The 115343-nt window shown below is 62.4% G+C and carries 108 protein-coding genes (1 of these 108 only partly in view); 42 read left to right on the forward strand and 66 right to left on the reverse strand.

Features of this window, described 5'->3' with window-relative positions; genetic code table 11:
* Positions 1-566 carry the 5' portion of a crotonase/enoyl-CoA hydratase family protein gene (locus tag ACR0IR_RS09760; protein ID WP_170362976.1) on the reverse strand. It extends 217 nt beyond the left edge of the window, so only the first 566 of its 783 coding nucleotides appear in the window; its start codon is at positions 564-566; its stop codon lies beyond the left edge, outside the window.
* A gap of 144 nt (positions 567-710) precedes the next feature.
* Here ACR0IR_RS09760 and ACR0IR_RS09765 point away from each other — a divergent pair, with 144 nt between their 5' ends.
* The gene (locus ACR0IR_RS09765; RefSeq protein ID WP_170362975.1) at positions 711-1820 is read left to right on the forward strand and encodes a pyridoxal phosphate-dependent aminotransferase; all 1110 of its coding nucleotides are present in this window, start codon (positions 711-713) and stop codon (positions 1818-1820) included.
* On the opposite strand, the gene ACR0IR_RS09770 is transcribed toward ACR0IR_RS09765, so the two are convergent.
* The 6 genes from ACR0IR_RS09770 to ACR0IR_RS09795 all read right to left on the reverse strand — a co-directional run bounded on the left by ACR0IR_RS09770 (position 1817) and on the right by ACR0IR_RS09795 (position 10627).
* Positions 1817-3007 carry a pyridoxal-phosphate-dependent aminotransferase family protein gene (locus tag ACR0IR_RS09770; protein ID WP_170362974.1) on the reverse strand — a complete coding sequence of 397 codons (1191 nt, stop codon included), beginning with the start codon at positions 3005-3007 and terminating at the stop codon, positions 1817-1819. The genes ACR0IR_RS09765 and ACR0IR_RS09770 overlap by 4 nt on opposite strands.
* A 52-nt stretch (positions 3008-3059) precedes the next feature.
* Entirely contained in the window at positions 3060-3695 is a 636-nt protein-coding gene (eda, locus tag ACR0IR_RS09775; RefSeq protein ID WP_170362973.1) for a bifunctional 4-hydroxy-2-oxoglutarate aldolase/2-dehydro-3-deoxy-phosphogluconate aldolase, read from the reverse strand.
* A gap of 4 nt (positions 3696-3699) precedes the next feature.
* Complete coding sequence (gene edd / locus ACR0IR_RS09780; RefSeq protein WP_480779065.1) at positions 3700-5505, reverse strand: phosphogluconate dehydratase; 1806 nt, start codon at positions 5503-5505, stop codon at positions 3700-3702.
* Position 5506: 1 nt separating this feature from the next.
* Positions 5507-6952: a glucose-6-phosphate dehydrogenase gene (gene zwf, locus ACR0IR_RS09785; RefSeq protein ID WP_170366642.1), complete on the reverse strand. Its 1446-nt coding sequence runs from the start codon at positions 6950-6952 to the stop codon at positions 5507-5509.
* 146 nt (positions 6953-7098) lie between these two features.
* On the reverse strand, positions 7099-9342 hold the full coding sequence (gene ptsP, locus ACR0IR_RS09790) for a phosphoenolpyruvate--protein phosphotransferase (RefSeq protein WP_093962727.1): 2244 nt from the start codon (positions 9340-9342) through the stop codon (positions 7099-7101).
* Between the two features lie 46 nt (positions 9343-9388).
* Entirely contained in the window at positions 9389-10627 is a 1239-nt protein-coding gene (locus tag ACR0IR_RS09795; protein WP_170337962.1) for an aspartate kinase, read from the reverse strand.
* A 166-nt stretch (positions 10628-10793) separates the two neighbouring features.
* Here ACR0IR_RS09795 and ACR0IR_RS09800 point away from each other — a divergent pair, with 166 nt between their 5' ends.
* Positions 10794-11150 carry a hypothetical protein gene (locus tag ACR0IR_RS09800; protein WP_170362968.1) on the forward strand — a complete coding sequence of 119 codons (357 nt, stop codon included), beginning with the start codon at positions 10794-10796 and terminating at the stop codon, positions 11148-11150.
* Here the strand turns inward: ACR0IR_RS09800 and ACR0IR_RS09805 are convergent.
* The 5 genes from ACR0IR_RS09805 to ACR0IR_RS09825 all read right to left on the reverse strand — a co-directional run bounded on the left by ACR0IR_RS09805 (position 11144) and on the right by ACR0IR_RS09825 (position 14190).
* The gene (locus tag ACR0IR_RS09805) at positions 11144-11782 is read right to left on the reverse strand and encodes an SDR family oxidoreductase (RefSeq protein ID WP_170362967.1); all 639 of its coding nucleotides are present in this window, start codon (positions 11780-11782) and stop codon (positions 11144-11146) included. The genes ACR0IR_RS09800 and ACR0IR_RS09805 overlap by 7 nt on opposite strands.
* Positions 11783-11785: 3 nt before the next feature.
* Entirely contained in the window at positions 11786-12241 is a 456-nt protein-coding gene (locus ACR0IR_RS09810) for a DUF1178 family protein (protein WP_170362966.1), read from the reverse strand.
* A 72-nt stretch (positions 12242-12313) separates the two neighbouring features.
* Positions 12314-12823, reverse strand: a complete 510-nt coding sequence (locus ACR0IR_RS09815) for an NUDIX hydrolase (RefSeq protein ID WP_367646597.1) — start codon at positions 12821-12823, stop codon at positions 12314-12316.
* Between the two features lie 68 nt (positions 12824-12891).
* A complete protein-coding gene (locus ACR0IR_RS09820) occupies positions 12892-13641 on the reverse strand; it encodes an EcsC family protein (protein ID WP_170362964.1) in 750 nt (249 codons plus the stop codon).
* Between the two features lie 54 nt (positions 13642-13695).
* Positions 13696-14190: a GNAT family N-acetyltransferase gene (locus ACR0IR_RS09825; RefSeq protein ID WP_170358220.1), complete on the reverse strand. Its 495-nt coding sequence runs from the start codon at positions 14188-14190 to the stop codon at positions 13696-13698.
* 72 nt (positions 14191-14262) lie between these two features.
* On the opposite strand from ACR0IR_RS09825, the gene ACR0IR_RS09830 reads away from it, so the two are divergent.
* Positions 14263-14868: a flavin reductase family protein gene (locus ACR0IR_RS09830; protein ID WP_170362963.1), complete on the forward strand. Its 606-nt coding sequence runs from the start codon at positions 14263-14265 to the stop codon at positions 14866-14868.
* Between the two features lie 134 nt (positions 14869-15002).
* Here ACR0IR_RS09830 and ACR0IR_RS09835 read toward each other — a convergent pair whose 3' ends face one another.
* Complete coding sequence (locus ACR0IR_RS09835) at positions 15003-16637, reverse strand: SulP family inorganic anion transporter (protein ID WP_170337945.1); 1635 nt, start codon at positions 16635-16637, stop codon at positions 15003-15005.
* Positions 16638-16853: 216 nt separating this feature from the next.
* On the opposite strand from ACR0IR_RS09835, the gene ACR0IR_RS09840 reads away from it, so the two are divergent.
* Positions 16854-17726 (forward strand): S-methyl-5'-thioadenosine phosphorylase, encoded by an 873-nt coding sequence (locus tag ACR0IR_RS09840; protein WP_170362962.1) that lies wholly within the window; start codon positions 16854-16856, stop codon positions 17724-17726.
* A 61-nt stretch (positions 17727-17787) separates the two neighbouring features.
* A complete protein-coding gene (locus tag ACR0IR_RS09845; RefSeq protein WP_480753764.1) occupies positions 17788-18417 on the forward strand; it encodes a LysE family translocator in 630 nt (209 codons plus the stop codon).
* 6 nt (positions 18418-18423) lie between these two features.
* On the opposite strand, the gene ACR0IR_RS09850 is transcribed toward ACR0IR_RS09845, so the two are convergent.
* Positions 18424-18597: a hypothetical protein gene (locus tag ACR0IR_RS09850; protein ID WP_222457049.1), complete on the reverse strand. Its 174-nt coding sequence runs from the start codon at positions 18595-18597 to the stop codon at positions 18424-18426.
* Between the two features lie 208 nt (positions 18598-18805).
* Here ACR0IR_RS09850 and ACR0IR_RS09855 point away from each other — a divergent pair, with 208 nt between their 5' ends.
* Positions 18806-19345: an adenine phosphoribosyltransferase gene (locus ACR0IR_RS09855; RefSeq protein ID WP_170337941.1), complete on the forward strand. Its 540-nt coding sequence runs from the start codon at positions 18806-18808 to the stop codon at positions 19343-19345.
* Between the two features lie 169 nt (positions 19346-19514).
* Entirely contained in the window at positions 19515-19997 is a 483-nt protein-coding gene (locus ACR0IR_RS09860) for a fasciclin domain-containing protein (RefSeq protein WP_170337939.1), read from the forward strand.
* Positions 19998-20035: 38 nt separating this feature from the next.
* Here ACR0IR_RS09860 and ACR0IR_RS09865 read toward each other — a convergent pair whose 3' ends face one another.
* The 11 genes from ACR0IR_RS09865 to coxB all read right to left on the reverse strand — a co-directional run bounded on the left by ACR0IR_RS09865 (position 20036) and on the right by coxB (position 30004).
* On the reverse strand, positions 20036-21454 hold the full coding sequence (locus ACR0IR_RS09865; RefSeq protein WP_170366649.1) for an FAD-binding oxidoreductase: 1419 nt from the start codon (positions 21452-21454) through the stop codon (positions 20036-20038).
* Positions 21455-21492: 38 nt separating this feature from the next.
* Complete coding sequence (locus ACR0IR_RS09870; protein WP_170366650.1) at positions 21493-22311, reverse strand: MBL fold metallo-hydrolase; 819 nt, start codon at positions 22309-22311, stop codon at positions 21493-21495.
* A 92-nt stretch (positions 22312-22403) separates the two neighbouring features.
* Entirely contained in the window at positions 22404-22988 is a 585-nt protein-coding gene (locus ACR0IR_RS09875) for a GNAT family N-acetyltransferase (RefSeq protein WP_093962743.1), read from the reverse strand.
* Positions 22988-24250, reverse strand: coding sequence for a M16 family metallopeptidase (locus ACR0IR_RS09880; RefSeq protein WP_093962744.1), 1263 nt, complete (start codon positions 24248-24250; stop codon positions 22988-22990). Before ACR0IR_RS09880 ends, ACR0IR_RS09875 begins: the two co-directional genes overlap by 1 nt.
* Positions 24247-25635, reverse strand: coding sequence for a threonine synthase (gene thrC / locus ACR0IR_RS09885; protein WP_170362953.1), 1389 nt, complete (start codon positions 25633-25635; stop codon positions 24247-24249). Before thrC ends, ACR0IR_RS09880 begins: the two co-directional genes overlap by 4 nt.
* Complete coding sequence (locus ACR0IR_RS09890; protein ID WP_170358202.1) at positions 25632-26309, reverse strand: SURF1 family protein; 678 nt, start codon at positions 26307-26309, stop codon at positions 25632-25634. Before ACR0IR_RS09890 ends, thrC begins: the two co-directional genes overlap by 4 nt.
* 173 nt (positions 26310-26482) lie before the next feature.
* Positions 26483-27298, reverse strand: a complete 816-nt coding sequence (locus ACR0IR_RS09895; RefSeq protein WP_093962747.1) for a cytochrome c oxidase subunit 3 — start codon at positions 27296-27298, stop codon at positions 26483-26485.
* A gap of 22 nt (positions 27299-27320) precedes the next feature.
* Positions 27321-27896: a cytochrome c oxidase assembly protein gene (locus tag ACR0IR_RS09900; RefSeq protein WP_170362951.1), complete on the reverse strand. Its 576-nt coding sequence runs from the start codon at positions 27894-27896 to the stop codon at positions 27321-27323.
* Positions 27896-28057 (reverse strand): hypothetical protein, encoded by a 162-nt coding sequence (locus ACR0IR_RS09905; protein ID WP_170337538.1) that lies wholly within the window; start codon positions 28055-28057, stop codon positions 27896-27898. The genes ACR0IR_RS09900 and ACR0IR_RS09905 overlap by 1 nt, the downstream gene beginning before the upstream one ends.
* Positions 28054-29010, reverse strand: coding sequence for a heme o synthase (cyoE, locus tag ACR0IR_RS09910; protein WP_170337537.1), 957 nt, complete (start codon positions 29008-29010; stop codon positions 28054-28056). The genes ACR0IR_RS09905 and cyoE overlap by 4 nt, the downstream gene beginning before the upstream one ends.
* A gap of 82 nt (positions 29011-29092) precedes the next feature.
* Positions 29093-30004 carry a cytochrome c oxidase subunit II gene (gene coxB, locus ACR0IR_RS09915; RefSeq protein ID WP_170337536.1) on the reverse strand — a complete coding sequence of 304 codons (912 nt, stop codon included), beginning with the start codon at positions 30002-30004 and terminating at the stop codon, positions 29093-29095.
* A 176-nt stretch (positions 30005-30180) separates the two neighbouring features.
* On the opposite strand from coxB, the gene tldD reads away from it, so the two are divergent.
* The 5 genes from tldD (at position 30181) to ACR0IR_RS09940 (ending at position 37171) form a co-directional block, all read left to right on the forward strand.
* Positions 30181-31602, forward strand: coding sequence for a metalloprotease TldD (tldD, locus tag ACR0IR_RS09920; protein ID WP_170362949.1), 1422 nt, complete (start codon positions 30181-30183; stop codon positions 31600-31602).
* A 228-nt stretch (positions 31603-31830) separates the two neighbouring features.
* Complete coding sequence (dprA, locus tag ACR0IR_RS09925; protein ID WP_170362947.1) at positions 31831-32961, forward strand: DNA-processing protein DprA; 1131 nt, start codon at positions 31831-31833, stop codon at positions 32959-32961.
* 149 nt (positions 32962-33110) lie between these two features.
* Positions 33111-35726: a type I DNA topoisomerase gene (gene topA, locus ACR0IR_RS09930; RefSeq protein WP_170362945.1), complete on the forward strand. Its 2616-nt coding sequence runs from the start codon at positions 33111-33113 to the stop codon at positions 35724-35726.
* Between the two features lie 114 nt (positions 35727-35840).
* A complete protein-coding gene (locus ACR0IR_RS09935) occupies positions 35841-36545 on the forward strand; it encodes a CoA transferase subunit A (RefSeq protein ID WP_040634234.1) in 705 nt (234 codons plus the stop codon).
* The gene (locus ACR0IR_RS09940) at positions 36545-37171 is read left to right on the forward strand and encodes a CoA transferase subunit B (RefSeq protein WP_170337532.1); all 627 of its coding nucleotides are present in this window, start codon (positions 36545-36547) and stop codon (positions 37169-37171) included. The genes ACR0IR_RS09935 and ACR0IR_RS09940 overlap by 1 nt, the downstream gene beginning before the upstream one ends.
* A 50-nt stretch (positions 37172-37221) precedes the next feature.
* Here ACR0IR_RS09940 and ACR0IR_RS09945 read toward each other — a convergent pair whose 3' ends face one another.
* Positions 37222-38103 carry a lytic transglycosylase domain-containing protein gene (locus ACR0IR_RS09945; RefSeq protein WP_254441511.1) on the reverse strand — a complete coding sequence of 294 codons (882 nt, stop codon included), beginning with the start codon at positions 38101-38103 and terminating at the stop codon, positions 37222-37224.
* A 338-nt stretch (positions 38104-38441) separates the two neighbouring features.
* Here ACR0IR_RS09945 and ACR0IR_RS09950 point away from each other — a divergent pair, with 338 nt between their 5' ends.
* The 15 genes from ACR0IR_RS09950 (at position 38442) to pdeM (ending at position 54077) form a co-directional block, all read left to right on the forward strand.
* Positions 38442-38672, forward strand: a complete 231-nt coding sequence (locus tag ACR0IR_RS09950; RefSeq protein ID WP_170362941.1) for a Flp family type IVb pilin — start codon at positions 38442-38444, stop codon at positions 38670-38672.
* A 256-nt stretch (positions 38673-38928) separates the two neighbouring features.
* Positions 38929-39174 carry a hypothetical protein gene (locus ACR0IR_RS09955; RefSeq protein ID WP_254440832.1) on the forward strand — a complete coding sequence of 82 codons (246 nt, stop codon included), beginning with the start codon at positions 38929-38931 and terminating at the stop codon, positions 39172-39174.
* 277 nt (positions 39175-39451) lie between these two features.
* Positions 39452-40333, forward strand: coding sequence for a Flp pilus assembly protein CpaB (gene cpaB / locus ACR0IR_RS09960; protein ID WP_170337530.1), 882 nt, complete (start codon positions 39452-39454; stop codon positions 40331-40333).
* A 196-nt stretch (positions 40334-40529) separates the two neighbouring features.
* Positions 40530-41936, forward strand: coding sequence for a type II and III secretion system protein family protein (locus ACR0IR_RS09965; protein WP_170362937.1), 1407 nt, complete (start codon positions 40530-40532; stop codon positions 41934-41936).
* Positions 41937-41952: 16 nt separating this feature from the next.
* Positions 41953-42582 carry an OmpA family protein gene (locus ACR0IR_RS09970; protein WP_170362935.1) on the forward strand — a complete coding sequence of 210 codons (630 nt, stop codon included), beginning with the start codon at positions 41953-41955 and terminating at the stop codon, positions 42580-42582.
* A gap of 197 nt (positions 42583-42779) precedes the next feature.
* Positions 42780-44015 carry a CpaE/TadZ family protein gene (locus ACR0IR_RS09975; protein ID WP_093962757.1) on the forward strand — a complete coding sequence of 412 codons (1236 nt, stop codon included), beginning with the start codon at positions 42780-42782 and terminating at the stop codon, positions 44013-44015.
* 27 nt (positions 44016-44042) lie between these two features.
* Entirely contained in the window at positions 44043-45494 is a 1452-nt protein-coding gene (locus ACR0IR_RS09980) for a TadA family conjugal transfer-associated ATPase (protein ID WP_170362933.1), read from the forward strand.
* Positions 45495-45505: 11 nt separating this feature from the next.
* Positions 45506-46474, forward strand: a complete 969-nt coding sequence (locus tag ACR0IR_RS09985; protein ID WP_170362931.1) for a type II secretion system F family protein — start codon at positions 45506-45508, stop codon at positions 46472-46474.
* Between the two features lie 10 nt (positions 46475-46484).
* Positions 46485-47468, forward strand: a complete 984-nt coding sequence (locus ACR0IR_RS09990; protein ID WP_170362929.1) for a type II secretion system F family protein — start codon at positions 46485-46487, stop codon at positions 47466-47468.
* Positions 47469-47517: 49 nt separating this feature from the next.
* A complete protein-coding gene (locus ACR0IR_RS09995) occupies positions 47518-48054 on the forward strand; it encodes a tetratricopeptide repeat protein (RefSeq protein ID WP_254441510.1) in 537 nt (178 codons plus the stop codon).
* A 29-nt stretch (positions 48055-48083) separates the two neighbouring features.
* Complete coding sequence (locus tag ACR0IR_RS10000) at positions 48084-48935, forward strand: tetratricopeptide repeat protein (RefSeq protein WP_170337527.1); 852 nt, start codon at positions 48084-48086, stop codon at positions 48933-48935.
* Positions 48936-48938: 3 nt separating this feature from the next.
* The gene (locus ACR0IR_RS10005) at positions 48939-49484 is read left to right on the forward strand and encodes a prepilin peptidase (RefSeq protein ID WP_170362926.1); all 546 of its coding nucleotides are present in this window, start codon (positions 48939-48941) and stop codon (positions 49482-49484) included.
* A 117-nt stretch (positions 49485-49601) separates the two neighbouring features.
* Positions 49602-50909, forward strand: a complete 1308-nt coding sequence (locus ACR0IR_RS10010; protein ID WP_093962764.1) for a P-loop NTPase family protein — start codon at positions 49602-49604, stop codon at positions 50907-50909.
* 52 nt (positions 50910-50961) lie between these two features.
* Positions 50962-53370, forward strand: a complete 2409-nt coding sequence (locus ACR0IR_RS10015; RefSeq protein WP_170362924.1) for a ligase-associated DNA damage response DEXH box helicase — start codon at positions 50962-50964, stop codon at positions 53368-53370.
* A 44-nt stretch (positions 53371-53414) separates the two neighbouring features.
* Positions 53415-54077 (forward strand): ligase-associated DNA damage response endonuclease PdeM, encoded by a 663-nt coding sequence (gene pdeM, locus ACR0IR_RS10020; protein ID WP_170362922.1) that lies wholly within the window; start codon positions 53415-53417, stop codon positions 54075-54077.
* Between the two features lie 12 nt (positions 54078-54089).
* On the opposite strand, the gene ACR0IR_RS10025 is transcribed toward pdeM, so the two are convergent.
* The 15 genes from ACR0IR_RS10025 to ACR0IR_RS10095 all read right to left on the reverse strand — a co-directional run bounded on the left by ACR0IR_RS10025 (position 54090) and on the right by ACR0IR_RS10095 (position 68236).
* On the reverse strand, positions 54090-54953 hold the full coding sequence (locus tag ACR0IR_RS10025; protein ID WP_342355366.1) for a LytTR family DNA-binding domain-containing protein: 864 nt from the start codon (positions 54951-54953) through the stop codon (positions 54090-54092).
* A gap of 79 nt (positions 54954-55032) precedes the next feature.
* Complete coding sequence (gene folD / locus ACR0IR_RS10030) at positions 55033-55923, reverse strand: bifunctional methylenetetrahydrofolate dehydrogenase/methenyltetrahydrofolate cyclohydrolase FolD (protein WP_170362920.1); 891 nt, start codon at positions 55921-55923, stop codon at positions 55033-55035.
* Positions 55924-55976: 53 nt separating this feature from the next.
* Positions 55977-56282, reverse strand: coding sequence for a chorismate mutase (locus ACR0IR_RS10035; protein WP_170337522.1), 306 nt, complete (start codon positions 56280-56282; stop codon positions 55977-55979).
* Positions 56283-56339: 57 nt separating this feature from the next.
* Entirely contained in the window at positions 56340-58016 is a 1677-nt protein-coding gene (locus tag ACR0IR_RS10040) for a formate--tetrahydrofolate ligase (RefSeq protein ID WP_170337521.1), read from the reverse strand.
* A 144-nt stretch (positions 58017-58160) separates the two neighbouring features.
* Positions 58161-58757, reverse strand: coding sequence for an MOSC domain-containing protein (locus ACR0IR_RS10045; protein ID WP_170362918.1), 597 nt, complete (start codon positions 58755-58757; stop codon positions 58161-58163).
* Positions 58758-58864: 107 nt separating this feature from the next.
* The gene (gene ftsH, locus ACR0IR_RS10050) at positions 58865-60781 is read right to left on the reverse strand and encodes an ATP-dependent zinc metalloprotease FtsH (protein ID WP_093962771.1); all 1917 of its coding nucleotides are present in this window, start codon (positions 60779-60781) and stop codon (positions 58865-58867) included.
* Between the two features lie 76 nt (positions 60782-60857).
* The gene (gene tilS / locus ACR0IR_RS10055) at positions 60858-62111 is read right to left on the reverse strand and encodes a tRNA lysidine(34) synthetase TilS (RefSeq protein ID WP_170362916.1); all 1254 of its coding nucleotides are present in this window, start codon (positions 62109-62111) and stop codon (positions 60858-60860) included.
* The gene (gene ybgF / locus ACR0IR_RS10060; RefSeq protein WP_170362914.1) at positions 62108-62938 is read right to left on the reverse strand and encodes a tol-pal system protein YbgF; all 831 of its coding nucleotides are present in this window, start codon (positions 62936-62938) and stop codon (positions 62108-62110) included. Before ybgF ends, tilS begins: the two co-directional genes overlap by 4 nt.
* Positions 62939-62942: 4 nt before the next feature.
* Complete coding sequence (pal, locus tag ACR0IR_RS10065) at positions 62943-63446, reverse strand: peptidoglycan-associated lipoprotein Pal (protein WP_093962774.1); 504 nt, start codon at positions 63444-63446, stop codon at positions 62943-62945.
* 87 nt (positions 63447-63533) lie between these two features.
* Positions 63534-64853 carry a Tol-Pal system beta propeller repeat protein TolB gene (gene tolB, locus ACR0IR_RS10070; protein ID WP_093962775.1) on the reverse strand — a complete coding sequence of 440 codons (1320 nt, stop codon included), beginning with the start codon at positions 64851-64853 and terminating at the stop codon, positions 63534-63536.
* Entirely contained in the window at positions 64850-65941 is a 1092-nt protein-coding gene (locus ACR0IR_RS10075) for an energy transducer TonB (RefSeq protein ID WP_170362912.1), read from the reverse strand. Before ACR0IR_RS10075 ends, tolB begins: the two co-directional genes overlap by 4 nt.
* A 9-nt stretch (positions 65942-65950) precedes the next feature.
* On the reverse strand, positions 65951-66427 hold the full coding sequence (gene tolR, locus ACR0IR_RS10080; protein ID WP_170362911.1) for a protein TolR: 477 nt from the start codon (positions 66425-66427) through the stop codon (positions 65951-65953).
* A gap of 1 nt (position 66428) precedes the next feature.
* A complete protein-coding gene (tolQ, locus tag ACR0IR_RS10085) occupies positions 66429-67124 on the reverse strand; it encodes a protein TolQ (RefSeq protein WP_093962778.1) in 696 nt (231 codons plus the stop codon).
* A gap of 108 nt (positions 67125-67232) precedes the next feature.
* Positions 67233-67616 (reverse strand): tol-pal system-associated acyl-CoA thioesterase, encoded by a 384-nt coding sequence (ybgC, locus tag ACR0IR_RS10090; RefSeq protein WP_093962779.1) that lies wholly within the window; start codon positions 67614-67616, stop codon positions 67233-67235.
* Entirely contained in the window at positions 67613-68236 is a 624-nt protein-coding gene (locus ACR0IR_RS10095; RefSeq protein ID WP_170362909.1) for a hypothetical protein, read from the reverse strand. Before ACR0IR_RS10095 ends, ybgC begins: the two co-directional genes overlap by 4 nt.
* Before the next feature lie 150 nt (positions 68237-68386).
* On the opposite strand from ACR0IR_RS10095, the gene ACR0IR_RS10100 reads away from it, so the two are divergent.
* Positions 68387-69121, forward strand: coding sequence for a hypothetical protein (locus ACR0IR_RS10100; RefSeq protein WP_170362907.1), 735 nt, complete (start codon positions 68387-68389; stop codon positions 69119-69121).
* Between the two features lie 10 nt (positions 69122-69131).
* On the opposite strand, the gene ruvB is transcribed toward ACR0IR_RS10100, so the two are convergent.
* The 3 genes from ruvB to ruvC are packed head-to-tail and all read right to left on the reverse strand — an operon-like array spanning position 69132 to position 71315.
* The gene (ruvB, locus tag ACR0IR_RS10105) at positions 69132-70151 is read right to left on the reverse strand and encodes a Holliday junction branch migration DNA helicase RuvB (RefSeq protein ID WP_170337873.1); all 1020 of its coding nucleotides are present in this window, start codon (positions 70149-70151) and stop codon (positions 69132-69134) included.
* 4 nt (positions 70152-70155) lie between these two features.
* A complete protein-coding gene (gene ruvA / locus ACR0IR_RS10110; RefSeq protein ID WP_170362906.1) occupies positions 70156-70821 on the reverse strand; it encodes a Holliday junction branch migration protein RuvA in 666 nt (221 codons plus the stop codon).
* Positions 70818-71315 (reverse strand): crossover junction endodeoxyribonuclease RuvC, encoded by a 498-nt coding sequence (gene ruvC / locus ACR0IR_RS10115; protein ID WP_149775764.1) that lies wholly within the window; start codon positions 71313-71315, stop codon positions 70818-70820. The genes ruvA and ruvC overlap by 4 nt, the downstream gene beginning before the upstream one ends.
* A gap of 333 nt (positions 71316-71648) precedes the next feature.
* Between ruvC and ACR0IR_RS10120 the strand changes: the two genes are divergently transcribed.
* Positions 71649-71870, forward strand: a complete 222-nt coding sequence (locus tag ACR0IR_RS10120; RefSeq protein ID WP_093962786.1) for a DUF1127 domain-containing protein — start codon at positions 71649-71651, stop codon at positions 71868-71870.
* A gap of 106 nt (positions 71871-71976) precedes the next feature.
* Here the strand turns inward: ACR0IR_RS10120 and ACR0IR_RS10125 are convergent, their stop codons facing one another.
* The 4 genes from ACR0IR_RS10125 to ACR0IR_RS10140 all read right to left on the reverse strand — a co-directional run bounded on the left by ACR0IR_RS10125 (position 71977) and on the right by ACR0IR_RS10140 (position 76872).
* Complete coding sequence (locus tag ACR0IR_RS10125; protein ID WP_093962787.1) at positions 71977-72321, reverse strand: hypothetical protein; 345 nt, start codon at positions 72319-72321, stop codon at positions 71977-71979.
* A 98-nt stretch (positions 72322-72419) separates the two neighbouring features.
* Positions 72420-73298 (reverse strand): 50S ribosomal protein L11 methyltransferase, encoded by an 879-nt coding sequence (locus tag ACR0IR_RS10130; RefSeq protein WP_170362904.1) that lies wholly within the window; start codon positions 73296-73298, stop codon positions 72420-72422.
* Between the two features lie 68 nt (positions 73299-73366).
* Positions 73367-74599 (reverse strand): MFS transporter, encoded by a 1233-nt coding sequence (locus tag ACR0IR_RS10135; protein ID WP_170362902.1) that lies wholly within the window; start codon positions 74597-74599, stop codon positions 73367-73369.
* Positions 74600-74676: 77 nt separating this feature from the next.
* Positions 74677-76872, reverse strand: coding sequence for a primosomal protein N' (locus ACR0IR_RS10140; protein WP_170362900.1), 2196 nt, complete (start codon positions 76870-76872; stop codon positions 74677-74679).
* A 91-nt stretch (positions 76873-76963) separates the two neighbouring features.
* Between ACR0IR_RS10140 and fsa the strand changes: the two genes are divergently transcribed.
* The 4 genes from fsa to ACR0IR_RS10160 all read left to right on the forward strand — a co-directional run bounded on the left by fsa (position 76964) and on the right by ACR0IR_RS10160 (position 80235).
* Complete coding sequence (gene fsa / locus ACR0IR_RS10145) at positions 76964-77617, forward strand: fructose-6-phosphate aldolase (RefSeq protein ID WP_170337507.1); 654 nt, start codon at positions 76964-76966, stop codon at positions 77615-77617.
* A gap of 205 nt (positions 77618-77822) precedes the next feature.
* Complete coding sequence (locus tag ACR0IR_RS10150) at positions 77823-78530, forward strand: DUF484 family protein (RefSeq protein ID WP_170362898.1); 708 nt, start codon at positions 77823-77825, stop codon at positions 78528-78530.
* Positions 78527-79447, forward strand: a complete 921-nt coding sequence (locus tag ACR0IR_RS10155) for a tyrosine recombinase XerC (protein WP_170362896.1) — start codon at positions 78527-78529, stop codon at positions 79445-79447. The genes ACR0IR_RS10150 and ACR0IR_RS10155 overlap by 4 nt, the downstream gene beginning before the upstream one ends.
* Before the next feature lie 92 nt (positions 79448-79539).
* Complete coding sequence (locus ACR0IR_RS10160) at positions 79540-80235, forward strand: CDP-alcohol phosphatidyltransferase family protein (RefSeq protein WP_170362894.1); 696 nt, start codon at positions 79540-79542, stop codon at positions 80233-80235.
* A gap of 30 nt (positions 80236-80265) precedes the next feature.
* On the opposite strand, the gene ACR0IR_RS10165 is transcribed toward ACR0IR_RS10160, so the two are convergent.
* The 8 genes from ACR0IR_RS10165 to ACR0IR_RS10200 all read right to left on the reverse strand — a co-directional run bounded on the left by ACR0IR_RS10165 (position 80266) and on the right by ACR0IR_RS10200 (position 90884).
* Positions 80266-80733, reverse strand: coding sequence for a hypothetical protein (locus ACR0IR_RS10165; RefSeq protein WP_170337856.1), 468 nt, complete (start codon positions 80731-80733; stop codon positions 80266-80268).
* Positions 80734-80809: 76 nt separating this feature from the next.
* Positions 80810-81265, reverse strand: coding sequence for a methylated-DNA--[protein]-cysteine S-methyltransferase (locus ACR0IR_RS10170; RefSeq protein WP_170362892.1), 456 nt, complete (start codon positions 81263-81265; stop codon positions 80810-80812).
* An 83-nt stretch (positions 81266-81348) separates the two neighbouring features.
* Positions 81349-84267, reverse strand: a complete 2919-nt coding sequence (gene ileS / locus ACR0IR_RS10175; RefSeq protein ID WP_170362890.1) for an isoleucine--tRNA ligase — start codon at positions 84265-84267, stop codon at positions 81349-81351.
* 166 nt (positions 84268-84433) lie between these two features.
* Complete coding sequence (locus ACR0IR_RS10180) at positions 84434-87160, reverse strand: DUF2339 domain-containing protein (protein ID WP_170362888.1); 2727 nt, start codon at positions 87158-87160, stop codon at positions 84434-84436.
* A 107-nt stretch (positions 87161-87267) separates the two neighbouring features.
* Complete coding sequence (locus ACR0IR_RS10185; protein WP_170362886.1) at positions 87268-87978, reverse strand: VIT1/CCC1 transporter family protein; 711 nt, start codon at positions 87976-87978, stop codon at positions 87268-87270.
* A 60-nt stretch (positions 87979-88038) separates the two neighbouring features.
* Positions 88039-89028 (reverse strand): YcjF family protein, encoded by a 990-nt coding sequence (locus ACR0IR_RS10190; protein ID WP_170362884.1) that lies wholly within the window; start codon positions 89026-89028, stop codon positions 88039-88041.
* Between the two features lie 3 nt (positions 89029-89031).
* The gene (locus ACR0IR_RS10195) at positions 89032-89475 is read right to left on the reverse strand and encodes a GNAT family N-acetyltransferase (RefSeq protein ID WP_170358134.1); all 444 of its coding nucleotides are present in this window, start codon (positions 89473-89475) and stop codon (positions 89032-89034) included.
* Positions 89472-90884 (reverse strand): YcjX family GTP-binding protein, encoded by a 1413-nt coding sequence (locus ACR0IR_RS10200; RefSeq protein WP_480779066.1) that lies wholly within the window; start codon positions 90882-90884, stop codon positions 89472-89474. The genes ACR0IR_RS10195 and ACR0IR_RS10200 overlap by 4 nt, the downstream gene beginning before the upstream one ends.
* Before the next feature lie 112 nt (positions 90885-90996).
* On the opposite strand from ACR0IR_RS10200, the gene truA reads away from it, so the two are divergent.
* On the forward strand, positions 90997-91764 hold the full coding sequence (gene truA, locus ACR0IR_RS10205; RefSeq protein WP_170362880.1) for a tRNA pseudouridine(38-40) synthase TruA: 768 nt from the start codon (positions 90997-90999) through the stop codon (positions 91762-91764).
* A gap of 2 nt (positions 91765-91766) precedes the next feature.
* On the opposite strand, the gene ACR0IR_RS10210 is transcribed toward truA, so the two are convergent.
* From ACR0IR_RS10210 to ACR0IR_RS10225, 4 genes are all read right to left on the reverse strand, one after another.
* Entirely contained in the window at positions 91767-92699 is a 933-nt protein-coding gene (locus tag ACR0IR_RS10210) for a nickel/cobalt transporter (RefSeq protein WP_170362878.1), read from the reverse strand.
* Positions 92684-93313 (reverse strand): DUF1007 family protein, encoded by a 630-nt coding sequence (locus ACR0IR_RS10215; RefSeq protein ID WP_367647637.1) that lies wholly within the window; start codon positions 93311-93313, stop codon positions 92684-92686. The genes ACR0IR_RS10210 and ACR0IR_RS10215 overlap by 16 nt, the downstream gene beginning before the upstream one ends.
* An 86-nt stretch (positions 93314-93399) precedes the next feature.
* On the reverse strand, positions 93400-94215 hold the full coding sequence (locus ACR0IR_RS10220) for a thioesterase family protein (protein ID WP_254429346.1): 816 nt from the start codon (positions 94213-94215) through the stop codon (positions 93400-93402).
* 1 nt (position 94216) lies between these two features.
* The gene (locus ACR0IR_RS10225) at positions 94217-95452 is read right to left on the reverse strand and encodes an acyl-CoA dehydrogenase family protein (RefSeq protein WP_170362874.1); all 1236 of its coding nucleotides are present in this window, start codon (positions 95450-95452) and stop codon (positions 94217-94219) included.
* 129 nt (positions 95453-95581) lie between these two features.
* Here ACR0IR_RS10225 and ACR0IR_RS10230 point away from each other — a divergent pair, with 129 nt between their 5' ends.
* Entirely contained in the window at positions 95582-96517 is a 936-nt protein-coding gene (locus ACR0IR_RS10230; RefSeq protein WP_170362872.1) for a 2-hydroxyacid dehydrogenase, read from the forward strand.
* Between the two features lie 7 nt (positions 96518-96524).
* On the opposite strand, the gene ACR0IR_RS10235 is transcribed toward ACR0IR_RS10230, so the two are convergent.
* Positions 96525-96917 carry a hypothetical protein gene (locus tag ACR0IR_RS10235; protein ID WP_170362870.1) on the reverse strand — a complete coding sequence of 131 codons (393 nt, stop codon included), beginning with the start codon at positions 96915-96917 and terminating at the stop codon, positions 96525-96527.
* A gap of 141 nt (positions 96918-97058) precedes the next feature.
* Here ACR0IR_RS10235 and ACR0IR_RS10240 point away from each other — a divergent pair, with 141 nt between their 5' ends.
* From ACR0IR_RS10240 to ACR0IR_RS10250, 3 genes are all read left to right on the forward strand, one after another.
* Positions 97059-97892 carry a bifunctional allantoicase/(S)-ureidoglycine aminohydrolase gene (locus ACR0IR_RS10240; RefSeq protein ID WP_170362868.1) on the forward strand — a complete coding sequence of 278 codons (834 nt, stop codon included), beginning with the start codon at positions 97059-97061 and terminating at the stop codon, positions 97890-97892.
* A 111-nt stretch (positions 97893-98003) separates the two neighbouring features.
* Positions 98004-98327, forward strand: a complete 324-nt coding sequence (locus tag ACR0IR_RS10245) for a hypothetical protein (protein WP_170337821.1) — start codon at positions 98004-98006, stop codon at positions 98325-98327.
* Positions 98328-98381: 54 nt separating this feature from the next.
* On the forward strand, positions 98382-99371 hold the full coding sequence (locus ACR0IR_RS10250; protein WP_170362866.1) for a type I glyceraldehyde-3-phosphate dehydrogenase: 990 nt from the start codon (positions 98382-98384) through the stop codon (positions 99369-99371).
* A gap of 40 nt (positions 99372-99411) precedes the next feature.
* On the opposite strand, the gene ACR0IR_RS10255 is transcribed toward ACR0IR_RS10250, so the two are convergent.
* From ACR0IR_RS10255 to puuE, 3 genes are all read right to left on the reverse strand, one after another.
* Positions 99412-100839 (reverse strand): uracil-xanthine permease family protein, encoded by a 1428-nt coding sequence (locus tag ACR0IR_RS10255; RefSeq protein ID WP_093962810.1) that lies wholly within the window; start codon positions 100837-100839, stop codon positions 99412-99414.
* 66 nt (positions 100840-100905) lie between these two features.
* Positions 100906-101394 (reverse strand): ureidoglycolate lyase, encoded by a 489-nt coding sequence (locus ACR0IR_RS10260; protein ID WP_170337816.1) that lies wholly within the window; start codon positions 101392-101394, stop codon positions 100906-100908.
* Positions 101391-102809, reverse strand: coding sequence for an allantoinase PuuE (gene puuE, locus ACR0IR_RS10265; protein ID WP_170362864.1), 1419 nt, complete (start codon positions 102807-102809; stop codon positions 101391-101393). The genes ACR0IR_RS10260 and puuE overlap by 4 nt, the downstream gene beginning before the upstream one ends.
* A 202-nt stretch (positions 102810-103011) precedes the next feature.
* On the opposite strand from puuE, the gene uraH reads away from it, so the two are divergent.
* Positions 103012-103368 carry a hydroxyisourate hydrolase gene (gene uraH, locus ACR0IR_RS10270; RefSeq protein ID WP_170363844.1) on the forward strand — a complete coding sequence of 119 codons (357 nt, stop codon included), beginning with the start codon at positions 103012-103014 and terminating at the stop codon, positions 103366-103368.
* A gap of 4 nt (positions 103369-103372) precedes the next feature.
* Here uraH and ACR0IR_RS10275 read toward each other — a convergent pair whose 3' ends face one another.
* Positions 103373-104287, reverse strand: a complete 915-nt coding sequence (locus tag ACR0IR_RS10275; protein ID WP_170337484.1) for a LysR family transcriptional regulator — start codon at positions 104285-104287, stop codon at positions 103373-103375.
* Positions 104288-104382: 95 nt separating this feature from the next.
* On the opposite strand from ACR0IR_RS10275, the gene ACR0IR_RS10280 reads away from it, so the two are divergent.
* The 3 genes from ACR0IR_RS10280 to ACR0IR_RS10290 all read left to right on the forward strand — a co-directional run bounded on the left by ACR0IR_RS10280 (position 104383) and on the right by ACR0IR_RS10290 (position 111653).
* Positions 104383-105606 carry a urate hydroxylase PuuD gene (locus tag ACR0IR_RS10280; protein WP_170362862.1) on the forward strand — a complete coding sequence of 408 codons (1224 nt, stop codon included), beginning with the start codon at positions 104383-104385 and terminating at the stop codon, positions 105604-105606.
* Between the two features lie 231 nt (positions 105607-105837).
* The gene (locus tag ACR0IR_RS10285; RefSeq protein ID WP_254441509.1) at positions 105838-107565 is read left to right on the forward strand and encodes an autotransporter assembly complex protein TamA; all 1728 of its coding nucleotides are present in this window, start codon (positions 105838-105840) and stop codon (positions 107563-107565) included.
* The gene (locus ACR0IR_RS10290; RefSeq protein WP_170362858.1) at positions 107562-111653 is read left to right on the forward strand and encodes a translocation/assembly module TamB domain-containing protein; all 4092 of its coding nucleotides are present in this window, start codon (positions 107562-107564) and stop codon (positions 111651-111653) included. Before ACR0IR_RS10285 ends, ACR0IR_RS10290 begins: the two co-directional genes overlap by 4 nt.
* Before the next feature lie 20 nt (positions 111654-111673).
* On the opposite strand, the gene dnaE is transcribed toward ACR0IR_RS10290, so the two are convergent.
* The gene (dnaE, locus tag ACR0IR_RS10295; protein WP_170362856.1) at positions 111674-115174 is read right to left on the reverse strand and encodes a DNA polymerase III subunit alpha; all 3501 of its coding nucleotides are present in this window, start codon (positions 115172-115174) and stop codon (positions 111674-111676) included.
* Between the last annotated feature and the right edge of the window lie 169 nt (positions 115175-115343).

Consider the following 115343-nt stretch of genomic DNA (forward strand, 5'->3'; position numbering starts at 1 on the left):
TCATCCGACAGGCTGGTGACCAACCCCCAATCGGCAGCCTGGGCGGCACCGATGGGCCGCGCGGTGTAGGTCAGCAGGCGCAGCACGTCGGACCGTACCAGTTTCGGCAACAGGACCATGCCGCCCATGTCGGGGATGATGCCCCATTTCATCTCCATCACGGCCAGCTTGGCATCGGGGTGAGCGATGCGGATATCGGCGCCCAGCGCAATCTGCAGACCACCGCCATAGGCCACGCCCTGAATGGCGCAGATCACCGGCACCTGCACGCGGCGCCAGATCAGCGCCAGTTCCTGCATCTCATTCGCGTCGTCATGGCTGCGGGTCATCAGCCACTCGGTCGGGTCCTTGTGCGCCATGGCCGCGAAACTGGCCATGTCGAGCCCCGCGCAGAAGCTTTTGCCCTCGCCCGACAGCACCACGGCACGGGCGTCCGAGGCGGCGACCTCTTGCCCCGCTGCCAGGATCGCCTTGACCATCGCATCATCCAGCGCGTTCATCTTGTCGCCGCGGGTCAAGGTGACATGGGCGATATTGTTCCTGTATTCGACTGATACGCGCGCCATCTGGGTCTCCGGGTTTGATGTTCCGGGCAAACCATGCCCCGAAACCCGCAGCCGACGCCAGCCCGACGTGAGGGCAGATCGGCGCGGACGTCCCGGCCTCATGCAAGGCTTGCCCCGGCCATGCCCTTGGGATTATCTGCGCCCATGACCGGACCCAGATACACCCCGCTTGCCCAATCCCTGCCCGCAACCGTACCATTCGTCGGCCCCGAGACGCAGGAGCGTCAGCGCGGTGCGCCCTTCGTGGCCCGGCTGGGCGCAAACGAGAGCGTGTTCGGTCCCTCGCCCCGCGCGATCGAGTCGATGCGGCAGGCCGCTGACGGCATCTGGATGTATGGCGACCCCGAGAACCACGATCTGCGCCATGCGCTGGCCGATCATCACGGGATCAGCCCCGACGACATCGTGGTCGGCGAAGGCATCGACGGGCTGCTGGGCTATCTGGTTCGCCTGATGGTCGGTCCGGGCGATGCGGTCGTGACCTCGGACGGGGCCTATCCCACCTTCAACTACCACGTCGCGGGCTATGGCGGGGCGATCCACAAGGTGCCTTATGCCAAAGATCACGAAGACCCGGCCGCCCTGTTCGCCAAGGCGGCCGAGGTCGGGGCCAAGCTGGTCTATCTGGCCAATCCGGACAACCCGATGGGCAGTTGGCATCGCGGCGCGGATATCGTCACGGCGCTGGACGCCCTGCCGGACGGCTGTCTGCTGGTTTTGGACGAGGCTTACGTGGAATGCGCGCCTGACGGCACCGCCGCGCCGGTCGCGGCGGATGATCCGCGCGTGATTCGGATGCGCACCTTTTCCAAGGTCTACGGCATGGCCGGCGCGCGGGTCGGCTATGCGATCGGAGCACCCGGGTTGATCTCGGCCTTCAACAAGGTGCGCAACCATTTCGGCATGAACCGCATGGCGCAGGCCGGCGCGCTGGCCGCCCTGCACGATCAGGACTGGCTGGCGCAGGTTCAGACACAAATCGCCTCGGCCCGCGACCGGATCGGTGCGATTGCGCGTGACAACGGGTTGACCCCGCTGCCCTCGGCCACCAATTTCGTGGCAATCGACTGTGGGCGCGACGGAGCATTTGCCAAGGCGGTGCTGGATGCGCTGGTGGCGCAGGGGATCTTCGTGCGGATGCCATTTGCAGCCCCGCAGAACCGCTGCATCCGCGTTAGTTGCGGCACCGAAGCCGATCTGGACGCCTTTGCCGCAGCCCTGCCGCAGGCGCTGGCGGCGGCGCGCAACGCCTAACCCGCCAGAACCGCCGCCGCAGCTTCGAGCGCGCCGGACCCGCGCGGGATCTCCAACGCGGCCATGGCGGTTTCGATGCCGCCCAGCAAGCCCATGACCATATGCCCGTTCAGATGGCCCATGTGGCCAAGCCGGAAACACGAGTCCTCGTCCGCCATGCCCAGCCCGATGCCAAGGGTAAGGCCCAGATGCCGCTCGGTATAGCTGCGCAGGGGTGTCCCGCGACCCTCGGTCAGGCGCAGGGCGGTGACGGCATGGCTGCGATGCGCGCGGTCGCCGACGTTCAGGTGCAGCGCCCCGCCCTCGGCCCAGACCTCGCAGGCGGCCCAGACGGCCTGGGCCAGCCGCGCATGGCGGGCCCAGACCTGCTCAATCCCCTCGGCATGGATCAGGTCCAGGGCGGCGCGCATACCATACAGTTGATGCGTCGGCGCGGTGCCGCCGAAATACTGATAGAACCAGTCAGGCTCTGATCGCGGCTGCCAGTCCCAATAAGCCGAAACCCGCGGCATCGCGGCCCGTTTGGCCTTGGCCCGGTCGTTGAAGAACACGAAGGACATGCCCGCAGGGGTCATCAGCCCCTTCTGGCAGGCGGTGACCATGACATCGACGCCCCAGTCATCCATCTCGAACCGATCGCAGCCCAGCGAGGCGATGCAATCCGCCATCAGCAATGCCGGATGGTTCAGGTCGTCCAGCAGCGCCCGCAGCGCCGGAATGTCGTTGCGGATCGAGCTGGACGTGTCCACATGCACCGCCAGAACCGCCTTGATCCGGTGGTCGGCATCAGCCCGCAGGGCCTGCGCGATCCGGTCCATGTCCCACGGGTCGGACGGGCCGAAATCGATCAGGTCGACCTTGACGCCCAGACGCTCGGCCATTTCCGCCCAGCCATGGGTGAACCGCCCCGAAGCCGGAGCCAGCACGGTTTCCCCTGGCGCCAGAACGTTGGACAGCGCCGCCTCCCACGCGCCGTGGCCGTTGGCGATGTAGATCGCCACCTCGTGCCGGGTACGGGCCACGCGGCGCAAGTCGGCCGTCAGGTCGGGCATCATCTCGACCAGTTCACCGGCATAGATATTGGGCGACGGGCGGTGCATCGCCTGCAGCACCGCGTCCGGAATCACGGAAGGGCCCGGAATGGCCAGATAATTTCGCCCTTGGGAGAAGGAAACTTTGTCTGTCATGTGGATCAACCTGCCTGTAATGGCGCCCACCCTAGCGCCCGGCCCGGCAAGGTCAATCCATCAGGGCGGCCGCCTCACGCGCAAGGGCTTCGATCCCCGCCCAGTCGCCCTGCGCCACCATCTGTTTCGGCGCGACCCAACTGCCGCCCGCGCAGATCACGTTGGGCAGGGACAGGTAGTCGCGCGCGTTGGCGGGCGACACGCCGCCCGTCGGGCAGAAGGTGATCTGCGGCAGCGGCGCACCGATCGCCTTGAGCGCAGGCGCCCCGCCCGAGGCTTCGGCCGGGAAGAATTTCAGCATGTCATAGCCCTGCTCGAGCAGACGCATCGCCTCGGTCGCGGTGGCCGCGCCGGGCAGCAGCGGCAGGCCCTCGGCCTCGCAGGCGGCGACCAGGGCATCAGTGGCCCCGGGGGACACGCCGAACTGCGCGCCCGCTTCTTTCGCGGCGCGGACATCGTCGGGCGTGACCAGCGTGCCGGCCCCCACGACCCCGCCGGGCACCTGCGCCATGGCGCGGATCGCGTCCAGCGCCGCGGGCGTGCGCAAGGTTACTTCGAGCGCGGGCAGGCAACCGGCCACCAGTGCCTCGGCCAGCGGGCGGGCATGGGCGGCATCATCGACGACCAGAACCGGAACGATGGGCGCCAATGCGCAGATCTCGCGGGTGCGTTGGGTTTTTGCGGACATAGATTCAGGCTCCGAAAATGCTGGCACCGGCATCGGCCGAGCCGACGGCGTTGCGGAACGTGGTGAACAGGTCGCGGCCGACCCCGTATTGATGCGCCGTCAGATCGGCGGTGGCGACGGGGCGGTCCAGCACGCCGAGGGTCAGGATTTCAAGCTGACCCCGCACCGCATCGACGCGCAGCAGGTCGCCATCGCGCAGCTTGGCGATCGGGCCACCATCCAGCGCCTCGGGGCAGACATGGATCGCTGCGGGCACTTTGCCCGAGGCCCCCGACATGCGGCCATCGGTTACCAGCGCCACCTTCTGCCCGCGCCCCTGCAGGATCGACAGGATCGGGGTCAGCGAGTGCAATTCGGGCATACCGTTGGCCTTGGGCCCCTGAAAACGGACCACGACGATGACATCATCGGTGAACTCGCCCGCCTTGAACGCGGCCTTGACCTCGTCCTGGTCGTGGAAGACGCGAACCGGGGCCTCGACCACCTGGTGTTCGGGGGCCACGGCCGAGACCTTCATCACGCCGGTACCCAGATTTCCGCTCAGCCGCGACAGGCCGCCGGTGGGCTGGAACGGGTCATTGGCCGGGCGGAGGATCTTTTCGTTCAGGCTGTGGCCTGCGCCATCCTCCCAGACCAGCGCGCCATCGATCAGCTTGGGTTCTTGCGTGTAATGATGCAGCCCCTGCCCCGCCACGGTCAGCGTGTCGGGATGTAGCAGGCCTTCATCCAGCAACGTGCCGATGGTGTAGCCCAGTCCTCCCGCCGCATGGAAATGGTTCACGTCGGCCAAACCGTTGGGATAGACCCGCGCGACCAGAGGCACGACGCCCGAGATGTCCGAGAAATCCTGCCAGTCGAGCACGATGCCCCCAGCGCGGGCCATGGCGATCAGGTGGATCAGCAGGTTGGTCGACCCGCCCGTGGCCATCAGCCCCACGATACCGTTCACGAAGGCCCGTTCGTCGAGTATCTGGCACACCGGCGTGTAATTGTTGCCCAGCGCGCTGAGCGACAGGGCACGGCGGGCGCCTTCCTCGGTCAACGCATCGCGCAGCGGCGTGTTGGGGTTGACGAAGCTGGAGCCCGGCAGGTGCAGGCCCATGAACTCCATCAACATCTGGTTGGTGTTGGCGGTGCCGTAGAAGGTGCAGGTGCCCGGCCCGTGATAGGCGGCCATCTCGGCGGCCATAAGTTCTTCGCGCGTGGCTTCGCCAGCGGCGAATTTCTGGCGTACCTTGGCCTTTTCGTCGTTGGGCAGGCCGCTGGTCATCGGCCCGGCGGGCAGAAACACCGCCGGCAGGTGGCCAAAGCTCTGTGCCGCGATCACCAGCCCCGGCACGATCTTGTCGCAGACCCCCAGGAACACCGCCGCGTCAAAGGTATTGTGGCTGAGCGCCACCGCCGCCGCCAGCGCGATCACGTCGCGCGAGAACAGCGACAGCTCCATCCCGGCCTCGCCTTGCGTGACCCCGTCGCACATGGCCGGAACCCCGCCCGCGACCTGCGCGGTGCCGCCTGCGGCACGGGCCGCGCGGCGGATCAGTTCGGGATAGCGCTCGAACGGCTGATGCGCCGACAGCATGTCGTTATAGGCGGTGACGATGCCGAGATTGCCCACACTGGTCGTGGCCATCGTCTGCTGATCGGCCCCTGCCCCGGCATAGGCATGGGCCTGTCCGCTGCACGACAGATGCGCGCGCGCCGGCCCTTCGGACCGGGCCTGCTCCATCCGCTGCAGATAGGTGCGGCGGGGATCGGCGCTGCGCTCGATTATTCTTTGGGTGACGTCGGTGATGACGTTGTGAACCATCTCAACCTCCGATCTGGCGCCAGCGGCGCCCGTCGCGATGCATCAGCATCAATGCGTCTTCCGGGCCGGAACTGCCCTGATCATAGCGCGAGGGGCGGTCGCCGCGCTCTTCCCAGCCCTTGATGATGGGATCGACCCAGGCCCAGGCGGCCTCGACCTCGTCGCCGCGCATGAACAGGGTCTGGTCGCCGCGGATCACGTCCATCACCAGCCGTTCATAGGCGTCCTGTGCACGCACATCGGCACCCAGCGCCTCGGCAAAGCTCATGTCCAGCGCCACGTCCGTCAGGCGGAAGCCGCCCGGGCCAGGATCCTTGATCGTGGTGCGCAGGGTGATGCCCTCGTCGGGCTGCAGGCGGATCACCAGAACGTTGCCGTGCAGCGGGCCGACATTGGGAAAGATCGTGTGCGGCGGGTCGCGGAAAAACACCGCGATTTCGGATTCGCGGGCGCGCAGACGCTTGCCCGTACGCAGATAGAACGGAACCCCCGACCAGCGCCAGTTGCCCACGCGCACCTTCAGCGCGATGTAGCTTTCGGTCAGGCTGTCGGGGTTGCCCACATGATCAACATAGCCGTCGCCGCCCTTGTCCGCCCGGTACTGGCCGCGGGCGATGTCGGTCGGGGCGACAGGTTCCAGTGCCTCGATCACCTTGACCTTTTCACTGCGCACCGCGTTGGGCGAGAAGGTCGAGGGCGGCTCCATCGCAGTCAGGCACAAAAGTTGCACCAGGTGGTTCTGCACCATGTCCCGCATCGCGCCGGACTGGTCGTAATAGGCACCACGTCCTTCGACCCCGACGGTTTCGGCCACGGTGATCTGGACATGATCCACATGGGTCGCGTTCCACAGCGGTTCGAAAAGCGAGTTGGCAAAGCGCAGCGCCATCAGGTTCTGCACCGTTTCCTTGCCCAGGTAATGGTCGATCCGATAGATCTGATGTTCTTCGAAACAGGCGCCGAGACCTTCGTTCAGCGCCTTGGCCGAGGCCAGATCATGGCCGAAAGGTTTCTCGACCACGATGCGGCTGTCGGGCGTGGCCAGCCCGTGATCATGCAGGCGCTGCGCGATGCCGGGAAACAGTTTCGGACCGACCGACAGGTAATAGGCGCGCACCACGTCAGGGCGCAGCGACTTGGCCAGCTTGTCCCAGCCGTTTTCGCCAAGCGCATCGACCGGCACGTATTCGACCCGGGCCAGAAACCGATCCAGCACGTCCTTTTTGAACGACGGCGCGAATTCCTTCATCGACTTTCGCACCTGCGCGCGGAACCCGTCATTGTCCATATCCGACCGCGCGGTCCCGATGATGCGCGCATCTTCGGGCATCTGCCCCACTTCGAACCGATGGTAGAGGCCCGGCAGGATCTTGCGCTGGGCCAGATCTCCGGTCGCGCCGAACAGGACCAGATCGAACGGATCTACCGGGATTACGCGTGAAACCATGGCTGGCTCCCTTCTTCGGACAATCCGGCGCGGTCTGCAGCCAGACACCCTGTTACCGCTAACATTCGTGGCTTGGATAGAAAGACCAAGCCCAAAAAGCAAGCCCGGATTTCGGAATCGGGCCTTTTTTCGCGGTCATCATGGCCTCAGCCGTTGTCGCGCAGATACTCCATGATCGCCGGGCGCACCGATTGTTCGCCGCGATGGCGGGCGTCGGCGATGATCTTGCGGACATCCTGCAGGTTGGACCGCAACAACAGGCTTTTGACCGGGCCGATCGAGGCCGGGCGCATCGACAGGGTGCGGATACCCATCGCCGCCAGGCACAGTGCCTCGATCGGGCGGCCGGCATCCTCGCCGCAGAAACTCAGCGGCGTGTCGGAAATTCCGCACCGTTCGACGATGCGCTCGATCAGGCTGAGGAAGCTGACATTCAGCGTGTCATAGCGGCGGCGCACCAGCTCGTTTTCACGGTCGGCGGCGAAGAAGAACTGTTTCAGGTCGTTGCCGCCGATCGAGATGAAATCGACCTCGTCAAAGAACTTCTGGGGGGCGAAGGCCAATGATGGTGTTTCCAGCATCGCCCCAACTTCCAGCGTTTCCGGCAGGACATGACCCAAGCGCTTTTCGCGCTCCAGTGTCTTGTTCACTTCCCAACGGGCCTCGCGGTATTCGTCGGCCTGGGCGACAAACGGGAACATGACCGTCAGAGGACGGCCATCCGCCGCGCGCAACAGGGCCTGAAGCTGCATCCGCATCACGCCGCGCTTGTCCAGGCCCACACGAATGGCGCGCCAACCCAGCGCCGGGTTGGGCTCGGCGACATGCTTCATGTAGGGCAGCACCTTGTCCGACCCGATATCCAGCGTACGGAAAACCACGCGCTTGCCATCGGCCGAATCCAGAACGCGCTTGTACTGCGCCACCAGTTCCGACCGTTTGGGCATCTGGTTGCGGATCAGAAACTGCAATTCGGTGCGGAACAGGCCTACGCCCTCGGCCCCGGACGTCTTGAGCGACGGCAAGTCGGCCATCAGGCCGGCATTCATCACCAGATTGATCCGCTCGCCATCCTTGGTCACGGTCGGGGTTTCGCGGATCGAGGCATAGCGTTTCTGCGCCTCGGCCTGCATGGCCATCTTGTCGCGGAAGGCGCTGACGACGGTATCCTCGGGGCGCAGATGCACGACGCCCTCATCCCCGTCGACCAGAATATGGTCGCCGTTCAGCGCCTCGGTCGTAATCCGTCCGACATGCACCACCAGCGGGATGGCCAGAGCGCGGGCGACGATGGTGGCATGACTGCCGACCGAGCCCTCCTCGAGCACGACACCTTTCAGCGAACGGCCGTATTCCAACAGATCGCCCGGTCCGATATTGCGCGCCACCAGGATCGGATCGGGCGGCAGCTCTTTACCGTTCGACCCGCCCTGCCCGGTCAGGATGCGCAGCAGACGGTTGGACAAATCGTCCAGATCCGCCAGACGCTCGCGCAGATAAGGGTCGGTGACCTGGCTCATCCGGGCGCGGGCCTGCGACTGCTCCTTTTCCACCGCCGCCTCGGCGCTGAGACCACGGGCGATGTCCTCTTCCATCCGGCGCATCCAGCCCTTGGAATTGGCGAACATCCGGTAGGCTTCCAGAACCTGCAGCTGTTCCGTGTCGCCGCCCCGCGAGATTTCAAGCATCTTGTCGACGCCCACGCGCAGCTCTTCGACTGCTTCGTTCAGCCGCTCCAGCTCGCGATGTGGATCGTCGGCGATCGGGTTGGTGACGACGACACGCGGCTCATGCAGCCAGACATGCCCCTCGGCCGAGCCCTCCTGTGCCGGGCCACCGCGCAGCAATATGGATTGCTGATGCAGTGGTGAAAGGGCGGCACCTTCGCCCACAAACGCACCCAATTCGGCCATTTCCGCAAGGACCATTGCCACGACTTCAAGCGCATAGACCTCATCCGCGGAAAACTCGCGTTGAGCGCGGGACTGGACCACAAGAACCCCAAGCTTCTGCCCCAGCCGCTGAATGGGCACGCCCAGGAACGACGAAAAACGCTCCTCGCCTGTTTCCGGCATGTACCGGAAACCTTTCTCGGAGGGCGCATCGGCGGCGTTGACGACCTTGCCGAACTTGGCCACCCGGCCAACGAGACCTTCCCCCAGACGCATGCGGGTCTGGTGTACGGCCTCGGGGGCAAGACCTTCGGTGGCACACAGCTCCAGGGTTTCGTCGTCGCGGAACAGATAGATCGAGCACACCTCGCACCGCATGCTGTCGGCGATCAGGTGAGTGATCCGGTCAAGACGCTCCTGACCGGCAGCCTCGCTTGCCATCTCCTCGCGCAGCCGCCCCAGCAGCTTGCGGGATTCTGTTTCCATTCCGTCTGCCATCGCCCGATCTACTCTGCGGTGTCAGGCGGGACCTTGGCCGAGATGCTCAGGCCGCCTTTTCCAGTTCAAAGGCATCATGCAGCGCCTGAACGGCAAGTTCCATGTATTTCCGGTCGACGAGGACGGAAATTTTGATCTCGGAGGTTGTAATGACCTTGATGTTGATCCCCTCATCCGAGAGTACCTTGAACATCTTGGCCGCCACGCCCGACTGCGAGCGCATGCCGATGCCCACCACCGAAACCTTGGCCACATCGGTGTCGGCGACCAGCTCGGCATAGTTCAACTCGCCACGCTCCTTGACTGCCAACAGCGCCTTTTCGGCGCGCGCCACCTGGTTGGTGGGGCAGGAAAAGGTCATGTCCGTGCGCCCCTCGTCCGAGATGTTCTGCACGATCATGTCGACGTTGATCCCCTCATCGCTGAGCGCGTTGAAGATGATCGCGGCGATGCCGGGGCGGTCGGCGACCGACACGACGGTCATCTTGGCCTCGTCCCGCGAATAGGCCACACCCGAGACTACATTGGATTCCATGATTTCCTCCTCGTCGACGACCAGGGTTCCGGCCTCGTCGGACTGTTCCTCGAAGCTTGAGAGAACACGCAGTTTCACCTTGTACCGCATCGCCAGCTCGACCGAGCGGGTCTGCAGCACCTTGGCCCCCAACGAGGCCAGTTCGAGCATTTCCTCGAACGAGATCTTGTCCAGCTTGCGCGCCTTCTCGCAGATGCGCGGATCGGTGGTATAGACGCCGTCCACATCCGTGTAGATGTCGCAGCGTTCGGCGTCGAAGGCGGCGGCAAAAGCCACGGCAGTGGTGTCCGAACCGCCCCGGCCCAACGTGGTGATCCGCCCCTCGGGGCTGAGACCCTGAAAGCCTGCCACCACCGCGACCTTCATGCCCTCGCCGAACTTCTGGTTGATGTTGTCGGTCGGAATATCAAGGATCCGCGCCGCCGAATGGGCGCCATCGGTCAGCAGCGGCACCTGCCAGCCCTGCCAGCTGCGGGCGGGGATCTCCATTTCCTGCAGCGTCAGCGCCATCAGACCGGCGGTGACATTCTCGCCCGAGGATACCACGGCATCATATTCGCGCGCGTCATACAGCGGCGAGATCTCGTCGACCCAGCCCACCAATTCGTTGGTCTTGCCCGACATGGCCGACACGATGACGATGACGTCATAGCCCTTGGCCACTTCGACGCCGATGCGCTTGGCAGCGCGGCGGATGCGGTCGAGGTTGGCGACGGATGTGCCGCCGAATTTCATCACGAGTACGGGCATGGGGGCAAATGTCTCCGCGCCTTGGATTTTCGGTCCCGAGCGTCTTATGCGAGGCAACACACAAGAGCAAGGGCACATAGAACGGCAGGACACTGCAGCGCAACGCTTTACAAGGACCGGCAGCAATGTCAGCGTATCGTCAAGGATTTAAACCGTGAGGAATACCATGCTGCGTTTTGTTTTCGCCTGTGCTCTGATGTCCAGCCCGGCTCTGGCCCAGGTGGCTTCACTGTCCGGAACGGACGGCCAGAACGCGTTGGGAACGGTCCCCTGCGCCGCGTTGGCGGGTCAGCCATTGAAAAATTGCCCTGCCGAGTTGCGGCGCAAGGACGATAGCACTGCAACCCTGGCGGTTCAGTTGGATACTGGGGAAGTACGCCGCATCTATTTCACCGATGGAAAGCCGGATTCCAGCAGCTCGACGTCGAAGATCACTTCGGAAACGCGGGGCGAAATTCTGGTGATCTTCATTGATCCCGGTGAAGTCTACGAGATCCCCAAGGCAGCGCTGGCTGCTCAGTAAGGGTGTGCCTGCCCGTCCCAGGTTTCAAAGCAGCCGGTGGAGTCCAAACTCAGCGCATCGAAACGCTCGGTCAACCCGGCAACGGCCTGTGACACGGTGATGTCGGCGGCCTGACCGCCCATGTCCGTCTGCACCCATCCCGGGTGATAGATGCCGACGGCGATGCCATCGTCCTTGAGATCCACCGCCAGGTTGCGCCCAAGGTTCAGCACAGCCGCCTTGGAGGCCCGATAGATATAGCTGCCCCCGGGCGCCCGCGTGTGCGAGGCCATCTGCGACGAGATGATTGCGATCTTGCCGCGCGCCGCACGCAAATTGGGCAACAAGGCCTGAATGGTCAGAAACACCCCGGTGACGTTGGCCGCGAAGGTCTGGTCCCACATCTCGGCCGGGTAGCCGTCGATTGTCTGGCCTTTGTCCAAGTAGACACCAGCGTTACAGATCAACAGATCTACGGGCCGGCCATCCAACTTGCGCGCCATCTGGGCCTGTTGCGCCGGGTCGGTAACGTCCAGACGAATATCGGCGGAATCGTCCCGTGCGGTGCCGGTGACAGTATCGCCTCGGCCACGATAGCATTCAGCAAGAGCACGCCCAATGCCGCGATTGGCGCCGGTGATAACAAGATGCACGGTTCAGTTCGTCTTTCGGCTTGGAATGAACGGTAGAGGGGCCACCGGAACCCCATCTTCGATCAGGGCCTTGGCCTCTTCCGGCTTGGCCTCGCCATAGATGGCGCGCTCCGGGGCCTCGCCCAGATGTATCTTGCGGGCCTCGCGCGCAAATTCGCGGCCGACATAATCGGAATTCGCCTCGACCTTGGCGCGCAGGGCGTTGAGAACACGCTCTATCTCGGCCTTGGTCGGTTGGCGCTGGGCTTCGGGTCGATCAATGTTCTCCGCACGCGGCATTGCAGCGGACGAGCGCGCAGACTGGACCCGCGGCGTCATGATCGCCTTTTCGACCTGGGTGCTGCCGCAAGTCGCGCAAGAGACCATTCCAGCCTTGGACAGCTTGTCGTAAGCGTCCGCAGACTGGAACCAACTGTCAAACGCATGACCATTGCAGCATTTCAGTGAATATTGAATCATCTGTCGCCCAAAGTGTCGGTGGGCCAATAGATACTGACAGACATGGCAATATCAAGTCTTTACAGAGGCGGTTCAATGAGGATTGAGCGCATTTGACCGCAACAGCCCGGAAAGCCCGCCGATCGAAACCGCTTGTGCTGCTTTTTCCGGCAGCATCCATCTACGCCGCCGCTCTGCGACTTCGGGGAACCGATCCGCCGTCTTGGTAACAAGCAACGGGTAGACATCAACGACGCATGTGACCCGCCCCAAATCCCGGTGATGTTTGTCGAAAGAGAACTGCCCGATACTGCGCGTCTCACAACGGCCTGTCACACCGGCTTCTTCCCAAGCTTCCTGCGCTGCGGTCTCAGCCCCGCTAAGACCGTCGATCATGCGGCCTTTGGGGATGATCCACCGCCCCGACCCCCGGGTCGTGATCAACAATATCTCAGGCACCCCGCGCCGAAGCCGGTAGCATAAAGCCGCAGACTGCGGCAGAACCGGAAATGCCCCGGTTTCGGACAGAATGTCTGGTGACAGCCCTGCGCTTTTCACGCTGCCCCGCCTCTTGTTTCGTTCTTCTTGCCTGTTTTCGGCCACTTATCTTGCGGGCCGATTAGGTGCAGGATACCACATCCTGCGGTTCTGTCCAATTTTGAAACTGTGGGTCAGGCCAACGTGCGACGTTGCAAACGCTGCACAAGCTCGTCATGCGGAATATCGGCATCGATCGCCAAACGCCGCAGGCCGAAATGCACACGGGCAATCTGCTGATAGTACCGGGCGTAGAGGTAGTTCGCGCCGCCTCCGGCCAAGGCCCCCAATACCGGAACGGTCTGTGCCGCCAGTTTCTGCCCCAAAACGACCGACAACCTCGGAGCGACGGCAGCAATGACCTTTTGCAGAGCGGGGCCCGTCACGGTCAGTCGGACCGAAAAGAACCCCATGTCTGCGCCGTCGTCATGCGCCAAGGGACCTGCCGCCGACAAAACGCGGATGCAATCGAACTGCACGTTCCTTGCCGAGGGGTCAAAACCTTCACGCGATGCGGCACCCTGTATTGAGCGCAACAACATGGCCGTGGTCGCCGGAAGCTCGATCAACGCCGTCGTCAGGCCGCCAGCCCCACCTGCGGCGCCCATCGTGGTCGATATGGCGGTGTTGACCCACGGCTTCTGGTCGGGAACCGCGCGGCGCGATCCGTCAGCGGCACGAACTGCAACCCACAAGGCCTGCTCGGTTGCACCGGTCAGCCCATCGCGCACCGAACTGGGCAGCTGTTCCAGCAGCGACTCGGCTGATCCACCCAGACGATTGAGCAACCGGATGCCGCTGCCGCCCGCGCTGCGGTAGTGGCTTGCCAGCCGGTCCAACTCAGCGTCGGGGTCGATTTCTCCGACGAGAATGACGTCATTCATTCGGTGTCCTCCTGACCCTGAAACATTGGCATTTAACAACGCCGTTTCAATAGATCAGCGCGTCCAGCGGGTCACCGAACCACTCACTCCGTGCCAGGCGCCGGGTGCCAAATCCAGCCCGAGGACCCGATCCGGGTTGGTTGGCGGTGGCATCTCTACCCCCTCGAGCCGGGCAAACCCAAAGCGTGAATAATAGGGCGCGTCACCGACCAGCATGACCCGGTCCCACCCTTTGGCCCGCCCGGCTTCGATACCTTCGTGGATCAGAAAACCACCCAAACCTTCCCCCTGGTGGGTCGGGTGGACGGCAACGGGCCCCAGCAAAAGCGCGTCGTGTGCGCCAACATGAACCGGCCAGAATCGGATGGCCCCAGCCAAGATGCCCTGCCCGTCACGGGCAATCATCGACAGGCCCGGCACTGGCGGAACATCGTCGCGCAAGCGGTAAGACGACAGCGCCTCGCGCCCCGGCGCAAAACACAGGTCGTAGAGGGCTTCGACTTCCCACCAATCCTCCGGCTCTTCCGGCCTGATCCCGAACTGCTGCACCGCGGCCCTCTTTTCGACTCTGGCAATCGCCCTAGCACTTCGCTAGGCCTTGAGCAAACGCTTGGAGATCAGATGTTCTATCGCCCCGAAGACGGTCACGGTTTGCCGCACAACCCGTTCAACGCCATCATCACGCCGCGCCCGATCGGATGGATCTCGACCCGCAGCGCCGATGGGATCAACAATCTGGCGCCCTATTCATTCTTCAACGGGGTCGCCTATACGCCGCCGCAGGTGATGTTTGCCTCCACCGGCACGAAACACGACCAGGACCGCGGAAAGGACAGCATCGCCAATATCGAGGCGACCGGCGTCTTTTGCGTCAACGTGGTGGCCCACGCCCATCGGGATGCGATGAACGCAAGCTCAGCCAGCCTTCCGAAAGAGGTAGACGAGTTCGCCCACGCCGGCCTGACTCCGGTGGAATGCGAAACCATCCCATGCGCCCGCATCGAAGGCGCCCCTGCCGCGCTGGAATGCAAACTGACCCAGATCGTCACGCTGCCCGGCGAAGCCAACCGCGTGGTGTTCGGAGAGGTCGTCGGCGTGCACCTGCGCGATGACTGCCTGAAGGACGGCAAGTTAGACGTCACCACCTTTCAACCATTGTCGCGGCTTGGGTATCGCGACTACTCGGTGGTGACGGAGTTGTTTTCCCTCAATCGTCCAGACGATTGAGCCGGGTTTGGGGGCTCTGCCCCCGCCGCGCTATGCGCGACTCCCCCGGGGTATTTTTGGGCCAGATGAAGGGCTCGCGCGGTCTTCATCTGGTTTAAAGTATCCCGGAGCGCGAGGCAGAGCCTCGCATTACCTCAGTGGCCGCCCAGAATGCCGGTTCGAACGGAATAGTCGACCGCAAGGCCGTAATCCGGGTCATCGTCGCTGTCGACCATCAAGTGACCCGCTTTCTTGAGCAGCTTGTGGCAATCCCGGCTGAGATGGCGCAGCATGACGCGCTTGCCTGCCGCCTCGTATTTTGCAGCGATGTTTTCGATGGCCTGCAGGGCCGATTGGTCGACCACACGGCTGTCGGCGAAGTCCACGATCACCGTTTCCGGGTCGTTCTGGACATCGAACAGTTCGACAAATCCCTCGGACGAGCCGAAGAACAACGGCCCCTTGATCTCGTAGACCTTGGCGCCTTTCTCGGTTTCCGAGTCGCGGGTAACCGCGTGGATGCGCTTGGCGTTGTTCCAGGCATAGGCCAGCGCCGAAACGATGACGCCGACCACGACGGCCACGGCGAGGTCTTCCATCACGGTGACGACGGTGACCAGAACTATGACGAAGGCGTCGGTCAGCGGCACCTTGCGCAGGATGTTGAACGAGTTCCAGGCAAAGGTGCCGATCACCACCATGAACATCACGCCAACCAGCGCGGCCAGCGGGATCTGTTCGATCAGAGGCGAGCCGACAAGGATGAACACCAGCAGGAACAGCGCGGCAGCGATCCCCGCGATGCGGGTGCGGCCGCCGGACTTCACGTTGATCATCGACTGACCGATCATCGCACAGCCGCCCATGCCGCCAAAGAACCCGGTCACGACGTTGGCGGTGCCCTGCGCGATGCATTCCTGCGACGCACCACCGCGCTTGCCGGTGATCTCGCCCACCAGGTTCAGCGTAAGCAGAGATTCGATCAGGCCGATGGCGGCCAGGATGACGGCGTAGGGCAGAATGATCTCAAACGTCTCCCAGGTCAGCGGAACCATGGGGATGTGGAATTTCGGCAGGCCGCCCTCGATCGAGGCCAGGTCTCCGACGCGCGGGACATCCAGCCCCATGCCGATCACCAGCGCAGCCACCACGACGATGCCCGCCAGCGGCGCTGGCACAATGCGCGTGATGCGCGGCATCACCCAGATCACCGCCATGGTCAGCGCGACCAGCCCCAGCATCGTATAGAGTTGCATCCCGGACAGCCATTCACCACCGCTCATGCCGTGGCCGGTGTTTTCCATGGTGCCCGGCACCTTGAACTGGCCCAGTTGCGCCAGAAAGATCACGATCGCCAGGCCGTTGACAAAGCCCAGCATCACCGGATGCGGCACCAGGCGGATGAACCGGCCCCAATGCATGGCCCCCGCGATAATCTGCAGGATGCCCATCAAAACCACTGTGGCGAACAGGTATTCGACCCCGTGCTGCGCCACCAGCGCCACCATGACGACCGCCAGCGCACCGGTTGCGCCCGAGATCATACCCGGACGACCCCCGATCAGCGCGGTGATCAGCCCCACGAGGAACGCCGCATACAGGCCTACCAGCGGGTGAACCCCGGCGACGAAAGCAAAGGCCACCGCTTCGGGCACCAGGGCCAGGGCGACGGTCAGGCCCGACAAAAGCTCGATCCGCAGGCGGGCGGGGGTCAGCTTTTCGTCCGGCATCCAGCTCAGATCGGGAATGGCGAGGCGATTGGCAAAGCTTGCCAGCAAGGCTCGGGGCATGAATTGGTCCTGTGGGTCAGAATGTTCGCGCGAAGGCGGTCGTATACCCGCCTTCGGCGCTGTCTGCTAGCCCATCGATGGCAGGCTGTCATGCAAAAACTGCAAGGCGACGCCCCTTGTGGCGCCTGTGCGGCGCAATAACACCGGCAAGCCTTGCCAAATGCCCGACAAGCCCGCAGATATTCCCTCAGGCAGGTATCGCAGCGGAGAACGAACGTGGCCCAGACAAAAATTGCCGTCATCGGCGGATCGGGAATTTATGACATCGACGGGCTGGAAACGCCGCAATGGGTTACCGTGGAAACGCCTTGGGGCGCGCCGTCCGACCAGATCCTGACCGGGACACTGGACGGCATCGAGATGGCCTTTCTGCCCCGCCACGGGCGCGGGCATGTGCATTCGCCGACCGAGGTGCCCTATCGTGCCAATATCGACGCGCTGAAACGGCTGGGGGTGACCGATGTGATCTCGGTTTCGGCCTGCGGCTCCTTCCGCGAACACATGGCGCCGGGCGATTTCGTGGTCGTCGATCAGTTCATCGACCGCACCTTCGCCCGCGAGAAAAGCTTTTTCGGCACCGGCTGCGTCGCCCATGTCAGCGTGGCCCATCCGACCTGCCCGCGCCTGGGCGATGCCTGTGAATTCGCCGCCCGGGCGGCCGGCATCACAGTGCATCGCGGCGGCACCTATCTGGCGATGGAAGGGCCGCAATTCTCGACGCTGGCGGAATCGAAGATGTACCGCGAGCAGTGGGGCTGCGACGTGATCGGCATGACCAACATGCCCGAGGCCAAACTGGCCCGCGAGGCCGAGCTTTGCTATGCCTCGGTGGCGATGGTCACCGACTATGACAGCTGGCACCCCGATCACGGCGAAGTGGACGTGACCGCTATCATCGCGACGCTGACCGGCAACGCCGAGAAGGCGCGCGCCTTGGTCAAAGGCCTGCCCGCCATGCTGGGAGCGGACCGCGCGCCCTGCCCGCATGGCTGCGATCTTGCGCTGGACCACGCGATTTTGACGGCCCCGGAAAAGCGCGACCCGCAAGTGCTGGCCAAGCTGGATGCGGTGGCGGGCCGGGTATTGTAGGCGTCCTTGACGGCCTCGTGTTTTCTTAGGCTAGCTGCTGCGGATTTGACGGAGTTGGATGATGGATTTTGAACTTTGGCTGGCCTTTGTCGCAGCCTCGACCGCCCTTCTGCTGATCCCGGGACCGACGGTTCTGCTGGTGCTCAGCTATGCGCTGTCCAAAGGGCGCAGCGTGGCCGTGGCCTCGGCCACGGGGGTTGCGCTGGGGGACCTGATCGCTATGACCGCCTCGTTGCTAGGGCTTGGGGCGCTGGTGCTGGCGTCGGCCACGTTGTTTTCGGTGCTGAAATGGGTGGGCGCCGCCTATCTGGTCTGGCTGGGCATCAAGCTGCTGCGCAGTGCGCCGTCCGGCGGGATGCAGGCAGTTGCCACCGGGCGCGACGTCACCGCGCGCGGCGTGTTCGGCCATGCGGCCGCTGTTACTGCGCTGAACCCGAAATCCATCGCCTTCTTCATCGCCTTCGTGCCGCAATTTCTGCGCCCGGCCGAGCCGCTGGGCCCGCAGTTCGCGATCCTGATTGCGACTTTCGTGGGATTGGCCGGGCTGAACGCGCTGGCCTATGCGCTGCTGGCCGACCGGCTGCGCCGCGTAATCGGCCGCCCCAGCATCATCACCGGCATGACCCGTTTCGGAGGGTTGACCCTGATCGGAATGGGCGTGGCCACGGCGGTACTGCGTCGCCCGGCCTGAAGGCAGTCAGGTCCCGGCGTTCTCAGCCATGAATGCGCGAATGAACTTGCGGATCTCGCGCGCGGCCGAGGTGTCGAGATCGCGGCACAGCGCAACGAACGCGTCGCGTTCGTCCTTGTCCAGGCGCAGAACCAGCTGGCTGTTCTTTTTGGTAGATCCCTTGAGGTCGGCCTTGGCCACGGCTGTCATCCTTGTTCTGGGCCTGCATCAGCGCGTGGCACCTTGTATAGACAAAGCGCATCGCTTGTCGATACCCGCAGCCCCCAAGGGCGGGTGGTCCGGGCGCATCTGTTCCGCAGCAAATACGCGCAGGAAGGCAGCCGTGGCTTGCATGACTGGCCGTGATACGCCAAACACCGCCGTGTTTTGACGCAAGAAGGGTTGCCCCATGTCCAGAAGCAAAACGGTCAAGGATTACATTCGGACCATCGTCGATTTTCCCCACGAAGGGATCATGTTCCGCGACGTGACGACCCTGTTTGCGGATCCCCGCGGGTTTCGCATGGCCATCGACCAGATGCTGCACCCCTATGCCGGCGAGCGCATCGACAAGGTCGTTGGGCTCGAGGCGCGCGGGTTCATCCTAGGCGGCGCGATCGCTCACCAGCTGAGCGTGGGCTTCGTTCCGATCCGCAAGAAGGGCAAGCTGCCGGGCACCACGATCAGCGAGGAGTACAAGCTGGAATACGGCGAGGCCATCGTCGAGATCCACGATGACGCGATCCAGCCCGGTGAAAAGGTTCTGGTCGTCGATGACCTGCTGGCCACCGGCGGCACTGCCGCGGCAGGCATCAAGCTGATCGAACGGCTGGGCGGCGAGATTGTCAGCTGCGCCTTCATCATCGACCTGCCCGAGCTGGGTGGCCGGAAGGTGCTGGAGGAGATGGGCATGGACGTCCATGTCTTGTGCGAATTCGAAGGGCTGTGAACAGACAGCGGTCACGATTTCGTGACTTGCCGCTGGAAACGCCGCGCGCTTAGCGCGGCGTCGTTCGTTTTCCAGTCGGTTTTTTGCCCCTGACGCCTGATCTCCTTTCGGCATGTCGCCGTATAGACCGTGATGTCGCCGATGACATCCTCAACAAGGGAAGTAGATCATGTTTCGCAAATTCGCTGTTGCCGGTGTCGCCAGTATCCTGTTTTCGACCGCTGCCATGGCCGACGGCCACGGCAAGGACATTGTGGACACCGCTGTCGGGGCTGGCAGCTTCAACACTCTGGTCGCAGCCGTGCAGGCCGCCGAGTTGGTTGACACGCTGAAGGGCGAAGGCCCATTCACCGTGTTCGCGCCTACCGATGAAGCCTTTGCCGCGTTGCCCGAAGGCACCGTGGAGACGCTGCTGAAGCCCGAGAACAAGGATCAGCTTGTGGCGATCCTCACCTATCACGTGGTTCCGGGCAAAGTGATGTCGGGTGATCTGTCCGACGACATGACTGCCGCCACCGTTCAGGGTGGAGAGATCACGATCGATCTCGACAACGGTGTCATGGTCAATGACGCAAACGTCGTTCAGGCAGATATCGAAACCAGCAATGGCGTGATCCACGTCATCGACAAGGTTATCCTGCCTGCGTCGTAAACGACGCGTAGCTGCGGCCCGGAGCGTCCGGGCCGCACTCAAACATGTGACAGGACAGCGCCCGGGTTCATGATCCCGAGCGGGTCTAAGGCGCCTTTGATGGCGCTCATGGCCGAAAGTTTCGCTGGATCACCATAGCGCTCCAGATCACCGGTCTTCAGGCGACCCACCCCGTGCTCGGCACTGACCGATCCTTCGAATTCATGCACCAAGTCATGAACCGCGCGCTTGATCGCGGTGCGCCGGTCGTCGAACTCGCCCCGGTCGTGGCCTTTGGGCGGAAATACGTTGTAGTGCAGGTTGCCATCCCCCAGATGACCAAAGCAGTTCACCCGAAACGGTCCGAAGGCCGCAATCGCCTCGCCGCCTTGGCGAATGAAGTCGGGGATCCGCGAAATCGGAACTGAGATATCGTGGCTGGACACCGAACCGATCAACCGGTTTGCCTCGGGGATGCGTTCGCGCACTGACCACAGCGCGTCGCGTTGCGCGGCGCTTTGGGCGATGACACCGTCCGACACCAGACCACGGGCCTCGGCAGCGACGAACAAGGACTCCAGCGCCGCCTCGGGCTCGTGCCCGGCCGGCAATCCCAGTTCGATCAGAACCGACCATTCCGGCGGTGTGTCAAAGGGTTGCCGCACGTCCGGCAAGACCTCGGCCAGAAAATCCAGCCCCTGCTTGTGGATCAGTTCGAACGCGCTGACGGTTTCGCCCAAATGGTCGCGGGCCAGGGCCAGCAGGTCGATCGCCGCTTCGGGGCTGGTGACCTGAAAGATCGCCGTGCCCAGCCCGGCAGGACGGGGGAACAGCTTGAGCGAGGCGGCGGTGATGACCCCCAGCGTGCCCTCGGACCCGATCAGCAGGTTGCGCAGATCATAGCCGGTATTGTCCTTGCGCAACCGCCCCAGCCCGTGCCAGATCTCCCCGTTGGGCAGAACCGCCTCAAGCCCCAGGCACAGATCCCGTGCATTGCCATAACGCAGGACGTTCACGCCCCCGGCATTGGTAGCGAGGTTCCCCCCGATCCGGCAGGACCCCTGCGCCGCGAGCGACAGCGGAAACAGCCGGTTGGCCGTCTCGGCCGAGGCCTGAATGTCGGCCAGCACAGCACCGGCCTCGGCGATCAGGATGTTTTCGGTCGGGTAGACGGCCCGGATCGCGCGCATCCGCTCGAGCGACAGGATCAGGGGCGCGGGGCCATTGGCCATGACCTGTCCGCCCACAAGACCGGTGCCGCCGCCGTATGGCACCACCGGCACACGGGCCTCGGACGCCAAACGCACCAAGGCTGCGACCTCCTCAACCGTGCGGGGCAAGGCCAGCAGACCCGCCTGACCGGCGAAGCGGCGGCGCGGCTCTTCCAGATAGCGCGGCTCGACCGGGCGCAGAACATCGTCACCCAGGCGGGCGCGGATGGTTTCGGCAAAGGTTTCGTCGGCAGCGTTCAAATGCATGCCCTCTGCATGCCCAAGCCCGCGGCGCACGGCAAGGCTTATTCCAATTCCATCAGGTATCGCGGCTCGAGCACTACCACCGTCGGGCGGTCCGGGAGGGTCCGCAGGGACACTTCGATCTCCGAAACCCCATCCCGGCGCACCGGGAAATCGGATCGGATATCGGCCAGGAACCGGTCCAGCGAATATCCCGAGAACCAATGCATCGGAATGATGACCGAACTTTTCAGCCGCTGCAGCACCGAGATCATCTCGGGCAAGGGCATGGTCGTGCCACCGTCCACCGCCGCCATGACCACGTCCAGCCGCCCAAGGGCCGCGAACTGCTCGTCGCTGGGGATGTGGTGCAGATGCCCCAGATGGCCGATGCAAAGACCTTCGACCTCGAACACGAAGATCGAGTTTCCGCGCTCTTCCACCCCGCCATAAGCGGACCGGATGTCGGTCGATACGTTGCGCACCAGCAATTCGCCCAGGTCGAGGTGGTGTTCGATGCCCTGCCCGAACTCGCCCCAACCCGGCAGCACATGCGGGATGGCCGGGTCGGGATAGGCGGTCCAATGGGTGTCATGGGCGTGGTTCATCGTCACGATGTCGGGAATCAGATCCGCGCCGCCGATGAAGCCGGTATAGTCGGTCACGGCATTCAGCCCGCCGGATGTCTGGATCAGAAAGGACGCATGCGCGACATAGCTGATCCGGACCGAGAATTCGGGCACCGGATCCTGCCACGCCGCCTTGTGCAGATACTGGATTCCAGGGGTGTTCTGGGCGATGGCGATGCAATGGCTCGGCCGACGCTCCTGCGCCGCCGCCGTCCCTGCCAGCAAGATCAGACCCGCCAAAACACTCCGCATGATCGGAAGTCTAGCGCATCGGCGCCTCGAGTCACGTCACTGGGCCCAAATTTCGGAAACAGTCCCGCCCACATCAGGTCCGAACGGGCCGTCTAGCCCGCGTCCGTCCGCCCGCGCCGGTCCGAGCGCAGCGACGCATAGAGCACATGCGTCCGCCACCGCCCGTTGATCTGCAGATAGGATTGCGCCACGCCCTCGTATTTGAACCCCGAGCTTTCCAACAGCCCGCGAGAGGCGGCGTTTTCCGGCAGGCAGGCGGCCTCGATCCGGCTCAGGTCCAGTCGGGTAAAGGCGTAATGCACCACGGCGCCGATGGCCTCGCGCATGTAACCCTGCCGGGCAAAGGCCTGCCCGGTCCAATAGCCCAGCGTTCCGGCCTGCGCCGGCCCCCGGCGGATGTTGTCCAGCGTAATGGCGCCCACCAGCATGTCATCCGTTCTGCGGAAGAGGAACAGCGGAACCGCCGTGCCATTGGCCACCGAGCGTTGCGCCCAGTAGACACGGTTGGTGAACGATTTGCGGGTCAGATGATCCTTGGCCCAGATCGGCTCCCACGGGGTCAGATACTCGCGCGAGGCCAGCCGCAGCGCGGCCCAGTCGTTGAAGTCGGAATGCACGGGCGGGCGCAAGCTCAACCGCTCGGTCTCGAGTTTCAGCCTGCGTCTGCCCAACAGCATCACGCCGCGCGCCTCTCCTGCAGCCTCTCCAGTGTCGGCGCACCCCCCACAGGCCCGTAAAGCGCCAGCGCCGCCGGGGCCTGAACCGCCATCTTTTCGGCAAAGGCGCGGACGTCGGCGGTGCTGACCGCGTCGATCTTGGCCACTGTTTCCTCGAGCGGCGGAACACGGCCCCAGATCTGCACCAGCCGGGCCAGACGCTCGGCCCGGTTCGAGGGGCTTTCCAGCCCCATCAGCATCCCAGCCTTCATCTGCGCCCGGGCCCGGGCAACCTCCTCGGGGCTCATGTCCTCGGCGGCACGCTTCATCTCGTCGATGGTGATGGTGGCCAGTTCGCCCACCTGATCGGCCGAGGTGCCGGCATAGATCGTGGTCGTTCCCGTGTCGGCATAGGCGCCGGTCTGGGCAAAGATCGTATAGCACAGCCCGCGGGTCTCGCGCACTTCCTGGAACAGGCGCGAGGACATGCCGCCACCCAGCGCAGTCGAATAGATCTGCGCGGTATAGATCTCGTCATCGCGATAGCCCGGGCTTTCCAGCGCCAGTGCGAAATGCGCCTGCTCCAGCGCCTTGTCCCGCCGCGCCTCGCCGCCGGTAAACCGGGCGGGTTCCGGCAGCAGCCCCTTGCGGGGTTGCAGATGGCCGAACATCTCTTCTGCCAGCTTCATCAACTGGTCATGATCGACGGCACCTGCCGCCGACAGGATCATCTGGTCGGGCGCATAATGCTCGGCCACGAAGGCCGACAGGTCGTCGCGCGAAAAGGCGCTGACCCGTTCGGATGGGCCAAGGATGGGGCGGCCCAGCGGTTGGTCGTGATAGCTCTGTTCCTGCAGCCAGTCAAAGATCACGTCATCGGGCGTGTCATGCGCCTGGCCGATTTCCTGCAGGATCACGCCGCGCTCGACTTCGATTTCGCGCGGATCGAAGACGGGGTTCAGAACGATGTCGCCGATCACGTCCATCGCCAGTGCCACGTCATCCTTCAGCACCCGGGCGTAATAGGCCGTCACCTCGCGCGAGGTATAGGCGTTGATATATCCCCCCACATCCTCGATCGCCTCGGCGATCTGCAGGGCCGAGCGCCGCTCGGTGCCCTTGAAGGCCATGTGCTCGAGGAAATGCGCGATGCCGTTCTGTTCGATCCGCTCGTGCCGCCCGCCGGCGGTCACCCAGATTCCGATGGCGGCCGATTGCAGCCCCGGCATCTGCTCGCTGACGATCCGAAAGCCGTTCGTTAGTTGGTCCAGTCTGACAGTCACTCAGCAATGTGCCTTTTGATATGATCCTCGATGGCGCCCAGATCGTTGGCGATGCGGGTCACCCGTTCCGGACGTTCATACAGATCGGACATGCGCGAGGGAAGAGGCGGATGCACACCGCTGGCCTGCTCGACCGCGGCGGGGAATTTCGCCGGGTGCGCAGTGGCCAGCGTAACCATCGGCACATCGGCGGCGCGGGTGTCCTCGGCCACCTTGATGCCCACGGCAGTGTGCGGGCAGACCAGCTCGGCGCTGTGTTCCAGCGTGGATTTGATCGTGGCGAGGGTTTCCTCTTCGGACACACGGCCCGAGTCGAAACTTTCGCGCAGGGCCTCCATCGCGCCTTGGCTGACGTGGAAGCCGCCCTGTTTCAGCTCGTCCATCAACTGCGCCACGGCCCGCCCGTCCTCGCCATAGGCATAGTACAGCGCGCGTTCAAAGTTCGAGCTGACCTGAATGTCCATCGACGGGCTGATCGAGGGGATGGTGTCGCCCTTGAAGTAGCCCTGCCCCGACAAGCAGCGATGCAGGATGTCGTTCTGGTTGGTCGCCACCACCAGACGGTCGATGGGCAGACCCATCCGCTTGGCGACATAGCCGGCGAAGATGTCGCCGAAATTGCCGGTGGGCACCGTGAAGCTGACCTTGCGATGCGGCGCGCCCAGGCTGGTGGCAGCCGAGAAATAATAGACCACCTGCGCCAGCACGCGGGCAAAGTTGATCGAGTTCACCCCCGCCAGCTTGACCCCGTCGCGGAAATCGAAATCGTTGAACATGTCCTTCACGGCGGCTTGACAGTCGTCGAAATCGCCATCGACGGCCAGCGCGTGCACGTTGCTGTCGGCGGGTGTGGTCATCTGACGGCGCTGCACCTCGGAGACGCGGCCATGCGGGAACAGGATGAACACATCGACCGCGTCCAGCCCCCGGAACGCCTCGATCGCGGCCGATCCTGTGTCGCCGCTGGTGGCGCCGACGATGGTAACACGTTCGCCCCGCCTCTTCAGCGCCACCTGGAACAGCTGGCCGATAAGCTGCATGGCGAAATCCTTGAAGGCCAGCGTGGGCCCGTGGAACAGCTCCAGCAGAAAGTGGTTCTCGTTCAGCTGCTTCAAAGGCGCGCGGGCATCATGGCCGAACCCGGCATAGGCGCGGGCGATGATCTCTTTGAATTCGTCCCCGGCGAACGAGCCGCTGACATACGGCCACATGACGCGGAACGCGATCTCTTCATAGGGCAGCCCGGCAAGCGCGGCGATCTCGTCCTGACTCAGAACCGGAATCTCGGCAGGCAGGTACAGGCCGCCGTCGCGGGCAAGACCGGTCAGCATCGCCTCTTCAAAGCTCAGTTCGGGCGCCTGCCCGCGGGTCGAGATATATTTCATTGCGCGTCACTTTCTGATGGGGCGCGGCCGCGCCACAGGAAATATCCGGTCATTGCGGCCCAGACCAGCGCCAGGCCGAACCATGTCACCGCGTATTGCAGATGGTCGTTGGGAATACCCGCCGTATCCACCGGCAGCGGCGTGATGGCGGGATCGGTCTGGCTGCGGGCAACCAGTAGGATCGGTTCGGCCCCAAGCGCATCGGCCAGCGCGGGCACGTCGCGGGCAAACCAGATGTTGCCCGCCCGGTCCGGATCGGGGGTATAGCTGTCGATCTCATCGGGCCAATGCAGATTTCCGACAACCTGCATGGGCCCGATCTGGCGTTCGGCCTGCTTGGCCGTTGTGGGCACAAAGCCCCGGTCCACAAGGATCGTGCGATCACCAGTTCGGAAGGGCGCGATGATCCGATAGCCCGGGCCGACCTGTTTGACCGAAACCAGTACATGGATTTCGCCGGGCAGCATCTCGCCCGATACTTCGACGGGCAGATAACGGTCGGCTTCAGGGTCGACCGCCTCGGGCAGCGGCACTGGATCGGCGGCGATCCGGGCTTCGATGTCGGCCAGAATGCCCTCTTTCCAGGCCAGACGCTGAACCTGCCAAGTGCCCAGAGACACAAGAACCGCCAGCCCGGCGAGTCCAAAAATCAGCAGAAACAGGATGCGGCGCATGTCTGGCCCTTGTTGCGTATCATAGCGGCTCGGGGTCAAGCCGGCGTCTTGTTACGGTCTGTGCGCAAGGAAATGCAACCTTGCAATTGTACGGGGCGCAATCCCTTGCGCCCCTGATCGAGAAAAAGCCGCCCCGAGGGGCGGCTTTTGCAATTCGACAGCCTCGCGGGGCGTTACATCAGCGGTGCCTGACCCCAGATGTAGACTGCGAAGAACAGGAACAGCCAGACAACGTCGACAAAGTGCCAGTACCATGCGGCCGCCTCGAACCCGACGTGTTTCTCCGGGGTAAAGTCGCCACGAAGCGCGCGGATCAGACAGACAGTCAGGAAGATGGTGCCGATGATCACATGTGCGCCGTGGAAGCCGGTTGCCATGAAGAAGTTCGAGTAGAACTGATCGCCGCCGAACTCCCAGCCTTCGTGGGCCAGCAGTTCATAGTACTCGAAGGCCTGCAGGAAGGTGAAGGCGATACCCAGGACGATACCGATCGCGAGACCCTGAATCAGCGCCTTGCGGTCGTTGTCGTGGACCAGCGCGTGGTGCGCCCAAGTGATCGCACAGCCCGACAGCAACAGAACCAGAGTGTTGATCAGCGGCAGGTGGAACGGGTCCACCGCGTGGATGTCAGGCTGGATGTATTCGGTGCCGGCATAGTCGTACATCGGATACATGCGATGTTTGAAGAACGACCAGAACCAGGCGAAGAAGAACATCACCTCGGACATGACGAACAGGATGAACCCGTAGCGCAGCCCGATCCGGACGACCGGAGTGTGATCACCCGCGCGGCTTTCGGCCACGACCTCGGACCACCAGGCAAACATCGTGTAGAGAACCGCCACAAGACCACCCCAGAACACGAAGGAGGTCATGCCGTGCATCCACAAGACGGCTCCGAACAGCATGACGAAGCCACCGATCGCGCCGATCAGCGGCCAGATCGAAGGTGCCAGAATGTGGTAATCGTGGTTTTTTGCGTGTGCCATCAGCGTCCCTCACCTACAGGCGTTAGTTCGTGTTTGTTTCTGCCTGCGCATCCAGGGCGGCATAGCCCTCGGGCAGGTCGATTTCGTAGAATGTATACGACAGCGTGATCGTATGAACATACTGTGCTTCGGGGTCTTCCACCATTTCGGGGTCGACGAAGAAAGTTACGGGCATCTCGACCCGTTCACCGGGTTCCAGAACCTGCTCTTCAAAGCAGAAACAGGCGATCTTCTGGAAATAGCCACCGGCGGAATAGGGCGTCACATTGTAGGACGCCTGCCCCGCGACCGGCTTGTCGGTTGGGTTGTACGCCTCATAGAAGGCCAGACCGGTCTCACCGATACGCACCTTCATCTCTCGCTCGACGGGTTTGAATTCCCACGGCATGTCCTTGGCCTTGGAGGCGTCGAAGCGAATGGTCACCACCCGGTCGAGGATATCGTCGGGCGTGGCCTCGGCAACGCCGGTGGTGCCCCCGAACCCGGTGACCCGACAGAACCAGTCGTAGAACGGCACGGCCGCCCAGGCCAGGCTGCCCATCAGAACAACCAGCCCAACGGTTTGTGCAACGGTCTTCTGCGGTCCGCTCAAAGCCATCAGTTCTGAACCTCCTCGCTGGGCACGCCGAAATCGCTGCCCGAGACCTTTACGATAGTCAGGCCGAAAATGATCACGATGAACGCCGCCAGCGTCAGCCCAACACCCAAGTTGCGGCCGAACCGGCGCTGGTGCAGCTCATGGCTTTTGCGCAGGCTCATGACCAGCCTCCCAACCCGTAGGGTTTCAGCAGCGCCTCGGCGAGGATCGCGCCGAAATGCAGGAACAGGTACAGAAGCGACAGCTTGAAAAAGCTGCGCTCGACCTTGAAATTGTCCGCCTCCGCGTCGTCTTCGGTGCGGCGCGAGATGGCCCATGCCCCCCGCAGGAACAGAGCGTTCAACACCACGGCAACAGCCAGGTAAATCGGCCCACCGATGCCCGAGAACGCCGTGCCCACGGCCAGCAGAGCCAGCAATGCGGTATAGACCAGAATATGGGTCCGCGTGGCGCGGCGTCCATGCGTTACGGTCAGCATCGGCACGCCGGCGTCGTCATAATCCGAGCGCATGAACAGCGCCAGCGCCCAGAAATGCGGCGGGGTCCACATGAAGGTCAGGGCAAACATCAGCCACGGCTCGAGCGTCATCGAGCCCGTCGCGGCAACCCAGCCGATTACCGGCGGGAAAGCGCCCGCGGCACCACCGATCACGATGTTCTGCGGCGTCAGGCGCTTGAGCCACATCGTGTAGATCACGACATAGAAAAAGATGGTAAAGGCCAGAAACGCGCCCGCGAACCAGTTGGTCGCCAAGCCCAGCATGATCACCGACAGACCCGACAGAGCCAGGCCCAGCGCCATCGCCTCGCCGGGCTCGACCTTGCCCGACGGAATCGGACGGCCCTTGGTGCGCTTCATCACCTTGTCGATATCCGCGTCCCACCACATGTTCAGCGCGCCCGAGGCGCCGCCGCCGATGGCGATGAACAGGATGGCGCAGAAGCCGACGAACGGATGTACCGGCACAGGTGCGGCCAGCAGACCCACCAACGCGGTGAACACGACAAGCGACATCACCCGCGGCTTGAGCAGGGCGAAATAGTCGCCAAAGCCGGCCTCGTCCGCACCGGATTGTGCGGCAAGTGTGCTGGCATTGATGCTCGCGTCGGTCATGTCAGGTCCTTGTGGTGCGAAAGCTGCGCGAAAGCCGCGCAGCCTGTCCTTGGTTTCGATCGGGCCTCAGGCCCCGGGATCGTCAGTTCGAGGCGATCTGGAACGATGCCGGCTGGCCGGCGTATTCGTCCAACGCGCCCTGCAGCCATTCCTGATAGGCTTCTTCGCTGACGACTTTGACGGTGATTGGCATGTAGGCGTGGTCCTTGCCGCACAGCTCGGAGCACTGGCCGAAGTAGATGCCTTCCTTGTCGGCCTGGAACCACAGCTCGGCCAGGCGGCCCGGAACGCCGTCCTGTTTGACGCCAAACGCCGGGATCGTCCATGAGTGGATCACGTCGGCCGCCGTGACCTGCATCACAACCACCTTGTTGACGGGAACCACGACGGCGGTGTCGGTGGCCAGTAGCCACTCATCCTCGCTGTAGCCGGCATCGGCCAGCTTGGCGCGCATCGCATCATCCAGAACGAACGGGGTTACATCCGCATCGGCGGGGCGTGCACCTTCGTCCAGGGTGGCCGGGTGACCCAGCAGGTAGCTGTCGAACGCAAAGTCGTGATCGACATACTCATAGGTCCAGTACCACTGGTTGCCGGTCACCTTGATGACGACATCACCCTCGGGGATTTCCTGCTGTTTGAACAGCACCGGCAGCGAGAACGCACCGATGAAGACCAGGATCAGGATCGGGCCGATGGTCCAGGCGATTTCGACCGGGGTGTAGTGCGAGAACCGCGCCGGGGTCGGGTTTACACGCTGGTTGTAGCGCACGATGCAGTATACCAGCAGGCCTGCGACCAGCAGACAGATCGCGGTGATGATAACCAGAATCATACCATCAAGGCGGTGAATCCCTTCGGCCAGGCTGGTGGCCGCCGGCTGGAAGCCCATGCCGCCGTCGACCGGCTTGCCGATGATCTCAAGATCCTGAGCCATGGCGGGAAGGCTGGAGAGGGCTGCGAACACCCCCGAAAGCATCAAAGCATTCTTCATTTTCTGTCCTGATCGTTTGATCTTTGCGTCTCTGGCGAACAGGTGTGAATCGGTCACACCTCTCCCGTTGTCTTTGGCCGCGTTAAAAACCATATTCCGGGAGGTAGATAAAGCAAAATGCTTGCGTCAAACAGACGCTATTTTTGATCTGGATCAAACGCGAAAGGCCGCAACCCATGACTCAAGCCCCGTTTCGCCCGTTCGAGACCGCATTGCCGCATGACGAGGCACTGGCCGTACTGCGCTCGGCCACCGCTGGGGCCGAAGACGGCGAGCTGTTTGTAGAGCGTCGGAAATCCGAAACACTTGCCTTTGACGATGGGCGCCTGCGCACCGCATCCTACGATGCGTCCGAGGGATTCGGGCTGCGTGCCGTGCAGGGTGATGTGGCCGGTTATGCCCACTCGACCGATGTATCAATGCCCTCGCTGAAACGTGCCGCGGAGACCGCCCGGCTGGCGGTTGGCGACGGTGGAGGCACTTTGGCCGACGCGCCAAGGCGCACAAACAAACAGCTTTATACGGATGCAGACCCGATCGAATCCGCCAGCTTCCCGGTCAAGGTCGAGACTCTGCGCGAAATCGACGGATTTGCGCGCGATCTGGACCCCAGGGTGGTTCAAGTCAGCGCGGTGATCGCGGCGTCCGTGCAAGAGGTCGAGATCCTCCGCCCCGATGGCACCATGGTACGCGACGTTCGTCCGATGACGCGCCTGAACGTGTCGGTCATCGTCGAACAGAACGGCCGACGCGAAAGCGGATCGGCCGGCGGTGGCGGCCGCGTTGGTCTGGACGGCCTGATTGACCCGTCCGATTGGCAGGACAAGGTCCGAGAGGCACTGCGAATTGCCTTGATCAACCTTGACGCCGTTCCCGCTCCGGCCGGCGTGATGGAAGTTGCACTAGGCCCCGGCTGGCCCGGCATCTTGCTGCACGAGGCCATCGGGCATGGGTTGGAAGGAGACTTTAACCGCAAAGGGAGTTCGGCCTTTGCCGGGCTGATGGGGCAGCGGATCGCCTCCAAGGGCGTAACCGTGGTGGATGACGGGACGATCCCGGATCGTCGCGGCTCGATCACCGTGGATGACGAGGGCACGCCTAGTTCGCGCACCGTGCTGATCGAAGACGGCATCCTGACTGGCTACATGCAGGACCGGCAGAATGCGCGCCTGATGGGCGTATCCCCCACCGGCAATGGACGCCGGCAAAGCTATGCGCACAAACCGATGCCGCGCATGACCAACACGATCATGCTGGGCGGCGATGCCAACCCGGCGGATCTGGTGGCCGAGATCAAGGACGGCATCTGGGCCGTGGGTTTCGGCGGCGGCCAGGTCGACATCACCAACGGCAAATTCGTGTTCAGCTGTACCGAGGCCTACCGGGTCGTGAACGGCAAAATCGGCGCGCCGGTCAAGGGCGCAACGCTGATCGGCGACGGTCCTTCAGCGTTGAAACGTATCCGGGGTCTGGGCAACGACATGGCCCTGGATCCCGGCATGGGAACCTGCGGCAAGGACGGTCAGTGGGTGCCCGTGGGTGTGGGTCAACCCACAGTGCTGATGGAGGGGCTGACGGTCGGAGGATCCGCCGCCTGATGCGAATCGTGTGCTTGCGGCCGGCACCATGGTTAATCCGTGCTGCCGACCCCAAAAGGAATGAACCGTAGCGCATCGAAAACGAAAGCCTGAGAAAAGTTATTACTTTCAAATATTTGCGCGCCCATTCCGCGAAACCTACACTGGAACACGCTAAAATTTTCTTCGATTCACAAGCTGTTAACCGGTCACGCCGTAAACCAGTTCTGCAATCAGGCGGAGCGACGGATGACCGAAGAGCAGCTTTCTTCCAATCACCCCCCACTCCCACCCACCACGGAAGAGGACCGGTTTTCCTGGCTTCGCCTGTTGCGCTCGCGCAAGGTTGGCCCGGCAACGTTCCGGCGCCTGATGCACGAACATGGCTCGGCGCAGAATGCGCTGGCCGCGCTGCCGGAATTGGCACGCGCTGCCGGAATTGAAGGGTATGAAATATGCCCGCCCGGCGTCATCGAGGCGGAACTCAAGGCCGCAAAAGCCGCCAAAGCGCGGCTTTTGTGCCTTGGGGCCGCCGACTATCCTATGGCACTGACCGATCTGAACGATGCCCCTCCTCTGCTTTGGGCAATAGGCGACGTTTCGGTGCTTCAGCGCCCGATGATCTCGCTTGTCGGCGCCCGCAACTGTTCGTCCTTGGGAACCAGGATGGCGCGGGCTCTGGCGGGTGGTTTGGGTGAGAGTGGCTATGTAGTCGTCTCCGGCCTGGCCCGCGGCGTCGACACCGCCGCGCATCTGGCTACGCTGCAAACGGGAACCGTTGCGGTCATGGCTGGTGGCGTCGACATCATCTATCCGGCGGAAAACAAGGAACTGGCGCGCGACATCGCAACCAGAGGGCTGCGCATCTCCGAACAACCAATGGGCGTGACCCCGCAGGCACGCCACTTTCCTCGCCGCAACCGGATCATATCGGGTCTGTCTCAGGCCGTCGTCGTCGTCGAGGCTGCCGCCAAGTCCGGCAGCCTCATCACGGCACGCGACGCACTGGACCAGGGACGCGAGGTTCTTGCCGTGCCCGGCCATCCGTTCGACGCCCGCGCCGCCGGATGCAATCTTTTGATCCGTGAAGGCGCCACACTGGTACGCTGCGTGCAGGATGTGATCGACGCCCTGCCCCCGCAGCCGCGCAGCGCGCTGGAACCTGCCCCCGACACGGCGCCCGCCGCGCAGACAATCACTCCTCCCGAGACGCTCCACGCCCGAATCCTCGAACGGTTGGGGCCTTCGCCCTTGGCCGAGGACCAATTGATCCGGGATGTCGATGCGCCCGCCAGCGTGATCGGCCCCGCTTTGACCGATCTGGAGCTGGATGGATTGATCCGTCGCCAGCCGGGCGGGTTGCTGAGCCTCGCCGTCTGATCTGCCGAGGTGGTTCCAACCCGGGCAAACGGTCTCAATTAGGCCGGATTTCGGACCTTTCAGACTGTGCATTGACAAATCCATCTTGCCCTACACATTTTGCACGGCCATAGAAGGCGCCCAATCCGTCGAGCGAGGTTTTTAACTAAATGCCTGTAGTTGTTGTAGAATCCCCGGCCAAAGCAAAAACGATCAATAAATACCTTGGCCCCGACTACACGGTCCTGGCCTCGTACGGCCATGTTCGCGACCTGCCTCCGAAGGATGGATCGGTGGATCCCGACCACGAGTTTTCGATGACTTGGGAGGTCGGCACGGACAGCCGCAAACACGTCAAGGCCATCGCCGACGCGCTCAAGGACGACAACGCGCTGATCCTGGCAACCGACCCCGACCGCGAGGGCGAGGCGATCAGTTGGCACCTGCAGGAGGCGCTGACCAAACGCCGCTCGATCAAGAAGGACACGGCCGTCAGCCGCGTGACGTTCAACGCCATCACCAAGGATGCGGTGACCAAGGCGATGCAGAACCCGCGCGAGGTGGACATGCCGCTGGTCGAGGCGTATCTGGCCCGGCGCGCATTGGATTACCTGGTCGGCTTCAACCTGTCGCCGGTTCTGTGGCGCAAGCTGCCCGGCGCAAAATCGGCCGGGCGCGTGCAATCGGTCTGCCTGCGCCTGATCGTCGAGCGCGAGATGGAGATCGAGGCGTTCAAGCCCGTCGAATACTGGTCGGTAAAGGCGCTGTTCGAAACGCCGCGCGGCCAGACCTATGAGGCGCGGCTGGTCACGCTGGCCGGCAAGAAGCTGGACAAACATGACATCGCCAACGCCACCCAGGCCGAACTGGCGGTACAGGCCATCACCAGCCGCGCGCTGAGCGTGACCTCGGTCGAAGCGAAGCCAGCCGCGCGCAACCCCAGCGCGCCGTTCATGACCTCGACCCTGCAGCAGGAAGCCAGCCGCAAATTCGGCATGGGCGCCCGCCACGCGATGCAGGTGGCGCAGCGTTTGTACGAGGCCGGACACATTACCTATATGCGAACTGACGGCATCGACATGGCACCCGAGGCCGTCGCCGCCACGCGGGACGCGATCAAGGACCGGTTCGGTACCGAATACGTGCCGGACAGCCCGCGCATGTACAAGAACAAGGCCAAGAATGCGCAGGAAGCGCACGAATGCATCCGGCCCACGGACATGACCAAGGATGCGGCCGCCCTGAAACTGTCGGATGACGATCAGCGCAAGCTGTACGATCTGATCTGGAAACGTACGATCGCCTGCCAGATGGCCGCTGCGCGGCTGGAACGCACGACCGTCGAAATAGGCAGCGATGACGGTCAGGTGGGCCTGCGCGCCACCGGTCAGGTTGTGCTGTTCGACGGTTTCATGCGCGTCTACGAGGAAGGCCGCGACGATGTCGAGGACGAAGATGACAAGCGCCTGCCCCAGATCATGCAGGGTGATCCGGCGCGCTTTGCCAAAACCACGCTGAAGGATCAGTTTGACAAGGCCACCGCCGACGGCGCGGACAAGAAGGCCATCCTGTCGGAAAACCAGGCGGTTCTGGCGCTGCAACACCACACCCAGCCGCCGCCGCGCTATACCGAGGCGACCCTGGTCAAACGGATGGAGGAGTTGGGCATCGGGCGACCCTCGACCTATGCCTCGATCGTCACCACGATTCAGGACCGCGGTTACGTCCGCAAGGACAAGAACCGCCTGATCCCCGAGGAAAAGGGCCGGATCGTCACGATCTTCTTGCTGAATTTCTTCCGCCAGTATGTGGGATACGAATTCACTGCCAACCTCGAAGAGCAGCTGGACGAGGTGAGCGCCGGCGCCCGCGACTACAAGGACCTGCTTTCCAAGTTCTGGCGCGATTTCTCGGCCGCGATCGCCGAGACGTCAGAGCTGCGGATTTCGGAAGTGCTCGACAAACTGGACGAGGCACTGGCCCCGCAGTTGTACCCCCCGCGCGAGGATGGCTCGGATCCGCGCATCTGCCCCAAATGCGGGGTCGGACGGCTGCACCTGAAAACCTCGCGGACCGGCGGATTCGTGGGCTGCGGGAACTATCCCGAATGCACCTATACCCGCCCCATCGCCGGTGAAGGCGCCGAGGGCGAGGAACGCATGCTGGGCATGGATGGCGAGGATGAGATCTGGCTGAAATCCGGACGCTTCGGCCCCTATGTCCAGCGCGGCGAAGCCACGCCCGAGAACAAGAAACCGCCGCGCGCCTCTTTGCCCAAGGGTTGGAGCAAGGATGACATGGACCTTGAGAAGGCGCTGACCCTTCTGAGTCTGCCGCGCGAGATTGGCGAACACCCCGAGGGCGGTATGATCAGCGCCAATTTCGGGCGCTTCGGTCCCTATATCATGCACCAGCTGCCGGACGAGGCGAAGCCGGTCTATGCCAACCTCAAAGATCCCAACGACGTGTTCGAGATCGGCATGAACCGCGCCGTCGAACTGTTGGCGGAAAAGCGCGCCAATCCCGGGCGGCGCGGACGGGCTGCGGCCAAACCGCTGAAGGAACTGGGCGAGCATCCCGACGGCGGCGCGATCCAGGTTCTGGACGGGCGCTATGGGCCTTATGTGAAGTGGGAAAAGATCAACGCGACCCTGCCCAAGGACATCAAGCCCGAGGACGTGACGCCCGAAATGGCGGTGGAACTTGTCAATGAGAAGGCGGCCAAGAAAGGCACCCGCAAAAAGGCCGCGCCCAAGAAGAAAGCCACCAAGAAGAAAGCCGGCTGATCCCGGCCCCCGCGGGCGGTTAGGTAGAAATACCACCCGCCCGCAGGTTTCATTGACTTCCCAATGACGTGGCGGCACAACCTGCCCATCACCATGTCATTGGGGGAGTTTTCCATGAAGAAAGTCTATGCCAATGCCACCGAGGCCCTCGATGGGATACTTCGGGATGGCATGCTGATCGCGGCCGGCGGGTTCGGCCTGTGCGGCATTCCCGAATTGCTGCTGCAGGCGATCAAGGAATCTGGCGTGAAGGATCTGACCTTTGCCTCGAACAACGCAGGCGTCGACGATTTCGGCATCGGCATCCTGCTGCAGACGCGGCAGGTCAAGAAGATGATCAGCTCGTATGTCGGCGAGAACGCCGAGTTCATGCGCCAGTACTTGTCGGGCGAGCTTGAGCTGGAATTCACCCCGCAAGGCACCCTGGCCGAGCGCATGCGCGCCGGCGGCGCGGGCATCCCGGGCTTCTACACCAAGACCGGCGTCGGCACCGTGATCGCCGAGGGCAAAGAGCACAAGGAGTTCAACGGCGAGACCTACATCCTCGAGGAAGGGATCTTTGCCGATCTGGCCATCGTCAAGGCATGGAAGGCCGACGACACCGGCAACCTGGTGTTCCGCAAGACCGCCCGCAACTTCAACGTGCCGGCCGCGACCTGCGGCAAGATCTGTGTGGCGGAGGTCGAAGAGATCGTGCCGCGCGGTTCGCTGGACCCCGACTGCATCCACCTGCCCGGCATCTATGTGCACCGGGTCATTCAAGGTCAGCACGAGAAGCGCATCGAACAGCGCACCACCCGCAAGAAGGAGGAAGCGTAATGCCCTGGGACCGCAATCAGATGGCCGCGCGTGCGGCCGAGGAACTGGAAGACGGCATGTATGTGAACCTCGGCATCGGGATTCCGACGCTGGTGGCGAACTATGTGGGCGACAAGGACATCACCCTGCAATCGGAAAACGGCATGCTGGGCATGGGCCCCTTCCCCTATGAGGGCGAAGAGGACCCCGACCTGATCAACGCCGGCAAGCAGACCATCACCGAACTGCCCCGCACCGCCTATTTCGACAGCGCTACGTCCTTTGCCATGATCCGCGGCGGCAAGATCGCGGCGGCGATTTTGGGCGCGATGGAGGTCGACGAGAAAGGCGATCTGGCCAACTGGATGATTCCGGGCAAGCTGGTCAAGGGCATGGGCGGCGCCATGGACCTGGTGGCCGGGGTCGGACGGGTCATCGTGGTGATGGACCACACCAACAAGCACGGCGACAGCAAGGTGCTGAAGGAATGCACCCTGCCGCTGACCGGCAAGGGCGTGGTTGACCGCATCATCACCAACCTGGGCGTGCTGGACGTGGTCGAAGGCGGCCTGAAGATCGTCGAACTGGCCGATGGCGTCAGCGAAGAAGAGATGCGCGCGGCGACCGAGGCGACCATCGTCAGCTGATTTCTGAGCAAACAGAGAAACCGAAAGGCCCGCCAATCGGCGGGCCTTTTTCAATTCATGGACTGAAAGACGCACCCGTCGGAAATCAGCATCGGAGGAGTGGCACACAACGCTCGGGCCACCTGGAAGGCGGCTAGAACTTTGGGGACATAGTCGCGCGTTTCAGCATAAGGCGGGACGCCATTGTGCTTTCGCACCGCGCCTTCACCGGCGTTGTATCCCGCCAGGACGAGAATCGGGTCGTCGTTGAACTCACCCATCAGCCAATCGAGGTACTTCACGCCGCCGGCGATATTCTGTTCCGGCAACATGCTGTCGGTCACGCCGAACCGCTTGGCTGTGGCAGGCATCAGTTGCATCAAACCCTGTGCTCCGGCGGAGCTGACGGCAGTGGGGCGACCGCCTGATTCAACGGACATGACCGCAAGGACCAGCGCTGGCGACACTTTTGTTCCTACGGTCGTACGGAGAATATCGACCCCGCGCTGCTCGACGATCTTCTGAAGGTTCTGCAGCCGCGGAGATGAAATCTGGGTCGCCGCCAAAGCCTGCAGGGCTTCGTCAAGGCGGCCGGGGCCGGCTCGGGTCATATCCGGCGATACCTTTTCCCAGAACGCCTTGTACGCGCCCTCAGGGGTCTTTTTCTTCATTATGTCCGGAAAGGCCGCCGGAGGGACTTTGGTCCGGGCTATGATATCGGGCACGACCAAATCGGGGCCCGTGCTGGGCGCTGAAGGTGCTGATGCGTGTTCTTGCGGACTGATCTGAACCGTCACTCGCGGGCGTTCCCCCGCTTTGGGAGCCTTGATCCGTTTGTAAACGCCGCGTGGTTCGATATCCGCAGCAGGTGCCGGAGCCGCCACGGCAACCAGCAACGCCAAAACGCCGGTGCATGTCAGTGCGTCCCGGAAAATCATTTCTGCCTGCCTCATCTGTTCTTTTGAGTTGATTTGATACGCGAATCTTCCCGCAAGGCCAGAAAAACAAAGCGAATTGGGGCGGTTTTGCCTCATTTGGCGCAATTTTGCACCGCCGAAACAGCACAGCGGGTTGGTGTGGGAAATTTTTTATTATTTATTTCAATAGATTACCAGATTAGTGACCAAAAAGTTAAGCCTGAGGCAAAAAATTCGTTGTTTGGCCCAATTCCTGCCACGCACGAGGGGCAAACATAGTGCCATACCGAGACGGTCATGAGCCGACTGAGAGATGAAGCTCTGAAAGACCCCGAGGTTTTATTGACTTTTTGATCCTTTAGGAGGGACGTAACATGATCAAGTTCATCAAGAACTTCCGCAAAGACGAAGACGGCGCCGTAACTGTTGACTGGGTCGTTCTGACCGCAGCCGTTGTTGGCCTGGCAGCCGTTGCTTACCAGCAGATCGAAGGCGGCGCAGTTGGCCTGGCAACCGACGTGAACACCGCTCTGTCGGGCGCGACGATCAGCACCGGCGACAGCGGCACCACGGCAGGCGGCATCACCGCGGCTGGCACCAACTAAGCTGACTACATCCCAATCGGGATATGAGGCCGCGCCCACGGGCGCGGCCTTTTCCTTTTCAGGACAACATACCCTACCCGTCAGATTTCAAGCATCAGGCTTAGCATAGCCCACCTTTGGCCCAAATTCCGCCACGGAGACCGCATTTAAGTTTTTGGAAATAAGCTATTAGGTGCCCGCAAGAATTTTGGTCGCTATCGGAAACCGAAAATGAGCGGATTCACTCTGTGAGAAGGGACGCGAAATGATCGAGTTCATGAGGAACTTCAAAAAAGATGAAAACGGTGCGATCACTGTCGATTGGGTTGTTCTGACTGCGGCCGTTACTGGCTTGGCAGTTATTGCCTACGCTTTGATCCAGGGCGGGACCGAGAGCTTGGCTGACGATGTCGAGGCGGCCCTTTCCGACTCGGCGATCAGCATCAGCACCGGCGACAGCAACACGGCAGTTGGCGGCATAATCACCGGCGGATCCAGCGGCAGCGGGTCCGGCGGCAACTAAGTCATTGAAACTTGGTCAGCCGGTCTTCTGACAACCGCGCCAGCCGGGCGCGGTTGTTCGCGTTTGCCCCCTGCCTTCTCCGCACCGCACAACCCATGCTGGGATACAGCAGACGCCACGTCACGAGATGCTCGTTCGCAACGTTCTGTGCCAATAAAACAACGAAAAATATCCATTTGTCCCACATTTCGACACAATTCCGATTTAGGGAATATGCTGTTTCAATGTCCTGCCCGGACCGATACAGGTCCGGCCAGAGCAATAAAGAGGTATACGCATGCGAGCTGTATTTGGTCTTGTCCTGATCGTCGGGGTCGCCCTGGCTGGCGGTGCGGTCTATATGGCCCGCAACTATATTGCCGAGTATCAGAACGCCCTGGCGCGTGAACGGCAGATGGCCGAAGAGGCCCTTGCCAACGCCAAGGTCGACGTCGTTCCAACCGTTGGCGTGATCGTATCTGAACGTCCGCTGAAATACGGCGAGCGCCTGACCCAAGAAGATGTGCGGGTCGTGGAATGGCCTGAGAATGCGGTTCCGGAAGGTTCGTTCACCGATATGACGGCTCTGTTCCCGGAAACCGGCAACAATGAACGCTTTGTTCTGCGCACCATGGAAAAGGACGAGGCCATCATGGAGGTCAAGATCACCCGGCCGGGTGAGCTGGCCGGCCTGACCTCGCGTCTTGAAAAAGGTATGCGCGCGTTCGCCATCAGTGTCGATGTTGCCTCGGGCGTTTCGGGCTTTCTTCGCCCCGGCGACGTTGTTGATGTGTATTGGACCGGATCGCTGCGCAGCGCGGTCGAAGGGGCAAACGGGGAAATCACCCGCTTGATCCAGACCAATATCGAGTTGATCGCCGTCGATCAGACGGCGGGATCGGATGTGACCGGCACGACCATTGCCCGGACCGTCACTGTTGCCGCCACGCCGGAACAGATCGCGGCCCTGGCGCAGGCGCAAAACACCGGACGCCTGTCTCTAGCCTTGGTCGGGGTTCAGGATGAAACCATCGCAAGTGCGATCGAGGTTGACCAACGCAAACTGTTGGGAATCGAAGAAGCAGCGCCCGCACCGAAGAAAGAGGCCGAGAAGGTCTGCACCATCCGGACTCGCCGCGGCGACCAGATCGTCGAGACCCCGATCCCCTGCACAAACTGACGCCCATTCAGAGCGTTACCATGCCCGAGCCGCGCATAATGCGCGGCTCGTTTCGTTTGGGTTGTTGCGCATTGTCCACATAAGGAAAATTCCAGAAACCCTTGATTATTGCAATAAATCCGGAATTCGCGCAGAGTTCGTCACCATAGGGCATAAGACCCCAAAAAATAGAGTGGTGATCGGAGAGGCAGGTCACATGACAATACGTTCCTTGATTGGTTCGACCCTTTTGGGGTTGGCCCTAGTTCTGAGCCCGGTCGGCGATTCCGCCTGGGCCCAAAATCTTCGCGTGGTGAAAAAGGGCACGGCGGAAACGCTGGATGTGCCCATGAACCGCGCCATCGTGGTTGAAAGCGAACAGCCGTTTGCAGAGCTCAGCATCGCGAATGCAGGCATTGCGGACATCTCGTCGCTTTCGGACCGCACAATCTACGTCTTGGGCAAAGCGCCAGGCATGACGACGCTGACACTGTTTGACGGCGCCGGAAACCTGATCACGAACGTCCGCGTTCGCGTTGCGCCCGATGTGACCGAATTCAAAGAGCGCCTGCGCCAGATTCTGCCAAATGAGCGAATCGAAGTGCGGACCGCCAATGACGGCATCGTTCTCTCGGGCACGGTCTCCAGCGCAGCCAAACTGGCACGTGCTCTGGAACTGGCCGAGCGCTATGCGCCCGAGCGTGTGTCGAACCTGATGAATGTCGGCGGCGTACAGCAGGTCATGCTGAAGGTTCGCTTCGCCGAGATGAACCGGTCGGTCGCCAAGAACCTGTCCGCCTCGCTTGGTTTCTCCGGCGGTGACGCGACCGGTGGTATCAACACGCTGAACAACCAGTTGTCCCTGAGCAACGCGTTGGCCAACAACATCCCGGCGGTTCAGTCGAATACCGGCGCGATTCTGTTTGGCTTTGGCGCAGGCTCCACCCAGGTCCGGCTGCTGCTGGAAGCGCTGGAAGCCAAAGGCCTGGCTCGCAGCCTGGCCGAGCCCAACTTGTCGGCACTGTCCGGGCAGGAAGCAACCTTCCTCGCCGGTGGTGAAGTGCCGATTCCGGTTCCGCAGGATGACGGTGTGGTTGCCATTGAATACAAAGCCTTCGGTGTGGAAATCGACTTCGTTCCGCGCGTTGTCGACGGTGACCTGATCAACCTTGAGATGGCGGCGGCGGTGTCCAACATCGACACCAGTTCGAACTTCACCATCAACGGTGACACGGTCCCCAGCTTCATCACGCGCCAGACCAGCACAACGGTCGAACTGCGAGATGGTGAGAGCTTTGCGATCGCCGGCCTGATTCAGGACGATTTCAGAGACCTGAACAACCAAATCCCGTGGTTGGGTGACGTACCTGTTCTGGGTGCATTGTTCCGCAGCGCGGAGTACCAGCGCGAGCAGAGCGAACTGGTGATCATCATCACCGCGCATCTGGTTTCCCCGACCCGCGGCGAAGCCTTGGCGCTGCCGACCGACCGTGTGAAGCCGCCCAGCGAATTCGACCTGTTCATGAACGGCAGAACTGCCCGGACGGAACGGGTTGGCAATGGAGCCGCATCGGAAGTCGCCAAGCAGGACTTTGGCAATTCCTACGGCTACGTCCTGGATTGATAGGGAGGACAGACCAATGCAGAAGTGGATCATCACACTGGGTCTTACAGTCGCTGTCGCCAGCTGTACCCGTGAGGCCGGCTATGAAGTGGACCAGGGTGCATTCGGCAACGCAACGCTGAACAACATCCAGGTCATGAACGGCGAGTTGACCTATGGCCAGATCCTTGCGCAGCGATTCGCTGCCGAGGTTCCGACCCAGATCAACTTTGCGTTCGACAGCGCGCAGCTGGATTCGGCAGCACGCCAGATTCTGCTATATCAGGCGAACTGGATCAAACAGTTCCCCGAAGCCCGTTTCCGCGTGTACGGCCACACCGACGCCGTCGGATCCCAGTCCTACAACAACAGTCTGGGTCTGCGCCGCGCGCAAGCGGTCGTCAACTTCTTCGCGCAGCAGGGTATTTCCCGCTCGCGCCTGGAAGCCGTTGTTTCGTATGGTAAAACGCAGCCACTGGTGGCCACGCCCAATCGGGATCGCCGCAACCGCCGCACCGTTACCGAGGTTTCGGGTCTGGTCGATCGCCATCCCAACATCCTGGATGGCAAGTATGCTGACGTCGTTTATCGCGAGTACATCGAAAGCGCGACATTCAAAAGCCAGCTGCGCCGCGAAACGAACATCGGCGACACCAGCGAACAATAATCAGAAATTGGGCGGCATCGTCGCCCAATTCCCTACAATTGGTTTTTTTGCGCCCAATTCTTGCCCCACTTCCACGCAACATTGTGAACAATTGGGTGACCTGCGGCCAGAATTGACCGCTTAGGGCGACAGCAAGCTGAAACACGGACTGGTATTGTATCGACGTTTGCTGCGCTCTCACGACGAGGATTGTGTTAATGACGAGCGCAACGCCGCAAAACGACGACACCGGTATTCTGGCCTGTACCATCAGCCGAGATGTCCAGAACTTCGACCTGTTGATCGAAGACATGGAAGCCGCTTTGGGCGAGCGCTGGGGTGACCTTGGCTTTGCCGAGGCCCTTGCCTTTTTCAGCCAGCCCGAAGCCGAGTCTCTTCAATTCGTGGCCCTCGCGATCGACGGTGAGGACGAGGACAATCTGACCTTGATGGGTGAGATCATCACCCAGGCCAAGGAAAAGAAGATCAAAGTCGTCCTGATTGCCGAGGACGTGACCCCCGCCGCGCTTCATCAGTTGTTGCGCAAGGGTGCCGATGAATTCGTCCCCTACCCTCTTCCCGAGAACGAACTGCAGGAAGCGATCGACCGCATGAATGCGCCCGAGCCTGTCGTGACTCCGCAACAGGTTTCCGTCCCGCTGGCCTCAGGAGCTTCGAAAGAAGGCGCTTTGTTTGTTGTTCAGGGCTTGGCCGGTGGTGTCGGTGCAACGACTCTGGCCGTGAACCTGGCCTGGGAATTGGCAACCGTATCGCAAAAGGATGCACCCAAGGTCTGCCTGATCGACCTGGATCTGCAATACGGAACCATCTCGACCTATCTGGACCTGCCCCGCCGTGAAACCGTGTTCGAAATGCTGTCGGACACCGTGGCCATGGATGACGAAGTGTTTGGGCAGGCTCTGCAGACATTCGACGAGAAGCTGGATGTCCTGACGGCCCCGACCGACATGGTGCCTCTGGATATTCTCACGCACGAAGACATCCAGCGGGTGATCGACATGGCCCGCAAGCACTACGACTATGTCGTGGTCGACATGCCGAAGACGCTGGTGCACTGGTCCGAGACCGTTTTGCAGGCCGCGCATGTCTATTTTGCTCTGATCGAACTGGATATGCGGTCCGCTCAGAACGCGTTGCGTCTGAAACGTGCCCTTCAAGCCGAGGAATTGCCGTTCAACAAGCTTCGCTTTGCTTTGAACCGCGCACCCAAGTTCACGGACCTGAGCGGTAAAAGCCGCGTCAAGCGCATGGGTGAAAGCCTGGGAATCTCGATCGACCTGCAACTGCCGGATGGCGGCAAGCCGGTCATGCAAAGCGGCGACCATGGTCTGCCTTTGGCCAGCTCGGCCGGCAAGAACCCTCTTCGCCGCGAAATCGCAAAGCTGGCTCAATCCTTGCACAGCCTCGGCAGCAACAGCGCCGAAGCGGCATAACGAAGGCTATTAGGGGGAGAAACCGCCGTGTTCTCACGTTACAAAAAACCATCAGGTGCGCAGCCGGTTGCGACCCCTGCGCAAGCCCCCAAGGCTGCCGAAGCCCCGGCTGCTCCGGCAGCGGCACCGTCGTCGTCCACCGCGATTGCCCGCAAACCGGTGGCCAAAACCGCCGCGGAAGCCAAGGGCAACGACCGCGAACGCAAGCGCAAGGAACGGCTGAGCGAAATCAAGATCGAGCTGCACCGGGAACTTCTGGAAAATCTGAATCTGGCGGCTCTGGAAAACGCAGCCGAAGCCGAACTGCGCACCGAAATCAGCGCGATTGCGAGCGAGGTTCTGGAAGCCAAGAACATCGTTCTCAATCGCGAAGACCGGACCCAGTTGAACAAAGAATTGTATGACGAAGTCACCGGTCTGGGTCCACTTGAAACACTGCTTCAAGACGACTCGGTCAGCGATATTCTGGTCAACGGCCCGCATCAGATCTTTGTTGAACGCTTCGGCAAGCTCGAACTGAGCGACGTATCGTTCAAAGACGAAAAGCACCTGATGCGGATCATCGACAAGATCGTGTCCGCCGTTGGTCGCCGGGTCGATGAATCCAACCCCTATGTTGACGCCCGTCTGCGCGACGGGTCTCGTTTCAACGCCATGGTTCCGCCGATCGCGGTGGACGGGTCCCTGGTTTCCATCCGGAAATTCAAAAAAGACAAGCTTGGCATCGACGACCTGGTCAATTTCGGCGCATTTACCGAAGAAATGGCCGCGTATCTTCAGGCCGCCGTCTCCACTCGTCTGAACATCATCGTGTCTGGTGGTACGGGCTCGGGTAAGACGACCACACTCAACGCGCTGTCCAGCTTCATCGATGACGCAGAACGCATTCTGACCATCGAGGACACAGCGGAACTGCAGCTGCAGCAGACCCATGTGGGCCGGATGGAAAGCCGCCCGCCCAACGTGGAAGGCAAAGGCGAAGTCAGCCCGCGCGACTGTCTGAAGAACGCTCTGCGGATGCGCCCTGACCGCATCATCGTGGGCGAAACGCGCGGCGCCGAGGTGATCGACATGCTGCAGGCCATGAACACTGGCCATGACGGCTCGATGACCACGATCCACGCCAACTCGGCCCGCGACGGTATCTCGCGACTGGAAAACATGATCGCGATGGCCGGGATCGAAATGCCGATCAAGGCCGTGCGCAGCCAGATCGCAAGCGCTGTGAACCTGATCGTCCAGGCCAGCCGCCTGCAGGATGGTTCGCGCCGCATGACCTCGATCACCGAGATCACGGGAATGGAAGGTGACGTAATCTCGATGCAGGAAATCTTTAAATTCCAACGAGTTGGCCTGACGCCCGACAATAAGATCATTGGTCATTTCACGGCCACCGGCGTTCGCAGCCACTATTCCGAACGGTTCCGTCTGTGGGGGTATGACCTGCCCGCATCGATCTACGAACCGACGACAATGTAGGAGATCAGGGCATGCAACTGCCAACCGAGGCGCTCATCTATGTCGCGATCTTCGTCGGGGTTCTGGCGCTGGTCGAAGGTATCTATCTGGTGGCTTTTGGCAAATCCATCAGCCTGAACAGCCGCGTCAATCGTCGTCTGGACATGATCGACAAAGGCGTTGGACGCGAACAGGTTCTGGAGCAGCTGCGCAAGGAAATGCAGCAGCACATGAAGTCGCAGAGCATTCCGCTCTACTCGCTGTTGGCCGACAAGGCCCAGAAGGCGGCGATTGCCTTCAGCCCGCGGCAACTGGTCATGATCATGGCGCTGGTGTCCATGGTCGCGTTCATGGGCCTGAGCATCGGCACCAGAACCGACACCATCCTACGTGCGGCTCTGTCGATCGCAATCGGTGTCGGCGCTGTCTATGCCTGGGTCAATCACAAGGCCAAGAAGCGGATGGGCATGCTTGAGGAGCAGTTGCCCGATGCAGTGGAACTGATGGTGCGCTCACTTCGGGTCGGCAACCCTTTCGTTTCGACGATCCAGATCGTCGCGAACGAGGTGCAGGATCCGCTTGCGACCGAATTCGGCGTGATTGCCGACGAATGCGCCTATGGCCGTGACGTGGGCGAGGCGTTGAAGGACATGGCCGAACGTCTGGACATGCAGGATTTGCGCTTTCTCGCGGTCGCCGTTGGCATCCAGCAGCAGTCGGGCGGCAACTTGGCCGAGATCCTTGATGGGCTTGCCAAGGTGATCCGTGCACGGTTCCGTCTGTTCCGCAGGGTCAAGGCGATCACGGCCGAGGCGCAGTGGTCGGGCAAGTTCCTGTCGGGGTTCCCACTGTTTTGCCTGGTTTTCATTCTGGTCAAGGACCCCGGGTATTATGACTCGGTTCTGGACCACAAATGGTTCATTCCTGCCTGTTTTGTCGTGGGGATCATGCTGACGCTGAACCTGATCGTCATGCGCATTCTCACCAACATCAAGGTCTGAGGGCACGACCATGGAATTTCTGACCCAAATCAACGATATGCTGACGGATCAATTGGGCGAGTTCGGCCCGCTGATCGTCGTCGGCGTGCTGGGATTGTTCATGGTTCTGGTGACCATTCCGATCCTTTTGAACCAGCCGGAAGATCCCTTGAAAAAGCTGCAGCGTGCAAATGCTGCACCCAAAAAGGAAAAGCGCGGCAAGAAGGATCAGTTGCGCAACTCGGGCCGGAACGAACAGCTCGAAAAGTTCGCGACCTTCCTCGAGCCGAAAGATGAAGAAGAATACTCGGCCATGGAGCTCAAGCTGCGCCAGGCCGGTTACCGCTCGAAAGACTCCGTTCGGTTCTTCCACTTTGCGCAATTTGCGTTGGGGATCACCGGGATCGTTTTGGGTGTTCTTCTGGTGACCGTGTTTTCAAACGGGCAGGAATTCACCGGCCAGCAAATGATGATCCGCGTTCTGGTACCGGGTGCCATTGGATACTACATCCCCAAATACTGGATCACGCGCCGGATCGAAGAGCGCAAAGAGAACATTATCGCGGGCTTTCCCGACACGCTTGACCTGATGCTGGTCTGCGTGGAAGCCGGTCAGTCTCTGGACCAGGCGATCGTGCGTGTGGCCGGCGAGATGAAGGCCTCCTACCCCGATATTGCCCAGGAATTCGAGATCGTGGCCTATGAGATGAAGGCCGGCAAAGAGAAAGATCAAGTTCTGCGCGATTTCGGCACGCGGTGCGGTGTCCAGGATGTGAGCTCTTTCGTGACGGTGATGATCCAATCGGCCACATTCGGTACGTCGATAGCTGACGCCCTGCGGGTTTATGCAGGCGAGATGCGCGACAAACGCGTCATGCGCGCCGAAGAAGCCGCGAACAAGTTGCCAACGAAAATGACCCTTGCCACAATGATGCTGACGGTGCCGCCGCTGCTGATCATTCTGGTCGGTCCCTCGGCTAAAGGCATCATGGACTTCAGTAACAGAGGCCAATAATCCGATGCCCCCGCGCGAACGGTGCGCCCGCTTCGGGCTCCACCGCCTGATGATAGCCACCGCGGTTCTTGCCGTGGTGGTTTCGTGTACGGACCCAAGTCTTTCGAACGGGCCTTTTGCCCCCGGCGTCGACCCCAAAGGTGGGCCGATTGACGAAATTGCTGTCGGGAACCGATTGATGGCAGCCGGAGAATACGAACTGGCCATGGAATCGTTCACCCGCGCGGCCCTGACGGAAGGGATGACCCCGGAAATCCTGACCTCGATCGGAACCGCCAATCTCGGCCTCAGGCGGCTGGGACAAGCCGAGCCCCTGTTGCGACAAGCGGTCGAAGAAGACCCGGATTGGTCGGTTGCGTGGAACAATCTCGGCGTTCTGCTGATGGAAAAAGGTGAGTATGCCGAGGCCGCGCAGGTCTTCCAAAGGGCTTATGCGCTGGACAATGGCGAAAGTGACGCAATCCGTGACAATCTTCGCTTAGCGCTCGCAAAAATGGAAAATCCTGTTAATAATACACCACAAGAACAAGAATATACGCTGGAGCAGCAAGGGAACGGAGCTTTCCTGCTGCGGAAGAACCAGTAACAGAGGCAAGAGCAGTAAGGGACGCAAAAATGCGCCAACAACTCCTGATTCCGACAGTCGTCGTGTGCGGGCTGATCCTGTCTGCATGCGCAAAAGAAACCGAAGAGGAAAAGGTCGAACGCACGTTCCAGGAAGTGAACGTCATCGACGAGACGAACCTCAACGACGTGATGCTCAATGCGGCTGACCCGAACGAGGCAGTGACCTATTTCCGTGGAGCCGCCGGCAAGAATCCAGATCGGATCGATTTGCAGCGCGGCCTTGCCATTTCGCTGACCCGCGCCAAGCGCAGCACCGAAGCATCGGCCGCCTGGAAGCGCGTGACCGCGATGTCCGGTGCAACGAACGCGGATCGCGTCGATTATGCGGACTCGTTGGTCCGCAGTGGTGATTGGAAGGCGGCAAAGGCAGCGCTGGACCAGATCCCCCCGACCTACGAGACGTTCAAACGCTATCGGCTTGAAGCCTTGGTGGCAGACGCCAGCAAGGATTGGAAGCGTGCGGACCAGTTCTATGAAACCGCAATCGGGCTGACAACACGGCCGGCTGGCGTGATGAACAACTGGGGGTATTCCAAGTTGACCCGCGGCCAATATTCCGAGGCCGAGCGCCTGTTCACCGAAGCCATCCGACAGGACAGTTCATTGTTCACGGCGAAGAACAACCTGGTTCTTGCCCGCTCGGCGCAGGGTAATTATTCCATGCCGGTGATCCCGATGTCCCAGACCGAACGCGCGGAACTCTTGAACACGATGGGCATCTCGGCCGTGAAGCGCGGTGACATCAACACTGCCAAGAACCTGTTCCGGGAAGCCATCGCCACCCATCCGCAGCATTTCGACGAAGCGGTTCGGTCGCTCCGCGCGCTCGAGGAAGCATAAGGCATGGAAATTCCTGCAGTGGCAGCCCAGTGGTTTCTACCATTTGTGCTGCCCATCTGTTTCTATGTCGCGTTCACCGACATGCGGGAAATGAAGATCAAGAACCATGCGGTCACAGCTCTGGCGCTGGTTTTTGTGGTGGTCGGGCTGATTGTGCTGCCACCTTGGTCGGGCGAATGGGTTGGGGCCAGCATCGGGCCTTTGCAGTTTTCTCTGCCGGTCTATGCCTGGCAACTGTTCCATCTGGTGGTCGTGCTGTTTTTTGGCATTCTTCTCAATGCCGCAGGCGCCATGGGTGCGGGCGACGCCAAGTTCTGCGCAGCTGCGGCTCCGTTCGTGTGGGTTGGTGATTTCTTGATGGTGATGGTGATTCTGATGGTCACGACGCTGGCCGCGTTTGCCACCCATCGGCTGGCCAAATACTCCCGCCTGCGCCAGATCGCTCCGAACTGGGAAAGCTGGGATCAGGGCAAGAAATTCCCCATGGGGCTGGCCTTGGGTGCGAGTCTTGGCATCTATTTGATTTTGGGCGCAATTAACGGCTCGTAAACCATCATGTCTGCGCCTTGCCCGCGCCTTGGTCCTGCCACAAAGCTGCGCCAGATTTTCCGCAAGTGGTCCCTTTCGGGACACAAGGATTGACAACTGGATAGACGAGCCGCGCTCATGAACATGCAGACCTCATCCGTTATGGCTCCTCCTGCCCCGAAGGGTCTGGGGGAAATGCAGCTTCCGCTGGTTATGATGCGGGACATCCTTCTGAAGACCGTTTTCCGCAAGAATGTGGACACGGTGAGCGAGATCGCCGCCTCGATCTGCCTGCCGAGTTCGGTGACGCAGGAATTGGTCGACATCGCCCGCGAACAGAAGCTGCTTGAGGCGACTGGGACATTGAACGCCAACAGCGGCAACGAAATGGGCTATCAGCTGACCGACGCCGGCAAGGCACGGGCGTTGGACGCGCTGAGCCAGTCCGAATACTTCGGCGCCATGCCCGTTCCGCTGGAAGTCTACCGCGAGCAGGTCAAACGACAGTCGATCCGGAACATCCAAGTCACACGCGATCAGCTGACCGGCGCCATGGGGCATCTTGTCCTGCCGGACAGCCTGCTTGACCACCTGGGTCCTGCGGTCAGCGCCGGTCGCTCGATCCTGATGTACGGCCCGCCGGGCAACGGTAAGTCTTCGATTTCAAACGGAATTCGGGATGCGTTGGGTGACAACGTCTTTGTTCCGTATGCCATCGAATATGCCGGTCAGGTGATCACCGTGTACGACCCGATCGTGCACACAGCGATCGAGCAAGAGGCTGACGACCCGAACAGCCTGCGCCGCCGCAAGCGGTTCGACACGCGGTACGTCCAGTGTGAACGCCCCACTGTGGTCACGGGTGGTGAACTGTCGCTGAGCATGCTGGACCTTGTCTACAACCCCACGGCGCGCACTTATCAGGCGCCGCTTCAGCTGAAATCGACCGGCGGCATCTTCATCGTGGACGACCTTGGCCGCCAGGCCGAGCCGCCGCAGGCCCTGATCAACCGGTGGATTGTTCCGCTGGAAGAGGGCAAGGACATTCTGGGTCTTCAGTCGGGTGAAAAGTTCGAAGTTCCCTTCGACACACTGGTCATCTTCTCGACCAACTTCCACCCGAACGAGATCTTCGACCAGGCCGCGCTTCGCCGGATCTTCTTCAAGATCAAGATTGACGGCCCGAACCAGGAAAACTTCCTGAAGATCTTCGCCATGGTGGCCCGCAAGCGCGGCATTCCGTTGGACGAGGCCGCGCTGGTACATCTGCTGAAGGTCAAATACCCGACCATCAACAATGTCTATGCGAACTATCAGCCGATCTTCCTGATCGATCAGATGATCTCGATCTGCGAATTCGAGGGCATCCCCTATCAAATGAGCCCGGAATTGATCGACCGCGCCTGGGCGAACATGTTCGTCAAGGACGAGGAAATCGTTAAGTAAGACGGGCCCAAACCGCATTCCGCTTTGTCACCGGGCGGGCTAGTCTGCGCATATGACGCAGATTCCCGCTCGGATTGACACCTGGTTTACAGCCAGGGGTTGGTCCATCCACCCGCATCAACAGGCCATGATCGACCGGGCGCAGGCCCCGGCGACGCTGTTGATCGCGCCCACGGGCGGCGGCAAGACGATGGCCGGGTTCCTGCCCTCGCTGATCGAACTGGCCGAGGAGCATGAGGGGCTGCACACGATCTATGTCTCGCCGCTCAAAGCGCTGGCCGCCGACATCAAGCGCAACCTGCGCGGCCCGGCTGACGAGATGGGCTTGCCGATCCGGATCGAGGATCGCACCGGCGACACCACCCCCACCCAGAAGAAACGCCAGCGCGTAGACCCGCCGCATATCCTGCTGACGACACCGGAAAGCCTGGCGCTGCTGACGTCCTACGAAGATGCGCCACGCATGTTCCAAGGCGTCCAGCGCGTGATCGTGGACGAGATACATGCGCTGGCCGACAGCAAGAGGGGCGATCAGTTGATGCTGGCGCTAGCCCGGCTTCAGACCCTGTGCCCCGATCTGCGGCGCGTGGGACTGTCGGCGACGGTCGAGGACCCGGACGCCATCGCGCGTTTTCTGGCCCGCCACCCCGACCCTTGCGACTTCGTTCTGGCCGACCCCGGCCCCGACCCCGATATCGCCATGCTGCAAACGGCCGAAATGCCGCCTTGGGCCGGGGGCGGCGCGGCCTATGCCATTCCGGCGGTACTGGAGCAGGTCCGGCGGCACAAGACGACGCTGATCTTCCACAACACCCGCGCCCAGGCCGAGATCTTCTTTCACAACCTGTGGCTGGCCAATGACGAAGGCCTGCCCATCGGCATCCACCACGGCAGCCTCGACCGGCAACAGCGCGAACGGGTCGAGGCGGCGATGGTCCGTGGAGACCTGCGCGCCATCGTCTGCACCGGCAGCCTCGATCTGGGGATCGATTGGGGCGACGTGGATCTTGTGATCCAGATCGGCGCACCCAAGAACGTCAAGCGCCTGGTCCAGCGGATCGGGCGTGCCAACCACCGCTACAACGCGCCGTCCAAGGCTCTGCTGGTGCCTGCCAACCGGTTCGAGGTGGTCGAATGTGTTGCCGCGCTGGAGGCCGCACGCGCGCACGATCTGGACGGCGAGCCGCGCGGCCCCGGCCCGCGTGACGTCTTGTGCCAACACATCCTGATCGCGGCCTGCGCCGGGCCGTTTGATGCCGATGCCCTTTATGTCGAGGTCACCTCGGCCGGTCCCTATGCCGATCTGACCCGCGCGGCCTTCGATGCCTGTCTGGAGTTCTGCGCAACCGGTGGCTATGCGCTGCGGGCCTATGACCGCTGGCAACGCCTGCAACAGCGCCCCGACGGGCTGTGGCAGCTGCGCGACCCGCGCGCGGCGCAACGCATCCGCATGAACTTGGGCACGATCCAGGACAGCGACACCCTGAAAGTCAGGCTGAAACGCAACCGGGGTGGCAAACCTTTGGGCGAGGTCGAGGAGGCCTTTGCCGCATCGCTGACCCCCGGCGACACCTTTCTGATCGGCGGTCAGATCGTGCGCTATGAAGGGCTGCGCGAAACGGTTGTCGAGGTCACGCGCCGTGCCGACAAAAAGCCCAAGGTCGCCACCTTTTCGGGCACCAAGTTCGCCACCTCGACCCAGCTGAGCGACCGCATCCTGCGGATGTTCGCACAGCCCGACTGGCCGCAGTTGCCCGAACATACGGGTGAATGGCTGGACCTGCAGCGTCGGATGTCGCGGCTGCCCGGGCGTGACCGGCTGTTGATCGAGAGCTTTCCCAATGACGGCCGCGAAAACCTGTGCGTTTACGGCTTTGCCGGACGCAACGCGCAACAGACGCTGGGCCTGCTGCTGACCAAACGGATGGAGGAAACCGGGTTGGCCCCGCTGGGCTTTGTCGCGACCGACTATGCGACGCTGATCTGGGGACTGGACGCGGTGACCGACCCCAGCCCCCTGTTCCAGATCGAGGCCCTGCGCGACGGGCTGGACAACTGGCTGGCTGGCAACGCGGTGATGAAACGCACCTTCCGCGCCTCGGCCACCATCGCCGGGCTGATCGAGCGCAACACAGGTGGCCAACGCAAAAGCGGGCGACAGGCGACCTTTTCGTCGGACATCCTGTACGACACGCTGCTGAAATACGACCCTGACCACCTGCTGATGCAGATCACCCGCGAAGAAGCCATGCGCGGGCTGGTCGATTTCGGACGGATCGAGGCCATGATCGCGCGCATCGGCGACCGGATCGACCTGATCCGGCTGGACCGGGTGTCACCGCTGGCGGCGCCGTTGCTGCTCGAGGTGGGAAAGGTCCCGGTCAAGGGCGCGGCCGAAGAGCGGCTGCTGGCCGAAGAAAGCGCCCGTTTGTTGCGCGACGCCGGCCTGGAACCCGCCTGAAGAAACGACTTGCAAATCACGTCCCGACAGGCAAAGAACGGACCATGAACAGCCTTGAATTTTCGTTTGCGGGTGCCCGACTGCACGCCATGGGATCGGGCGCACTTTGGTGGCCGGCGCACGATCTTCTGTGTGTTTCGGACCTGCACTTGGGCAAGTCGTCTCGGGTCGTCCGGCGGGGCGGACCGGCCCTGCCCCCTTATGACAACCGAGAGACACTGTCCCGGCTGGCCGCCGATCTGGACTCGACCGGCGCCAAGACGGTGGTTTGCTTGGGGGACAGTTTCGATGATCTCGAAGCCTCGGAAATGCTGAGCGATGCAGATCGGCTCGAGATTTCTGCGCTGCAGGCCGGGCGGCTCTGGATTTGGATAGAGGGCAACCATGACCCGGGTCCCGTCGCGCTGAGCGGAACTCATCTGGCCGAGTGGAGCCAAGACGACCTGGTCTTCCGCCATATAGCGGAACGCGACGCGCAAGGCGAAGTTTCAGGGCATTTTCACCCCAAGGTCCGGCTCAATGCGCGGGGCCGCATGATTTCGCGCCCGGCCTTCTTGTTCGACAGGTGCCGGCTGATCATGCCGGCTTATGGAACATATACCGGAGGGCTGCGCAGCTCGGATACCGCGTTGTCTCGGCTGATGCAGCCGGACGCCCGCGCCATTCTGACGGGCCCGCAGCCACAGCTGACGGCGATGCCGCGTTAGGCGACAGCTGGTTCAGATCACACCGTCTTCTTCCAGTTTGGGTTTGTACTTGCGGCTGACGGGAACCAGATCATCGTTCCGAAGGCGCAGGTAGGTTTTGCCGTTGTTTTTCTGGATTTCCAGAATGGCCGCGTCCGTAACCCAATGGGATCTGTGGGTACAATGGCCCGAAATCGGCTCCATCTCAGCAATCGCGTCAGTAAAGCGCGACCGGATCGTATAGGTTCCGCTGGTGGTAACCACATCAACGTAGTGATCCCGGACCGCTAGCCGCAAGATATCACCACGAAACCCATCCGGCAGACGACTCACCAGACGGGGTTGGGGTGCTTCGATGACCTCGTCGTTTTCAGGCGGGGCTTCGCCTTTGCTGACCAGTACCAGTCCTGTGCTAAACAGCGCACCGTAGGTGCCGACTGCCAGCAAGCCGGGGGCATCGTGGCCACTGGCAGCGCACAGGATCCACGTCAGGATCCACAACGCGGGCGTGAACAATACAAGGATCACTAAGGCAAACGCCACGTCCCGGACCGTCAGTCCGACATGGTCCAAACGATCCTTCACCAACTGCCGAGATCCCCACGTTGCCACAACCGCCAGGATCATCACTCCTGCCCAGAACGCCAGGCGTACGGAGAAGGGCAGATCCATTTCTCGGAACGGTGGAAAAGTATAGGCGAGCAACGGGATGAACAGAATACCGGCGACCACCCTCTGAGGCGTGCATTCTGCAATGAATGGGCTCAGTTTTGACAACATATCAAAATCAATGAGCAGCCTTTCGGGACCCAGCCCTTGTCCCTCAGACGCCCACTTATTCACTTCGTAACCGGCTGGAAACTCAAGCTTATCACGAAATGTCAGACAATCAAACACGTTTGCGGCGTGCTAGTGGGGGTCGTTTCATCCCCACGTTGGCCCCGGGGCGGACGCTCCGCCCCAGGGCCGCCAGTGGTCAGGCCGTCAGGCCTTCGGGCTCGGGCAGGCCGTTCGACCGGCAACAGGCCGTCAGAGTGTTGGCCAACAGGCAGGCGATGGTCATCGGACCAACACCACCGGGAACCGGTGTAATAGCGCCTGCGCGCTCGGCCGCGCTTGCATAGTCCACGTCGCCGACCAGCTTGGTTTTTCCATCACGCTCGATCCGGTTGATGCCAACGTCAATGACGGTGGCACCCTCCTTGATCCAGTCGCCAGGTACCATCTCGGGGCGGCCCACCGCGGCCACGACGATATCGGCGCGACGCACGACATCGGGCAAGTCTTTGGTACGGCTGTGCGCGATGGTCACGGTGCAGCTGTCGCCCAGCAATAATTGGGCCATCGGCTTACCCACGATGTTCGACCGGCCGATCACCACCGCATCCATGCCGGACAACGAGCCATGATGATCGCGCAACATCATCAGGCAGCCCAACGGCGTGCAGGGAACCATGGACTTCTGACCGGTGCCCAACAGACCAACGTTCGAGATGTGGAACCCGTCGACATCCTTGGCCGGGTCGATCGAGTTGATTACCAGGTCCTCATTCAGATGTTTGGGCAGCGGAAGCTGGACCAGAATGCCATGCACCGCGGGATCGTTGTTCAGCTTCTCGATCAAGGCCAGCAGATCTGCCTCGGACGTGTCGACATCCAGCTTGTGCTCGTATGAGTTCATGCCCACTTCGACAGTCATCTTGCCCTTGGAGCGGACATAGACCTGGCTGGCCGGATCTTCGCCGACCAGGACTACTGCCAGACCGGGGGTGATGCCGTTTTCTTCCTTGAGTTTTGCAACCTGGTCGGCGACGTGCGCGCGGACCTTGGCCGCAAAGGCCTTGCCGTCGATGACTTGAGCTACCATCCTTTGATCCCTTCTTTCAAAAAACGGATCGGGCGCGAAGGGCGCCCGGTCATTCAGTCAGGGCCGAGCACGTTCTCCTCGCGCGCAATCGACCAATCAATCAAGATGCGCCAAAGCCTTTCGGTCAGATCGGGGTCCATGCCCACCTCAACCGAGTTTGAACGCACCTTTTGCACCACGTCCTCGACACGCTCGGGTATACGGGCCGGCAGGCCCTCGCCCGGTTTCAATTCGGACGCGCGATCGATGTAGGTTGCGCGCGTCGCCAACAGTTCGATCAGTTGGCGGTCTAGCTTGTCGATCTGAACCCGCAATTCCTGCATGGAATGACAGTCCTGCGGCAGTGTCAGAGTGGGCATCGCAATCTCCTCATGGCCCGGGGATTCCCCGGACCACGAGATGTCTTATTCAGCGGCTTAGAACAAGCCCTCGATCTGCCCTTCGTCGTTGAGGCGGATTGTCTCAGCCGCCGGTTTGCGGGGCAGACCGGGCATGGTCATGATCTCACCGCAGACCACCACGATAAAGCCGGCACCCGCCGACAGGCGCACCTCGCGCACCGGAACCGAATGGCCGGTAGGCGCGCCGCGCAGCGACGGATCGGTCGAGAAGGAATACTGTGTCTTGGCCATGCAGACCGGCAGGTTGCCGTATCCGGCAGCTTCCCATTCCTTCAGCTGGTTGCGGATCTTGGCATCGGCCAGAACCTCGTCGGCGCGGTAGATGCGCTTGGCGATGGTCTCGATCTTCTCGAACAGGGACATTTCGTCAGGGTAGATCGGCGCAAAATTCGCGGTACCGGCATCAGCCAGTTCAACGACTTTTTTTGCCAGATCTGCAGATCCTTCCGAGCCCAGTTCCCAATGCCGCGACAGAACCGCCTCAACCCCATGTTCGGCGCAGTAGTCCTTGACCGCCTGAACCTCGGCATCGGTATCGGTGACGAAGTGGTTGATCGCCACGACGACCGGCACGCCGAACGATTTCACGTTTTCGATGTGGCGGCCCAGGTTGGCACAGCCCGACTTTACCGCGTCGACGTTTTCCGCGCCCAGATCGGCCTTGGCCACGCCGCCATTCATCTTCATCGCGCGAACCGTTGCAACCAGAACCACGGCCGACGGCGCAATGCCGGCCTTGCGGCATTTGATGTTCATGAACTTCTCGGCGCCCAGATCGGCCCCGAAACCGGCCTCGGTCACGACATAGTCGGCCACCTTCAGCGCGGTCTTGGTCGCAATGACCGAGTTGCAGCCATGCGCGATGTTGGCGAACGGGCCGCCATGCACGAAGGCCGGGTTGTTTTCCAGCGTCTGGACCAAATTGGGCTGCATCGCGTCCTTCAGAAGAACGGTCATCGCGCCTTCGGCTTTGATGTCGCGGCAGTAAACCGGGGTCTTGTCGCGGCGGTAGGCCACGATGATGTCGCCCAGGCGCTTTTCAAGATCCTTCAGGTCGTTGGCCAGGCACAGGATCGCCATGACCTCGGACGCGACGGTGATGTCGAAACCTGCTTCACGCGGGAAACCGTTCGACACGCCCCCCAAAGAGGCCGTGATCTGGCGCAGGGCGCGGTCGTTCATGTCGACGACCCGGCGCCAAACGACGCGGCGGGTATCGATTTCCAGTTCGTTGCCCCAATAAATGTGGTTGTCGATCATCGCCGACAGCAGCGAGTGGGCCGAGGTGATGGCGTGGAAGTCACCGGTGAAGTGCAGGTTCATTTCTTCCATCGGCACGACCTGGGCATAGCCACCGCCCGCGGCGCCCCCCTTCATGCCGAAGTTCGGACCAAGCGAGGCCTCGCGGATACAGATCATCGCATTCTTGCCGATCCGGTTCAGGCCATCACCCAAACCGACGGTTGTGGTGGTCTTGCCCTCGCCCGCGGGCGTCGGGTTGATTGCAGTCACAAGGATCAGCTTACCATCTTCGCGGTCCTGGACCGAGTTGATGAAATTCTGGCTTACCTTGGCCTTGTCATGGCCGTATGGCAGCAGGTCGTCGCTCGAGATGCCGATTTTTGCACCAATCTCCTGGATTGGCTTCTTGTTCGCCTCGCGAGCGATTTCAATGTCGGATTTGTAGCTCATTGGGCAAGATCCCTGATTGAATTCCGTGCAAAACCGACGCCGCGCGTCGGTGCTGTCAAATCCATACCGTTGTGTACGGTTTGAATGGATGTGGATTCCGACATTTTCAGGCCGCGAAACGGCGTAGGCCTTGTTCGGGCGTATCTAATCGGAAACGGCCGTCCGTTTTGGGTCCCATGCGCGCTGATCGGGGACGAACAGGGTCAGACTGTCTCCGAGCCTCAGAAGTCCCGGCCGTTCGACCCAGGCGGTCACCCCGCGCCGGCCCTGTGCGGCCGGTTTGAAGCGGGCGCCGTGCCCCGGTGACTCTGCTTCGATTTCACGTCCGGGCAGAACACAAGGGCGGTTCTCCATGTCGACTGTCATGGTCAATCCCGTATCCGCCTGCAGCCGTGACGAGGGCGGAACATGCGTGAAATCCGGAATGCCCTCGACAACGATGCTTGCACCCAAAAGGGCCGGATCCAGCCGGTCCACGCCCATGTCAGAAGCAATGGCCGCCATTTCCTCGGCAGCCAGGATCGTCAGCTGTCGCACGTTGCGGATTTCGGTGCCTTCCGGGTACAGGTTCTTGACCCGCACGCAGGATGGTCGATTGAGCCCTTCATGTCGCGCGCCAATGTCGCCCGGGAACCCAAGGTCGAGCTGCGGCACCGCTTGAGCCCGCAGGGAGTGCCCGGCGGGAACGTGGCCCAACCAGACGACCCGGGCCTTGAATTCGGTTTCACGCAGGACAGGCATGCCATTTCCTTTCGACAGCGGATCAAAGTTCGCTGCAGCCTAACGCTCGCTGCCCTGATGGAAAGGCCGAAAAGAAAAGACCCGGCTCTGGGGCCGGGTCTGTTGTATCATGCCGAAGGTTCAGGCTCCATCCCGCCCTCGGGCGGGGTCTTCTTGACCTTGGTCTTGGGAATCGCCGTCACGCTCGCGGCATTGCCGTGATCGGACTTGTCGCTTTCGTCGTCACTCTCATTCGGCGGTTCGCCATTCATGACGCGCTTGATTTCGTCACCCGTCAGAGTTTCGTATTCAAGCAGACCCTGAGCCAGACGCTCCCATTCTTCCTTATGTTCGGTCAGGATCTGATGGGCGCGGTCATATCCCTGTTGGATCAGCCGTTTGACCTCTTCCTCGATCAGTTCCTTGGTATGGGCCGAAACCGAGAACCCGGCCGTGTTGCCCTGATAGCCCTCATGCGCCTCGGCATAGTCGATGTTGCCGACCTTGTCGGACATGCCCCAACGCATCACCATGGCCCGTGCCAGTTGGCTGGCCTGCATGATGTCACCCGCTGGGCCGTTCGAGACGTGGTCTTCGCCGTATTTGATGACCTCGGCCGCCTTGCCCGCCATGGTCATGGCCAGCTTCTGCTCACATTCGTCCCTGTGATAGTTCAGCTGGTCCATCTCAGGCAGGCTGACCACCATGCCCAGCGCGCCGCCGCGCGGGATGATCGTGGCCTTGTAGACCGGATCGCACAACGGCAGGGTCATGCCGACCACGGCATGGCCGGCCTCGTGATAGGCGGTCTTTTCCTTCTGGTCCTGGGTCAGCACCATCGAACGGCGCTCGGCCCCCATCATCACCTTGTCCTTAGCGTTCTCGAAATCCTCCATGGTCACGAAACGCCGACCGACCCGTGCGGCCATCAGCGCGGCTTCGTTCACCAGGTTGGCAAGATCAGCCCCCGAGAAGCCGGGTGTGCCGCGGGCGATGATGCGTAGATCGACATCCGGACCCAAAGGCGTCTTGCGGGCGTGAACCCCAAGGATCTTTTCGCGCCCTTTGATGTCCGGGTTGCCGACGGTCACCTGGCGGTCAAAGCGGCCCGGGCGCAGCAGCGCCGGGTCGAGCACGTCCTTGCGGTTGGTTGCAGCCAGGATGATGACGCCCTCGTTTGCCTCGAACCCGTCCATCTCGACCAGAAGCTGGTTCAGGGTCTGTTCGCGTTCGTCGTTGCCCCCGCCATATCCGGCACCACGATGGCGGCCAACGGCGTCGATCTCGTCGATGAACACGATGCAGGGCGCGTTCTTCTTGGCCTGTTCGAACATGTCGCGCACGCGGGACGCGCCCACACCCACGAACATTTCCACGAAGTCCGAACCGGAAATGGTGAAGAACGGAACGCCGGCCTCGCCTGCAATCGCACGGGCCAGCAGCGTCTTGCCGGTGCCCGGAGGGCCAACCAGCAGCGCACCTTTCGGGATCTTGCCGCCAAGGCGCGAGAATTTCTGCGGGTTGCGCAGGAATTCGACGATCTCTTCCAACTCTTCCTTGGCCTCGTCGATGCCCGCCACGTCGTCAAAGGTCACGCGGCCGTGCTTTTCGGTCAGCATCTTGGCCTTGGACTTGCCAAAGCCCATGGCACCGCCTTTGCCACCGCCCTGCATCCGGTTCATGAAATAGACCCAGACACCGATCAGCAGCAGGAACGGCAGCAGCGTGATCAGGAAAGACTGGAAACCCGATTGCTGTTGCTTTTCCGCCCGCACGGGGATGTCTTTCTCGATCAGCAGCTTGGTGACTTCGGCATCACCGGGCTTGATCGTGACGAAATTCCCGCCGGAACTGGTTGTGTAACGGATCTGCTCACCATCCAGCGTCACGCCTTTTACGTCACCTGCTTCGACGGCGCTTACGAAATCCGAATAGGTTTTTTCATTGCTCTGGAGGGTTCCTCCCGGTCCGCTGAACAGATTGAACAGTGCAAGGATCAACAGGAAGAGAACGACCCAGAATGCTATATTGCGAGCGTTGCCCAAGAAAATTCTCCCAAAAGACATCGGCAGATGAGGCGCTGCCGGGTTGCCTCTTAAAATAGAGATGATTGAAGCAGGTTCAATGCGATAAAAAAGAAGCCGAAAACTCGGGGAATTTCGGGTCCATTTCAAACGACCATCCGTTCAAAAAACCGGCAAATGGCGCGGACACGATTTGGTCGCCCAGCCAAACGGCGGGCGTGGCCATCAGCACCATGCGCGGCACCCCTGTCGCGCGCCAGTCGGGTACTTGTGGCAACCCGGTCTCGCCAAGCGCACGGATCTGCGCTCCGGGCGTGTCCGGTCCTGTCGCGATCCAACGCCCGTCCCAGCGTTCGGCCGGTCGGGCCACGCATGTCGAAACGGCGGTCAGCTCTCTGCAAAACCACGAACAATTCCCGTCCGTCAGGATTTGACAACCGCTCAGCGTCGACGAACGTCCCGCAATAACTGCCTGTACGACCTGCTCGACTTTGGTTTGCCGCGGCGGGTACTCCGGACCCGAGATCCGCTGGAGGATACCGACCACAAGCCGACGCTGTATTTCCTCAGGTAGCGCGGCAAAACCGGCGCGATCCACACGCACCGCACAGGCTTTCTCTTTCGCGACACGGCGGGCGGATTCCTGCGCAAAATGCTCAAGCGCCCGGTTCGCACGCCCAAGGTTCGCAGCAACGCGCGACAAAGTTCCGGCCGTAATCCCCAAGCCGGACAGATGGCCCAACGCCTCGCGGGCCTTGATCCGGTCAAAGCGAAGGTCCTGATTCGAAGGGTCTTCGATCCATCGCACCCCCTCAGCCCGCAAGTAGTCCCGCAAAGCGGTGCGCGTTTCGCCCAGCAAAGGTCGCCAAAGCGTGACCCCGTCCAGATCGCGCGCAAAAGTCATGGCCGACAATCCGCGCACGCCGGCGGCGCGTCCAAGACGCATCAACACGGTTTCCGCCTGATCATCTGCGGTATGGCCCAGAGCGACCGCGGGAATGTCCTGCGACACCGCCCAGTCCCGCAGCAGGCCGTAGCGCGCCTGCCGTGCCTGATCCTGCAGGTTTCCCGACCGGTCCCATCCCGTCCATTTCAGAGTGACATGGGACACGCCCAAATGTGCACATGTCTCGGAAACACTGGCGGCCTCGGCGGCCGCATCCGGCCTCAGGCCGTGATCGACAGTGGCCGCAAACAGCCGAACATCTTCAACCTGGGCGATCCGGACCAAAAGATGCAGCAATGCAAGCGAGTCGCTTCCACCGGACACGGCCACGCCCAGTCGCGACGGAAGCGTTTCGGGCAACAGCGCCCTGACGCGCTCCGGAAGGGTGTCGTCAGGTGAGCTCAAGAACAGCTCAGCGACGCCATTTCCTCGGTTGCCGTGGCCACAAAGGCCGACGACGGGAACCGGACGCCGACTTCTCCAAGCGTGATACAAGCCTGGTCAACCTGGCCCAACCGGCCCAATGCTGCCCCAAGTTCGTACAACGCCTCGGGGGCCACCGGCCCTTCGGAATCGCCAGTAAAGCTGGCAAGGAAAGCCCGGGCCGCTTCGCGGGTATCACCCAGCCCTTCCAGGGCCTGCCCTCGCCTCAGATTGGCTTCGGGGGCCAGCGGGCTGCCGGGATACGCGCTGTCAAATTGCGCAAAAAGATCGGCCGCCGTCTGGAAATCGCCGTCCGCAAGGGCTTGCGACGCGGCATCAAAATCGGCTTGTTCACCTACGGCCAGTTCGACCTGGTCGCCGCCGGCGGCATCGCCGGGCGTCGTCACCGGAGCGGTGATGGCCGCTGTGTCGCTATCTCCACCCAATGTCGGTGTGTCTTCGCCGGTGAACTCGCAACCGGGTTCCAGCTCGCAGAGACGGAACTCCAGATCTCCGATCCGGTTGGTTCCGTCCGTCACGACATTCTGAACACGCTGATTCAGCTGCTCGGTCTGCCGAGTCAGCCTCTGCAACTCGGCCTCGATGGCGTCAACGCGTTCCAGTATCGAACTGCCGGACAGGTTCGGCGCGGGCGAGCCTGTCGTAGAAAACTCGCGCTTGAGCCGTTGGATTTCGACATGCAGCACCGTCAGTTCCTGGCGAATATCGGCCAGAGTCTGCTGATCCTGCGCTTGCGCGCCGCTGGCAAGGGTCAAAGCCGCCGCCAGAACCAATCCCGCAATTCTCATCCTGTTACCCCGTTGTGGATCCGGTCAGCACGGTGACCGCGCGGCGGTTCTTGGAATAGCATTCCTCAGTGCTACAGATTTCGATCGGGCGCTCCTTGCCATAGCTGATCGTCTGCAGACGGTTTCCGGCCACACCGCGGGAAATCAGGTATTCCCGCGCGGCATTTGCCCGGCGGGCGCCCAGCGCAAGGTTGTATTCCCGCGTGCCCTGTTCATCCGCGTGACCTTCGATCGTGGCGACGTAGTCGGTATTGGCCAACAGCCACTGGGCCTGCCCCTGAAGGATCGTCTGCGCCTCGGGCGAGAGCGTGGACTGATCCACGGCAAACAGGACCCGGTCACCGATCGCCTGCTGGAAATAGGCGGGCGAACGTGGGTCGCTGGGAGAACCCGGGACGATTGCGCCGTTGCCGCCGGCGCCACCGCCCAAAGCCGAGGGATCGTTGTTGGTACATGCGGCCACCAGCGCCAGCGCGCCCAGAGCCGCAAACTTGCTCAATACGTTCATTTCTGTTGCCTCTTGTCCCGTTTGTTTATTGACGTCTGTCTATCACAGCCAGCCTGCCTTGTGAACTTCGGCGCGACCGGCGGTCTCTTAATTCAACAGTGGCCCCCAGGACGGGTCACTGCCACCGTCCGGGGTGCGTACGGGGCGCAGGTTTCGGCCCGAAATGTCGACCGAGTACAGGGTCGAACGCCCGCTGGCGCCCTGGGTTTCCCGCGCAAACATTATGACCCGGCCATTGGGCGACCATGTGGGCCCCTCGTCCAGGAACGAGGCGGTCAACAGCCGCTCCTCGCTACCGTCCAGTCGCATCACGCCGATATGGAACCGGCCCTTGTTCTGCTTGGTAAAGGCCACCAGATCTCCGCGTGGTGACCAGACGGGCGTCCCATAGCGCCCTTGGCCAAAGCTGATGCGGGTCGCCTCACCGCCATTTGCCGGCATGATATACAACTGAGGGCTGCCTGACCGGTCGCTCTCGAAAACGATCCGCGATCCGTCGGGCGAATAGCTGGGCGCGGTTTCAATTGCGGGCGTGTTGGTCAGGCGCACGCTTTGCCCGGATGCCAAATCCATTTTCCACAGATCCGTATTGCCGCCCTGCGTCAGCGAGTAGACGATCGAGCGGCCATCAGGCGAAAAGCGCGGCGAGAAACTCATCGTACCTTCCTGAGTCTGCAATTCCTGCCGCTTGACCCGGCCAACATCCAGAACGTAGATCCGCGGGCGGCCGCTTTCATAGCTGGTGTAGAGCAACCGGTCGCCCGTTGGCGAAAAGCGCGGGGCCAGAACGATCGCGGCACTGTCGGTCAGGTACTGAACATTCGCCCCGTCATAGTCCATGATGGCCAGCCGCTTGCGGCGCTGATCCTTTGGGCCGGTTTCCGAGACAAAAGCCACGCGGCTGTCGAAATAGCCTCCCTCACCGGTAATGCGGCTGTAGACCTGATCAGCCACCTTGTGCGCCATTCGGCGCCAGCCCTCGGTTGTACCAGCAAATTGCAGGCCGTTGCCCAATTCCTGACCCGAGAATACATCCCAGACCCGGAACCGGACGGACAGGGTATTGCCCGAGACATTCACCGCGCCGGTGACCAGCGCATCGGCATTGATCGCCTTCCAATCCGCAAATTGGACCGGCGCTTCGAAACTGCTAACACGGCTGATGAATGCATCCGGCGAAATCTCACGGAACAGGCCGGTTCCGGTCAGGTCCTCGGCGATGACGCGGCTGATGTCAGCCGCAAACTGGCTGGCCGCCGGACTGTCCGGTACAAAGCTGGGCACCGCAAATGGCAAAGGTTCGATGATGCCTTCATCCAATTCCAGCCGAAGTGGGCCGGTTTGCGCAGACACGGGGGCCGACAGAAGGGTCAGGCCAACGAAGAGGCTGGTCAGAAGTTTCATCATTTGATCCGCATCCTCTCGGGATTGAAGGTGATCTCAATATCCTTCCAATGCTCGTATTTGTCAGCAGGAAGGTCATATCCTTTTGCTCCGCAGCGCAAAATCGCACGCCGGGCGGCCTCGTATGCCTGTTTTGCGGCCCCGTCCGAGCCGCCAGAGCTATCCAGAAGCTGCAGACTGCCGGGAACGATCGAGCCGTCGCGGTTCAGCGAGAAACCGACCACCACAACGGTCTTGAGCGCATCGGTCGACAACGAGCCCACATTCCAGCACCGCGAAACAGCCAGACGCATCGCATCCTTTTCGCCGCCGGTCAGAGGCGGACCGGACGGCTCGGACGAACCGCCCAAAGCCTCGGCCAGCGCGTCATTGATCGCGGCCTCGTCGGGTTCCGCAGCCTGTTCGACCGGATCGGCGGTCGCGGTCTGTTCGGTTTCCGCAGGCTTGGGCCGATTGGGCCGGACCCGGGGACGCGGCGAGCTTTGTGGCGACAGGTCCTTGGCCTCTTCCGCCTCGGTCACGATCTGGTCAGTGGCTTCCTCGGGCGCGGTCTGGTCTTGCTGCTCCTGCTGGATCTCAGCACCTTCATCCAGCGAAACCGCCGGTGTTTCGATATCGTCCGGCTTTGCGTCCAATGGCGGAGGAGCAATGGGTTCGGGGGCCACCTTGTCCGCCGGGCGGGGCTGGGACTCGGGCAGCGCCGGCAAAACCGCAACCTCGGGTTCCGGTTCATCCAGTACCGGAGGCTGCTCGATCACTTCGGATTCGGGTGGAGTCTCAACTGCCTCGGGTTGCGGCTCGGGCTCCGGTTCGGGTGGCGTGACCGGCTCGGGGCGCGGCTGTTCTTCAACCGACGGCTCCGGCACTTCGGGGGCCGGGGGTTGTACGATCGGGTCTTCCAATGCGTTGGGGGGCGTCGGAACTTCGGGCGCATCGCTTTGCGCCGTCAGGGCAGCGAATTGCTCAGCCGAAACCACCGACACCTCCTGCACTGCAAAAGGCAGTGGCTCGGACCGGAACGTGCCGCCGAACAGAGCCCATCCGATCAATGTCACATGGGCAATCGCCGAAATCTTGGTGCCGGTATCCACCGCGCAGCCTCACTCTCCGCCCGCGTCCAGCGCCGGCCCGCCGGTATCGGTGACAAGGCCCACATTCGAAAACCCGCCGGCATTCAACGCACCCATGACCTGCATGACCTGCGCATAAGGAATGGCGCCATCGGCCCGCAGGTAGACGCGGTCGCTGCTGCGCTCGGCAGCAATGGCGCGCAGCTTACCGATCAACTCGTCGCGGGACACCTCGGTGGTCTGGATCTGAACCCGCCCGTCGGCTGTCAGCGTGACGGTCAACGGTTCCTCGTTGTCGCCGGGCAGAGCGCTGGCGGCGGTTTTGGGTAGATCAACCTCGACCCCCACGGTCATCAGCGGCGCCGCGACCATGAAGATGATCAGCAGCACCAGCATCACGTCGACAAAGGGTGTGACGTTGATTTCACCCATCGGCTGCGCACGCCCGCGCCGCCGTCCTCGGCGTCGTCCGTTGCCGCCAGACGATTGCTGGATCGCCGCACCCATGTCAGCTGTCCAACTGGCGGGACAGAATGGTTGCGAATTCGTCGGCAAAAGCCTCGTATCCGCCAACGATGCGATCGCTGTCCGCGCTAAGTTTGTTGTAGAAGATTACGGCCGGAATTGCGGCCAGCAGGCCAAGACCGGTCGCCAGCAAAGCTTCGGCGATGCCCGGTGCCACGACGGCCAGGTTTGTGTTCTGCTGTTCGGCGATTTCGATGAAGGCGTTCATGATGCCCCAAACCGTACCGAACAGGCCGATGAACGGCGCAGTCGAACCCACGGTCGCAAGGATCGAAAGACCCTTTTGCAAACCCTCGGCCTCTTTTGCGATGGCCACATCCATCGAACGATCGATCCGGGCCTGTGCGCCGGCTATGAGTCCACCGTCGGCGCGGTGCGAGCGGCGCCACTCGATCATGCCGGCTGCGAAGATCTTTTCGGAACTGCCATCCGGCTGCGTTCCGATCTGTTCGAACAGCTCGTCCAGCGGGTTGCCCGACCAGAACGCCTCGTCGAACACCTGCGCTTCGCGTCGCGCGCTGCGATAGGTGATGAGCTTTTGAATGATGATCGACCATGACCAGAAGGATGCGACCACAAGGATCAGCATCACCACTTTCACGATGAATGTCGCACGGGCGAACAGCCCCCACATGGAGAAATCGATCTCCTGCGCCAGCGCCAGCGTTTCAGCTTCCATGAACCTGCTCTTTGTTTTGCCTGACAGCCGTTGATTGGCCTTGTTTTGCCAAACGCTAGCGTAGTTAGGGGCAAATTGCCAACAGAACCACAGGGGCTGAGCAAATTGTTACAGCAATGCGCGAATCTCTGCCGGGAGCCGGATCGGCCGGCCATCCTGATTGACGCAAACGGCCGTCACGGTCGCGCGGAAGACTTCGGTCTCGCCGCGTCGGATGAGTTGAGCCATGGTCAGTCGCACGCCGGAAATCGCGACGACCTCGGTTTCGACCAGCAGCTCGTCATCGAACCGCGCAGACGCCAGATAGTCGGCCTCGACCCTTCGCACGACCCAGATGATACCAGCCTCGCGCATTGCGTTCTGGTCATTGCCCAGGTTGCGCACCCAATCCGACCGGGCGCGCTCGATATAGCGCAAATAGTTGGCGTGATAGACCACGCCCCCCATGTCGGTGTCCTCGTAGTAGACGCGGACGGGAAAGACATGCTTCATTGCGTCGGCTCCATGCGTGCGAACAGCCGCAGCGCATGGGACGGGTCCCGCGCCACCGCCGGCAAAACCGGATCATAGGCTGCACGGATCAGCGCGGCAATGTCGGGCCGCAGGATCGTGGTGTCTCCCGCCACGGCCAGGGGCGAGCGCTCTCGGAAGGCTGTATCCGACCACAAAAGAATGGTCTGAACGACCTGCGACAACGCCAGCGTTTCGGCCGAAACTTTCGACAGCTCACTGTCCATCCTCACAAAGACAAACGCAGCACGGATCGCGCCGTCCGGATCGAACCTGAAGGCTCGATACTGGTTGGCTCCGCCAGCATCGAGCCGCTCGACCAGTGGCGCGAGGTCCGGGATCAGCCGGTCAAGGTCAGGCACTTCAAGCAGCTCGGCCCAATCGCGAAAAAAGAACACCATGCAGTTGGCGCCCAACTCGGGGTCGGTCTCGGCCATCTTATGGCCGGCCAGTGCCACGACCGCCTCGAACGCGCCTTTGACCGTTGCTAGCGTCTTGTCTTCCACACCAAATACGATCGGCACGATGGGCCGTCCCCAACGTGCGAAAAGATAGTTCCCGTCCGCGCGGCAAAACAACTCGGCAACACCCTCAGGCGTCATTGGCAATTCCCTCTTTTTTCAGTCTCGGGGCCGTTGATTACTGTCGCAAACAAAGATACACCCACGACAAACGCCATGTTGCCAGGCGTTACCGACACTACCAGAACAGACGGTCTCGGCCATCTCTGACAAGGACGAAACATCGACCCAATGCTTTCCTGGATCAGAAGAAATCCGCCACAGCACAAAGGACGGCTAACTCCTGAATTTGACCGCGTCTACCATTATCACATCAGAAAAACAGCCGGCTCTTCGTTGAATGCGGCGTTCCTGTCGGCGTTCGCCGGCAAGCGTGTGACAGTGAAAGCTCTTGCGGGCGCCCCCAAACACCGAATTGCCGGCGAGATCGGACCTGCGGTCGGCTGGAACGAGCGGCTGATCAAGGCGGGCAGCTTTGCCTACGCGTTTTCACATTCGCCGTTCCATTCACTGAAGGTGCCCGCCAAGACCTACACATTTACTGTGTTCCGCGATCCGGTCGAGCGGGCCTACAGCCACTTTTTGATGCTGAAAGGGTATATTGAATACGGCGTCGATCACCCCTGCCTGGCATCCGAAGGCGATTGGGCGAAGGGCGACTTTGCCGATTTCATCGCATCCGCTGACCGCGATCACCTGCTGCGTCAGCTTTATATGTTCAGCGAAAACTTCGACGTGGACGAGGCTGTCGAGGCTGTGTCCTCTCTAGATCAAGTCGGTTTCTTTCACGAACTCGGCAATTTGCTTGAAAGCGCCCAGGCGTTGTTCTCGGTGGACTTGCCTATGCGCCACGAAAACAGGTCGTTGTCACGCAAAAAGCTGTCTGCGGAAGAATTGGCCGCATTCCGTCCTCATTTCGAACCCGAGTACGAGATGCTGGTGAAAATCCGCGAGCGTAAAGGCTGATCTACAGTCGTCAGCCAAACAGGTCGCTCTGTCCCTTGGGCGCGGCCATGCCCAAATGCGTCCAGGCCTTCTGCGCCAGCATCCGGCCGCGCGGCGTGCGTTGGATCAGGCCCTGTTGCAGCAGATAGGGCTCGATCACTTCCTCCAGCGAGTCGCGGCTCTCGGACAAGGCGGCCGACAAGGTCTCGATCCCCACCGGGCCACCGCCATAATTTTCGGCGATCAGTTTCAAATAGCGGCGGTCGGCGCCGTCCAAGCCCAGATTATCGACGCCCAACCGCGTCAGCGCGCCATCGGCCAATTCGCGCGTGATGCGGCCGTCGCCCTCGACGATGGCGAAATCCACGACCCGCCGCAGCAGCCGCCCGGCGATACGGGGAGTGCCCCGCGACCGGCGCGCGATCTCGCGCGCACCGTCGTCATCGGCCGGCGCGCCCAGCTTGCGGGCGTTGCGGGTGACGATCTCGTGCAATTCTTCCACGGTGTAGAATTGCAGCCGGGTCGGAATGCCGAACCGGTCGCGCAGCGGGGTGGTCAGCAGGCCCATCCGCGTGGTCGCCCCGACCAGGGTAAAGGGCTGCAGTTCGATCCGCACGGTACGGGCCGCGGGGCCCTCGCCGATCACCAGATCCAGCTCGAAATCCTCCATCGCCGGGTACAGCACCTCTTCCACCGCCGGATTCAGGCGGTGAATCTCGTCGATGAACAGCACGTCGCGCTCTTCGAGGTTGGTCAGGATCGCCGCAAGATCCCCGGCCTTGGCCAGAACCGGCCCCGAGGTCATGCGGAAGTTCACCCCCAGCTCGCGCGCCATGATCTGCGCCAGCGTCGTCTTGCCCAAGCCCGGAGGGCCGTGGAACAGCGTGTGGTCCATCGCCTCGTTCCGCTGGCGGGCCGACTGGATGAAGATGCGCAGATTGGCCCGTGCCTCGGCCTGGCCGATGAATTCGTCCAGCCCCTGCGGGCGCAAGGCGCGATCGTTGTCCTCGGGCAGAGGCTGCGGGCGCAGGGTCGGGTCGGCATCAACCATTCATTCAGCCTTTCGGAGCCAGCAGTTTCAACGCCGCGCGGATCAATTCGGCCTCGCCGGCATCGGGCAGGTTGGCGGCGGCCTCGGCCACGGCCGATGCGGCCTCGGACGGGCCATAGCCCAAGTTCGACAGCGCCGACAAAGCACCCGCCGACGCCGCACCCGCACCGGGTTTCGAGGCCCGCACCCGGACCGGCGCTGCGGGTTCAACCACCTCGGCCACGGGGCCGTCCATCGCCTCGGTCACCGTGCCGCCCATCGCCATGACGCCGGGCGCCTTGTCTTTCAGGTCCAGCACGATGCGCTGCGCGGTCTTGGGCCCGACGCCCTTGGCCGCCTTTACCGCGCCCCAATCGCCCAGCGCGATAGCCCGGCTGACCCCGTCCGGCCCCAGCGCGCCCAGAATGGCCAGAGACACCTTGGCCCCCACCCCTTGAACCGAGCAGAGCAGCCGATGCCACTCTTTCTCGACCAAAGACAGAAAGCCATAAAGCTGCATCAGGTCCTCGCGCACCACCAGATCGGTGTACAGCGAGACCGCCTCGCCCACCCCAGGCAGGGCCGCCATGGTCCGGTCCGAGCAATAGACGATGTAGCCGACCCCGCGCACGTCGATCAGAAGATGATCCGCCGCGCGATAGTCGATGCGTCCGGTCAGCTTGCCGATCATGTGGCCACCTGCTTGATGCGCGCCTGCGGTGTCGCACCGTAGAACGCATGACAGATCGCGATCGCCAGCGCATCCGCGGCGTCGGCCCCCTTGGGCTGGCATCCCGGCAGTTGAAGTTTGACCATGTGCAGAATCTGTTCCTTCTCGGCGTGCCCCACGCCCACCACGGTTTTCTTGACCCGGTTGGGCGCGTATTCGCCCACCGGCAACCCAGCCTGCGCCAAGGTCAGCAACGCCACTCCGCGCGCCTGACCCAGCTTCAGCGTCCCGGCGCCGTCCTTGTTGACGAAGGTCTGTTCGATGGCTGCCTGGTCGGGCTGATGTTCGGCGATCACCTCGACGATCTGGTTGTGCAGCGACAAAAGCCGCTCGCCCAGATCATCCCCGTCGGATTTGCACAGGCCGTTGGCAACATGGCTCAGTCGGCTGCCATGTGATTCGATGACGCCCCACCCCAGGGTTCGCAGCCCCGGATCAATGCCCAGAATTCGCATGTTGTGCCTCGGCCTGCTCGGGTTTTCATTGTCTTTTCTCTCGATTAGCACGAAGCGTGAACATTTTCCAAGAAAATTGATCCGGCTCCCAAATGCGACACGCCTGTTCCGTCCACGACAATTCGGACGCATTGCGACCCTAGAAAGTCTGAAACCGACACATTCCCAAAGCAGTTTTCACCAATAATTTAAGGGACTTTCATCATTTTCGAAGCATTGCAAAAACTGCATAGGACACATGCAGTTTCAGCACTTGCAAGGTCAATCCGACATCACTAACTGGCCCGGGAATTCGACATTCAAACGTCAACACTGAACAGAAGGAAGCAGGATATGGCTGCAATTGACACAACCCGCGCCTCGATTGGCTCGTTTGGCCTTGTCGGCCGTATCGGTGCCTTTCTGGCATCTGTTGTGAACGCCGTTGTCGCCTGGAACGACGCACGCGTGACGCGCAATGCATTGAACGGTCTGAGCAACCGTGAACTGGAAGATATCGGCCTGTGCCGCGGTGACATCGACGAAGTCGCTGCTGGCCGCCGCCGTCTGTACTGAAACCACCCGCTCTCGCCCCTATCCTCCCTCGGGGCAGCACAGAAACACCGCGGACCGAAAGGTACGCGGTGTTTTTGTCTTTTGAAGGCTCTTTAGGAGAGAGAGTTCAGTAGAGAATCTTGTTCAGCTGTGTCGACAGGGCCTGCGACAATGGATCGATCTGCATGATCCATGCGCCCGCCTGTTCAACCGATGTCCCTTCGTTCAGGGCATCCACCCGATACTGGTATCCGGTCGGGCCGAGATTGGATAGCAGGAACGCTTTGAAAGCAAAAAATCCGCACAGGCACAGCAACAGAACCTTGGCCGGAACCGCCGAGCGTACCCGCTGGGGTTTCATGACGACCAGACCATCTTTGCGCATAGTCGCGCGATAGCCACGGCTCATCTTGTTGTGTTTCTTTGTCAGCCGATGAACGCGCTGATCGAATTCAAGTTGTTTTCCTGTCATGGCAGCCTCCAAAAACCGCCCCCCAAATTCATTGGATGACGATAGAAAGAGAATGCGTCAAAACCGTGGCAAAAATCCACAAAACTCCTGCAAATGGTCTAATTTGCGCCCTGTTTGGTTAAGACTAGCGTCGTCCATTCACCAATCATTGACCGATCCATCGTATTGAACCCGTTTTGTGCATAAACCGATTCCACTTCGTCGGCCTGCTCGTTGAGGATTCCCGACAGGATCGCATGTCCGCCTCCGCGCAGATTCTGCGCGATCTCCGGCGCAAGGGCCACCAGCGGGCCCTTCAGAATGTTGGCAAAAATCAGATCGTAAGGCGCCACCGCCTGGAGGTCAGGATGGTCAAATCCGGCAGCCTCGACACAAAGGACGGCCCCGGCCATGCCGTTGGCCTTCAGGTTGGCCTCGGCTACGTCGACGGCGACCTGATCAATGTCGCTGGCCAGAATGTCACCGTCCCAGACCCGCGCCGCCGCCATCGCCAACACCGCCGTACCGCAGCCGATATCGGCGACCTTGCTGGCCTCGAACCCAGTCTCAATCAGCTTGTCCAGCGCCCGCAGACACCCCAGCGTCGTTCCGTGGTGCCCAGTGCCAAAGGCCATCGCCGCCTCGATCAGCAGCGGAATGCGCCCCTCGGGCAGCTTGTCGGCATCGTGGCTGCCATAGACGAAAAACCGCCCGGCCTCGACCGGAGCCAGCTCGCGCCGGACATGGGCGACCCAGTCGGTTTCCGGCAGTTCCGACACCACGAAGGGCTTGGCCTCGAAGGCCGCCGCCAGCAGGGCCAGGGCGGCCTCGTCGGGGCTTTCGGTGAAATAGCCGCCGACCTCCCACAGGCCCGAGCCGTCCTCGACCTCGAAGACACCCACGCCGGTGGGTTCGGGCTCCAGACGCTCCATCGCTTCGCCCAGGCTTTCGGCCGCGGCTTTGCCTTTCAGGGTGGTCAGGGCGGTGAATGTGGGCATGGGAACCTCCTGCAGAAACCGCCTTTGCGCCTAGGGCCGTCAGCCACCGAGGTCAAGCGTCGCGCGTGTCATTCGGCCGGTGCGGGCGCGTATTTCGAAAAGATGGTCTCGTTCCCCGGTTCGGGGTGGCGCGGGATCAGCAGCGACAGCGCCAGAGAGATCAGCGCCATACCCGCCGCCAGGCCGAACACCGCCCCCGGCGACACGACCCACAGCAGCCCCAGAAGCGCCGGCAGAAACACCGCCGCGATGTGGTTGATGGTAAAGGCCACTGCCGCGGTGGGGGCAATATCGGCCGGATCGGCGATTTTCTGGAAATAGGTCTTGAGCGCCAGAGCCAGCGCGAACAGCACGTGGTCGATGACGTAGAGAATGGCCGCCAGCAGCACGCCCCAGCCAAACCAGTAGATGCCGCCATACGCCGCAAATACGATGGCAAGGCCCAGATACTCGAAGATCAGCGTACGCCGCTCGCCAAACACCGCGACGGCCTTGCCCAGCAAAGGGGCGGCGGCCATGTTGATGATCAGGTTGATGAGGTACAGGCTGGTCAAGTGATGCACTTCGAAGCCGAAGCGCTCGACCATCATGAACCCGGCGAACACGACAAAGATCTGCCGCCGCGCGCCCGCCATGAACTGCAGCGCGTAATACAGCCAGTAGCGGCGGCGCAGCACGATCTTCTTGGTCTGCGGTGTCAGCGCATCGAATTGCGGATAGGCGATCAGGCAGAACAGCGCCAGCACCGCGGTCAGCCCACCAGCCGCCATGAAGACCGTGTTGTAGGACAGATCGAACCGATCCCAGGTCAGCACGATCAGCCCATAGACCACCAGCGTCGAGGCCGACCCCATCGCCACCAGCCAGCCCAGCACCTGCGGGGCGCGGTCCTTGGGCAGCCATTGCAGCTGAAGCGACTGGTTCACCGTTTCGTAGTAATGAAACCCGATCGAGCTGAACAGGGTCACGAACAGCAGCCCGCCGAGGCTGGGAAACCAGGCGGTCACCGCCGTGGCGACGCCCAGCAGCATCAGCGAAATCATGGCCAGCACCTGCTCGCGCACGAAAATTATCACCGCGATCACGCCCACGGCCAGAAAGCCCGGGATTTCTCGCACCGTGTGTAGCAGGCCGATGTCTGCCCCATCGAAATCCGCGACTTCGATCACGAAGTTGTTCAGCAGTGCGCTCCATGCGTTGAAGGCGATGGGCATGGTCAGCGCCATCACGAACAGCAACGTGACGGGGCGGCGCCAGAACGGCAGGCTCTGGGCCTGGGACAGGGGCATCGGTTTCAGCATGAGAGTTCTCTACGCCCAATCCGCCCGGCTGGCGAGAGGAAATCCCCCGTGCACATCGGGTCTGCGCTGATGCAGAGTCAGTAGAAGCTCTGCGGGTCGATATCGACGGTCAGGCGGATGTCTCCCTTCAGGCGCAGAGGTGCGATCCAGCGGGCGATGGCGTCCTGGATCGGTGCCCCCTTGGGCGCCTTGACCAGCAGCCTTACCCGGTGCCGCCCGCGGATACGGGCAATCGGTGCCGGGGCAGGCCCAAAGACCTGTGCCCCGATCTGCCGCAGCGGCGCGTCATTGCGCGCCAATACGTTGCCGATGTCAAAGACGGGCCCGACCTCGGGGCCGGACAGCACGATCCCCGCCATCCGGCCATAAGGCGGCACCCCGGCCGCCTGACGCCCGGCGGCCTCGGCACGCCAGAACCCTTCCTCATCCCCCGACAGGATCGCGCGGATCACCGGGTGTTCGGGCTGAAAAGTCTGCAGCAGCGCCGTCCCCGGCTTGTCGGCGCGCCCGGCCCGGCCCGCCACCTGCCGCATCAGTTGAAAGGTCCGCTCGGCAGCGCGCAGGTCGGACCCGTGCAGGCCCAGATCCGAGTCGATCACCCCGACCAGCGTCAGGTTCGGGAAATTGTGCCCCTTGGCCACCAGCTGCGTGCCGATGACAATATCTGCGTCACCCTCGGCGATCTCTTCGATCTTGGCCTTAAGCGCCCGGGCCGAGCCGAACAGGTCGGAACTGAGCATGGCGATGCGGGCGTCGGGAAAGGTCGCCTCGGCCTCTTCGGCCAGACGTTCGATGCCGGGGCCGACCGGGGCCAGCTTGCCCTCGACCCCGCAGGCGGGGCAGGCCTCCGGCATGGGCTTGGTCTCGCCGCATTGGTGGCACATCAGACGTTTCAGGAACCGGTGTTCGACCATGCGCGCATCGCAGTGGTCGCAGGCGATCTGTTCGCCGCAGGCCCGGCACAGCGTCACCGGTGCATATCCACGGCGATTGATGAACAGCAGCGACTGTTCGCCCTTCTCGATCCGCGCCTGCACCGCCTGGCGCAGGCTGGGGGAAATCCAGGTACCCGGCTGCATCTTTTCGGCGCGCATGTCGATGGTCTTCATGTCCGGCAGCACCGCCGCCCCAAAGCGCGAGGTTAGGTCCAGCCGGTCGTACTTGCCGGCCTCGGCATTGGCCCAGCTTTCCAGCGAGGGCGTGGCACTGGCCAAGATCACGCGCGACCCGCAGATCGCCGCCCGCAGCACTGCCATGTCGCGCGCGTTGTAATGCACGCCGTCTTCCTGCTTGTACGAGGTGTCGTGTTCCTCATCCACCACGATCAGGCCCAGATCGCGAAACGGCAGGAACAGCGCCGACCGCGCGCCGACCACCATCTGCGCATCGCCCTGCCCGACCATGCGCCAGACCCGCCGGCGCTCAGTCATCGTGGCACCGGAATGCCATTCGGCCGGGCGCGCACCGAACCGCTCCTCGACCCGCGTCAGAAACTCGGCGGTCAGGGCAATCTCGGGCAGTAGCACCAGCGCCTGCCGGCCCATGCGCAGTGCTTCGGCCACCGCTTCAAGGTAAACCTCGGTCTTGCCCGACCCGGTCACGCCCTTCAGCAGCGTGGTGCCGTAGGTTCCGCTGCGCAGTGCGGCCCGCAACGTGTCTGCGGCAGCGGTCTGGTCTGGGGTCAGCGCCTTGCCCGGCCGGCCCGGATCCAGCGTCGGATAAGGTAGGTCGCGGGGGCTGTCCTCCTCAAGCACAGCGCCCTGCTTGACCAACCCTTTGACGACCGATGAGGTGACCCCAGCCATCTCGGCCAGTTCCTTCAGGGTGAAGGCCAGCCCGCCATAGTCACGCAGCACCTCCAGCACCCGGGCCCGGGCATCGGTCATGCGGTCGGGCGTGCCGCTGCCCAGCCGATAGATCTTGCGCATCGACAGCGGGTCGCCCAGCCCGGGCGCGCGGGTGGCCAGCCGCAGCATCGCCGGCATCGGCGTCAGCGTGTAGTCGGCCGCGCGCTGCAGGAACAGGCGCATCTCTTCGCGCATGGGCGCCACGTCCAGTACCCGGATGACCGAGCGGATCTTGCTGCGGTCGAAATCACCGCGCCCCGCACCCCAAACCACGCCCAGAACCTTGCGCGGGCCCAGCGGCACCTCGACGAAGGCCCCCAGGAAACACCCCCCCTCGGGCGCCTTGTAATCCAACGTCCGGTCCAGTGGCTGGGTCGTCAGAACCGCCACCAGCTCACCTTGGTCGAAATGCACCGGGTCGCTCAATGCGCGCCTTTCTTCAGCAGGGGTTTCAGCACGGGTCTCTTTGAGGTAAAGGCATCCGCGAGCAAGGCCAACCCATCAAAGGACTGCCCCGATGAAATTCTTCGTAGACACAGCCGAAATCGACGCCATCGCCGAATTGAACGATCTGGGCATGGTGGACGGTGTCACCACCAACCCCTCGCTGATCCTGAAATCGGGTCGCGACATTCTGGAAGTGACCAAGGAAATCTGCGACCTGGTCGATGGCCCGGTTTCCGCCGAAGTCGTCGCCACCGAAGCCGAGGACATGATCGCCGAAGGCCGCAAGCTGGCGCAGATCGCACCGAACATCGCCGTCAAGGTGCCGCTGACCTGGGCCGGTCTGAAAACCTGCAAGACGCTCAGCGACGAAGGCCAGATGGTCAACGTCACCCTGTGCTTCTCGGTCAATCAGGCACTTCTGGCAGCCAAGGCCGGCGCGACCTTCATTTCGCCCTTCATCGGACGGCTGGACGACATCAACCTCGACGGTATGGACCTGATCGCCGACATCCGTCAGGTCTATGACAACTACGGGTTCGAAACCGAAATCCTCGCCGCCTCGATCCGCAGCGTAAACCATGTGGCCGACAGCGCCCGTATCGGCGCCGACGTGATCACCGCCCCGCCTGCCGTGATCAAGAAGCTGGCTGATCACCCGCTGACCGACAAAGGGCTCGAGGCCTTCCTGTCGGATTGGGCCAAGACCGGTCAGAAGATTCTGTGATCCATTGATCCCATGTACAACCGCGCGGCCCCGACTGGGGCCGCGCCTGGCCCAACTTCAGTGGGCCTGATCGTTGATCAGACGCCTGCAGGCGGGAGCCACGCCCCCACACACGGCGCCTAATCCACCTAAACGTGCATTTTTCCCAAGGTATTTCCGGGCACCCGTGCTATAACGCCCCCAACAAAAAAAGACCGGACAGGATATGAGCAGCAATCCCAAACTCGAGGACAACCTCCGCGCCGCGATTCTGGCCGAGCCGGACGCCGTACTGGACGACAAGGATCTGATGCAGGCGCTGGTCGCCGCGAACGAACGCGCCCGCGGAGACAACATAATCGACCTGCGCGGAATCGCCATGCAACGGCTTGAGGCACGGCTGGACCGGCTGGAGGACACTCACCGCTCGGTCATCGCAGCTGCCTACGAGAACCTCGCCGGAACCAACCAAGTTCACCGCGCCATCCTGCGCCTTCTTGAGCCGACGGAATTCGAGGACTTCCTGCGCGTGCTGGGTACGGAAGTTGCCGAAATCCTCCGCGTCGACCGCATCACACTGGTCCTGGAAACAACGATGGTCCAGCAGGACCCAAGCATCGACCGGCTGGACGGTGTTCTGGCCGTGGCGGAACCGGGTTTCGTGCATTCCTACATGGACAACGCACCGAACCACCCCGCGCGTGAGGTTGTCCTGCGCGAAATTCGCCAGCCCAACCGCAGAGTGCACGGGGATCAGCTGGACCAGCTGCAATCTGAGGCATGTATGCAGCTAGATCTCGGCAAAGGGCGTCTGCCGGGCATGATTGTCATGGGGGCGCGCGACCCAAGGCACTTCTCGCCTCAATTGGGCACTGATCTGCTGGCCTTTTTTGCAGGCGTATTCGAACGGTCGATGCGCCACTGGCTGTCGTGAGCCTGATCTCTCCAGCCTGCCGCGATGCGTTGCAGTTGTGGCTGGAGGGGTTGACCGCTTTGGCGGGCCGTTCGGAAAACACCATCAATGCCTATCGCGGGGATGTCGCGGATTTCCTGTCTTTCATGACTTTGCATCACAGCGAACGGCAGGGGCTGGCGGCGCTCGAACGCATCACCATTTCGGACATGCGGGCCTGGATGGCACAGCAACGCGAATCCGGCGTCGGGGCGCGGTCACTGGCGCGAAAACTGTCCGCCGTCAAAAGCTTCTATCGCTGGCTGGCCGAACGCGAGGGATTCGAGCCCACCGCCGTCCTCTCCTCCCGCGCCCCGAAATTCACCAAGAAACTGCCGCGCCCGCTGGCCGAAGACGCCGCCCGCGCCATGATCGAGACGGTCGAGCTGCAATCCGGATCAGATTGGGTTGCCGCCCGCGACGTTGCAGTCGTGACCCTGCTGTATGGCTGCGGCCTTCGCATATCCGAAGCCCTGTCTCTGACCGGCGCGGATGCCCCGCTGCCCAACACGCTGAGAATTGTCGGCAAGGGTGACAAGGAAAGGATCGTTCCGGTCATCCCCGCCGCGCGCCAGGCGGTCGACCGATACCTTGAGTTGTGCCCACATCCCCAAAGCCCAACAGCCCCATTGTTCCGCGGCGTACGCGGCAAAGCCCTGAGTCCGAGGGCAATTCAGGGCGTCATGGCCAAAGCGCGTATGCAACTGGGTCTTCCGGCAACGGCCACTCCACACGCGATGCGGCACAGCTTTGCCACCCATCTTCTGTCAGCCGGCGGAGACCTCCGGGCCATTCAGGAACTGCTGGGTCACGCGTCCCTTTCGACCACACAGGCCTATACCGCCGTCGACACCGCGCGCCTCATGGAGGTGTACAACCGCGCGCACCCCAAAGCCTGAGACGCGGCGGAATTGCAGCAACCGCATTTCGGCGCCGATACCGGGGGCTTTTTGCTTTGCATCTCGGGCGCGCATCGTACATGACACGGGTCATGACACTCAGATTCAAAGCCTTAGCCGTTCACCTGTTCACCGCGACCGGAGCCGTATTTGCGATGCTGGCCATGCTGGCCGCGGTCGAGGAAAAGTGGAGCCTGATGTTTCTGTGGCTGGTCGTTTCGTTCATCGTCGACGGAATCGACGGCCCTTTGGCGCGGCACTATCACGTCAAAAAGAACGCGCCCGAGTTCGACGGTGTCCTGCTGGACCTGATCATCGACTATCTGACCTACGTCTTCATTCCCGCCTATGCGCTGTTCAAATCCGGCTTGATGGACGGCTGGACCGGTTGGTTCGCGATCATCGTCATCACCTTCGCCAGCGCGATGTATTTTGCCGACACGCGCATGAAAACAAAGGACAATTCCTTTTCCGGGTTTCCTGGCTGCTGGAACATGGTCGTGGTGGTGATCTTTGCGCTGAAGCCCGACTTCTGGTTCAGCCTCGTCCTTGTGGCGCTGCTGGCCGTTGCAATGTTTCTGCCCCTGAAATTCATTCACCCCGTGCGCACCGAACGCTGGCGCAACCTGTCCCTGCCCATGGCCTTCGCATGGACATTATTTGCCGGATGGGCCGCTTGGGTGGATTTTCACCCGCAAAGCTGGGCGCATTGGGGTCTGGTGGTGACCAGCCTGTACCTGGTCTCGGCAGGGATCGCCCAGCAAATCATGCCGCCGAGCCGCGACTGAGACGCGGCCCGAACGGACAAAAATCACAGATCAGAGAATTTCCCGGATCTCGAACTCGGTGCCGTTGTGGGTGAAGACGTCGCCCTTTCGCATTCCGGCCATGGCCAGATAGATCGGGCTTTGGGTTGAAATCCCCATATATGTTTCACCATCCACGTCGAACTTGGTGGTCGACACGCAAACGACGAAATGCCGGTCGCCCAGCCAGACCACGGCGCCTGGCTGCACTGTATCCGTCAGGCTGAAATCGGTGTTTTCGATCACGTCAATCTTGGCATGATGCGCATGCACCGGCCCGTCAAACGCGGCGGCCAGATCTGCGCTTTCGCGCGATGCCGCGATATCATCCTTGTCGTGGCCTTCCCGGTCATCCAATTGGGACTCTTTCTGAAAGGCATCGTGGTGCGCCTGCGCCGTCGCCAACTCCTGTGCCTCCAACGCCATCAATTGGTCAATGATGGCCTTCTTCCGGGCGGCGGGGTCAATTTTCGCAGTCATGAATTGCAGTCCTTCGGGTTCGAAAACTGTCTCAGGTTGGGACGCTTTGCGAAAGATTGCAACCGGATTCCGGCGGTCAGATCAGCAGACTGGCAGCCCCCTCGTGACGCAACAGGGCAACCTTGCCCTCAACCCCGCCCTGCCCCGAGAACCCCCCAAGGCCGCTTGCCGCCAGAACGCGGTGACAGGGAATGATCACCGGAATCGGGTTGGCACCACAGGCCTGCCCGACAGCTTGCGCCGGACACCCAAGATCATCCGCGATATCACCGTAAGTCCGCGTGTAACCGAAAGGAATCGCGGACATCAAGTCGCAGACCTGTTTCTGGAATTCGGACCCAACGACACGCAGTGGCAAGTCGAACTTTTGCAACCGGCCCTCGGCATAGGCCCTGATCTGTGATGCCGCTTCGATCAGCAGCGGGGTCGTCTCACCCGTTGTGTGACCGTCCCACACCAGACTGGTGATGGCGCCGTCCTCTTCTTCGATCCCGAGGCATCCGAACTGGGTTTCCACTGCAATCATCGGCATGGGCGCAGAGTTTCAGATCGGCGGGTGCGTCGCAAGCCGCAAGAAAAACCCCCGCGCGATGGCGGGGGTTTCAGGGATCATTTTCAGCTCAGCGCCGTATCGCATCGGCCGCAGACGCCGGGATGGGCGTGGCGTCCCACATCCGGCAGGATCTTCCAGCAGCGCTGGCACTTGGCCCCTTCGGCCTTTTCGAACACGACGCCGACGCCCTCGATTTCGGGCAGGCGGAACGCTTCGGCCGGGGCCGGGTCGGCGGTGACGGTCAGGCCTGAGGTGATGCACAGATCATCGACATCGAAAGTGGCCAGCAGGTCGCGGGTTTCCGCATCCTCGACATGCACGATCGGCGCGGCTTCGAGGCTGGAGCCGATGACCTTGTCGCGGCGCTGCACTTCCAGCGCGGCGGTCACCGCACGGCGTACACGGCGGATCTTGGCCATGTTCGCCTCGAGCTCGGCATCGCGCCAATCAGCAGGCGTGTCGGGGAAGTCGACCAGATGCACCGAGCTGTCCTCGCCCGGGAACCGCTCGAGCCAGACCTCTTCCATCGTGAAGACCAGAATCGGCGCCAGCCAGGTGGTCAGTCGGTGGAACAGGATGTCCAGCACCGTGCGCGCGGCCCGGCGGCGCGGGGTGTCCCCGTCGCAATACAGCGCATCTTTGCGCACGTCGAAATAGAAGGCCGACAGGTCGACCGTGGCAAAATTGAACACCGCGCTGAACACGCCTTGGAAGTCGAACGCGGCATAACCCTTGCGGACCTGCTCGTCCAACTCGGCCAGGCGGCTGAGCACCCAGCGTTCCAGACGCGGCATCTCGGCCGGATCGATCCGGTCGGCCTCGGTGAAGTCGGCCAGCGAACCCAGCATGAAGCGCATCGTATTGCGCAGCCGGCGATAGCTGTCGGCGACACCTTTCAGGATTTCCGGCCCGATCCGCTGGTCGGCGGTATAGTCGGTCTGGGCCACCCACAGGCGCATGATGTCGGCACCGTATTGCTTGACGACCTCTTCCGGAACGATGGTATTGCCGAGCGATTTGGACATCTTGTTGCCCTTCTCGTCCAGCGTGAACCCGTGCGTGACCACGTTGCGATACGGCGCGCGGCCGATCGTGCCGCAGGCCTGCAACATCGAGGAATGGAACCATCCACGGTGCTGGTCGGTGCCCTCCATGTAGACATCGGCAATGCCGTCGACGGTGCCATCTTCACGGTCGCGCAGAACGAACGCATGGGTCGAGCCCGAGTCGAACCACACGTCCAGAACGTCGAACACCTGGTCATAATCATCGGGGTTCACGATGCCATCCAGCACCTGCTGTTTGAACCCGTCAGTGTACCAGACATCGGCACCGTGTTCTTCGAACGCGGCCTTGATGCGGGTGTTCACGTCCGCGTTGCGCAGCAGATAGTCCGCGTCGGTGGGCAGAGCACCCTTCTTGGTGAAGCACGTGAGTGGCACACCCCAGGCACGCTGGCGCGACAGAACCCAGTCGGGGCGCGCCTCGATCATCGAATACAGGCGGTTGCGGCCCGAGGGCGGCGTCCATTTCACTAGTTCGTCGATCGAGCGCAGCGCGCGTTCGCGGATAGTGCCGCCCATTTCGTCCATGCCATCGTCCAGCTTGCGGTCGACGGACACGAACCATTGCGGTGTGTTGCGATAGATGATCGGCGCCTTGGACCGCCACGAATGCGGATAGCTGTGCTTGATCTTGCCACGCGCCAGCAGCCCGCCGACCTCGGCCAGCTTGTCGATCACGGCTTTGTTCGCATCGCCCTCGCCGCCCTTGCGCGACAGGATGTACTTGCCGCCGAAGAACGGCATGTCAGCGCGGAAGCTGCCGTCGTCCATCACGTTGTAGGTGATGACCTGCTCGAGCATGCCCAGATCGCGGTACAGCTCGAATTCCTCCATCCCGTGCGAGGGCGCGCAATGGACGAAACCGGTGCCTTCGGTATCGGTCACGAAATCGGCCGCGCGGAAATCGCGGATGTCGTCCCATTCGCCGTTGGACCCTTCGGCCCCCGCCAGCGGGTGCTGCAGCTGGATCTTGGCCAGATCGTCCTGCGTGACGTCGCACAGGCGGCGGTACATGGTATCGTCCAGCCGCGCCCGCGCAAACACGTCGGCGGCCAGACTGTCGGCCAGCAGGTACCGGTCACCGATCCGGGCCCAGCAATCCTCGGGGCGGCCGGTCACTTCGTACAGCCCGTACGAGATGTCCTTGCCGTATACCACGGCCTTGTTCGACGGCATGGTCCAAGGCGTCGTGGTCCAGATTACCACATAGGCGTTGTCCAGCGTGGTGTCGCCGGTGTTCACCACCTTGAACTTCACCCAGATGGTGAAGCTTTCCTTGTCGTGATACTCGACTTCGGCCTCGGCGAGGGCAGTCTTCTCGATCGGCGACCACATCACCGGTTTCGAGCCTTGATACAGCGTGCCGTTCATCAGGAACTTCATGAACTCGTCCGCGATCACCGCCTCGGCGTGATAGTCCATGGTGACGTAGGGATCGGCCCAGTTGCCGGTGATGCCCAGGCGCTTGAACTCCTCGCGCTGGATGTCGATCCAGCCTTCGGCGAACTTGCGGCATTCCTGGCGGAAGTCGATGACCGGAACCTCGTCCTTGTTCTTGCCCTTCTTGCGGTACTGTTCCTCGATCTTCCATTCGATCGGCAGGCCGTGGCAGTCCCAGCCGGGCACATAGCGCGCGTCAAAGCCCATCATCTGGTGGCTGCGCACGATCATGTCCTTGATCGTCTTGTTCAGCGCGTGGCCGATATGCAGGTGCCCGTTGGCATAGGGCGGACCGTCATGCAGCGTGAAGGGCTTGCGACCCTGTTTGTCGCGCAGGCGGTCATAGACGCCGATCTTTTCCCAGCGGTCCAGCCATGCGGGCTCGCGCTTGGGCAGGCCGGCGCGCATGGGGAATTCGGTTCGGGGCAGATTCAGCGTGTCTTTGTAGTCGGGTGTCTGGGTCGTGTCGGCGCACATGTAGAGGCGTCCCTTGGATGATCTTGGCGTGTTTGGATCGAAGCGGTCGGTGCGATGAACTCAAGCACCTTTGCCCGGCGTCTCGGAAACTCAGAGCGCCGGGGATATAATTCGAATGATAATGGCCAGAACGTCTTGCATGGCCGGGCTTATAGGCCGGTTGCGCCTATTGGTCCAGAGCTTCCGGCCCCTGCGGCGAATGGCGCAGCTTGGCCCAGCGGTTCAACCAGGCCAGACCCGCCAGCGCCAGCCCCAAGGCCAGCAACGAAAACACCCGGATCAGACCGCCCAGCCCCGAGATGTCGATCAGGAACACCTTGGCCACCGCCAGCCCGATCACCGCCAGCCCGGCCTTGCGCATCAGGTCCGACCGACGCGCCAGCGACTGATAGAACAGCGCCGCGCCGATCAACAGCAGGGCGAGCGTATAGGTATAAAGCTCGGGCTGGGATACGCCGTTGCCTTCATACATGCCTGCCGCGCCCTGCCAGAAATGCCGGATTGTCAGGCCCAGCCACAAGGCACCCAGCGCAACGGACACTCCCTGACAGGCCAGCCGCAACTGCGCCGGCATCTTGGGGATCCGCCACGCGGACAGGCCGATGACGAGGGCCGGCAGCAGATAGGCAATGGCAAGCGTGTTCAAGACTGGAGGCCCCAGAACAGGATCTGCCCCAAAACGCAAAACAGGGTTGGCCACTGTCGCAGCCAGCGCCAGCCACAACAGGCCATGCGCGGCGAAGAATACGCCCAATGCGACCCGCACCCAGTTCAGTCGCCCGCCCAGCGCAAAGCGCTGCACCTGCGCAAAGGCCAGCAGCAGCCAAATGGCCGACAGCAGGCCCAGCCCCCAATGGCTGTCGTCGGCACCGCCCTCGCCGAGCCCTTCCAACCAGCGCAGCAGCAGCAGAGACAAAAGAACGCCGCCCGTCGCCCAAGCCGCGCTGTCCAACATGACATTGGCGACCGGGCGGTCCAGGGGGCGCAGCATCCACCATGCGGCAAGATAGCCTGCAACCGCAGCCCCATAGACCAGCGCCATTTCCGGAACCGGCGCGTGCAGCGCCCAGTCCAGACCCGGGTTCAGGATCAGCCGGAACGTGACAGTTGCAACGCCGGCCCAGATAAACCAGCTCATCGGCGGCAGATTGAACCGCCGGTCCAGCGCCGCCGCCGCGATGATCGTGACCACGAAAGCGATGGTCAGCGCCGCCGAGCTGAGCACGATCACGCAGCCGAAGGTCAAGCAGGACAAGGCCGACAGCGTGGCCAAAGCCGGACGCATCCGGGTCTCGCCATCCATGCGGGCAAAGCGCTCGGCCAACACCACCATCAGCGCCGCAAGCGCCACCGCATGCAAGGCCCAGGGGTAAGCCCCGATAACGCTGGCCGGGCGCCAGCCAAGCTCAAGCGCGATGGCCAGCGCCGGGGCGTACAGCGCGGCGGCACCGGCCCAGACCAGCGGGTACCGCCCACCCCGGAACGACCGCCATGCCGCCAGAAGCGTGATCACCGCGCCCAGCGCAACCAGCCAGGTCACGGCCAACGGAAAAGCGGCCTCGGGCGTTTCGGAATAGGTCTGCCAGAACCCACGCGCCACCGCGCCACCGTCAAATCCATGCGTGAACACGAAACCACCCAGCCCCAGGGCAGGCAGCGCGGTCATGTCCTGCAGGGCCGGCGCGTCCTTTGCCCAGATCAGCAGGGCGAAAGTCAGCCCCGCCAGCAGGATCACTGCCAGCCAGAACTCACCGCTCGTATCGGCCCATTGCAGCGCCAGAATGGCCGAGCTCGCCAGCACCGCCCCAAAGGCCAGGCGCGTCGGAAATTCGGGCCACGGACCACTGGTTTTTCTGACTAGGAGTTCGCTGAACATCGCGCCGTCGTGATCGGGCCAGATCCGGCGCACGGGAATGGCAATGGCGATCACGGCAATGGCGGCCACGTAGACGAGGAAAGCCGGTTCCGTGATCGGCGAACCCGTCACCAGCAAAAGGCCCGCTAAATAGGCGCCCACCAGCGACAGCACCGACACCCAGGCCCAGCGCCGCACCGTGTCGATCCCAAGCCCCAGCCCGGTGATCACGAAGAAATATCCGTACAGCCAAGACGGGTCAGCCGAATCGCCACCCACGACGAAAGGTGCAGCAAAGGCTCCGATCAACCCGATCGCCGCCAGCAGCGGGCCGTGGAACCAGCCCAGAACCAGCCCGACAAGAGCGATGGCGATCATGCCCGCCAAGGCCGCCTCGGGGCCGATCAGGTCATAGAGCTGGCGCGCCGCCAGAACGCCGCCAAACAGCGTGACCAGCCCCGCGCCGGAAAACACCGAAGGCAGATAGGCAGTCGCCGAGGACTCGTCATCGCCGTATCGGCGCCGGACGACCTCTCCGGCCACGATCAGCAGCGCGCCGAAACCCAAGGCCGCCAACACGCGCGCGGTGGGCGGCAGCAACCCGTTTTCGACCCCGTATTGCACCAAGAAAATCCCCGCCAGCGCCAGCGATAGGGCGGATACGGCATAGAACCAGTTCTCGCGCAGCCACGCGCTCAGATCGTCAAACCGCTCGGCGCGGAACACCACTGCGGCCGGAGGCGATGCACTCTCAGTGACAGTTGCCGATTCTTCAGCGTCAGGCCGTTGGTCCGGCGTCGGCGGGCTTTCCTGTTTCGGCGGGCCCCAAGGGGCCGGTCGCGGTTCAGGCGTCGGTGCTTCGATTGGCGCGGACTGCGTCTGTGGTGGCCGCTCCGCGTCCGGTTGCGGCCCGGCACCCAACCGACTCTCCAACTGCTCGACCCGCCGCCGCAGACGGGCATGGCCGACCAGCAAGACGACAATAGATACCGGCATCGCCAAAACGACCAGGCCAACAAGAACGAGCAGAGATTCCAAACCGCACCTCCGGGCAAATCTGCATTACAGGCTATCCTGTGCAGGTGCGGTAAGACAGTCGGGAAATCCCGAATGGTTTCAGCCTGTTGCGATCTGGCGCCAGTGATCTAGGGATGGAACAGGGACCCGACGACATAGGCAATTGCCGCCGCCGCTCCACCAATAGCCAGCGTCTCAAGCCCCGAACGCCACCAGGGCGCCAGCGACCACCGGCTTTTCATCGCGCCGATGGCAAAGAACACGCCCAGTGTCATCAGGACCGAGGCTGGAAACGCGCCCTCGACACCCAACAGGAACGGCACGAGCGGAACCATGCCGGCCACGACAAAGGCCGCGAAGGTGGCCGCGGCGGCCTTGAGCGGATGCGGATCGACGCTGCCCAGCCCGTATTCGCCCTCGATCATCAGGTTGATCCAGGTATCCTGATCGGCGGTGATCGCATCGGTTGCCTGTTCCAACACCCGGCCCGACAAGCCCTTGCGGGACAGGATCTCCAGCACCTCGCCGCGCTCGCCGTCGGGGTAGAGGCGGATGTGGCGCTCTTCGATGGCGCGGATCCGTCGGATATTGTCCAGCTCGGCCTTGGTCCCCGAGTAGTTGCCCGCCGCCATCGAGAACCCGTCGGCCAGAACGTTGGCCAAGCCCAAGGCCACGATGACGAAGGGCGACAGCCCGGCCCCGGCCACGCCCGCCACGATGGCCAGCGTGGTCACCGAACCGTCGATCCCGCCATAGACCACGTCACGCAGAAACCCGCGCCCGGGTGGGGCGTCGATCCGGTCTGCGATTTCCTGTTGGCTGTGGCCGTGATCCGCCATGGCTGGTCTCCCTTCCGGGAGATTGTGCCCTGCGCAGCGGCCCGTTGGCTTTGCGGCAGATCAACCCTTGGAAAACAGCCCGCCCAGCGCGCGCGAGATCATGCCGCGGGTCGACGGCCTGTGGCGGTCCGAGAAGGGCAGCGGTCGGCAGACCTCCATCGCGGCCACGCCGACGCGGGCGCTGAGGGCGCCGTTGACCAGCCCTTCGCCAAAGCGGCGCGACAGCTTGCTGAGGACCGACCCGCCCAGAACCGGTTCGAGCAGGTCGTCACCCACGGCCACCGCGCCCGTGGCCACTAGGTGAACGAACACTGCTCGGGTCAATCGCCAGCCCCCCAGGAATCCGGCCCGCCCGCCATAGATTTCGGCAATCCGGCGGATCATCCGCAAAGAGGCCAGCAGCGCCGTCGCCACATCGGCCAACGCCAGCGGCACCAGCGCCGTCACCGTCGCGACCTGGCGCGCGGCGGCCTCGACCTCGCGGCTGGCGGCGGCGTCGAGCGGGGCCAGCAATTCATCCTCGACCAGTCCCAGCAGGCCCGAAGCGTCGAACTGGTCCTCGATCCGTTCGACCAGACGGTCGCGGCCCCAGCGCGTATCCTCGCGCCCGCGATAGAACGCGATCAGGCGCTGCGTCACGGCCCGGGCCTGTGCCAGATCGGCATCGGCCAGCGCGGCATCGGCGGCGCGGCGCATCCCGTCCACCCGCGACAGCCGGCCCAGCGCGGCCAGTTCGCGCAGCGCGATCAGCAGGGCCACCAGCACCAGCGCGCAGATCAGGCCGGTCACGATCCAGCCCAGCACCGGCACGCTGGCGATCAACGAGGTGGCGAAATTCCATGCGACGACAGAGACCGACGCCCCCACGACCGCAACCGCCAGCCCCCAGAACCACCGCCCAAGAATCGATGGCTTGCGCGCGGCCAGCCGGGCCGCGGCCTGCATCGCCTGCCCCTGGGGCGGCGCGATATCCGGTACCGGCGCGGCCTTCGACACGTCGGCGGACGGGGCATCCTCGTCAAGCTCGATCAGAACCGGACCCTTGGCCATGCGTCACTCCTTTTTCCGCCATACGAACCGAATGTCCGGCAGTTGTTCATCATTGTCGGCCCCGTCGCTGCGGGCCACTTCTATAAAGCCGTGCCGTTCGTAGAACCGGCACGCGCCCGTGTTGGCCTGAAACGCATACAGCGCCAGTTCTCGGCGACCTGCCTTGGCGCTGTCCAGCAGTTCTGTGCCGATCCCCTGATTCCGCGCAGGGGGACTCAGGTACAGGCAATGAACCTCGGTTCCGTCCATGGCCAAAAAGCCTGCGACCTTGCCGCCCTGTTCGGCAACCGTGACCCATCCTTTGTCGATCATCTGCCCACAAAAAGCGATGGCTTCAGCCCCCGAATGCAGCTCGGGCATCCAGTCGTTTTCGCGTGCAAAGCCGTGCAGGATCTCTCCGACCGCCCCAGCGTCGAGGCTGCGCGCGGGCCTGAGGGTGACGGTCACAGCCGGTCTCCGATCAGAAACTGCGCGGCGCGGTCCAGCCGGATATGCGGCGGGCCGTCACCGGGGCGCAGCGACAGATGCGCCGGGGCAAAGGTCATGAACCCGTACTCCTCGCCCAGCCAGGTGTCGGCCCCCTTACGCGCAGGATTAAGCAGATGGGCGGGGTCTTCGGGCAGCTCTCCGGGGTAGAAGGCCGCCTGTTTTCCATTCTCCAAACTACCGCGCACGCAGGGCAGTTCGACGCCGTTGTGATTGCGGACCTCTTCGGTCGTCACGCGCAGCGCGGCGATGGACATTGCGGCGGTTTCGGCCCCGGCGAACCTGGCGCGGTCGCGCGCCTCGCGGGTCAGGGCCTCCATGATCGCGGTCAGGCGCGGGTGCTGCAGGTGGTGCAGGTGATCGGCCTTGGTGGCCGCGAACAGGATGCGTTCGACCCGCTTGCCCAGCAACATCTGGCTGAGCCACGCATTGCGGCCGGGCCGGAAGGCCGACAGGATGTCGCCCATGGCGCGGCGCATGTCCTCGACCGCCTGCGGACCCTTGTGAATCGCGCCCAGCGCGTCTACCAGCACCACCTGCCGGTCGATCCGGGCGAAATGATCCCGGAAAAAGGGTTTCACGACCTGCGATTTGTAGGCCTCGAACCGGCGCTCCATCTCGCGGTGCAGGCTGCGGCGGCGCGAGGCGCCCTCGACCGGTAACGGCGCAAAAGTCAGCACCGGCGACCCGGCCAGATCGCCCGGCAGCAGGAATCGGCCCGGCGTGCAGTCATAAAACCCCGCATCCCGCGCGGCGGTCAGATAGTCGGCAAAGCCCCGCGCCAGGGCCTGCGCGGTGGGTTCATCATGGGGGTCGGCCGGATCAACGGCTTTGATCTGAGCCAGGAAATCGGCCGCAGCCGGACGCTGCGCGATCCGCTCCAGCGTTTCGCGCGACCAGTCGTCATAGGATTTATCAAGCAGCGCCAGATCCAGCAGCCATTCGCCGGGATAGTCGACGATGTCCAGATGCACGGTGCGCGGCCCCTGCAGGCCGGCCAGCAGCCCGGCGGGGCGGACCTTGAACGACAGGCGCAGCTCGGACACGGCGCGGGTGCTGTCGGGCCAGTAGGGCTGCGGCCCAGTCAGGGCCGACAGGTGCGATTCATAGTCGAACCGGGGCACGGTGTCGTCGGGCTGCGGCTGCAGGTAGGCGGCGTTGATGCGCCCCTCCTGCTGGGCGACCAGGCCGGGCATCCGCCCCCGGTCCAGCAGGTTGGCCACCAGCGACGTGATGAACACCGTCTTGCCCGACCGCGCCAGACCGGTGACGCCCAGCCGCACGACCGGTTCGAAAAACGTCTCGGACACGCGGTCGCCGACGGATTTGACGCCGCGCACAAGACTGTCTGCCAGTGATGAGATGACCAAACCGCCGCCCCGCATTTCTTGTTTGTCCCAAGATAGGTAGCCGCTGCCCCGGTTGCCAGCGCTTTTGCCGCCTGCCCTTGCCCGGGCGCGCCCGGCAGGGTACCAGCAGCGCATGCCCAGATACGCGTTGAAAGTCGAATACCAAGGTGAGCCGTTTGCCGGATGGCAGCGGCAGAAAGAGCTGCCCTCGGTCCAGGGCGCCATCGAGGCAGCCCTGTCGAAACTGCAGCCCGGGTCACACACGATCGCGGCGGCCGGGCGCACGGATGCTGGCGTTCACGCGCTGGGGCAAGTGGCCCATTGCGACCTTGAAAAAGATTGGGACCCGTTCCGCCTGTCCGAGGCCCTTAACTATCACCTCAAGCCCTTGCCGGTGGCGATTCTCAAGGCCGCGCGGGTGGCGGAAGACTGGCATGCGCGGTTCTCGGCCATCGAGCGGCAATACCTGTTCCGCATCCTGATCCGCCGTGCACCCGCGACCCATGACAAGGGCCAGGTCTGGCAGATCGGGCACCCGCTGGATGTCGCCGCGATGCAGGAAGGGGCCGACATGCTGATCGGGCGGCACGATTTCACCACCTTCCGGTCCTCGATCTGTCAGGCGGCCAGCCCGGTCAAGACGTTGGACGAGCTGCGCGTCGAACAGGTTCAGGGCTTTTCCGGCCCCGAGGTGCATTTCCACGTCCGCGCCCGGTCCTTCCTGCACAACCAGGTCCGCAGTTTCGTCGGCACGCTGGAACGGGTCGGCGCGGGCGCCTGGACACCGCAGGACGTGCGCGATGCGCTCGAGGCCGCCGACCGCGCGGCCTGCGGGCCGGTCTGCCCGCCGCAAGGATTGTACCTGGCGCGGGTGGGCTATCCCGATCCTGTTTTCGACTGACGTCAGAGCGCGCGCAGCAGCAATCCGCCCGCGATCACTGCGATCAGCAGCCCGGCCACCAGTTCGATCGTGGGTGCCAACACGGCCGCGAACCGCGTGGCCGAGGCCGAGGCCAGCAACCCGCCCCGCAACCCGAACGACGTCCAGCCAACCAGGGTGGTGACGGTCGCGGTGCCCAGCGCCATGGCAAAGGCCCCGGCGATACCGACCATCGCGATGCCCATCTGCCAGGTCAGGATCAGCACGAACAAGGCCCCGGTACAGGGTCGCGCGGCGATACCGGCGATCAGGATCAGCGCCTCGCGCAGGCTGCCGACCTGGGCCACCTCTTCGGCGGTGGGGCCGTGACGATGCCCGCAATCGGAACAAACCTCACCGTCGTGATGGTGATGCCCGTGATCATGATGATGGTGATGGTCGTTCGGAGCACTGTCCGCACGGCCGCGCCGGGCGAAACTGCGCAGCGATCGCAGAACCAGCCACAGCCCGATGGCCGCGATCGCGCCATAGCTGACCGGGGCCATGATCTGTTCGGTGGCGCCCACAAGGCTTTGCCTCGACATCTGGAACACCAGAACGCCTGCATAAACCAGAACGATGGCCGTCACGGCCTGCCCCAGTGAGGACAGTATGCTGATCGCCGACAGGCGCAGAAAGGCGACATTGCGGCCCAGCCCGTACCCTCCGATCAGCACCTTGCCATGGCCCGGCCCCACCGCATGGAAGAACCCATAGGCAAAACAGACGGCCAGCAGCGTGGCGACGGCCTCGGGCTGTTCGGCCCGCGCGGCCCGCAGGGCTCGGGCGATCTGGTTCTGAAATTCCCGCTGCTCGCCCGCGGCCCAGGACGCGAGGCTGTCAAAACCACCGCTGCCCCAGAACCACAGCAGCAGAGCTATCGCCAGGCCGACCGGCAGGATCAGGTAGCGGGACATGAAACGCGGATCTCGGTGGCAAAGCGTTCGCCGACCAGAGGGATGTCGTTCTCCTCGAGGTCATAGTCGGCGTCCAGGGTCAGTAGAAAGGCCTGCATCTGGGCCAGTTCGCCGTCGATATCCGGTTCGAACCTGTCGACCCGGCAGGTTTCAGGCCCGGAAACGGTGACCGGGCGCGTCACTTCGTAGGCGGTATAGAATGTTTCGTCATAGGGTTTGGCCGACAGGCTTTGGGCAACCACTGGCTCGCCCTCGACCTTGCGCAGATGGGTGGTCACGATGCGGCCATCCTCAGTCGTGGCGCGTGGCTCCAGCGGGCCGGACAAGGCAACCGGCTGATCGGCAGCCAGGATGACCAGATCGCCGTTGTATCCTTCGACCCACTGCGCGTCGAAACCGGCGAGGCGCTGCTCCTCCGCCTCGGACAGTACGCCGTCGCCGTCCTGATCCAACCTCATGTCTTCGAGCACAAGCAGCGAGTAGAACTCGTCATAGGCCCAGGTGACGCGGACATGGGTCAGGTTGCCCGACTCGTCCACGATGAATTCCAGCCCGGTGTCGATGAAGACATGCGGGTGCGCCACCGCGGTAAACGGCAGGCAACAGGCGAACAAGGTGGGTATCCAGCGCATGAACGCGAAGATAGGGTGCCCGACCGGCGCTGGCAACGCGGTTCGGCGGTAAGCACGGATTTTGCCGCTCATTTCGGCGGAAACAGGACCAGCGTCTGCAGCGCCGTGCCGATCGGGCCTTGAGTATCGTACAGAACCGACTGCGACATCCCGATGCCGCTGGGCTGCCAGTGCGACACGGAGTCCGAGGCGAGCCAGTCGGAGGTCGGCTCGCGGTGGATCTGCACCGTCAGGTCGGTGTTCATGAACCCCATTTCCGAGGTCGGCGCATTCCACGAAATTCCGTTGCCGCAATCGGCCAGCGGGCACAACGACTGGATCGGCGAGGGGGTTTCGCCCTCGAGCAGAGGCGGGGTGCGCATCCAGATGGTTTTCGGCCCCGCCCCCTGGTTGCCGCCCTTGGGATAGGCCACCTCGGAATGATGGGCAAAGCCGGGCAGGTCATGCCGCATTTCGCCGATGGGAAACGGGCCGTCTTCGATCTGCGACAGGTCGGGGCCTTGGATCGCCACATTCGGCACCGGCCCCAGATCCCGGCGCGCCAGATGCATCGTGGTGGCGGTGGCGCACAGCGTATCGTCCAGGTCATGCACGGTGACGCGCGTGGTGGCCAGCGTCTTGGTGTGGCGCACGGTCTCGGCGGCCACGCGCAGACCGGACAGAGGCAGCGGGCGCAGCAGATCGACGGTCAGGCGGGTCAGCATCTTGTCGGGGCCGACCTCGATCTCGGCCGCGCGCACGATCAGGCCCGCAACCGGGCCGGCATGACAGTGGTCAGCCGACCACGGCCCGCGCGCCGGGTCATTGCCGACAAAGGCCCCGTCGGGCGCGACCCGGAAATAAGCGGTCTTACCCACCACTGGCTGCATCGCCGCGTCCTGCATCTCAGATCTTTTCCTGGGTATGCTTTTTCAGTTCGGCCCGCGCCACCTGACGGCGATGCACCGCATCCGGGCCATCGGCCAGCCGCAGCGTGCGCACATGCGTCCAGGCGGTGGCCAGCGGCGTATCCTGGCTGACGCCCTGCCCGCCGAACATCTGCACCGCCTCGTCGATCACCTTCAGCGCAACACGCGGCGCGACGACCTTGATCTGGCTGATCCACGGTGCCGCCGCGCGCGCATCGCCCTGATCCATGTACCACGCGGCCTTCAGACACAGCAGGCGGGCCATCTCGATCTCCATCCGGCACTCGGCGATGATGTCGAAATTGGCACCCAGTTGCGCCAGCTTCTTGCCGAAGGCTTCGCGCTGCAGGGCGCGTTTGCACATCTGCTCCAGCGCCATCTCGGCCTGGCCGATCGCGCGCATGCAGTGATGGATGCGACCGGGCCCGAGGCGCCCCTGCGCGATTTCGAACCCGCGGCCCTCGCCCAGCAGGATGTTCTCGGCCGGCACCCGGACATCGGTGAACCGAATATGCATGTGCCCGTGCGGCGCGTCGTCATGGCCGTACACTTCCATCGGGCGCAGGATCTCGATCCCCGGCGTGTCGGCGGGCACCACGATCATCGACTGGCGCTTGTGCTTGGGCAGGTCGTCGCCGCCGGTCTTGACCATCACGATGTAGACCTTGCAGCGCGGATCGCCCGCGCCGGACGACCACCATTTCTCGCCATTCAGAACATAGTCATCCCCGTCCCGCACGCAGGACATCGAGATATTCGTGGCATCCGACGAGGCCACATCCGGCTCGGTCATCAGATAGGCCGAGCGGATCTCGCCCTTGAGCAGCGGCTTGAACCACTGTTCCTTCATCGTCTCGGTGCCGTAGCGCTCGAACACCTCCATGTTGCCGGTGTCGGGGGCGGAACAGTTGAACACCTCGGCGCCCAGCGGGGTCTTGCCCATCTCTTCGGCGAAATTGGCGTATTCGACCGTAGTCAAGCCAAAGCCCTTGTCGCTGTCGGTCAGCCAGAAGTTCCACAGACCTGCCGCCTTGGCCTTGGCCTTCAACCCTTCCAGGATCTCGGCCTGGCGTTCGGTGTACTGCCAGCGGTCGCCCTTGTTGATCTCGGCCTGGTATTCCTCTTCCAGGGGCATGATCTCGTTGCGGATCATGTCGCGGACCCGCTCCAGCAGCGCCCGGTTCTCCTCGCGCAAGACAAATGACATGTTCATGAAGAATCCTCCGTAGATCCCGGAACCGGGCTTTACCTTTGCGCCGAGGATGGCTTAGCTGCGGCAACTGTGTCCAGCCGCGTGACGGCACGTCACTTGCAATCAATTTGAAACGGAAGAGGGGCGCAGATGGCGTTGTTGATCGATACCGGGCTGTCCGACTGGATGAGCGATGCCGAGATTGCCGAAGAAGTACGGCGACATGCACCAACGGCCGATGTGCGCACGCCAAGCACCATTGGTGACCCGGCCGAGGTCACCATGGTGGCGGTTGTCGGCCTGCGGGACGATCACGCGAGCCGCCTGCCCAATCTGCAGCTGGTGCAAAAGTTGGGCGCCGGGGTCGAGACAATCGTGTCGAACCCCGCCCTTCCCGCGCATGTCCGCGTGGCCCGCCTGAAGCCGGACGCCCCGGCGCAAGGCATCGCAGAGTGGTTTCTGGCCTATATCCTGTACGCTCACCGGAACATGGGCTTTCACGCGGACGCTCAGCGGCGGGCCGAGTGGCGGCCGAAAGCGCCGGTGCTGGCATCTGACACCGTAGTCGGAGTTCTGGGGCTGGGCCATATCGGCAGCCGTACCGCCCTCATGCTGCGCGATGTCGGGTTCCAGGTCATCGGCTGGAGCCGGTCGCCCAAGCAAATCGAAGATGTGACCTGTCTGCACGGGCAGGATGCTTTGCCGGGAATACTGCGCTGTTGCGACCATGTCTGCGCGATCCTGCCCTCAACCCCCGAAACCATCGGCTTGTTTGACGCAGAAATGCTCGGCGCGATGAAGGACGGCAGCCAGTTGTTGAATGCGGGACGTGGCGACCTGATCGACGAGGAAGCCTTGATCGAGGCACTTGACCGGGGTCGTCCGGGGCACGCGGTTCTCGATGTGACCGCACAAGAACCGTTGCCCAAAGACAGCCCCTTATGGCGGCACCCGGCGGTCACGATCACACCGCATGTGTCGGGATGGCATCTGGGTGATGCGTTGGCGGATGTTGCCCAGAACTTTCTGCGGCTGAGCGCAGGTCAGCCCCCGCTGCACGAGGTTGATCGCAGCCGCGGTTACTGATCCGCGATTACGGCGTCAGAATCCAATTGCCGCTGGCATCCTTGCACTGACGGGTGCGGATTTCCGGGTTGGGCGCCGCCCCGGACGGCTGCACAAAGTGCTGGAAGTGAACGCAGTTGTCCTTCACGTCCCGTATCCTGACCGTGCCTTTGGTGCCCGTTTTCTCGTTGACCCAGTTGCGCTCCTGCCCGACGCTTGGGGTCCCGCCTGCCAGCATCGAAGACGTCGTCGCGTCCAGAACCTGATAGTCGTCCGGGCTCAGCCCCATTTCGGCGATGATCCGGGACAGAGGCTTGGCATCGACCGCCCCCACGACACCCGACAAAAACAGCGCAAACAGGGCAGCAGGCAACCGGACAGTCATGCGAAACTCGCTTTCGTGAAAATTGATCTGAACCAAGAATATACATCCGAGCAATCAGGGCCAAGCCCCCGCGGCCGGACCTTCAAATAATGCCGAACAAACCTATCGGACTGCCGGCGCTATCGGCCCGCCGCTGATGCGACCATAGTAATCGCAAACCAAGCTTGAGGCACAAGAATGGCTCATCAAAATTACTACGCGCCCACCGGCGGGCTTCCGGACCAGACTCAGCTGCTGACCGACCGCGCCATGTTCACTGACGCCTATGCCGTCATCCCGAAAGGCACGATGCGCGACATCGTGACCAGCTTTCTGCCGTTTTGGGAACAGACCCGACTGTGGGTCCTTTCGCGCCCCCTCAGCGGGTTTGCCGAGACGTTTTCGCAATACATCATGGAGGTCCAGCCGGGCGGCGGCAGCGATACGCCCGAGACGGACCCGGAGGCTCAAGGCGTGGTCTTCGTCGTCGAAGGGTCGGTTACCCTGACCCTTGCGGGGCAGGTCCACGAGCTGGACACAGGGGGCTATGCCTACATTCCGCCCGGGTCCGATTGGACCTTGCACAACCGCTCTGACGCCGTGGCCCGGTTCCATTGGGTACGCAAGGCCTATGAGGCCATACCCGGATTGCCGGCCCCCGATCCGATCATCACCAACGAACGCGACGTCGCCCCAACCCCAATGCCCGGCACCGAAGGTCGGTGGGCCACCACGCGCTTCGCGGATCCAAGTGATCTGCGCCATGACATGCATGTGAACATTGTCACGTTTGAACCAGGCGGGGTCATCCCCTTTGCCGAAACGCATGTCATGGAGCACGGGCTTTATGTGCTTGAGGGCAAGGCCGTCTATCGACTGAACCAGGATTGGGTCGAGGTCGAGGCCGGTGACTACATGTGGTTGCGCGCGTTCTGTCCTCAAGCCTGCTACGCGGGCGGGCCGGGGCGATTCCGGTATCTGCTCTACAAGGACGTCAATCGGCACATGCCGTTGAAACTGTCCACACGATGACCAGCAAAAGGTTCTGAAAACGGGCTTTTGCGTCGGCAGGGGTTCACAGGGACGGCGGAATTTGCTGAAATCAGAGGTGATTTCGTTTTGTTCATTCGTGGAGATTGGTCGATGAAACTGCGCGCCCCTCTGACGGCACTGGCCATGATCGGCCTGATGGTCGCCGTCGACACTGCCCCGGTCGTGGCGAAGGAAGCGACCAAAACCGTATCCGTCATGAGCCGCACATGGGCTGTGACGCAGGTTGCGGACGCCCCTGTCGTGTATCGTGCAACCCGCGACAACAACAACCTCAACCCATTCGGCCCGCCGCCGCGCCTGCGCACGGTTCAGGCCATTGCGGCCATCCAGCAGGCAACCGGGTGCAAGGTGATCCGGTCAAGCATGTACCAGAATATTTCGGGCCAGTTCTTCTCGCAGGTCAGCTGCGGATAACGGAGACGCCATACGGGCATTGAGGTCGGTCAAACGGCCTGCCATAGCTTGCGCATGAAACTCGCAATCAACGGATTCGGCCGCATCGGCCGCACGATCCTGCGGCAGGTCATGGCCCTGCCAGCGGGTTCGGATGTTCAAGTGGTGCTGATCAACGACATCGCACCGCTGGAGACCTGTGCCTATCTGTTCAAGTACGACAGCACGTTCGGCCCCTATGGCGGTTCGGTGGAAACCAGCGCCGGGGCCCTGCAAGTGGATGGACAATCGATTCCACTGAGCCACAGCGACGACCTTGCCGATGTCGATCTGTCCGGCGTGGACGTGATGCTGGATTGCACGGGTATCGCGCGCAGTTCGGACGTGGCGATCCGGGGCCTCCAGGCAGGGGCTGGCAAAGTGCTGATTTCCGGCCCGTCCCCGGCCGCCGAGACAACGATCGTTCTGGGTGCCAACGAAGACACGCTGGGCAATGCCCGGATCGTATCGAACGCGTCCTGCACCACCAACGCGCTGGCGCCGCTGGTCAAACTTCTGGACGGGATCGGTGGGGTCGCATCTGGGCACATGACCACGATTCACTGCTACACCAACAGCCAGCCGATGGTGGACGCTCCGCGCGGCGACCTAGCGCGATCGCGGGCTGGGGCCTTGTCGATGGTGCCCACAACGTCAAGCGCGACCCATCTGATCGACGTGATTCTGCCGCATCTGGCCGGCAGAATTTCTGGTGCGGCGGTGCGGGTGCCCACTGCCAGCGTCTCGGCCATCGATCTGGTTGTGACCCTGCAAAAAGGAATGGAACCCGAGCTGTTCTCGGCCGAATTGCGCCGCGCCGTCGAGGCATCAAAGGTGCTCGGCTGGACCGACTTGCCGCTGGTCTCGTCTGATCTACGTGCGCGACCGGAATCGCTGGTGATTGCCGGACCGGAAACGCGGGTCGTCGGGCAAAACCAGGTTCGGGTTTTCGGGTGGTACGACAATGAGTGGGGTTTTTCGGCCCGTATGCTCGATGTCGCCGGGATGATGGCCCAGTCGGAATAGCCCGCAGCGCGCTTGGCGCTGCAGGGCTGAGCTACAGGTTTCAGTCGTGCGGCAGACTGCCAGCGCCGTGACCGGCCATTCCGCCCGAGACCTCTTCGGTCGACTCCTCGGCCAGTTCATGCGGCAGAATGAGGTTCAGCACGATGGCGATCAGCGCTGCGGGCAGCAGTCCGCTTGTCATCAGGATGCGGATTGTGTCCGGCAAATGCTGAACCGCGCCGGGTTCCAGTTGCAAGCCAAGCCCGATCGACAGCGAGATAGCGAAGATCACCATGTTGCGGCGATTCCAGTCCACGTCAGACAACATCGAAATACCGGCAGCCACCACCATGCCGAACATGACGATCACGCCGCCCCCCAGAACTTCGATCGGAACAGTGCGTATTATTGCGCCGACCTTGGGAACAAGTCCGCACAGGATCAGGAACAGCGCACCAATCGTGACGACATGGCGACTCATGACACCGGTCATCGCGATCAGACCAACGTTCTGACTGAACGAGGTATTCGGCAAACCGCCAAAGATACCGGCAACCGCCGTACCAACACCATCTGCGTAGGTCGCTCCCGCGATCTCTTTGTCCGTGGCCTCGCGACCCGCGCCACCTTTGGTAATGCCCGAAACGTCACCGACGGTTTCGACCGCTGACACGAAAGCCATGAGGCAGAAGCCGATCACCGCCGCCAGCGAAAACTCGAACCCATATTTGAAGGGCACCGGCAGCGCGAAACCAGCAGCCCGCGACCAGCTTGTTCCAATGGCTTCGAACGTCACCATCCCGACCATCAGGGCGTAGACATAGCCGACAGCCAGTCCGACCAGAACAGCAGACACCGACAGCATTCCGCGGGCAAAGAACTTGAGGCCCAGCGTGACGATCACGACGACCAGTGCCGCAGACCAGTTGAGCAGCGATCCGTATTCCGGCGTGCCGATCGCAGGGACACCACCCGCCGCATACTGGATGCCGACCTTGACCAGTGCCAATCCGATCATCGTCACAACAAGGCCGGTGACCAATGGCGGCAGAGCGAAGCGGATCTTGCCAATGAACATCCCAAGGCAGGCGTGAAAGATACCGCCGATCAGAACGCCTCCGAACAGCGCGGCAAGGGCCTCGACGCCCTTGCCAGCCACCAATGGGATCATGATTGGCAGGAACGCAAAGCTTGTTCCCTGAACGATGGGCAATGCCGCACCAACCGGGCCCAGCGTGATGGTCTGCAACAAGGTCGCCAGCCCTGCAAACAGCATCGACATCTGGATCAGATACAGCAGCTCGGGAAAATCGGGCGAGTTCGACCCGAAGCCAAACCCGGCCGCACCGGCCACGATGATGGCGGGGGTCACGTTTGACACAAACATTGCCAAAACGTGCTGAATGCCAAGTGGTATCGCCTTGTGCAGCGCGGGCGTGTAATTCGGATCCCGAAGCTGATCGGGTGTTCCTATCGAAGTTTCGGCCATGATCTCAACTGTCTCCCTGTTTTCTCATGGGGGTCTTGCCGCTTCTCCGACGGCTTCAAAATTGGCTTAGCGTTCAACCACCTCGTAAGGGGTGTCGAACCAGTGCTCCTCGAGGTTTGCACCCGAACCGATACGGTCGACTACAGCGAACAGGCCAGGCGCGTGCAGCGGCGTCAGCACGCCATGCCACGTGCCCCGATGGTAGTTCACAGCCTGCCCCGGCTGCGTCACGAAGGCCAGCGGCCGGCCGGGAACGCCATCCTCATCCGGCGCGACGATCACCAGGAACGGCTGGTTGGTCATGGGAACGAAAGCCTGGCTGCCTTGGGGGTGACGTTCGACCATGTCCAGTTGATAGGGCAATGCCCGCGGATTGGCATCGAACAGGCTGATCCCCGCGCGCCCATCCGCGAAATCCAGAACCGCCCGGTCATGGTATCGCCCGCACTGACCCTGGTTGATGATCTTGTCCGGCGTGCCCGAAACCTCAAGCACATCGCCGAACGGTGCAAAGGCTTGGGCCGTCAGCGGCGCGATAGGAATGATCCGCGTCATGAGGGCAGCACGTCGCGCAGCCGGAACTCGGCGATGCGCTCGACCTGACGGCAAGCCTCGGCGAGTTCGGTCTCGCGGTCATTCTCGATGCGTCGCTGGAACGCCTGCAGGATCGAGGCCTTGTCGTGGTCGCGCACGGCGATGATGAAGGGGAAGCCAAATTTCTCGGTGTAACGCGTGTTCAGATCGGTAAAGGCGTCGCGCTCGGCGTCGGTCAGGGCGTCCAACCCGGCCGAGGCCTGTTCCGAGGTGCTTTCGGCCGTCAGGCGTTTGGCCTGCGCCAGCTTGCCCGCCAGATCCGGATGCGCGGTCAGAACGCCCAGGCGTTCCTCGGGCGAGGCCGAACGGAACACCCGTGCCAGCGCGTTGTGCAGCCCGCCCGCCGTATCGTGGGCCGGACCCAGTTCCAGCGCCCAGGCGCGCTCGGCGATCCAGGGCGAGTGTTCGAAGATGCCGCCATAGGCCGCCACGAAGGCGTCGCGGTCCATCTGCGAGGGACGCGGGCGATCCTGCGGCGGATGATGCGCGGCCCAATGTTCGGCAATCTGCAACCGGGTCGCGAACCACACGTCGGTAAAGCCGCGCGCATAGTCCAGAAACCGCTTCAGCGCCATCACCCGGCCCGGCCGGCCGATCAGGCGGCAATGCAGACCGATCGACAGCATCTTGGGCGCGCCCGCCTGCCCCTCGGCATAGAGCGCATCGAAACTGTCGCGCAAATACGCAAAGAACTGATCGCCCGAGTTGAACCCCTGCGGCGTGGCAAAGCGCATGTCATTGCAGTCCAACGTATAGGGCACGATCAGCTGGTCGCGCTCGCCGGAGTGCATCCAATAGGGCAGATCGTCGGCGTAGGTGTCGGCCACATAGGCAAACCCGCCTTCCTCGGCCACCAGCCGCACGGTGTTAACCGAGCACCGCCCCGTGTACCAGCCGCGCGGACGCTCCCCGGCCACCTCAGTGTGCAGGCGGATCGCCTCGACGATCTGGGCGCGCTCCTCGTCTTCGGGCATGTCCTTGTGTTCGACCCATTTCAAGCCGTGGCTGGCGATCTCCCACCCGGCGGACTTCATCGCCGCCACCTGATCGGGCGAGCGCGCCAGCGCGGTAGCCACGCCATAGACGGTCACCGGCAGGTCGGCCATCAGGCGATGCAGCCGCCAGAAACCGGCGCGAGCGCCGTATTCATATATGGATTCCATGTTCCAATGACGCTGGCCCGGCCAGGGTGCGGCACCGACGATTTCGGACAGAAACGCCTCGGACGCGGCGTCGCCATGCAAAACGCAGTTTTCGCCGCCCTCTTCATAGTTCAGCACGATCTGCACTGCCAGCTTGGCCCCGCCCGGCCACTGGGCTTCTGGCGGGTTGGCTCCGTATCCAATCATGTCGCGGGGGTATCGGGGGGGCTGCATTCTGCTTTCCGTCTTCAATTTCAGGCTTCCATTCGGTTTATCCCATAAAACCGTGATGGATTATCAAATCAATCCGAACGCTGTTTCCGGTTGTTTCGGCGTTCCCTGCGCCATGGCCTTTGCCGCAAGGTGGGCAATGCAAACCGGATTGCCTAGAATGGCATCCGAAGACGAAACGTGCAGACAACAGCAGGAGCAACTCGTGGCAGGCTATCTGACGACCCATGTTCTGGACACGGCGCGGGGATGTCCGGCCGAGGGGCTGAAAATCGCGTTGTACCGGGTGTCCGGCAATTCGCACCGGAAATTGGTTGAGATGGAAACCAATGCGGACGGGCGCACCGACAGTCCGATCCTGCCGGAAAAAACTTTCAAGACCGGTATCTACGAGTTGATCTTCTTTGCGGGGGACTACTTGCGGGCCTCCGGGCAAGCCGTTGAAGACCCTCTTTTCCTTGATCAAATACCGATCCGGTTCGGCATGTCCGACTCCGAGGCGCATTACCATGTGCCGCTTTTGCTATCGCCATTCGGGTATTCGACCTACCGGGGCAGCTGACCCCTCAGACCTGCGACGTCCGCACCACGTCGCCGATCCGCGAGATCATGAAATCCATGAACAGGCGCGCCTTGGGGTCCTGATGACGCCGATGCGTGTAGAGACACGCCATCTGGACCGAAACCGGTGGCGTGTCGACGGCAACGGGCACCAATCGCCCGGCCTTGAGATGCTCGGCCACTTCAAAAACGGGTTTCATCGCGATCCCCTGCCCAGCCAGCGCCCAATCAGTCAGAACATCGCCATCGTCGCACTCGAACCGCCCGGACACTGCAAACCGTTTGGGTCCTTCGGCTGTCTGCAGCAACCATTGGAACTCGGTCGCCCCGGGGAATCGCAGGTTCAGACATTCGTGCCGGTCCGATATCAGCTCCGCCCCGGTCCGGGGCATGCCCCGGCGCGCGACATAGTCTGGCGCAGCACACAAGACACGCTGGCAATCCGCGATTTTGCGGATCCGCAAAGTGCTGTCTTCGGGTTGACCGATGAAGAACGCCAGATCCAGCCCTTCGGTCGTGAGATCAACAGACCTGTCCGTCAGACGCAGCCGCACGTCAATCTCGGGGTAGTCGGCAAGAAATTCAGGGACTTGAGGCGCCAACAGCCGTCGCCCGACCCCCAGTGGAGCCGCTACGAAAAGCGATCCCCGGGGCGCTTCGGTCAGGTGCACGACCTGCGCCTCGGCCTCGTTCACGGCATCCAGAACCGCAACCGCACCGGGGTAGAACGCCCGGCCCTGCTCGGTCGGGCTGAGGTTTCGGGTCGTACGCTGGAACAATCGCACACCCAAATGATCTTCGAGCTGGGAAATCCGCGCCGAAGTCACCGCTGGCGAGATTCGCAGATCGCGTCCGGCCGCGGACATGCTGCCAAGATCATAGACCCGGACAAAGGTACGGATATTGTCGAGATAGGACATCTTATCGTTTTTTTTGATACAGTTTGACAATATACGGGAATACCGAAGAAAACCCCGTTTGCCTAGTGTGTCGGCAAGCAATCGGAGAGCTTTGCATGTATGAATTCGCCGTGTTCTGGGACTGGATGGCATTTGCGGTGCGGTGGCTGCATGTCATCACGGCAATCGCCTGGATCGGATCGTCGTTCTATTTCATCGCGCTGGACCTCGGCCTGAACCGCGACATTCCCGGTCCTGCGGATGGCGAGGAATGGCAGGTGCATGGCGGCGGCTTCTACCATATTCAGAAATACCTTGTGGCGCCCGAGCGGATGCCGGACCACCTGACCTGGTTCAAATGGGAAAGCTATGCAACCTGGCTCAGCGGTGCGGCCCTGTTGATGATCGTCTATTGGGTGGGCGGCGAGCTGTATCTGATCGACGCACAGAAGGCCGATCTGGCGCTGTGGCAGGGCATCCTGATCTCGGCGGCGTCGCTGACCGTGGGCTGGCTGATCTATGATTTCCTGTGCAAATCGGGGCTGGGCGAGCGTCCGACCCTGCTGATGCTGTTGCTGTTCGTTCTGCTGGTGGCGATGGGCTGGGGCTACAATCAGATATTCACCGGCCGCGCGATGATGCTGCATCTGGGTGCCTTCACCGCCACGATCATGACGGCCAATGTGTTTTTCATCATCATGCCCAACCAACGGATCGTTGTGGACGACCTGAAAAACGGCCGCACCCCGGACCCGAAATACGGCAAGATCGCCAAGCTGCGCTCGACCCACAACAACTATCTGACTTTGCCGGTGGTCTTCCTGATGCTGTCGAACCACTATCCCTTGGCTTTTGCGACCGAATACAACTGGATCATCGCGGCGCTGGTCTTCCTGATGGGTGTCACCATCCGGCACTACTTCAATACCCGCCACGCCCGGGCCGGCAACCCGACCTGGACCTGGCTTGTGACGGCCCTGCTGTTCATCGCCATCATGTGGCTGTCCACTGCGCCGATGTACAAACCGCTGGAAGAGGCCGAGGCGCAGCCTCTGACCCATTTCGAGGAGCGCTTTGTGCAGGCCAGCGGCTTTGAAGAAGCCCATGACGTAGTCTTGGGGCGCTGTTCCATGTGTCACGCGCGCGAGCCCGTCTGGGACGGAATCCTCTGGGCCCCCAAGGGTGTTCTTCTAGAAACCGAAGGTGACATCGCGCGCAATGCCGAGCAAATCTATCTGCAGGCTGGAGTCAGCCACGCGATGCCGCCGGCCAACGTCACCTATATGGAACCCGAAGACCGCGAGGCCATTATCCGCTGGTTCCGAAACGCGGGCCTGTAGCGGCAGCTTTTCCACAACTTCGCATGGGAACTGGGAAATCCGCGTTTATTTCTTTGCCTGAGCGGTTTGAGATGGTCTAACTGTTTCCAAGGGATCGCGGCGCCGCGACAAGCAGCGCAAATCAATGCGACCCGGGACAGGTGGAGCCAATTGATGCAGGCGAGCAGACGTAGGGGCGGTCTGAAGAACTGGTGTGCGGGTGTGTTTTTTGCCCTCGCCCCGACCTGTGCGATGGCACTGGAAACATCGCTTGCAGCGCCAGGCTTGTCGGACGACTTGAAAAAGCAGATTGAGGAAACGTCCTCGGTCATGACTGCCGACAACCGGGGGCTGGACACGCCGCTTGAAGTTCTGTCAGCCGCGTTGTCGGATTACCGAACGATCGTACAAATCCTCTATGATGCCGGATATTTCGGCCCGTCGGTCAGCATCAAGCTGGACGGGAAAGAAGCGGCAGATCTCAGCTCGCTGAGCGTTCCTGCGCAGATCAATCGGGCAACGATCACCATTCGCCCCGGCAAAGCGTACAATTTCGGAACCGCAGTCGTTCAGCCTTTGGCCCCCGATACCGAATTGCCCGAAGAGTTTGCCCCCGGCAAGCTGGCCACGACCGGCGCCATTCAACAGGCGACTTCGGCCGGGATTCAGGCCTGGAAGGACGCGGGCCACGCCAAAGCGAAACTGCGCGATCAACAGATCATCGCCCGGCACGCACAGGCCCAGCTGGACGCCCGGATCGACCTGGATCAGGGGCCGCGCCTGAAGTTCGGCAAGATGTATATCGAAGGCGGCACCGATGTCCGCCACAGTTCGATCGAGAAAATCGCCGGTTTCCCGTCGGGCGAGGTCTACTCGCCCGAAAAGCTGCAAAAGGTCGGCACACGGCTGCGGCGGACCGGTACGTTCAGCACCGTCTCGATCCAGGAACGGGACACGCCGAACCCGGACGGCACGCTGGATTTCGACGCCACCTTCGAGGACTTGCCCAAACGCCGCCTGACGTTCGGGGTCGAACTGGCCTCGCGCGATGGCTTGGACCTGACCGCGACGTGGACCCACCGCAACGTGTTCCGCCGCGCCCAGCGGCTGCGCTTTGAGGCCGCCATCCGAAACATCGGCGGGTCTGAGGATATCGACGGGCGGTTGGGTCTGCGTCTGGATCAGCCCGACCGACTGGGCCCCGACGACAACACCTTCTGGAGCGCGCTGCTCGAGCGCCGAAATACCGACAATTACAGCGTGTCGGTTGCCTCGCTGACCTATGGCGCGCGGCGGACGTTCTCGGAAGAGTTGTACGCCGAGGCAGCTGTGGGCTTTTCCATCTCGAACGCTGACGACGCCTATGGTGACGGCCGCAAGTTCCGGTATTTCATCATTCCGTTCCGGTCCGAGTGGGACAAACGCGACAGCAAGGTCAGCGCCACCCGCGGGTATTACCTGGACAGCCAGTTCATGCCCTTTGTCGGCATCTCGGGCACGGATACCGGGCTGCGCCTGTTTTTCGACGGTCGCGCCTATACCAGCCTGGGCACTGGCGGCCGGATCGTGCTGGCCGGGCGGGTGCAACTTGGATCGATACTCGGCCCCCCGGCGGATGGTGTCACACCGGATTTCCTGTTCTTCTCCGGCGGCGCGGGCACCGTTCGCGGTCAGCCCTATGAAAGCCTTGGTGTCCCCGTCGGCACGGGCATTGCCGGCGGCAAGTCCTTTCTTGGCCTGTCGGGCGAGGTGCGCGGCAAGGTCACTGAAAAGCTGTCTCTTGTTGGGTTTTACGACTACGGTATCGTGGACACGTCTTCGTTCATTGGCAGTGGCGCCGAGTACCACGCGGGCGCGGGCCTTGGCGTTCGGTACGATCTGGGCGGCTTCGGCCCGCTAAGGCTGGACCTGGCGGTGCCTGTGCAAGGTGACACGGGCAACGGGCTGCAGTTCTATATCGGGATCGGGCAAGCATTTTGAGGCGCTACCTTTCATATCCTCTGGCGGTCGGGGCAACCGCCTTTGCCCTGTCCGGCCCCGTGGCCGCGCAAGAGGAAGAGAGTGGCGGTCTGCTGACCGATTTCCTGCAGAACACGTTATCCGGGGACAACCGCAATATCCGGGTCATCGGGCTGGAGGGCGCGCTGAGCTCTCGCGCACGCATCCAGGAGATCACGGTGGCCGACGACGAAGGAGTCTGGCTGACCATCAAGAACGCCGAGCTGGATTGGAACCGGCTGGCCCTGATCCGCGGCCGGTTTTCCGTGAACGCCCTGACCGCCGAAGAAATCGACATCGCACGCGCACCCGGCAAGACCACCACAGACGAACCGGCCGCCACCGCCGAGACCGAACCCTTTCAACTGCCCGAACTGCCCGTGGCGATCGAGATCGGTGAACTGCGCGTCGACGAGTTGTCCCTGGGCGAACCGCTGATCGGCGTTGCAGCAGACCTTTCAGTGGACGGAAACCTGAATCTGGCCGATGGCGCGCTGGACACCAAGCTGGACATCAACCGGTTGGACCGGGCCGGCGATCAGATAAATCTTGTGGCCGGTTTCCAGAACGAAAGCCGGCAAATCGACTTGGACTTGACCGTCTCCGAGGCGTCAGGCGGGTTGATTTCGACCGCATTGAAAATACCGGACAGCCCACCCATCGGCCTGACGGCCAAAGGGTCCGGTCCGATCACCGATTTCACGGCGGATATCGGGCTGAGCAGTGACAATGTCGACCGTGTCTCGGGCCAGGTGCGCCTGCGCGGGATCGAGAAGACCGAAGGGGCGGCAGACGAAGGCATTGCCTTTACCGCCGACCTGGGCGGCGACCTGACCCCATTTTTGGCCGCCAACATGGATACCTTCTTCGGTACGGATACACGTCTGTATGTCGATGGCCGTACAGGAGCCGAAGGTGCGCTGGAGATTACCGAGGCGGACATCACGTCCGAAGCTTTGAAACTGGAAGCGCAGCTCAGCCTTGGAACAGGCGGGGCGCTGCAACTGGCAGCCGTCCAGGCAAGGATCTCGCCGCCGGCCGGGGACGACGTGGTCCTGCCATTCGGTGGAGGAGACACATCCGTCAAGGCCGCACAGCTCTCTGCGCTTTTCGACCACGAAAACGGCAATCATTGGGACCTGAGCCTGACGACCGAGAATGTTGTCACACCCCAAGTCCAGATTGCGCACACGCGGTTGACCGCACAGGGCACCCTGACTCAGATCGGCGGTCTGGACCTGACAGGAGATCTTCAAGCCTCTCTGGATGGTTTGGACTTGGCTGACCCTGCTCTGAACACAGCGGTGGGCGATCGCGTCACCCTTGATGGCCTGTTCGAATACGGACGGAACAAATCGCTCCGACTCTCGGGTTTTGAACTTGGGGGAACCGACTATTCGGCGACCGCCGATGCTGTCGTCAGCGGGCTTGAAAGCGGTCTGAAGATTGACGGATCGGCAACGGTGCAGGCGTCCGATCTGTCTCGTTTCTCTGAGGTCGCCAAATTGGATCTGGGCGGCCGGGCATCGGTCCGGGTCGAGGGGGCGGGCTCGCCGTTGGAGGGCAGTTTTGACGGCAAGCTGGCCGTTTCCGGACAAAACCTGTCCACTGGTCGGGACGACATCGACCCCATCATTGCGGGCGAGACGGACATCACGCTGGACGCCAAGCGGGATGCAAACGGCATCCTGATCCGCGCTTTCACCATCGACGGCGAAACCCTGAACGCACAGGCGGATGGCGCGGTCACCACTCCGAACGGCAATTTCACCATCGACGGCCAGGCCCGGGTGAATGCCTCTGACCTTTCGGTATTCTCCGGCCTCGCCAAGCGCGACCTTGCGGGGACCGTTCAGGCCCAGGTGGATGGCAAGGGCACCGTGAAGACCCTTGAGTTTGATGGCACTGCGCAGGTGACGACTACAGACCTGCAAACCGGGCTGAATCAGGTGGATCCGCTTGTGACCGGCCGCGTTGTCCTGAACTTCGACGGGGCCCGCACCGGTGACCGGATCGAAATCCGCAATGCAACCGTTGACGCAGCCGCGCTGAACGCCCAAGTCGCGGCAACCATCGACGATCCGACCGGAAACTTGGCCTTTGACGGTCAGGCGCAGGTCGATGCCCCCGACCTGTCCGTCTTTTCCAGACTGGCAGGCCGTACGTTGGCGGGCGCGGTCACAGCGGATGTGACCGGTCGAGGGGCCCGTGGCAGCAAAGTCTTCGACGTGCAGGGCAAAATCAATGCAGAGGACATCTTGACCGGAATCGAAGCGGTGGATGCGCTGATCCCCGGACAGACGACGCTGACAGTCGACGCATCAAACGGCGAGGAAGGGCTGAACATCCGCAACTTCCGGCTTGCAGGGACCGCCTTGTCCGCCAACGCATCCGGCATCTTGAGCCGCGAAAGCGGCGGGTTGAGCTTCTCCGCCGGGTTGGACGACCTCGCCCGGGTTTCACAGACTCTGACGGGACCGCTGAAGGTGAACGGGAATGTGGCCCCCACATCCAGCGGAGTTGAGGGCACGGTCAGAGTGACCGGCCCGGAGACCTCCTATGCCAATCTTGTAGGCAGCGTGAATACGGATGGCTCGGCCGATCTGGACTTTGACGCCAAGTTCGATCGGGTCGAACGTTTTGCGCCCGAGTTTCCGGGCAGCTTGACGGCGAAAGGCAATGCAACGCGCCAGAACGGCGTGTGGACCATTGATGCCAATGCCGCCGGACCGGCCGAGATCAGCAGTGCCGTCAAAGGAACCTACGACGAAGCCTCGGGCAATGCCGACATTTCCGCACAGGGCGGCGTCAATCTGGGCATTGCAAACATCTTCATCACGCCCAACAAGATCGACGGATCGGCCCGGTTCGACCTGGCGTTGAAGGGCAAGCCGGCGCTGGAGTCGCTGAGTGGTCAGATCACCACCTCAGGGACGTCGATGGCGATCCCCAGCGTTGGGCAGACCATCACCGATATCGGTGGAACTGTAGACCTTGCCAACAGCCGCGCAACGATCTCGATGCGCGGCGGCATGCGCGCCGGAGGCGGATTTACGGTCAGTGGCCCGGTCGACCTTACACCGCCGTTCAACGCGCAGATCACGACTGCAATCAACAATCTCGTCCTCACCGACAATCTTCTGTACGAGACCACGTTGAACGGCCAGATCGCAATGACGGGCGCGCTGGCAGGGAACAGTTCGTTGGCCGGGCAGATCACGTTTGGCGAGACCAACATCAACCTGGCCGCGGCATCTGGCGCGGTGGGGGCCGCGCCGATCCCCAAGATCGAACACGTGAACGAAAGCAATGCCAGCTACGTCACTCGGGAACGGGCGCAGCTGGTAGAAAAAGAGAAAACGTCGCAATCGGACTCTCGCATATCTCTCGACATCAGCCTGTTGGCCCCCAAGGCGGTTTTCGTACGGGGCCGCGGTGTGAATGCTGAATTGGGCGGTGCGATCTTCATCAAGGGCACCACCAAATCCGTCATCCCGTCGGGCCAGATCGAACTGATCCGCGGTAATCTGGACATCCTTGGCCGGCGGCTGGCGCTGACCAAAGGCGTGGTCAGCCTGCAGGGCGACCTGACGCCGTATATCGAGTTCGAATCCTCGGCCAGCACTTCGGATGGAACCGCAACGTTGGAAATCGCGGGCCCGCTGGATTCTCCGACAGTCGATGTGTTCTCGGACCCCGAACGCCCCGCCGAAGAGGCGTTGGCCATGCTGCTGTTCGGTAACCGCTTTTCCGAACTGTCCCCGTTTGTCATCGCCCAGATGGCCGCGTCGCTGGCCCAACTGAGCGGTGCCGGTGGCGATGCCACCAAGGGCGTTCGGGACGCCACGGGCGTAGATACCGTCGACGTCGGCGCGACCGAGGGCGGCGGCGGGCGTCTGGGCGCCGGCGCTTATCTGAGCGACAACCTGTACACCGATTTCACCGTGAACACCGAAGGCGACACCGAGGTGAACCTGAACCTGGACGTCAGCGACAGCGTGACGGTGCGCGGCACCGTAGATGGGCGCGGCGATACCGGCATCGGGATTTTCTTCGAGCGTGACTACTAGGGTTGGGCGGGACCGCCACCCTAGACCTCTTCGACGGACAAGACCCCACCCAGTGATTTGATGGCACCCTTGATCTGGGGATTGATCGGGAATTCCTGCCCCAGGTCCATCTCGACCTCTCCCGGCAAGCCCGGATCCAGCAGACACAAATGGATCGGCCCTTTCGAGGCGTTTTTGGCCGCCCCCGCAGCATCCGCAAGAACGCTGGCGACCGTCGACAGCGCCTGTGATTGGTCCAAAAAGATACGAAGCCCGGTCGCGCCGGCCTCGGCCACGACTGAATCCGCCGGCCCGACCGAGCGCGCCAGCAGCTTCAGCTGGTCAGCCTCCATCGTGGCTTCGGCCGTCAGCACGACCTGCGCGCCGGTTTCCAGATATTCGCGTGATTTCTCTAGGGTTTCCGAGAACAGCGTCACCTCGTACGCCCCCGTCGGGTCGGACAGCTGTGCAAAGGCGAAACGGTTGCCCTTGGCCGATTTCCGCTCCTGTCGCCCGGCGACCACACCGGCCATCTTGGCGATCAACGGACCCGAGCGTGCCTTTTCGGTAACCTCGTCCAGCGTCATCACCTGCTTGCGTTTCAGCGCGGGCATATAGTCGTCCAGCGGGTGGCCGGACAGGTAGAAGCCGATGGCCTTGAATTCCTCGCTCAGCCGTTCGGCGGGTAGCCAGTCGGGCGATTTCGACAGGCGCGGTTCGGGCAGGTCGTCGCCCGCCTCGCCGAACAGCGAGACCTGGTTCGAGTTCTTCTGTTCGTGGATCGCCGCCGAATACTGCACCAGCTGTTCGAGGCTTTCGAAGACCCGGCGGCGGTTCTTGTCCAGCTCGTCAAAGGCGCCCGCGCGAGCCAGCATCTCCAGCGGCCGTTTTCCGACCTTCTTCAGATCGACCCGGCGGGCAAAGTCAAAGAGGTTGACGAACGGCTTGTCGCCCCTGCCCTGCACCACGAGGTTCATCGCCTCGGCGCCCACGTTCTTGAGCGCGCCCAGCGCATAGACCAGCTTGCCATCCACCACATCAAACGTTGCCTGCGACCGGTTTATGCAAGGCGGCACGTAGGGCAGTTCCAAACCCTTGCGGACCTCTTCGAAATAGATCGCCAGCTTGTCGGTCAGATGGATATCGCAGTTCATGACACCGGCCATGAATTCGACCGGGTGGTTCGCCTTCAGCCAGCCGGTCTGATAGCTGACCACCGCGTAGGCCGCCGCGTGAGATTTGTTGAAGCCGTAGTTGGCGAATTTCTCCAGCAGGTCGAACACCTCGGACGCCTTCTTGGCATCTACCCCGTTCGCGGCTGCCCCGGCCTCGAATTTCGGGCGCTCGGCGTCCATCGCCTCTTTGATTTTTTTACCCATCGCGCGGCGCAGCAGGTCGGCGCCGCCGAGGCTGTAGCCCGCCATGACCTGCGCGATCTGCATCACCTGCTCCTGGTAGACGATGATGCCTTGCGTTTCTTCCAGAATGTGGTCAATCAGCGGGTGGACCGAGGTGATCTTGCGCTGGCCATTCTTGACCTCGCAATAGGTCGGGATGTTCTCCATCGGGCCGGGGCGGTAGAGCGCGACAAGTGCCACGATGTCCTCGATACAGGTGGGTTTCATGCGCTTGAGCGCATCCATCATGCCCGAGCTTTCAACCTGGAACACCGCCACGGTCTTGGCCGCGGAATAAAGCTTGTAAGTGGCCGGGTCATCCAGCGGGATGGCGTTGATCTGGTTCTCGGCCCCCTCGGCCGGCTCATAAAGCTGCCGACCGTCGGCCGCCACGTGCAATGGCCGTCCGGACTTGAAGATCAGGTCCATGGCGTTTTGGATGACCGTCAGAGTCTTGAGGCCCAGAAAGTCGAATTTCACCAGACCGGCCTGTTCGACCCACTTCATGTTGAACTGGGTGGCAGGCATGTCCGAGCGGGGGTCCTGATAGAGCGGCACCAGCTCGTCCAGCGGCCGGTCGCCGATCACCACGCCGGCGGCGTGGGTCGAAGCGTTGCGCAGCAGCCCCTCGACCTGCTGGCCGTAAGTCAGCAGGCGGTCGACCACCTCTTCGTTGCGGGCTTCTTCGCGCAGGCGCGGTTCGTCTTTCAGGGCCTTCTCGATTGACACCGGCTTGACGCCTTCGACCGGGATCATCTTGGACAGGCGATCCACCTGGCCGTAGGGCATCTGCAGCACCCGCCCGATGTCGCGCACCGCGGCCTTGGACAAGAGCGCGCCGAAGGTGATGATCTGGCCCACCTTGTCGCGGCCGTATTTCTGCTGAACATACCGGATCACCTCTTCGCGGCGGTCCATGCAGAAGTCGATGTCAAAGTCGGGCATCGACACCCGTTCGGGGTTCAGGAAGCGTTCGAACAGCAGGCTGTAACGCAGCGGGTCAAGGTCGGTAATCGTCAGCGCATAGGCCACCAGCGAACCCGCGCCCGAGCCCCGACCCGGACCGACGGGGATGTCATGATCCTTGGCCCATTTGATGAAGTCCGCAACGATCAGGAAATAACCGGGAAACCCCATGCCCTCGATGATGTCCAATTCGAAATCCAGACGCTTCTGGTATTCCTCGGGTGGGACAGCGTGCGGGATCACCGCCAGTCGGGCCTGCAGACCCTCGTTGGCCTGGCGGCGTAGCTCCTCGACCTCGTCATCGGCGAATTTCGGCAGGATCGGATCCCGCTTGTAGGCCATGAAGGCGCAACGTTTGGCAATCTCGACCGTATTGTCGATCGCTTCGGGCAGATCGGCAAAGAGCGTGGCCATTTCCTGCGGAGATTTGAAGTAATGCTGCGCGGTCAGGCGGCGACGACCTTCCTGCTGGTCGACATAGGCACCCTCTGCAATGCAGATCAGCGCATCATGCGCCTCATACATGTCCGAGGTCGGGAAATAGACGTCATTCGTGGCCACCAGAGGCAGGTTCTTGGCATAGGCCATTTCCACATGGCCGCGCTCGGTCAGGCGCTCGGCCTCGGGCTGGCCATCCTCGCCGGGATGACGTTGCAGTTCGACATAAAGGCGGTCGGGGAACATCGCGGCCAACCGATCGACCAGCAATTCGGCCGCCGGACGCTGGCCCTGCTGCAACAGGCGGCCAACGGGGCCGTCCGGTCCGCCGGTCAAGCAGACCAGCCCATCGGAATGCGCAGCCAACTCCTCAAGCGTGACCTGCGGCAACTGCCCGCCCTTGTCCACATACAGGCACGAGCTGAGCTTCATCAGATGCTCGTACCCCGTCTCAGACTGTGCCAGCAGTACAATCGGCGCAGGGGGCTTGGGTTTTTCCCCCGGCTGCGCCTGAACATACGCCAGATCAACCTGGCAGCCCATGATCGGCTGCACACCCGCACCGCTTGCGGTGACCGAGAATTCCAGCGCCGCGAACATGTTGTTGGTGTCCGTCACCGCAACGGCGGGCATGTCCATCTGCTCGCACAGCGTTGGCAGTTTCTTCAGGCGCACCGCCCCCTCGAGAAGGGAGTATTCGGTGTGAACTCGGAGGTGGATGAATCGAGGAGTACTGCTCATACGAGGCAGGCTATCGCACTCGCGACCCGGGAAAAAGCCGGAACAGTTAGGGCCGATTGCTGAAAAAATAGCCGCGCATTATTCGGAGATTCCAGAAGGTGCTTCAGCCGACGCCACCGGAGTTACACCAAAATCTCTTTCAATTCAGATGCCTAGACAATAATGACGT

The organism is Ruegeria sp. CF2 (assembly GCF_056537385.1).

Coding starts and splice junctions, on each gene's coding strand:
- ACR0IR_RS09985 (WP_170362931.1), top strand. CDS start 45,506: ATGCAACTGCCAACCGAGGCGCTCATCTATGTCGCGATCTTCGTCGGG.
- tolB (WP_093962775.1), bottom strand. CDS start 64,853: ATGATGAAACTTCTGACCAGCCTCTTCGTTGGCCTGACCCTTCTGTCG.
- ACR0IR_RS10185 (WP_170362886.1), bottom strand. CDS start 87,978: ATGGCGGATCACGGCCACAGCCAACAGGAAATCGCAGACCGGATCGAC.
- ACR0IR_RS09965 (WP_170362937.1), top strand. CDS start 40,530: ATGACAATACGTTCCTTGATTGGTTCGACCCTTTTGGGGTTGGCCCTA.
- ACR0IR_RS09995 (WP_254441510.1), top strand. CDS start 47,518: ATGATAGCCACCGCGGTTCTTGCCGTGGTGGTTTCGTGTACGGACCCA.
- dprA (WP_170362947.1), top strand. CDS start 31,831: ATGACCGAAGAGCAGCTTTCTTCCAATCACCCCCCACTCCCACCCACC.
- ACR0IR_RS10045 (WP_170362918.1), bottom strand. CDS start 58,757: ATGCCTGTCCTGCGTGAAACCGAATTCAAGGCCCGGGTCGTCTGGTTG.
- ACR0IR_RS10135 (WP_170362902.1), bottom strand. CDS start 74,599: ATGCTGAAACCGATGCCCCTGTCCCAGGCCCAGAGCCTGCCGTTCTGG.
- ACR0IR_RS10165 (WP_170337856.1), bottom strand. CDS start 80,733: ATGACTGCGAAAATTGACCCCGCCGCCCGGAAGAAGGCCATCATTGAC.
- coxB (WP_170337536.1), bottom strand. CDS start 30,004: ATGAAGAATGCTTTGATGCTTTCGGGGGTGTTCGCAGCCCTCTCCAGC.
- ACR0IR_RS10035 (WP_170337522.1), bottom strand. CDS start 56,282: ATGCCCACTCTGACACTGCCGCAGGACTGTCATTCCATGCAGGAATTG.
- ACR0IR_RS09795 (WP_170337962.1), bottom strand. CDS start 10,627: ATGCCCGTACTCGTGATGAAATTCGGCGGCACATCCGTCGCCAACCTC.
- ruvA (WP_170362906.1), bottom strand. CDS start 70,821: ATGATCGGCAAGCTGACCGGACGCATCGACTATCGCGCGGCGGATCAT.
- dnaE (WP_170362856.1), bottom strand. CDS start 115,174: ATGAGCAGTACTCCTCGATTCATCCACCTCCGAGTTCACACCGAATAC.
- ACR0IR_RS10130 (WP_170362904.1), bottom strand. CDS start 73,298: ATGCCCACATTCACCGCCCTGACCACCCTGAAAGGCAAAGCCGCGGCC.
- ACR0IR_RS10015 (WP_170362924.1), top strand. CDS start 50,962: ATGACGCAGATTCCCGCTCGGATTGACACCTGGTTTACAGCCAGGGGT.
- ACR0IR_RS09945 (WP_254441511.1), bottom strand. CDS start 38,103: ATGAGGCAGGCAGAAATGATTTTCCGGGACGCACTGACATGCACCGGC.
- ACR0IR_RS10040 (WP_170337521.1), bottom strand. CDS start 58,016: ATGAGCTACAAATCCGACATTGAAATCGCTCGCGAGGCGAACAAGAAG.
- folD (WP_170362920.1), bottom strand. CDS start 55,923: ATGGTAGCTCAAGTCATCGACGGCAAGGCCTTTGCGGCCAAGGTCCGC.
- ACR0IR_RS09870 (WP_170366650.1), bottom strand. CDS start 22,311: ATGCGGAGTGTTTTGGCGGGTCTGATCTTGCTGGCAGGGACGGCGGCG.
- ACR0IR_RS09875 (WP_093962743.1), bottom strand. CDS start 22,988: ATGCTGTTGGGCAGACGCAGGCTGAAACTCGAGACCGAGCGGTTGAGC.
- ACR0IR_RS09905 (WP_170337538.1), bottom strand. CDS start 28,057: ATGAGCCTGCGCAAAAGCCATGAGCTGCACCAGCGCCGGTTCGGCCGC.
- topA (WP_170362945.1), top strand. CDS start 33,111: ATGCCTGTAGTTGTTGTAGAATCCCCGGCCAAAGCAAAAACGATCAAT.
- ACR0IR_RS09890 (WP_170358202.1), bottom strand. CDS start 26,309: ATGCGCCGCATCCTGTTTCTGCTGATTTTTGGACTCGCCGGGCTGGCG.
- puuE (WP_170362864.1), bottom strand. CDS start 102,809: ATGCAGCCCCCCCGATACCCCCGCGACATGATTGGATACGGAGCCAAC.
- eda (WP_170362973.1), bottom strand. CDS start 3,695: ATGTCCGCAAAAACCCAACGCACCCGCGAGATCTGCGCATTGGCGCCC.
- ACR0IR_RS10220 (WP_254429346.1), bottom strand. CDS start 94,215: ATGCAGGACGCGGCGATGCAGCCAGTGGTGGGTAAGACCGCTTATTTC.
- ACR0IR_RS10160 (WP_170362894.1), top strand. CDS start 79,540: ATGACACTCAGATTCAAAGCCTTAGCCGTTCACCTGTTCACCGCGACC.
- ACR0IR_RS09765 (WP_170362975.1), top strand. CDS start 711: ATGACCGGACCCAGATACACCCCGCTTGCCCAATCCCTGCCCGCAACC.
- ACR0IR_RS10210 (WP_170362878.1), bottom strand. CDS start 92,699: ATGTCCCGCTACCTGATCCTGCCGGTCGGCCTGGCGATAGCTCTGCTG.
- ACR0IR_RS09830 (WP_170362963.1), top strand. CDS start 14,263: ATGTTCTATCGCCCCGAAGACGGTCACGGTTTGCCGCACAACCCGTTC.
- ACR0IR_RS09990 (WP_170362929.1), top strand. CDS start 46,485: ATGGAATTTCTGACCCAAATCAACGATATGCTGACGGATCAATTGGGC.
- truA (WP_170362880.1), top strand. CDS start 90,997: ATGCCCAGATACGCGTTGAAAGTCGAATACCAAGGTGAGCCGTTTGCC.
- tldD (WP_170362949.1), top strand. CDS start 30,181: ATGACTCAAGCCCCGTTTCGCCCGTTCGAGACCGCATTGCCGCATGAC.
- ACR0IR_RS09860 (WP_170337939.1), top strand. CDS start 19,515: ATGTTTCGCAAATTCGCTGTTGCCGGTGTCGCCAGTATCCTGTTTTCG.
- ACR0IR_RS10170 (WP_170362892.1), bottom strand. CDS start 81,265: ATGCCGATGATTGCAGTGGAAACCCAGTTCGGATGCCTCGGGATCGAA.
- ACR0IR_RS09800 (WP_170362968.1), top strand. CDS start 10,794: ATGCTGCGTTTTGTTTTCGCCTGTGCTCTGATGTCCAGCCCGGCTCTG.
- ACR0IR_RS09835 (WP_170337945.1), bottom strand. CDS start 16,637: ATGCCCCGAGCCTTGCTGGCAAGCTTTGCCAATCGCCTCGCCATTCCC.
- ruvB (WP_170337873.1), bottom strand. CDS start 70,151: ATGGTTGATGCCGACCCGACCCTGCGCCCGCAGCCTCTGCCCGAGGAC.
- ACR0IR_RS10125 (WP_093962787.1), bottom strand. CDS start 72,321: ATGACAGGAAAACAACTTGAATTCGATCAGCGCGTTCATCGGCTGACA.
- ptsP (WP_093962727.1), bottom strand. CDS start 9,342: ATGGCAGACGGAATGGAAACAGAATCCCGCAAGCTGCTGGGGCGGCTG.
- ACR0IR_RS10275 (WP_170337484.1), bottom strand. CDS start 104,287: ATGTCCTATCTCGACAATATCCGTACCTTTGTCCGGGTCTATGATCTT.
- ACR0IR_RS10095 (WP_170362909.1), bottom strand. CDS start 68,236: ATGACGCCTGAGGGTGTTGCCGAGTTGTTTTGCCGCGCGGACGGGAAC.
- ACR0IR_RS10150 (WP_170362898.1), top strand. CDS start 77,823: ATGAGCAGCAATCCCAAACTCGAGGACAACCTCCGCGCCGCGATTCTG.
- ACR0IR_RS09820 (WP_170362964.1), bottom strand. CDS start 13,641: ATGAATGACGTCATTCTCGTCGGAGAAATCGACCCCGACGCTGAGTTG.
- ybgF (WP_170362914.1), bottom strand. CDS start 62,938: ATGAGAATTGCGGGATTGGTTCTGGCGGCGGCTTTGACCCTTGCCAGC.
- cyoE (WP_170337537.1), bottom strand. CDS start 29,010: ATGACCGACGCGAGCATCAATGCCAGCACACTTGCCGCACAATCCGGT.
- ACR0IR_RS10190 (WP_170362884.1), bottom strand. CDS start 89,028: ATGGCCAAGGGTCCGGTTCTGATCGAGCTTGACGAGGATGCCCCGTCC.
- ileS (WP_170362890.1), bottom strand. CDS start 84,267: ATGTGCGCCGACACGACCCAGACACCCGACTACAAAGACACGCTGAAT.
- ACR0IR_RS10260 (WP_170337816.1), bottom strand. CDS start 101,394: ATGACGCGGATCATTCCTATCGCGCCGCTGACGGCCCAAGCCTTTGCA.
- tolQ (WP_093962778.1), bottom strand. CDS start 67,124: ATGGAAGCTGAAACGCTGGCGCTGGCGCAGGAGATCGATTTCTCCATG.
- ACR0IR_RS10285 (WP_254441509.1), top strand. CDS start 105,838: ATGGCACTGGAAACATCGCTTGCAGCGCCAGGCTTGTCGGACGACTTG.
- cpaB (WP_170337530.1), top strand. CDS start 39,452: ATGCGAGCTGTATTTGGTCTTGTCCTGATCGTCGGGGTCGCCCTGGCT.
- ACR0IR_RS09865 (WP_170366649.1), bottom strand. CDS start 21,454: ATGCATTTGAACGCTGCCGACGAAACCTTTGCCGAAACCATCCGCGCC.
- ACR0IR_RS09940 (WP_170337532.1), top strand. CDS start 36,545: ATGCCCTGGGACCGCAATCAGATGGCCGCGCGTGCGGCCGAGGAACTG.
- ACR0IR_RS09975 (WP_093962757.1), top strand. CDS start 42,780: ATGACGAGCGCAACGCCGCAAAACGACGACACCGGTATTCTGGCCTGT.
- fsa (WP_170337507.1), top strand. CDS start 76,964: ATGAAATTCTTCGTAGACACAGCCGAAATCGACGCCATCGCCGAATTG.
- zwf (WP_170366642.1), bottom strand. CDS start 6,952: ATGGTTTCACGCGTAATCCCGGTAGATCCGTTCGATCTGGTCCTGTTC.
- ACR0IR_RS10005 (WP_170362926.1), top strand. CDS start 48,939: ATGGAAATTCCTGCAGTGGCAGCCCAGTGGTTTCTACCATTTGTGCTG.
- ACR0IR_RS10100 (WP_170362907.1), top strand. CDS start 68,387: ATGCTTTCCTGGATCAGAAGAAATCCGCCACAGCACAAAGGACGGCTA.
- edd (WP_480779065.1), bottom strand. CDS start 5,505: ATGGTTCACAACGTCATCACCGACGTCACCCAAAGAATAATCGAGCGC.
- ACR0IR_RS10250 (WP_170362866.1), top strand. CDS start 98,382: ATGAAACTCGCAATCAACGGATTCGGCCGCATCGGCCGCACGATCCTG.
- ACR0IR_RS09845 (WP_480753764.1), top strand. CDS start 17,788: ATGGATTTTGAACTTTGGCTGGCCTTTGTCGCAGCCTCGACCGCCCTT.
- ACR0IR_RS09770 (WP_170362974.1), bottom strand. CDS start 3,007: ATGACAGACAAAGTTTCCTTCTCCCAAGGGCGAAATTATCTGGCCATT.
- ACR0IR_RS10280 (WP_170362862.1), top strand. CDS start 104,383: ATGTATGAATTCGCCGTGTTCTGGGACTGGATGGCATTTGCGGTGCGG.
- ACR0IR_RS09935 (WP_040634234.1), top strand. CDS start 35,841: ATGAAGAAAGTCTATGCCAATGCCACCGAGGCCCTCGATGGGATACTT.
- ACR0IR_RS09895 (WP_093962747.1), bottom strand. CDS start 27,298: ATGGCACACGCAAAAAACCACGATTACCACATTCTGGCACCTTCGATC.
- ACR0IR_RS10245 (WP_170337821.1), top strand. CDS start 98,004: ATGAAACTGCGCGCCCCTCTGACGGCACTGGCCATGATCGGCCTGATG.
- ACR0IR_RS09955 (WP_254440832.1), top strand. CDS start 38,929: ATGAGGAACTTCAAAAAAGATGAAAACGGTGCGATCACTGTCGATTGG.
- pdeM (WP_170362922.1), top strand. CDS start 53,415: ATGAACAGCCTTGAATTTTCGTTTGCGGGTGCCCGACTGCACGCCATG.
- ACR0IR_RS10000 (WP_170337527.1), top strand. CDS start 48,084: ATGCGCCAACAACTCCTGATTCCGACAGTCGTCGTGTGCGGGCTGATC.
- ACR0IR_RS09900 (WP_170362951.1), bottom strand. CDS start 27,896: ATGGCTTTGAGCGGACCGCAGAAGACCGTTGCACAAACCGTTGGGCTG.
- ybgC (WP_093962779.1), bottom strand. CDS start 67,616: ATGAAGCATGTCTTTCCCGTCCGCGTCTACTACGAGGACACCGACATG.
- pal (WP_093962774.1), bottom strand. CDS start 63,446: ATGAACGTATTGAGCAAGTTTGCGGCTCTGGGCGCGCTGGCGCTGGTG.
- ruvC (WP_149775764.1), bottom strand. CDS start 71,315: ATGCGAATTCTGGGCATTGATCCGGGGCTGCGAACCCTGGGGTGGGGC.
- thrC (WP_170362953.1), bottom strand. CDS start 25,635: ATGAAATATATCTCGACCCGCGGGCAGGCGCCCGAACTGAGCTTTGAA.
- ACR0IR_RS09810 (WP_170362966.1), bottom strand. CDS start 12,241: ATGATTCAATATTCACTGAAATGCTGCAATGGTCATGCGTTTGACAGT.
- ACR0IR_RS10230 (WP_170362872.1), top strand. CDS start 95,582: ATGGCGTTGTTGATCGATACCGGGCTGTCCGACTGGATGAGCGATGCC.
- tolR (WP_170362911.1), bottom strand. CDS start 66,427: ATGGGTGCGGCGATCCAGCAATCGTCTGGCGGCAACGGACGACGCCGA.
- ACR0IR_RS09970 (WP_170362935.1), top strand. CDS start 41,953: ATGCAGAAGTGGATCATCACACTGGGTCTTACAGTCGCTGTCGCCAGC.
- ACR0IR_RS09950 (WP_170362941.1), top strand. CDS start 38,442: ATGATCAAGTTCATCAAGAACTTCCGCAAAGACGAAGACGGCGCCGTA.
- ACR0IR_RS10010 (WP_093962764.1), top strand. CDS start 49,602: ATGAACATGCAGACCTCATCCGTTATGGCTCCTCCTGCCCCGAAGGGT.
- ACR0IR_RS10120 (WP_093962786.1), top strand. CDS start 71,649: ATGGCTGCAATTGACACAACCCGCGCCTCGATTGGCTCGTTTGGCCTT.
- ACR0IR_RS10255 (WP_093962810.1), bottom strand. CDS start 100,839: ATGGCCGAAACTTCGATAGGAACACCCGATCAGCTTCGGGATCCGAAT.
- ACR0IR_RS09855 (WP_170337941.1), top strand. CDS start 18,806: ATGTCCAGAAGCAAAACGGTCAAGGATTACATTCGGACCATCGTCGAT.
- ACR0IR_RS10225 (WP_170362874.1), bottom strand. CDS start 95,452: ATGAACATGTCATTTGTCTTGCGCGAGGAGAACCGGGCGCTGCTGGAG.
- ACR0IR_RS10240 (WP_170362868.1), top strand. CDS start 97,059: ATGGCTCATCAAAATTACTACGCGCCCACCGGCGGGCTTCCGGACCAG.